The following is a 113,781-nucleotide window of genomic DNA, read 5'->3' as shown; positions in this document are numbered from 1 at the left end:
GGTGTTTAACGACACTCTGCACAACACGCCCTTTGCCATCGCAGAGTATGCCGTGCTGCTGCCCGCCTACCTGATCAGCGGCTGGGGCGTGCTGACGACGGCGGGCCGCAACAGTTTGCGGGGGCAATTCTTTGACGAAAACTTTTTGATGACCATCGCCACCCTGGGGGCGATCGCCATTCACGAGATCCCCGAAGCCGTGGCGGTGATGCTGTTTTTCCAGGTAGGCGAGCTATTTCAGGGCTACTCGGTGGGGCGATCGCGCCGCTCGATCAAAGCCCTGCTCGAAATTCGGCCCGACAGCGCCAACCTGAGGGTAGAGGGTGGCCTTCGCCAGGTTTCCCCCGCCACCGTCAACGTCGGGGACGTGATCTTGGTGCGCCCTGGCGAAAAGATACCCCTCGACGGGGAGGTGGTAGAGGGCAAATCGCAGCTAGACACCTCTGCTCTCACAGGCGAATCGGTGCCGCGCCCGGTGGCCCCAGGCGACACCGCCCTGGCTGGCATGATCAACCAGGCGGGTGCCCTCACCCTGCGCGTTACCAAACCCTTTGGCGAATCGTCCATTGCCAAAATTTTAGACCTGGTCGAAAACGCCAGCAGCAAAAAAGCCGACACCGAAAAATTCATCACCCGCTTTGCCCGCTACTACACCCCGGTGGTGGTGTTTCTGTCACTGGCTGTGGCGTTGCTACCGCCGCTGTTGATCCCTGGAGCTAGCCAGACTGAGTGGGTCTACCGCGCCCTGGTGCTGCTCGTCATCTCCTGCCCCTGCGGCCTGGTGATCAGCATTCCCCTGGGCTACTTTGGCGGCGTGGGTGGAGCGGCGAAACGCGGCATCTTGGTCAAAGGTGCCCTGTTTCTAGATGCCCTCGCCCAGGTCAAAACTGTGGTCTTCGACAAGACGGGCACCCTCACCCAGGGCAACTTTCGGGTCACCAATGTGGTGACCCACAATGGGTTAAGCCAAACCCAACTGCTAGAGCTAGCGGCTCACGTCGAATCCCAGTCAAACCACCCCGTGGCCCAGTCAATTCGGCAGGCCTATGGTCGGGCCATCGATCACTCCACCGTGCAGGGCTACGAAGAAATCTCAGGCCATGGCATTCGCGCCCAGGTGAATGGCCGCACGGTGCTGGCGGGCAACGATCGCCTGCTGCACCGCGAAGCCATTCCCCACGATGTCTGTGTGGTGGCGGGTACCGTGGCTCACCTGGCCGTCAATGGCGAATACAGCGGCCACATCCTGATTGCTGACGAGCTGAAACCGGATGCCGCTGAGGCCATTCGCGCCCTCCACGCCCAGGGGATTCAAACCGCTATGCTGACTGGCGACAGTCAGTCAGTAGCCGACCGTATTGCCAGCCAGCTTGGGCTCGACCAATACCGGGCTGAACTGCTCCCCGAAGACAAAGTAGCGGCGCTAGAGGAATTTTTGCACCAGGCCCGCCAGACCAAGGGCAAAGTCGCCTTTGTCGGCGACGGCATTAACGATGCCCCGGTGATTGCCAGGGCCGATGTGGGCATCGCCATGGGGGGCCTAGGGGCCGATGCCGCCATTGAAACCGCCGATGTGGTAATCATGACCGATTCCCCGGCGAAGGTCGCCGAAGCCATTCACCTTGCCCATAGAACCCTGGGCATCGTCTGGCAAAACATCATCCTGGCCCTGGGGGTAAAGGCTGTTTTTATTGCCTTGGGGGCAATCGGTGTGGCCACACTGTGGGAAGCGGTATTTGCTGACGTGGGCGTAGCGCTCCTGGCCATTTTGAATGCCGGACGCATTCTCAGGTAGTTTTCTAACCGGGAGCCTCGCGATCCAAAATTAAGGTCACCGGGCCGTCATTGTGAATATCGACCTGCATCATGGCCCCAAATTTCCCCGTCTCGACCCGCTGGCCGCTGGCCCGCAGCAGAGCGACAAACTCGTCGTACAGAGCTTCTGCCTGGGCCGGGGACGCCGCGCCATCAAAGGACGGACGCCGCCCCTTGCGACAGTCGCCGTAGAGGGTAAACTGGCTCACCACCAGCAGACCGCCCCAAATATCTTGAACGGAGCGATCCCAACGGCTGCTGCCTGGCTCGGGAAATAACCGCAGGTCTAGGCACTTGCGCGCCATCCAGGCCAGTTCGGCAACCGTATCGGTGGGGGCAATGCCCACCAGTAGGGTCAACCCCTGGCCAATCTCCCCAATCACAGTGCCATCGACGGTCACGCTGGCGGCGGTGACCCGTTGTACTACGACTCGCATATTGCCGGGGGCACAAACTGCTCTTGCCATACCGTGCGAATGCGATCGGCGGCACGGGTCATCTCGGCCTCAGTCGGGGGTTGGCCGAGGGTGCGAAAGACTTGCAGCTCTAGCCCTTTTAGCCCCAATTCTTGGGGATTGTGGCCATCAGGATAGCGGGGCTGGAGCACAAAGTGGACATGGTAGGGCGGCTGGTCAACCCAGAGGCTGACGTAGACGCGCTCAGCCGCCATCGCCAAGGCGATCGCCGCCGACATCTGCTGCAAAAATGGCCCCAGGGACGCCGCCTCTGCCATCGATAGATCCCACAGGTTCTCGCGGTGGTTGCGGGGCTTAATTACCACCGAGCCGAGGCCGTAGGGGCCAATGCAGTGGTCGGCTACCCACCAGGGATTTTCGGCAATAGTGCCACCGGGGACTGACTGCTGACCCGCCAAAATCTGGCAGGCCAAACAGTCAGGGTGGAGCTGGGGTAGGGTTCCGTTATCGGTCATGGGGGGAAGCAAATACCGATATGAAAGCGACAGGTAGTTCTGGCCCTACAGTTGGCCCTACACCTGAATCATGACCTGGTCACCCTCAATCTTAGCGGCAAAGGTGGTGAGGGGCTGGGGCGGGGGGCCACCGCTGACGGTACCGTCGGGGTTGTAGCTACCCCCGTGGCAAGGGCAAACAAACTTGCCCTGAGCGCTATCCCAATCCACGGTGCAGCCCGCGTGGGTGCACACTGTGCTCACCGCTAGTAGCTCCCCTGACCCACCAGGGTCACGGATGACCGCCAATTTTTCGCCTTGGAAGTCGTCGCTGGTCAGACTGCCCTGGGCATCGAGGTCAGCCATGCTGCCCAGGGCAACAAACTCGCCACCGCCAGCGTCTGCGGCAGGCTCTGAGTCAGATTGGCAGGCGGCGATCGCAAGCGGCAGCGAGCTGGCCAACAGCCCTAGGCCCAGTAAATTAAATTCCCGACGCTTCATCGTTACGCTTCCTTTAGTAGTGCTGGCGCTTAGTAGTGCTGGCTCTGCTTTGTTTGCCAAATCTATTTACCAAATCCCTGGCCCCGCTTGGGCGAGGGCAGGCACAGGCAGGCATTCAGCTGTTCTCTCAGAGCATCGTGGTCGAGGCCCTGGCCAATCAGCACCAGCTGGTTTTTGGGTTCCCCCTTCCACTGGTCATCGTCGAGGGAAAAGCGCTTGCCGCTGAGGTGAAAGATATGGCGCTTAGGGCTTTCGTCGAACCAGAGAATGCCTTTAGCGCGAAATACCGCCTCGGGGAGTTGGTTGTCGAGAAAGTGCTGAAACTTGCGAATGGCAAAGGGGCGATCGCTGGCGAAGGAGAGCGACGTAAACCCATCGATAGCGAGGTGGTCAGAGTGGTGAGGCCCATGCTCGTGGGCATGCTCGTGGCCGTGGTCATGCTCACAGTGGCCATGGTCATGATCGCAGTTGCTGTGGTCATGAGCTCCATGGTCATGGGCCTCATGGTCGTGCCCGGGGTGGTCGTGCCCGGGGTGGTCGTGCCCGGGGTGGTCGTGTCCGTGATGATCGTGGTCGTGGGCATCAGCGCTGCTGTCGCTGCCAAAGTACTGGTCAGACTCAAACAGCCCCACGCTCAGAATCAGCGGCAGGGGTACCGCCGACTTGGTGGTGCGCAAAATCCGCGCTCCCTCTTTCACATCGCGAATCTTGACCTCCAACAGGTCGAGATCGGCATCATCGACCAGATCAGCCTTATTCAGCAAAATAATGTCGCCGTAGGCAATCTGGTTGTGGGCCGCCTGGCTATTGAAGAGATCCAGGCTGTAGTTTTCGGCATCGACCACGGTCACAATTGAGTCGAGCCGGGTCATGTCGCGCAGCTCGGTGCCCAAAAAGGTGAGGGCAATGGGCAGGGGGTCGGCTAGGCCAGTGGTTTCAACCACCAGGTAGTCAATCTTGTCCTGGCGTTCGAGCACTTTGTACACCGCTTCCATCAGGTCGTTGTTGATGGTGCAGCAGATGCAGCCGTTGCTGAGTTCGACCATGGTGTCGTCGCTGTTTTCGGTGGCGATCAGCAGGTCGTTGTCGATACCAATTTCACCAAACTCGTTGACCAGCACGGCGGTTTTCAACCCCTCCTGGTTGGCCAGAATATGGTTGAGCAGGGTGGTTTTGCCGCTGCCCAAAAAGCCGGTAATGATGGTGACGGGCAGACCGTGTTTGGTGTCATCCATAGCCTGGGGCTGGATGGGAGGCGCAGCGGTAGACATGGGTGCTCAGCAGATACAGGACATTCCCCATACTAGCGATCAATCTGGGGCTGTGACTGTTAAGCGTGAGATTGTTTAAGGGATGGGCGGTTGAGCTTGCCCCAGAGACCCAGCCTGTCACCAGCGCACCGGCTCTCTAGTACAATTGCATTGATTTCAATTCTTCCTGACTGATGGCTTCTCCCCCTGCTTGCCCCACTCGCTGTGGCTGGGTGCACGATGACCCGCTTGAGGTGGCCTACCACGACACTGAGTGGGGGGTGCCGCTGCACTGCGATCGCAAACACTTCGAGTTCATTATTCTCGACGGCTTCCAGGCCGGGCTGAGCTGGATCACCATTCTGCGCAAGCGCGAAAATTTTCGGGCAGCCTTCGATGACTTTGACCCGGAGGTTGTGGCCCGCTACGACGACGCCAAGCAGCAGGAGCTGTTGCACAATGCCGGCATTGTGCGCAATCGCCTCAAGGTTGCAGCGGCCACCCGCAACGCCCAGGCGTTCCTTGAGGTGCAAGAAACCTTCGGCAGCTTCGATCGCTACATCTGGCAGTTTGTCGATGGCAAAACCATGCAGAATGCCTGGGCCACCATGGCCGAGGTGCCCGCCCGCACTGATATATCTGACGCCATGAGCAAAGACCTCAAGCAGCGCGGCTTTAAATTTGTCGGCTCTACCATTTGCTACGCCTACATGCAGGCGGCGGGCATGGTCAACGATCACACCACCGCCTGCTTTCGCTATCGAGAATTGGGCTAAGCGTGTTCCATTTCGCTACTTCGGCACAGAACTCGTTCCGATGTGCGGCGACTATTCGGTGTTGACGCTACTTGATATAGCAGATTGCATCATTGTGTGATGAGCCAGCTATCGAAGCCCGCCACTATGCGATCGGAAATCAGGGCAGCAGCGGTTCAGGACACCTGGCCCTGACCAATCCAAAAATATTGCCACAGTTAATTTAGCTAGGACACTTTGGCTGGCGGAATCCTCTGGTAGGGGCATTGCATGCAATGTCCCTACGGCGAACCTGCCCTAACCGAATAGAGGTTTGCCATAGTCATCCAACCCACGCCGCAATCGATTAGGCCATCCAAACCGCACTGGCGAACAATAGTATCAGGCAAACAGCGCTAAATTTGAGAGATTCGTTCCTGCGACCTGGTTTATGCCCGTTGTTCTCGCTCTGTTTGCCAAATCCTTGTTTACGATGTTTGTGGTGATCGACCCGGTCGGGCTAGCGCCTCTGTATCTGGCGCTGGTGCGCGATCGCTCCGAAGACGAGCAAACTCAAATCGCCACTCGGGCCGTCTTGGTGTCTGCCGCCATTCTCCTCGTCTTTGGGCTCACTGGGGCCTACGTGCTGCACAACCTGGGCATTAGCCTGCAAGCCTTTCAAATTGCGGCGGGGTTTTTGCTGTTCAAAATTGCGATCGACATGATTTTTGTACAGCAAGAACGCGAAACTGAAGCCGAAGCTAAAGAAGCTTCCAACCGAGACGATGTGAGCGTGTTTCCCTTGGCCATTCCCCTAATTGCCGGGCCGGGCAGTCTGGCCAGCATTCTGGTGCTGTCGCGGGAATCGACCAACTACTACCTGGGGCTGAGCGTCGTGCTGGCCGCCGCCGGGGCGGTGCTGCTGTTGTGCTACCTGTTTTTGCTGCTATCGCGGCCCCTGGCCAAGCTGCTGGGTCAGATTGGCATCAACGTGGTCACCCGTGTTTTGGGCGTGCTGTTGGCAGCCCTGGCGGTGCAGTACATGCTCGATGGCTTGCTCAGTCTGCTTCAGCTGCCCCCCGCCCAGGCCTTTGGCACCGAGGCTGCACCCCTGGATTCCTGATTGGATAGCCGATCCAAGGGTAATTACCTCGACGCCATACCCTGACCTCTATAGGGGCATTGCAGTGCCATGTCCCTACTAGATCTCCGCCACCGCGCGCTCGATCAGGCGGCGGGCCAGGGTTTGGGTGCCAGTGTGCTCGTAGTATTTCACCGACATATCCAGAAACGCGCCCAGGTAATCGAGCTTGCCCTGGGAGCCTTCGATAAACCCGGCCAGGTTATCGACTAGCTTGCTCTGGGTGATATTGTTGTCGCTGACGAAGCGATCCATCCAGCCCTGGGTCGACTCAAAGGCCTCGGTCATAAACGACAATTTGGCCTTGTCGTTGTTGCCCGGTATCTCTTGTTTAATGCCCTTGAAGGTCTGGTTGCCGTCCAGATCGCCGGGCCCCATACCCTTGATAGCGTTGAGTGCCTTAAGCGAAAAATCGGCCCCAAGGGGGATGATGCCATCGAAGCTGACCAGAGCCGCCATGCGAATCAGCGACTCACTGCTGTAGTCGCCCAGGGCGGCGAGAAAGTCGCCCAGGCTATCGCCGGGTATACCGCTAATTTTGCAGAAGGCGACGACTTCGGCCACTAGCTTGACCACTAGGTCGATGGTTTGGGCTTTTTCGGGCTTGGGGGAGAGGTTTTTGAGAAAGCCCAGAAAAGTGTCCTGGCCAATGCGGTTGGCCAGGGCGGCAGCCCCCAGCAACCCCGAGGCCGAGTCAACGGTTTCATAGAGCCAAAGGGCACTCTGATAGCCCTGCTTTTTGTCGTTAAAGAGGGCGATCGCTCGTTCGCCAATGGCCTGCACCATGGCCTCATCGGTTTCGCCGGTGACGGTTTTAATGGTGTGGTCAAAGCCCACCAGGTTGTTCCACTGGCCGGGGACAACGGTGTCGAGGGTCTTGAGCGCCCGTACCGTTAGCCCCCCGGTGGGAAGCTTATCGACAATTTCGTAGATTTTTTTGCTCACAACTTACTCCTTATGGTTTGCCGTTGCTGAGATCACTGCGGATTGAGCTGCCGATTTATTAGGAAGCCGACTGAAGGATGGGATCGGTGCTCGGCGCTGGAGGCGCCTTAATTGCTGGCTTTGCTGGGGTGACTACCGTATCGGGAGCCTTAGGCGCGGCGCTGGGAGCCGACTGAGCTGGAACGAGGGCGGTATTAGGAGCCTTGGTTTGGGCACTGGCGACGGGCTTAGCCGGAGGCCTAGATAGGGCCGCCGCCTTGCCCGCCGGGGTAATAGCTCCTTTGAGCTCAGCCAGTCCTTTGAGGTCAAACTTTTGTAGCCAGGCAACCCGATCTGCTTTAGCAAAGGCTGGATCGCGGGAAAGCACCTTGACCTGGTAGCGACCGTTAACCAACAACCCAGTGCCGGTAGTGCCCTGGTCTACCGCCGGAAAGCCGTCGATCGACTCGGTGGCTGAGGTATATTTCTCGGCGGCGGCAGGCAAGCTGGTAGTGTCGCTAATGGTAAGCATGGCCAGGGTCTTGCCGCTCTGCTCAAGCTTGTACTCGGCAAACCCTTTCTTCTCCTGGTAGGGCGTAACGGTGTAGCCCTCCTGGCTGTCGGGGAAAAACTGGTTGAAGGTACCGCCCTTCTCAGCTTTTTTATCGACCGCTGCGGGTGAACCAAACCCGGTGGTATCTTCTTGCACCTGGTCGTATTTAGATGGGGCCGACGTACAGGCCGTAACTAGCAGCAGCAAGCACACCATGAGGGGCGCCAGCCGCCGTAACCAGCGGGTAAAACTCATAACCACTCTCCTTACACAAGCAAAAAAATGGAATAGCCACAGATAACACCCGGCTATCCCTGGGAACTACCTTTGACCCTGCCACAGAAACCTGACGCTTCTGTAAGCCGGCATTATCTTTTAACGAAAAGCGTTAGGGGCAAGATTTACCGGAGTGTTCTAAGCTTAGACTCCAGGCATTAGGTCGCCATCTGTCTCAGTGCAGATTAAAGCCCCAGGGCCACTTTGAACTTCTCCAGGGCTGCGGCCTCCGCCTCGCTGACCTTATTGCGGCCAGAGCCAAATAGCCCCTGACCCGCCGCCTCGGCTACGGCCACACCGCAGTCGTAGATAAACTGTTTGTACTCGGCAACTTCGGCTTCGCTGGCCTGACCCGCTACCACTGCCAGAGCAGCATTGATATCGGCGATCGCATGGTCGATCATGGCCCCTGACTCGACGTCTTCGGGCTTGATCTCGGGCTTGTCGAGTTTGACCTGTTTTTGCTTGAGGGCCTCTTCAGAAAAGGCGGCCTGAATGATGGAATTTTGGGGGTATTTCTCAGCCGCCCCAGCAATGTGCTTGGCCATGGCCGCCGCTTCGATGGCCGTGGACACAATGCCCATATCGACCATAGCTACCGAAAGCCCGGTCATCATGGGGGCTTTGACCAGGGTTTGCAGATCTGCGATCGCATAGTCGCTCATGGGTTACCTCACCGAAGGATGAAACAGGGGGACGGTTATTCGCCAATCCTTGTTCTTTAGAGTACGCACAAACGGTTAAAAATCCGATCACAATTGTCCGTCCCCACTTCCTCAGCCGCGCCTCATTTCCAAGCCGGGTGTGGGATGCTAGAACTCTATCTGGAGTAATGAGCAACCCCTGTGAAATTCGCCTTCATCATCGACCCCATCCACCGCCTCGACCCCGGCCACGATACCAGTGTCGCCATGATGGAAGCCGCCCAGGCCCGGGGCCATGAGGTTTGGATTACAGCGGCGAACGCCCTCAGCGTGGTAGAGGCTAAGGCCCTGGCGCTGATACAGCGGGTGCAGCTCACCCCGGTAGAGCTGGTGGACGGCCTGTGGCAAGCCCCCTCCCCCTGGTTTGAGCTGGGTGACCTGGTGCAGCGCCCCCTCGAAGAGATGGATGCGGTATTTATGCGCACCGACCCGCCGGTCACCGTGCCCTACCTCTACGCCACCTACATTCTTGACTACGTGAATCCAGCTAAGACTCGCGTAATCAATGCCCCCCAGGGGCTGCGGGCCGCTAACGAAAAAATGTATGCCCTCCAGTTTACCGAGGCGATTCCCGAAACCATTGTCAGCCAGAGCAAGGCGGTGATTCGCGCCACCGTAGAGCGGTGGGGGTCGGCGGTGCTCAAGCCCCTGGGGGGCAAAGCCGGAGAGGGTATTTTATTTTTGCAGGCGGGCGATCGCAACCTCAACTCCATGGTCGAAATCAGCACCCGCCAGGGCCAGGAGCCCGTGATGGTGCAGACCTACCTGCCCGCCGCCAAAGACGGCGACAAGCGGATCATTTTGCTCGACGGCGAGCCTATCGGCGCGGTCAACCGCATCCCCACCGGCAGCGAGTTTCGCGGCAACATGGCGGTGGGTGGCCGCATCGCCAAGGCCGACATTACCGATCGCGAACTCGATATCTGCCGCCAGCTCGCCCCCACCCTCCAGCGCGATGGCCTCTATTTTGTCGGCATCGATATCATTGGCGGCTACCTCACCGAGGTCAATGTCACCAGCCCCACCGGCATCCGCGAGATCGATCGCCTCAACGATGTGCGCTTGGGCGACCAGGTAAGTACCTGGGTCGAGCAGGGAGAATACGGTCCCAACACCTAGAACACCGGTACAGAAACCCGGTTTTTCAGCCAGAATGCCAGTCATGCCGTTAGGGCAGTGACAAAGAAACCGGGTTTTTAGCCATCCTGTACCGATGCTCTAGTCTTCTGCGGTTAGCGTGATGGGGGCAGCAGCGAGTCTTGCCATGGCAGCTCAATTTCTTTGGCTCTACTCTTGGATAGTAGGTCTATTTCCACCCCAGAGTACTAGCCTCCTTCATCGGGCTCGGGATCTGGGTTTCGTGGGGGATACCTGACCGCTTAATATCGATCTAGCAATAGCTTTGATTCTGCTTCGAGAGTCATCCCCTGCATGGCGGCTAGCTCTGCCCGCCGCACAGCCAGGTGAGTCTGGGCCAGGGGTTTGCCCAGCGCGTCTAGCAAAATAGCATCGTTTTCTAAAGCTGCGATCGCCTCATCTAGAGACTGAGGCAACAGGTCAATGGCGCGATCGCGGCGCTCTGCCTCTGACAAACTACCCGGGTCTTGCTGTACCGGGTCGGGGAGGGGGGTGCTTAGGGCAATGCCGTCTAGCCCTGCTGCGATCGCGCCTCCCAGGGCTAAATAGGGGTTAGCCGCCCCATCTACGGTTTTCAGCTCTAAGTGGGTGGGGCTTGGGAAGTTCAAGTTGCTGGGCACCCGCAGGGCCGCCTCCCGATTGTCCATGCCCCAAACTCGATAGGCTCCACTCCAGCAGTGGGGCTGTAAGCGACGGTAGGAATTGGGGCTGGGGGTTGTGATCGCCATCAGCCCCGGCAAATGGTGCAATAACCCAGCGGTAAACGACTGGGCGATCGCCGAGAGTCCTCCATTCTCCCCAGGCATGAGATTGCGTTGACCCGCTGGGGCCTGGCCTGGCCCATCGCCCTGCCACACGCTCAAATGCAGATGGCAGCCGCTACCCGCGTGGGCCTCAAATAGCTTCGGCACAAAAGAGGCTACCAGACCATGCTGGTAGGCCACAGCTTTGACCGTTTCACGATAAACAATATGCTGGTCAGCCGCTGCCAGGGCATCGGTGTAGCGTACCGAAATTTCCTGCTGCCCCGGCCCCGACTCCGGGTAGTACTGCTCAACGGCAAGACCCTGGGCACTCAAGGCATCGGCGATCGCCATCACCACCCCCTGATGTATATCCATCGCCAGAGTGGCCGCAAACGGGCTCGTATCAGCGGGCTGAATCAGATCATCGTCTCGCCGCAGCAGATAAAACTCAGGTTCAAAAGCAGCCTTTATCACTAAGCCACGGTCTGCCGCCCGCTGCACCATGCGACGCAAAAACTGTCGCCCACACCAGGGCCAGGGTTGCCCATCTTTTACCATTTCCCCCATCACCCGCGCCTGACCAGGAGCATAGGGCAACATTTGCACAGTTTCCCAAACCGGTACCAACCAGACCTCACCCACTGGGCCTAGCCCACTGCCTGGGGCAACCACATCGGCCACTACCGAAATTGCTTGCTGTGCCGCCGATAGCCCTACACCACAGCAGGTGAAGTCTTGATGCAATTGGCGGGTCAAGGCATCAATATGCATCGCCTTGCCGCGAATCATATTGCCATTATCACACCACACCACTCGCATAAAGCGAACATCTCGCTCTTCTAGCCAAGCTTGAAGAGTGGCGGCATGATCTGGCATGGCTATCTCCGGCATAGGCATCTCTGAGAGTAACGTGATCTAAACCCACCACACAGTTAGTTACCCAACGGCTCAAGTTGCCATCATCAGGAAATCTGCAGCCTCCGATGACATTTGGTCACCCGAACAGAGTATATATCCCTCAGACATGTCCCATAGCCATCACTCGCGCCCATAGGCAAACCTTTCCGAATCTCACTCAAGCTGCGCCGTACATTCTAAAATTAGCCGCTGATTCACCAAGGCGTAGGGTTGCACAGCCAATGCTCGTCGAAATGCCTCAATTGCCTGACGATGCTGACCGATCGCGGCATGGCAAAGCCCCAGCCCATGGAGCGCCCCAAAATGATAGGGCACCAGAGCAACTACCTGCTGACAGTCAGCCATAGCCTCCTGGTAACGATGCTGTAAAAAGTAGAGTACAGCCCGGCGGTTCCAGGCTTCAGCAAAATCGGATAGCTCAGTCACCAAGGTCGTCAGCAGATCCTCAGCCATATCTAGGCTCCCTTCATCGATCAGGGCTTGAGCCTGTTGCAACCGTTGGTGGCCTACATCACCCTTTTGATAAAACCAGCTTTGCCATAGGGCAGCCGTGGCTAACTCCCGCTGATATTCATCTTCCTGCTTTAAGCTTTGCAGCAGCACCTCTAGGGTCGAGTCATCCATCATGACTATACTTAAGCCTCAGACCTGCGCATCTATTATCAGGCATTCGGTCTAAAATGGCTGCAAGTCAAGCCCACAGCCCCTTCAAGGCATCATCAGACTTACCACAAGTAACAATAAATAAATTCATTTATTCGAAATTGTGAGCTGTTCTAAGCGAATGGGCAAACTACAAAGGTGCAAGGGATAAGCCCAACGTACCGAGACTGTTTCTACCGCTTCATTGCAGTGGCAGTCGGAGGCACCGAAGGATAGTCTCCTTGCAGTTTAATTACACACACTAAATCGTTTAGGGGTTCAAAATCATGGCTGTTGAAAAAGTAAACTCTTCCTCCAGCTTGGCTGAAGTTGTTGACCGCATTCTAGACAAAGGCATCGTTGTGGATGCTTGGGTTCGTGTTTCTCTCGTAGGTATTGAACTGCTTGCCATTGAAGCCCGCATTGTAATCGCCTCCGTAGACACCTACCTGAAGTACGCCGAAGCCGTTGGCCTGACCGCTCAAGCTGCTGTACCTGCTGCTTAGAAAAGCATCTCTCCTCTTCGCGATATTGGGGCAGTTAGGGCAGGTCATCTGCTGCTGACCTGCCCCATAATCTCGATCTAAACCCAATAGAACATCATTTTCCACTGCAGTTTTAGCTTCAAAGCCTGAATTTAATCAGGTAGTTAGAGCTAATGCTGCCTTGATTGTCCTTTAAGGCAAGTCTGCCATTGGCAAGCCCAAGGACAGCGCTTTGTGTTTCGTTTAAGATGCTGAAATATCAGTTTCTTAGAGTCTACCATTCATCAATTTTCTGCGCTGTTCCCTTCTCCATTACCACCCTAACTAACCTCAATTTCTTCACTCCGTCTCATTTGCACCAAGGGAGAGCAGTTCTGTGACAGCACTTTATGACCAGTGGCAAGCCGAACGACAACTACGCCAGAGCGAGGTGGTCAACCGGCGCGATCAAGTCTCTACCGACTTGGAGCGCTGGCAGGCTAACCGGCTGGCCCAGGCTGTACAGCTACGCCAAGACCTCAATGACTTGATGGTTGACCTGCGAACCAACACTACCCTGCGGTTGGCTCAAATTACCGAAGACCGCGAGGCCCAAATTTTGCCCCGGCAGCAGATCCGCCAAGATTATGTGCAGCAGCTGCAGGCCAATACCGAAGAACTGCTGACAAACTACCAAGCCGAGCGCAAAATCAGTGCCGTTGAAGTACGCCAACAGCTGGAATACGACTGCCAGGTCATGCAAGCCACGGTCAGCGAGCTGCGTTTAGGCATTGCCCAAGAGCTGCGTCAGATTCAGCAACAGGTCGCGGCAGACCGGGCGGGCTACCGTCAAGATCAAGCCATGGTAAGGGCCGAACTTTTACCCCAGCTGATCGCCTATGTCGAAGACCTACAGGTGCAAGTGCAGGCTACTCTCAGAAACCTAGCTGATGTCCGCCAAGAGGCTGCCATAGTCAACCAGGAACAGCGCCGCAGCGATCGCCAGGTGTTGACCGATACCGTCGCAGTCATGTTCAACGAATTGGCTGACTTTCGGCAACAGCTTCAGATCCAAAGAGCCCAGTTATCGCATATGGTTTGGGGTGGGGCTGCTGTAACCCCCGCTGTAGCCAAACCGCCAACTCGACCCGTCGCAACTCGACCTGTGGCATCAGCCCACTCAGTTGCTGAACCTAAGCCTGCCGCTAAACCAGCAGCTAAAGCTAAGGCGTCCCCGGCCAAGTCTGCGCCCGCTCCAGCGGCTAAAGCTAAACCGGCTAAGGTTCCTCCAGTTCGTGCTGCCGCTGCTGCCCGTCCTGCTCCAGTGGCCACTATCATCGCTCCCGCTGCCCCTGAGCCCCCCTCCCTCGAAGAGGTGGTATACAACTACCTGCACTTATCTCAGGGTGCCCGGCTCAGCGAAATTGAGACTGAGCTGGGGATCAACCGATTTCAGGCCGTAGACGCGCTGAGATCCCTCATTCAAAAGGACCTCGTGGTCAAGCAAGACCGTTCCTATCTCGTGCAAGAGGAAGCCATTCTGTGAACACTGTTTTACAAGCCCGCCCCCGCAATTTCGTCTCTACCCCCACCCTAGAGCGAACTACTCTTAGAGCCCTCCGATACCTCCAGTCGGGATACTCGATACACCTCAAAGGTCCTGCTGGCACCGGCAAAACTACCCTGGCATTACACCTGGCTGACCTACTGGCCCGTCCTATCATGCTGCTATTTGGGGATGACGAGTTCAAAACCTCAGACTTGATCGGCAATCAGTCAGGCTATACCCGTAAAAAAGTAGTCGATAACTACATCCACAGCGTTATCAAGGTAGAAGACGAGCTGCGCCAGAACTGGACTGACTCGCGCCTGACCTTGGCCTGCCGGGAAGGATTCACCATGGTATACGACGAGTTCAACCGTTCTCGTCCTGAAGTCAACAACGTGCTTCTATCGGCCCTGGAGGAAAAGCTGCTAGTGCTGCCTCCCAGCAATAACCGGGCTGAGTACATCCGCGTTAGCCCCCACTTCCGCGCCATTCTCACCTCCAACCCTGAAGAATACTGCGGTGTGCACGGCACCCAAGATGCCCTGCAAGATCGTTTAATCACCATCAATATGCCCGAGCCTGACGAACTGGCTCAGCAGCAAATTTTGGTGCAAAAAGTAGGTATCGACGGCTCCGCAGCTCTGCAAATTGTGCAACTAGTGAAGGCTTTCCAGTCGTCAGCTGCGCCAGACATGGTGTCTAGCCTACGCCCTAGCCTGATGATTGCCACTATCTGTCACGATCACGGCATTTTACCCTTGGCCGAAAGTGTCGATTTTCGAGACGTGTGCAGCGATATTTTGCTGGCTCGCTCTAAAGAGTCCACCTCTGATGCCACTCGACAGCTTTGGAATCTATTTAATCGCTTTGTAGTCTCCCAAGCTGAGTTGGTCAATGAGCTCACCCTCAAGCCAGACCCCAAAGCCCAGGCCCGGTTACACGGCGAAGAGGCGGATGCAGATCCAGTACAGCCCCTAGAAGACCTCGTATCGACAAGTGTTGACTCTGGTGACAAATCCATAGCACCCCCTCCAGCCGAAGAGATTGGCTCTAATAGCGAAGCTACTGTGAAGCCCCCGCTGGCTGAGGTTGTAGAATCTCTAGAGGCCGTTCTAGCTGAGGATCACGTCATTCATAGTGAACCTGCTGCGGAGCCCTCAATAGCTGAGATAGAAAATTCCCAGCCCGAAGCAGTTGCTCCAGCGATCGCAAATCTTCACAACGCTTCTGGACGTTCTTCCCTTGCCGCCAGCCCCAGCGACGATATTGAAACCCGCATTTTTGACTATCTAGATGCAACAGGTACGGCACCTCTCGCTACCATCGAGACAGCTTTAGGGTTAAACCGCTTTCAGGTAGTCAACACTCTCAAGTCAATGCTCGAACAGGGCCTGCTGACCAAACGAGAGACCGACGGGCAGCCAACGGGCTACCAAATCTGTACCGACTAAAGGTAATCTACTGTGACTAGCAATGCCCCAGCCCCTCGCCCCCAAACCAGCCGCAGCACCATAACTACTGCAACCCAAGGGTCCTCTTTAGTCGATGTTATAGAACGGGTGCTCGACAAAGGCATTGTGATCGCTGGCGATATTTCGGTTTCAGTTGGGTCTACCGAACTGCTGAGCATTCGCATCCGTTTGATCATTTCTTCGGTAGACAAAGCTCGCGAAATCGGCATCAACTGGTGGGAGAGCGATCCTTACTTGAGTAGTCGCACCAACGAGTTGCTAGAGGCCAATCAACAGCTTCAGTCTCGCCTTGAGACCTTAGAGGCCGAATTGAAAGCCCTTCGCCCAGCCGAGCCTGCCGGCTAAGCGGCCAGGTATAGCTATCGCTACAGTGGTTAGGACGTTTTCCCCAGTAGCCTAATGAGCAATGGTTATACACTCGTTCGCCGTCTCAGTCTTGGCTACTGGCTATCAGCGCTTTCCTCAACGAACTGGTCAGCAATATAGCTCTATCCCAATCGCAAGCCCGGTGCTTAAGCAGCCCGGTTTAGTTGTCCCAATATCTATTAGAAAATCGCCATGCTGACTCTTCGTACTCTGCGACACGTTGCAACTAGTCGCAGCATTCCCAGCATTCGTTCAGTGCCTAGTCATAGCCAAGGTGATTGCCTGCGTTCTGCCGATCGGGGCCGCATGGGCTATCAGCAACGTCTCGTTCAGCTTGAAGAAGTTCGACGACAATGGCTTCAGCAGCAGTGGCAAAATCGGTTCTAGCAGCATTTGAAAGCCAGAATCACCATCTTGAGATGCACTAGACTGGGGCTATGACCTCCGAAAATGCTGAATCAGACCTGTTGCCAAGCCTAGCGCTACAGCCGCCCGCCAAGAACGATGCAGGTCTAGCGCCTCTTTTGCTCACTGTCATTGAATTGGTGCGGCAGCTAATGGAAGCTCAGGTGATACGCCGTATGGAATCAGGCGATCTCAACGATGCCGACCTAGAACGAGCGGCCGATAGCCTTCGTAAGCTAGAAGAACAGGTCGTTAGTATGTGTGAAATCTTTGATGTAGATCCCGCCGATCTGAATATAGACCTGGGAGAAATTGGGACTCTGCTGCCCAAGGAAGGGAATTATTACCCTGGCCAAAAAAATCAAACCCCCACCATTCTCGAGCTACTCGATCGCCTACTGGATACCGGGGTTGTGGTCGAAGGCGATGCCGACTTGGGGATGGCACAGCTGAACTTGATCCATGCCAAGCTGAGGCTGGTGCTCACCTCAAAACCGATCTAATAGTGGCCTAACCTAGCCATTGCCACAGCTTGATGGTTTTATCGGCACTGGCGCTAGCGATAACCGCGCCCATCGACTGTACCGCTACCTGGTGTATCGGGTTGACGTGGGCTGGCAGGGTCTCTTGCAGCGTGCCATCTTGGCTATTCCAAAGACGCAGCGTGCCATCGCTGCTGCCGCTTACCAACTGCCTGTCATCAGGGAAAAAGGCTACGGTATTGACCTCTTGGGTATGCCCTTGCAGGGTATGCAACAGATTGCCAGTAGCTAAATCCCATAGGCGCACTGTGCGATCTTTGCTAGCGCTAGCTACCAATTGCCCATCGGTGCTGACAGCTACCTGGTTCACGGTATTGGTATGCCCTGTGAGTACATTGAGAGTCGTGGCTGCCTGAATATCCCAAATACGTACGGTATTGTCCAAGCCGCCGCTGATAAGTCGTTGATCTGAATTGGCGAAGGCAACGGTTTTGAGCATACCGGCCAAACTAGGCAAGGTTTTAAGTAGAGTACCTTTCTTCAGGTTCCACAACTTAAGTGTGCCATCTTCGCTAGCGCTGGCTAGCAAGTTGTCGCTGTGACTCAATGCGATCGCCGTTACATCCCGAAAATGTCCTTTGAGCGTATGCCATAGGGTGCCGTTGCCGAGCTGCCAAATCTTGATGGTGGCATCATCGCCACAGCTGGCCAGCAGTTGCCCTTGCCTATCAATAGCGACATCATTCACCCCCCGAGCATGTCCCTTAAGAGAGTGAAGCAAATCTCCAGATTGCCAATTCCAAATACATAGCGTGTCGTTGAGATTACCACTGACCAACACCGGCTGCTGGGCGCTAAAGGCAACTGCAGTTACCCACGACTGATGTGGGAGGGTGCGTAGCAGCTGCCAGCCTTGGGCTGGTTCAGCCCCCAAAGACTTTGCTCCTGATAGCGCTCCACCAGACGTTTTAGTTGAGCCTGAGCTAGGGGGAGATGAGGGGTAACCCCCCAAGCGCTCCGCTGATGATTGCCCTGAAACTCCTTTGCTCTTCCTCCCTGGCTGAGTACCAGAGGTCGCCCTGCCTGTAGAGAGGTCAGTATCGGGCTGAGCCGATGGTGGTGAGTCAGGCATAGTGGGTAGTGAGGTTGTGGGCATGGCCATACCAGCCTTCTTGCCTGGCCCACTCAGAGGTGGCTGGCTCAGACCTGCAAACAGGCTCTGGCCAGACTGATTGGAAACCCAACCCGGTACAGATCCCTCTAACTTAGGCAACCTGTTCAGATCTTCGATCACGTCCTGGGCCGTTTGGTAGCGCTCACTAACCAAATCCCTAGTCATAAAATTCAGCACCTCCGCCAAACCTGCATGGATAGTACGGCCCTGGTTTTCTAAATGTTCTTGCCATAGCCAACGCCCTTCCCGAGGGCTGTACAGGTCTTCGGGCTTGCAGCCGGTGAGCAGGTGAAGACAGGTAGCCCCCAGGCTGTAGAGATCGCTAGAGGGGTACGCCTGACCGCTGCGTAGCTGTTCAATTGGGGCGTAGCCTTCGGTACCAATGCGAGTTCCTGGCTCGTAGCGAATCGCTTCACTAAACTGCTTGGCCACACCAAAATCAATCAGGACGGGCTTTTGATCAACCTTGCGGCGAATAACATTCGATGGCGTAATGTCGCGATGAATAACACCGTGGTCGTGGATAAATTGCAGTACTGGCAACAGGTCTTCCAATAATTGACGAATGCTGCCTTCGCTATAGGTCGTCTGGGCTGCAAGCTCCTGGTGCAGGGTGCGACCCTGAATCATTTGCTGTACTAGATAGAGGTATTTGTTCTGCTCAAAGTAGGCCAACAAAGTAGGAATTTGAGGATGCTCACCCAGTTCGTGGAGCCGCACTGCTTCCTGCTCAAACAGCTGTACAGCTTTGAGAAATGACTTAGTCCCCTGGGTCTGGGGGGCAAACTGCTTGATCACACAGCGACTGTTGAGGCGATCGGCGTCTAGAGCAAAGTAGGTGCGCCCAAACCCGCCGCGCCCAATCAGCTTCAGCGGGCGATAGCGGCCTCTTAGCCGATGCTCCAGGGGGGTGCCACAGGTGGGGCAATCTGGAGACAGGGTGGCGTGATTAGGCTGAGTGCAGTGGGGATTGAGGCAGCAGATCATCACAGCAGTAAACCTGGGAATGCGGAGGCATAGCTTTTGCTTATGCCCACTTTCATTTAACCTGCAATCGGTCAGAGAGGGGGATTTTAACCCTGGGGAGTAACCTACGACCTTCGGTCAGTCAACACAGGTTTACATAAAAGGCTATAGCTCTGAGCAGTACACATTGGAGGTTTGATGAGCCATCTGGCGCGATCGCCGCTCAAATCTTGCCCTACCCCCACACACCGAAGATCCCTCCAGGTGGCTCATGGCCAGTTAGCGATATTTCGTAACAATTATAGCTGTTGCCCCAATAGCCCTAAACCCGTGCGGTATGGTGAATGACAGTCGTGATTGTCAGCCCTTACCACCGACCCTATGACCCTGGTTCAGCCTCCCCACAAAAAAGCCAAAGCCCTCCGCCCAGGAGCTACCCGCCCCGCCAAAGAACTCTGTAGCGAATGTGGTTTTTGCGATACCTACTATATCCACTACGTCAAAGAGGCCTGCGCCTTTCTAAACCAGCAGTTCCCTACCCTAGAGCGGCAGACCCATGGGCGCAGCCGCGACCTAGAAACTGAAAACGACATTTACTTTGGGGTGCACCAAGACATGTTGGCCGCCCGTAAGCAGCAGCCCATTGAAGGAGCGCAGTGGACAGGCATCGTTAGCACCATAGCCATCGAAATGCTGACCCAGGGCCTGGTAGAAGGCGTTGTATGCGTACAAAATACCGAGACCGATCGCTTCCAGCCCCAGCCAGTGCTGGCTACCACCCCCGAAGAAATCTTAGCGGCGCGGGTGAATAAACCCACCCTCTCGCCTAACCTATCGGTACTAGAGCAGGTAGAGCAGTCTGGCATGAAGCGACTGTTGGTGATTGGGGTAGGTTGCCAAATTCAGGCGCTGCGGGCCGTTGAAAAGCAGCTAGGTCTGGAACAGCTCTACGTGCTGGGCACCCCCTGCGTCGACAATGTTAGCCGGGAAGGGCTACAAAAATTTCTCGAAACCACCAGCCGCTCTCCCGATACCGTTGTGCACTACGAGTTTATGCAAGACTTTCGGGTGCACTTTAAGCACTCAGATGGCTCCGCCGAAACCGTGCCCTTCTTTGGCCTCAAAACGAACCAGCTCAAGGATGTGTTTGCCCCCTCCTGCATGAGCTGCTTCGACTACGTCAATGGACTCGCCGACTTGGTCGTTGGCTACATGGGTGCCCCCTTTGGCTGGCAGTGGATTGTGGTACGCAACGATCGCGGCCAAACCATGCTCAATACTGCCATCGATCAACTTGATACCCAGCCCGTTATATCTGAGGGCGATCGCAAAGCCGCCGTACAGCAGAGCATTCCCGCTTACGACAAAGCCGTCACCTTACCCATGTGGGCCGCCAAACTCATGGGTGTGGTAATCGAGCGCATCGGCCCTAAGGGGCTAGAGTACGCTCGCTTTTCCATCGATTCGCATTTCACCCGTAACTATCTATACGTCAAGCGCAACTACCCGCAAAAGGTAGCCGCCCACGTGCCTGAGTTTGCCAAGCGCATCGTCAGTCAATACAAGCTGCCCGACTAGCCCCTAATCGGCCGCATTATTTTTGGCTGGAGTAGAAAATCAAATACCCCAGGGCATGGGCACCACCGCCCATGAAAAACCTGGGAACTAGAGCCTACCCTGCGCCAAGACCTCCGTGAACTCAGAAATGGACTCGGGGCCTATGCCTCTGTCGCTGACGTCATCACCTAGCCGCCTCAGTATTGTCCGGATAAATTACGTAGCAAAATTGCAAAGACTCGATTAAGTATCGGGAAAATACTCAGTACATCTCATAAAGTTCTGATTAACATAGAAGCCTGAGGTGCAGAATCATAGGTTTGCCGGGTAATCCTAGGCATCCCCAAGGGTAAGGCCAAAAAATGTAGCCAGCCATCGTAGGGGTAAGTCAGACGACTTTACAGCCTTGATCGCTTCGTTACAATAGCTGGGTATTTTGATAAGTAAATGCCAGTTGCTTCTATCGTTGAGAGCACCCAGGGGCGTTTGCTGGTCATTCACCCAAGACCAGCAGAGCACCCAACTGTTGACCCCTGAGCAAGGTCAGCTTGGGTCGGCGCTTACCCTATGCAATTCACCAGAGTTGCTGTATGAGTAGGGCTTCACGGCCAAACCATACCCCACGCGAGCTACAGGTTTTGTTGTTTGACATATCGGTCTTAGAAACATGCATCGTCACCCACTGCGAAAGGTTTTGCGGTTTTCTCAAGCCGTAATCAAGCGATTGGTTACAGGGCTATTACAACTTGTGCTCTTAGCCTACCGACCGGCCCGTCTAGCCCGGTCGGGCTTTGTGTTGCCTACCACTGTGCTCTTGGTGATCATGGTGGTGCTTACTGCCACAGCCCTCACCTATCGCTCCTTTACCCGCAGCGATATGGCCATCTCCCAGCGCGAGCAGCAGGTCATCTCTAACGCCGCTACCCCTGCTATTGACCGCGCCAAGGCCAAAATTGAATTTTTGTTTCAGACCGACAATCGCTTCCCTAGCGGGCTGCCCGCCAGCGATATTTTGGCTGACCTCATGCAGGTCACCAATACGTTTGCCGGCTACACCGGTCGCGTTCCTACGTTGGCTGGGGCCAACGACCCCTACACCTTGCCCGACGAGCAGCGAGTTGACATTAACGCCGACGGCACCTTAGACAACGCCTGGTCATTTACTACCGACATCAACGGCGATGGCGTGGTTGACGGTAATGAGCTGGTTGTCTACTCCATCTTGGTAGATGACATTGGCTCTCGTTCTAACCCAACCAATACCTCTGCCACTGCCCAGCGCATTGAAAACCGCGTTACTCAAACCAAGGCCGATGCCCTGGTTACCCGCACCGGGCCTCTGGCCACCACTGAAGCTAGCCCTGCCTGTGCTGGTTCTCTAGCTGAGGGCGGCTGGCAGGTGGTGCAGCAGGCCAACAACGCTATCCTACAAAAGAATTTTCAAGTCAACGCCTTTGTCGCCAACCTCAACGACGCCAACCGCACCTTTGAGACCTTAGAGTTTCAGCAGTCTCGTAGCGCAGCCCGAGCCAACAAGTGGGGTGCCTGGTTCCGCTACGACCTCGATATTTCCCCGGGCCCAGAATTTAACTGGAATGGGGCCATGCATACCGACGGCAGTCTTTTTGCCATTAGCGATGGCTATCGATCGCACATGGTTAGCTCCCACAACTCCTGTCTTTACAGTCAAGAGGCTTCAGAGATTTCCTTGTCTGAGATCGACCTCAATGGCGATCGCGTAGCTACCCCCGGCACCGTCGTCAATGGTCAGCAAGAGTTTCAGGGGCAGGCGGTCAGAGGTACCGTTCGCTTTGACAACACCACCAGCGGCGACAATCCCTACCTTCACGTCTGGAATGGACCTGGCACGGCTGCGCGCATCAATTTACGCCTGACCAACACCCGAGATTCGGTCAGAACCGTTGCCAACAACAACGCCCGCCCCTCTGACATTGCCACTAACCCGCTGGCGCTGTTTACCGAAGATGTAACGCAGCATATCAACCCCGGTGCCTGGCAGCGTGACCCTAACTGGGAGACTGACAATACCAGCTTTGCCAGCGAACAATATCAGCGCATCATCAACGACCAGGTGGCTCGCCCCTTTGTAGACGACTTTTACCGGGCCGACAATCGCTGGGGGCCCAAGCCTCGCTACGACAGTCGCGATACCTCTCTAGATGCCGCCACTGCAGGGGTAACCATCGGTGACAATATCGCCGGCCTGGGTCGTCTCACTGACGAAGCCGGGGGGCTAGACGGCTACTGGGAGCGTCAGGCCATTAACACAGGGCTACGCCTGATTGTGGGTCAGCGTCTGGAACTGGGCAACAGCAACGCCTGGAATGCCGACCCCCTGGCGGGAACGGCCCTATCTACCCCAGACACCCAGGGCGACGCCCTCTACCCGGCCAGGGTCAAGCCTGCTGCTAACGGTCGCTTTGGTGGCCCCCACGAGTACTTACAGCGCAAGGCTCTGCGCGACAACCTGGCGGCTGTGCAGGGCATGACCGTTTACCATTACCAGATCAACAGCGGCACCTTCCCCGCGGCCTGTATGGCGATGACGGCCCACCCTGGCACAGCCCAAACCATTCTCAACAGCCGCACCTTCTCCAACTATCCCACTGCTACGCCTACTCGCCTCCGCGCCGACTTCTTAAGAGGCACTGGCACTAACGGTTGGGAGTTTCAGTACCCGGCTGCCTTCGACACCGAGACTGAATTTGCTGGCCAGTTGGCCGTTGGCAATCCCCTCGGCAACGGTCTCAGAAACCTGGCCTACTTTGCTGGCGACCCGGCCGGGGGAGCGCCCTCCTTTCCCTCAGTGCAAGATGTGGCCGGTGCTGCTAACGCTGCTGTTCACCCTGCCCCCTACCTCAGTATGTGGGGCGACTTCTCCCCTCTGCGGCGCATCTTTGCCGAATATTTGGACAATGGCACAGCCTATGCCAATCTCAGCCCTGCCGACAAAGCATCTTTACACAGTGCAGCTTGTACCCTTAGTCTGCTGGCCTATAACATCGAAAGCGACTATATCGAGGCTCGGGCTGTTGCCGGTCAAAACCCCGGTAGCGTCAACTTTCAAAACGTGGGGTCGCAGATGCGTAACGCTATGCTGGGCCTCAGCGATTACTTGATTACGGGTGCCACCAATATCAACCTCCGGGCAGGTTACAGAGCAAACGACTTCTTTGCTGATACCGGCAAAACCCGCCCCTGGATCGACAACAATATCAGTAATGCTCCCTGCATCAACGGCATTACCGATTTGGCCGGTTACCAGCCCAAATGCGACTTTGGCGAATACTTTGCCGAATATACCCTCAACGACTGGATTACACTGCTACAAAACGCCACCAACGCCACCCCTGCGGAAGTTACCGCCATTGTCAACTATGTCCAGCAGGTCAGTATTCTCACCAGCACTATTCGCGATCGCGAACTGGGCTTTAGAGCAGGTTTCCCGACCACCAGCCTTGGCTCTGGCACCACCCTAGCCAACAATGTAACGTGGGATCCGGTTACAGGCATTACCCAGCAAATTAACATGCCCGGCGGTGTAGGAAATCGGTTCAGGCTTACCCTGCGGTGCGACCCCAACCTGTATGGTAATGCGGTAGCAGGTGGTGTGGGCGGTCAAGACGACGTAGCTATCTTCGGCTACATCGGCTGTAGCGCATCGACCCAAACGCCCATTCGCTACCCGTCGCTGTTCTATCTGTTCCCCTTGGCCCAGCACGACCTTGACGGCGATGGCACCACCCAGCAGCCCGATGGCACGCTTTATAGCAACCCATCGACCCCAACTGCTGAAGAGTACATTACCAATCCCTACGTGCGATCGGTCAACCCACCTGGCTCGGCGACGGTTGTCTTCCGCCGGGTAGGCAGTGGTACCGATCCTGTATTTGATGCGGCCGCCCTCGCGGCTGTACCCCGCAGTGCAACCCCCAGTACATGGACTGTGCCGGCCTCTACCACCTCTACTTTCGCAGGTGCGCCCACCGCTGCCAATATCAGTGCCCGAGAGCAGGCCTTTAAGATTGTTGCGCCCGGCGGCAGCACGATTCGGGTTCCTTTCCTAGATAAAGGAATCTACAACGGTCGTGAGCAGCTCAATACTCGGGTGCTCGACCTTGATATCGATGCCTTGACTACCCGCCGAGCTGGCGCTGGGCTAGATTTTTGGCTAGCGGCTAACCTCGACAACCGGGGCGAAGGCGTCGTCTACGCCTTTAGAGAAGACAACGTGCGCGAAGACACTATCAACCGGCCCAGAAATGCGACAGCATCGGTGACAGCTGATTTCTGCGAGACGCTTAATGCCGCTACTCCCCGGCGGTTTAACATCGAGACCCAGGCCAGCTGTAAGATGCAGGCTCAGCCGGGAACAACCGTTCAAGACCCACCGCTGACAAATTTGGGCATTAGCCTCAAGCCCGTAGACTTTTACCCCGACCCCGAGCGGCGAGTAAACGGCTTTAGAATGCGTACCGAAAGTGGCCGACCGGCAGACTTTAGTGGCACTAGCTATGCGCGCCAGGTGGGTATGACCTTCGTTACCGATAACGCTGTCTACATTCAGGGCGACTTTAACCCCCACAGCACCACTGGTTTAACCAACGCCATTATTGAGGAATTTACTCAAACCCTCTACAATCAGAACCTTGGAGCGGCCTTTGGCCTACCGTTTTACAACAATCGCACAACCCTCAATACCAACACCTTTGCCACATATTCCGCCGATCACTGGCGCACCGTCGAAATTTTGGCTGATGCCATCACCATTCTGTCAAGAAACTTTAGGGACGGAGCTGTAGAAGACAGCTTTGTTTTACCCAGACCAGGAAGCGTCGGTGGTGGCAGTTCATCCTATATGATTGCCAATCGGCCTACCTTTGGCACGGCCCAGCCTAACTGGGTCAGAGAGAGTGCGGTCGCTGGGGTGCCGGTTTGGGTAGATCGTAACGGCACCTACTACCGCAATAACACCGGTACTACTCCCGCTATTCAGCCCTTCTATGCCGCTGTAGCTGCTGGTGGCTACGATGACGATGCTGCATGGACTGGGTTCAGCACCAACACTTCCCAAAGGCACCGTAACCTTCAGACTGGGGTGACCACCTTCGTCAACGCTACTTTCGTGAGCGGACTGGTGCCCCAGCGTCCAAATCAGGGCTACGGTGGTCTGCACAATTTCCCCCGTTTTCTAGAAAATTGGGACAACGTAGAACTCCACATTGCAGGGTCGTTGATTCAGCTCAACTTCTCCACCAACGCGACTGGCCCCTTTGAGCACGATGCCTGGGAACCCACTGCAAACCCCAACGGTAATGAGGAACTTGGCTATTACAACCCGCCGCTGCGCCGCTGGGGCTATGATGTGGGCTTGCTGTACGTGCCCCCGGCTCCGGCTGCCCGACGTTTTGTAAACATTGGTGCTCCCCGCAGCGAGTACTACCGCGAGCTGCCTGCCGATGATCCTTACATCGTCAACCTGCGTTGTGCCCAAGACTCCGGCGGCAACCGCATTATGGCTGCTCTCTGCACCAAGGCCTAGGCTCTGTCTACTCGCACTTTTAGGAGGCCGCACCGTGAAAAATAGACTTAAAAGTTGCCTTGGCAAGGCTTGGTTGGTTAGACGCCCACACCAAGCACAGCAGGGCCTAACTCTAATTGAATGCCTGGTGGCGATTATGGTGGCGGGTTTGGTGGGTAGCGCCATTGCCCCAGCCCTGGTGATCTCGGTGGCGACTCGGGTACAGAGCCAAAAGGCCGAGCAAGCCCTAGAGTTGGCCCAAACCGAAATTGACTCTGTGCGGCTGTTGATGGAGCGATCAGAGGCTAACAACACCACTCTGCCACCGTCGGCTCCGTTTGCTGGGGCCTACAGCACAGATGATGCTGTCGCTCTGGCGGCTGGCCCCACTGCTGGAGCGCCGGTAGCAACACCGACGACGGCCACTCAAACCCGTCAGGTTGATCTCAATGGTCACCAGTTTGCTGTGCAAACCTATCGCACCCCTGGAGAGATGGTGGGTAGTGTGCCTCTGACCTTTAACCTGGGTGTGCGGGTGTATGACCTGGATGCGGCTTTAAACGGTGCCGGCAGTTTGCCCCAAGACACTGCTGCCCTAGGTCTGACCAGCAGTGTGGGGCAGCGGGCCGACCGCCCCCTGGTTGCCCTTTACACCAGCATGACAGCGGGTGAGAGCGGCAATTCGCTATGTGCATACATTCGTTATCTAGATGGCGCAGCTCCTGTGCCCGTTGGCTGTAACTAACTCTGAAATCTTCACCTAGTGTTTGGGGGGTAAAACCGAATGGTTAAAAGAGCGGCTCTAAGCCGATATATAACTGGGCTGCTGCAAACAACGTACCCCAACCGACGTGGGTTTACCCTGATCGAGCTATTGGTGGCGATCGTCGTCGGGTCGGTTGTTGTTGGTACCTTGCTTTTTCTTGTGGTTGAGCTGCTGCAAATCAATCGGCGCGAAGAAGTGCTAACCCAAACCCAGCAAGATATGCGTCGCGCGATCGACTACATTACTCGCGATGCCGGCGAAGCCATCTACATCTACTCAACCCCTGATGCTGTTGTTGATGAGGGGGCAGGCACTACCTTACTCGGCCAACTCGATGATTTTCCTCGGGCTGGTGAGGTGCCAGTGCTGGCTTTTTGGCGGCTCGACTCCCTTGACCCCAATAATGCCAACGTACAAACATTTTTTAATAACGCCTGCTCTACCACCTTTTCTGGAGTTAAGGAGAATGAGTGCGAGACCCTCAAAATTCGCCAGGGCTATTACACGCTGGTAGTCTATGCCCAGCAGCAAAATACCGGCAATGATATTTGGGGCGGTAAATCTAGAATCATTCGCTATGAGTTACCTAAGTATGCGTCTAGCGGCCTTCCTAGCCTGACTATTACCCCTGGCTACGCCGAGCCAACGGGTGCAACCAATGACTTCCAAAACTGGATTAAGGGTGCTGGAACTACGCCACGGAATGTATCAGTATTGACCGATTATCTCGACGATCCTGAAGCTGGTCAAACCGCTACTTGTCCGACAGGATATTTGGCGACCCCAGCCAACTCAAACAATTTTTACGCCTGTGTACTAGAGGGCACAACAGCCGCCAACCCTGATGATGCCGACCTTTCTGTAGGTAGCAATCAGACCTTGATTGTGTTTCTCAGGGGCAATGCGGATATGGAAAATTCTCCTATCGGTTCATTTTCTGACGCAGGGAAGCTGCCCACACTCAGGTCTGAAGTGCTGATTCGCGGAGTGTTAGACAAGCAGCCAGGCCTGTAGACGATACGGTGCATCTAAATCGAGTTGAGTTGAGTGAGTTTATTTTTGGTGCCTGCAATGAAATACCGTTACACACCGACTAAACAGCCAGAGGCTGGGTTTACCCTGATCGAGCTGTTGGTAGTGGTGGTACTGGCTAGCGTATTGGCGGCGATCGCGGCACCAAGCTGGCTAGCGTTTGCCAACCGTCAACGGTCAAATTCAGTACGCAGCGATCTGGTACAGGTACTGCGCAATGCCCAACAAGACGCGATTCAACTGCGCCAGACCCGCACCGTAGAAATTGACGAAGTGGCTCCATCCCCTACGGTACGGGTCAATGGTCGTGAGCAAACCCTGGGCAGCGGCGGCAACAATTCTGGTCAGGTCGCTCTAGAGGCCTACGGGTTCAATGCGGACGATACCCAAAATGCGGCCATTAACTCTATTGCCTTTGATTACCGAGGGTTGCCCGTCGGTACTGATACACTGCCTTTCGTGGTAGCTATTAGCTCAGGGCAATCGACGGCTCAGCAATGCGTGATGGTGGCTAACCTGTTGGGTGCTATCAAGCTGGCCAGCAATGCCGATTGCGATAATCCAGTGGTCAGCGTTAACTAGTACTCCACGGCGCAAGTTTAGATACTATTCCTTAGGGCTAGGGAGCAGGGGAGCTAGGGAGCCAAGCGATCCGGAACGGTGGACATATTTCAGCCTTCGAGTACTAGGGTCTGTTTTGAAACCTCCTGGAAACCTGGGTTTCTCGGACGAGAGAATGAGGCTTTGACTGGCTTTGAAAACACGCCTCAGTCCGGTGGCTCTAAGAGTTTGCCTGGATCACGTGGTTGATATTTTGTATTAGCCTCTAGGTCTCTCCCCCTTGTCACCCGTTTCGTGATAAAACCATTGGGCGTATTTTGCTGAGCGAGGTGACCCCATGAGCCCATTATCCCCATCCTTGGACGGTCAGGTGGCGCTAGTAACGGGGGCCTCGCGAGGTATTGGTCGAGCTATTGCGATCGCCTTGGCCGCTGCCGGAGCCCAGGTCGTCGTCAACTATGCTCGCTCTAGCACCGCTGCCGATGAGGTCGTGGCTACTATCACCCAGGCGGGCGGTACTGCGATCGCCATGCAGGCCGATGTCTCTCAAGCTGACCAGGTAGATGGCTTAATTAGCAATACCATCGAGAAGTTTAGTCGGGTCGATATTTTGGTTAACAATGCGGGCATTACCCGCGATACCCTACTGCTGCGGATGAAGCCTGAAGACTGGCAGGCTGTGATTGATCTGAATCTAACCGGGGTATTTTTGTGCACTCGGGCGGTGGCCAAGCTAATGCTTAAGCAGCGATCGGGTCGCGTTATCAACATCGCCTCGGTAGCTGGGCAGATGGGTAACCCTGGTCAGGCCAATTACAGCGCCGCCAAGGCTGGCGTAATTGGTTTCACCAAAACCATTGCCAAAGAGATGGCCAGCCGGGGCGTCACCGTTAATGCGGTGGCTCCGGGCTTCATCGAAACGGATATGACTGGCGAACTGCCCAATACCGCAGACATTCTCAAGTTCATCCCCTTGGGACGGTTTGGCCAACCGGAGGATATCGCTGGCATGGTACGTTTTTTGGCGGCAGATCCAGCCGCAGCTTATATTACAGGGCAGGTATTCAACGTCGATGGCGGCATGGTTATGGCCTAGGCTCGATTGACCGTGCGCAACAGCCACAGGGTAGAAGCCAGCGACACAAAGTGGGCCAGCAGTGTGTTGGTGTTGGCCTGCACCACAAAAATATCAAAGGCCTCGACATACTGGTTGATGTTGCCGGGCACAAATACAGACCCACCCTGGGGTTGAGCTAGGGCTTTTGCCAATAGCGACCCAATCAGCGCTTGGCCACCAAACAATGTAATCAACATGCCAATCATGCTAATCACCGTGCCCAGGCGCAAGGCCTGAATAGCATCTTTGGGGCTGGGTCGCTTGGCACTATCGCGGCTGCGCAACCGCCGCCCCAGTTGGGCATAGCGAAAGGCCCAGAAGGCACTGAGATAAACGGCAATCAGACCCAGGGCCGCGAACAGGAGCCCCACTCCAGCACCAGGGCTGCCTCCCGCCCCCGCCCGGGCGCTCAGGTTGACGATCGCAAATAGCAGCACCAGGCTAGAGATAACCGCCAGCACGATTTGAACCCAAAAGCTCAGCCAGCCCACTACGCGAAATGAGCCTGAAATGCGCCGCACAGCAGGAGGAATCGTGTAATCAAAGTCAGAAGTCATACCTGTGATTTTAGACTAAGGGCGGGGGCTTCTGAATGCTACATTTGGGAAAACGGGCGGGAGGTAAGGAAATGGCCGATGCGATTGACCAAGCTAAGACCCGGATACAGGAATTGTGCGATCGCTGGCGGCCAAAAGTAGACTACCTGGCCATTCGCCTAGAGCAGTCAGAAGGTACCGATATTTTTTTGCGTGGCGGTCGAGCGGAAACCCTCAGCGAGGCGATCGCCATTGGCGGCCATGTACGAGCTTGCTATCGCGGCGGCTGGGGGTTTGCCAGCTTCAATGATTTAGAAAGCTTGCTCCCCAGTGTAGAAGCTGCCGTGGCTGCCGCCCGCCTGGTCGGTGACGATGAAACTCTCCTGGCTCCGGTAGAAGCCGTGCAGATCACTCGGCAATTGCCCCTGGTGGGCACCGATCCGCGCCACGTTTCTCTGGCCCGCAAAAAGGCCTTGTGCAGCCACTATGCCGACATCCTTCAGAGCGTAGATAGTCGCATCGCAACCACTTCTATTGGCTATACCGACGTTGCTCAACGGGTGTTGCTGGCCACCTCCGAGGGCACCCTCGTTGACCAAGCCTGGTCAGATATGGAGATGCGATTTGCCGCCACCGCCCGGAACGGTGACACCGTGCAGACCGGGCGTGAAACCACAGGCTCTCGCAAAGCTTACGAAGATCTGGAAAACTTGGATGCCCAAGTCATGGGAGCAGCGCAACGGGCGGTATCTGCCCTCGATCTACCCTCGGTGCGGGGGGCCACCTATGAAGTGGTGATCGACCCAATTCTCACTGGGTTGTTTGTGCATGAGGCCTTCGGCCATCTGTCGGAGGCCGATATGGCCTACGAAAACCCTGACTTGCTTGAATCTATGAGCATGGGCCGACGCTTTGGCCCCGACAACCTGCAAATTTTTGATGGCGCGGCTCCCCAGGGGCATCGAGGCAGCTACTTCTACGACGACGAAGGCACTCCAGCCACGACCACCCAGCTCATTCGCGATGGGGTCTTGGTAGGGCGGCTGCATTCTCGTGAAACCGCGGGCAAACTGGGCGAACAACCCACGGGCAATGCCCGCTGCCTCAACTACCACTATTCGCCGCTAGTGCGCATGACCAACACCTGGATCGAGCGGGGTACGACCCCTGTAGACGACCTGTTTGCCGATATCCAGGAAGGGGTTTACGCTCGCAACTGGCTTGAAGGGATGACCAACGGCGAAATGTTTACCTTTACAGCCGGTGAGGCCTGGATGATTCGCAACGGTAGGTTAGCAGAACCGGTGCGCGATGTGACGCTGTCGGGCAATGTATTCCGAACCCTGGCCGACATTGTGGCCCTGGGCGACGACTTCTACTGGGATGAATCGGGAGGCTGTGGTAAGGGCGGGCAGAATGGCTTGCCGGTGGGCTGTGGTGGCCCAAGTTTGCGCATCCGCAACGTAGTGGTGGGGGGCGAGACTGAAGGCTGGGATGAATAGCTCCGAGAGATGAGGTTTTAGGCGGTTGGTCTAGGGTGACAGTCGAGCGATCGCCCAGTTCCCTCCCTCTAGACTGTAGAGAAAACGATCGTGAAGGCGGCTGGGTCGCCCCTGCCAAAATTCAAAGCTGATAGGTTTGACCCGGTAGCCCCCCCAAAAGTCGGGTAGGGGCACTGATCGGTTGAGAAATTTTTCCTTCATTTTCTCAAACTGCATTTCGAGCAACTGCCGTGAGGAGATAATGCTGCTCTGCTGTGACACCCAGGCCCCCAGCTGACTACCCCGAGGACGAGAGGCAAAATAGCGCAGTGACTCGGCAGACGAAATTTTGCTGGCGGTACCTGCGATCGCCAGCTGTCGCTCCAGCGTATACCACGGAAATAGCAGTGACACCTGAGCATTTTCGGCTATATGCTGAGCCTTACGGCTGCCGTAGTTAGTAAAAAATACGAAGCCCTCCAAGTCAAAATACTTGAGCAGTACTGTGCGCTGGTAGGGCATACCCTCTGGGGAAACTGTAGATAGCACCAATGCGTTGGGCTCTAGTAGTTCAGCCTCCCGGGCCTGCTGAAACCACAGTTCAAACTGCCCAAAGGGGTCAGGGTTAAGGTCGGCTTGGTCTAACCCCCGCTGACTATAGTCGCGCCGCAGTTCACCAATATCCATTGCGTGGTTCAGGCCTAAACGATTTCTTCTAAGGCATTTTTAACCAGCGTGTACTGGTAGGTAAACCCACTACCCTCAGTGCGCTTCGGCAAAACCTGTTGCCCTTCTAGCACGACCTGGGCCCCGTCCCCCAAAATGGTCTCTAGAACAAAATCGGGAACTGGTAGCCAGCTAGGACGATTTAGCACCTTGCCCAGGATCTTGCAAAACTCGCCCATGCGTACCGGATTAGGGGCTGTCCCGTTATAAATTCCATCCATACTAGAGTCTTGGAGCGCCTGCATAATTAGGCTCACCAAATCATCGCGATGAATCCATGAGAACCACTGGCGACCGCTGCCGATGGGGCCACCGGCAAACATCCGAAAGGGGGTCAGCATTTTTGCCACGGCTCCACCCATGCCCAATACGATACCAAAGCGCAAAATCACTAGGCGTGTGCCGTAGCTTTTGACCGGCTGGGCCGCCGCTTCCCAAGCCTGACAAACTCGGGAGAGAAAATCATCTTCGATCGGTGTACTGGTTTCATCGAAGATAGCCGTTTCACTGGTGCCGTAATAGCCAATTGCCGAAGCATTAATCCAGACCTGGGGCTTGGGGGTAGCCTTAGCCAGCGCCTCCACGAGTTTTTCGGTACCGATCTTGCGGCTGTCCATAATGGCCTGCTTATGCTCGTCGCTCCAGCGCTCCGAAATCGGTGCCCCAGCTAAATTGACGACTCCATCGCAGCCCGAGAGCACATCGGTTTGCCAGTCTCCTGACTCCAGGGGGCTGTAGCCTACTAGCTCCACATGAGGAAATGCCGTGTCAGGGAAAACTCGACGGCCATGATCGATACTACGAGTCAGCACCACAACACTGTGGCCCTCGCTCTGTAACCGTTCTACCAGTCGGCTACCGACAAACCCCGTAGCTCCGGTAATTGCAATTTTCATGGGCACCTGATCCTGGAGAGAAAGCCTCAGCAATATGCAGGGCTTGGTCTAGGATAAACCATCTCGATAGGCCCCTTGACGACTGATTGGCTATAGAAAAAGTCTTGGGACAATCTAAGCCCCCAGACCATGAGCATCGGCTCAGCAGTCTCACCTGACCAAATCTATCGTCGCCGGTTGATCAAGATGATGTAATACAGCAGGTTAAGGAAGGCCGTAAATGCTGTGGCCACATAGGTGAGGGCAGCAGCACTCAACACCGCTCGCGCCCCTTTGTGTTCTTCGCCTTGTAAGATACCGAGTTCGTCTACTAAGCGCAGGGCTCGGCGAGATGCGTCAAACTCTACGGGTAGAGTCACGACGTGAAACAGCAGCACTGAGGCAAAGAAAACGACCCCAAGCCAGGCCAGGTTGAGAAAATTGAAAATCAGCCCCGCCATAATTAGCATAGGGCCGAGGCGAGAACCCAGGTTAACTACGGGAACTAAAGCTGCCCGTAAATTCATCAACTTATAACCCTCGACATCTTGCAGCACATGGCCACATTCATGGGCTGCCACTGCTGCCGCTGATAGCGACCCAGAGCCATAGATACCCTGGGAAAGACGCACAGCTTTGGCACTAGGGTCGTAGTGGTCGGTAAGTTCACCAGCGACGGGCTCAACTTTAACGTTGCGTACGCCCTTTTTTGCCAGAATAGTTTGGGCCACTTGGGCACCCGTCATGCCCATGGTGGACTGTATCTTAGAGTATTTGCGATAGGTGCCTTTCACTTTGTTCTGTGCCCAAAAGGTCAGCACAGCGGTTGGGATAGCAACCAGCAGTATGTAGATAGGGTCGAAGAACATAGCCTGGGCTGGGAATAAGGTGAATTACAGAACCGTTTTGTGAATCATAGCAGCCTGGTTATCAGGACTCTCTAAGCTTTAGGTGGTTCTAAGAATTGGGAGCTGTCAAGGTAAAAGGGGGCAATGACAAAAGCACAAAAGCAGGTTTGTGGTTGGTCGTGGAACAAGGGTTCCCCATTGTGAACTCGAACAAAACGTCTTTCACCTCAGCGTGCCCAGGCAAGATGTGGTGTCTCTGAAGAGAAAATAGACCGATGGAGGGAGGCTAGCTGGTTTGCTGATAGGCCCAATAGAGGGCTTCTAAAAAAGTATCGGTAGTCATTTCTGTCGGGAGGGTTTCTAAATCCAGTTGTGCTTTCAAGCGGCGAGCGAGCTGGTCGCTGACTAGACCTTTGGCCTTAAGATTCATGGCCGAGCGCCGCTGCAAAAACTCACGAATCGTGGCGCAGTCATCGGGGGAGAGTCGGGCAATATCAACTAAAGCCAGTAGGTCTTTACCAATGACCTGGGCCCGCTCGGTTACCTGAATCTTGCCAGCGGCGACGGAGTCAGTACGCACCACTAGCGTACCGGCCAACCAGTCACCCACCCGCTTTTCGGTTTTGCTCAGCAGGATGCAAAAAAAGCCGATGAAGAGAATATCGTCGATGGGGCGCAGCAGCGATCGCAGGGTGGCCTGGGGGAGTCGTTCGGGCTGGCCGTCGTCGCGAATAACGCGAACTTTGGCGTAGCGCTTGCCGGGGGTTTGACCATACCACCAGGTTTCAAACAGAGCAAAGTAGCCGATATAAAGGGCAAAGGCTAGCACCGCTGCGATCGCCGTTATCCAGAGCTGGACTGTTTCGCTAGGTATCGACAGCACTGTTTCTAGCCCCATCAGGCGTACCAACAGAAAACTGTACACAATCGCCAGCCCCATCAACCCCGCCCCGAGCCCAAGATAGTCGAGGATAAGGGCTACTGCACGACTACCTACCCCCGCCAGCACAAACTCTAGCTCAACGCTCTCAGGGGTACGAATGGTAACGGTGTTAAAGAGAGCCATGGGGAAAGCGGGCGTATAATGAAGGTGACGAGGTAAAAGGCCATGGGACTTAGGATGACGTGAACGCTCCGTCGCCCGGCACCACTGATCACATTTTAGTTTTGACTATCTGAAGCTTGACTATCTGAAGCTATAGATCTAAATCGGCTGCGGGCATGCCTTCGTCGCCTTGGCGCAGGGCCAGATCCAGGCCCTCTCGGCGGCTGCGCAAATCGTAGTAGAGTACACCTTTAACCGCCTGCCACAAAGGTAGTACCACCATACTGCCGAACAGACTCAAAATTAAACTTAGCAGGGCTGTGATGCTATAGAGCACCGTGTCGTCGGGCAATAGCTCGAGCATGATGCTGGGAATATAGTTGGTTACCGACAAAATCGGCAGCTGAATCAAGAAAGTGGCTAAAAATACCACCTGGATCCGCATAATTGCTGACTGGGTTAGCTCCCAACTGCGGCTCATGCTGGTGCCAGCATCCTGCTGGGACTCGATGGCTAAGACCACCTCAGCAATAAAGAGTCGTGAGGCTACCCAGATGAGCACCACCAGCAAAATACCTAGACCCAGCAGCGCGCCCAAACTAATGCCGATTACGGCCCCCACAGAACCATTGATCAGGGCGGAGAAGATGCCCGCTGTCAAAAAACCCACGCTGCCACCACCAATCAGCGCCGCTAATACAGCGACTAGGTAAGCGGCCATATAGGCCAGCATCAGCAAAAAGCCCAAAAATAAAAACTGTCCCAGTCGAGGAGCCACCTGACGGCGGGCCTCTAGGGATGTCTCGGGCTGGTTAATCAGTTCGCGAAAGGAGAGCCGCCCGATGGCGCTGGAGAGCGCGTAGTACTTAGCTGAGCCGTAGAGCAGCGGCGCAAACCCTACCAGCAAGCCGAGTAAGCCCCCAACGATCGCGCCCACATCGCCCCCGATGGCCAGACCAATGACCACTAAAATCGCGATCGCGATCGCCATGCCAACCACGCCCGCTAACAGCCACAGGGTAGCCAATACGGCCAGCTGAAAGTAGGGCTTAAATTTGTCCTTGTAGAGTCGCAAGGCCGCACTGACTACGTCCCCGGGGTTGAGGGGGCCAAGCTGGTCACCCTGCTGTGCAGATGGGTTCATCGGCGCTGTCTCCAGGAGAAAGTACAGTGGACAAGGGCATCGTGTTTGGTCATTTCGAGGTTAGCCTACACCGCCCTTTAGAATGCCCGTTTTACCCCATTTACTTCATGAATGTTCAGCGTTGGATGGCTCGACGAGAATCTAGTTGGCGGCAGCTCGAAACCCTGCTTGCCCAGGCCGAAAAAACCGGACTCAGGTCTCTATCTGAAGGCCAGGTACGACAGATGGCCAGCCTCTATCGGTCGGTTTCAGCCGACTTGGCCAGGGCCAAAGGGCATGGTGTGAGTCAGGCAGTCATTAAAGACTTACAGGGGCTCACCAGCCGCAGCTATAGCCAGATTTATCAAGGCTCTCGTCGGCAAGAATGGCAAGCCCTGGGAGACTTTTGTCGCTATGGTTTTCCGGCGGTCGTGCAACAGAGCTGGGGCTACATTGCCGTCGCCACCGCTCTGTTTGTTATGGGTGGGCTAGTCGGCTGGTGGATCGCCTGGCAAGATCCGGCCTTTCTCACCCTGGTTCTGGGTCAAGGGTTTGTCGAAGAGGTCAAAACCAGCCAAGAACTCTGGACTGTTTCGATTATAGGCATCGAGCCCGTTGCCTCTAGCGGCATCATGATCAACAATATCGGGGTTTCCCTGCGGGCGATTTTGGGCGGAGTCACCATGTTTATGTCCCAAGGGCCTCTGATTACCCCACCCGGAGCATTTACCGTCTTTCTGCTGATGTTCAACGGGTTAATGATCGGCTGTGTGGGGGTTTTAGTGGCCCAGGCTAATTTGGCCTACGATCTATGGGCTTTTGTCTTTCCCCATGGAGCCCTTGAGTTACCCGCTATTTTTATGGCCGGTGGGGCGGGGCTACTGATAGCCCGAGGTATTTTGGTGCCTGGCCCCTACCGCCGCATCGACACCTTCAAACGCTGTGGGCTGCAAGCGGCCCAGCTCTTGTATGGCATTGTACCTATGCTAGTAATTGCCGGTCTGATTGAAGGATTTTTCTCTCCCCAGACCTGGATTCCCAATGAGTTTAAGTACATTGTTGGGACGGCTCTATTGGTTGGGCTGGTGCAATATTGCCGCACCCAGCGCCCCCAGGCAAATCCTTAGCCGCAATCACCCTCAACTTGTCTCAGCGATCGCGGGTAGCCCCTACAACCTCACTTTATTTGTGCTCAAATAGCAGGCAGATAGGGTAAGTTTATGCCTGTGGTCAGCCCTGGGTAGGTCATGGGTTTTAAGCGTTTTTTTATCGGGTTCGGTTTAGGACTTCTGCTCAGTTTGTGCCTGGCTTGCTCCCAGCAGGCTCTGCGCTCTGCGCCCAGCCCCTCCTCCTCTTCTAGTACCCTTCCTGAGAATGTTTCCGCAGCTCAAGCCAGGGAAGGAAATGCCCCCGTAGCCCCTGAGCTATCCCCTGAGGCTCAGGCTATTTTGGCCGCTATCCCGGGAGGGCTGGTTGCTCCGATACGTAAGGATGTACGGGTGGCCGTCATCAGCGATCTCAACAGCGCCTACGGATCGACCGATTACGATCCCGAGGTGGACAAGGCGATCGCTCTATTGCCGTTCTGGCAGCCTGACCTCGTGGTATGTGGTGGCGATATGGTAGCGGGGCAAAGCCCTGCCTTGACCCCTGAACAAATCAAGGCGATGTGGCAGGCCTTTGACGACCACATCGCGGCACCCCTACGCCAGCAAAATCTGCCCTTTGGCTTTACCGTTGGTAACCACGATGCCTCTAGTGCTACAGGCGTCCACAATCAGTTTTTGTTCCAGCAAGAGCGAGATCTGGCAGCTGCCTACTGGGCTGAGCCAGGGCATGACCCCGGGGTAACCTTTATTGATCGCACCGACTTTCCGTTCTATTACACTTTTGAGCAGCAGGGCATTTTCTTTATGGCCTGGGATGGCTCATCGAGCCGCATTCCGCCTGAGAAACTAGCCTGGGTCGAGCAAGCGCTAGCCAGCGACACCGCTCAACAGGCCAAAGCGCGGATCTTGCTCAGCCACTTGCCCCTCTATGCCGTGGCCGTGGGGCGCGACGAGCCTGGTGAAGTGCTCGACAACGCCGACCAGTTGCGGGCCATGTTAGAGCGCTACAACGTGCATACCTACATTAGCGGTCACCATCACGCCTACTATCCCGGCCACCGGGGCAAGCTACAGCTGCTGCACACTGGCATTTTGGGATCTGGGCCACGGCCCCTGATCGACAGTCGCCTGCAGCCTTGGAAAGTCATCACAATGGTCGATATTGCCTTTGACGACCCACAGCTCACCACTTACACCACCTACGACATTCAAACCCTGCGCACAATCGATGACGAAGAACTGCCTCGGTTTATAGCTGGACACAACGGTATGGTGCTGCGTCGTGACATCAGCTACGACGAGTTAGCCCCTGATGAAAAGTCTTTCTGTGAGCAACGTCTAGGTAAAGGACTGTGTACCGGAACCTTGCCCTTCCCAAGACCCAAAACCTATGCTGCTTAAGGTCAGCCTACTGTGTCAGGCTAATATTCTATGCTAGTCTATTAAAGACAAATGGGACATTGTCCCCGAATTTTGCTGCCAAAATATACTTCGTAGTGGCAGCTGGTAATGACGACTCTGCCTGGAACAATGGGAGGTGGCTCAGCCGTTTCAGGGCAATTTAAGATTTGGGTGGGCCTCCAGCGCCCGTAGTTTGATTTCCTAGTGCAGATCCAAGGAGTAAAGAAGCGATTTCGTATGACTCAAGTCGTTGTAGGTGAAAACGAAGGTATTGAATCGGCCCTGCGTCGCTTTAAGCGGCAGGTCTCTAAGGCAGGGATTTTTTCGGAGGTAAAGCGTCGTCGCCACTTCGAGACGCCTCAGGAAAAGCGCAAGCGCAAAGCTGTAGCTCGCCGTAAGAAGCGCTACCGCTAGATGATTCAGCCAATTGGCCACAGGCCAACAAAAAGCGGGATGTCAACTGGCATCCCGCTTTTTGTTGGTTTGATATCGGGTTGGATCTAGTCTGTCGCATTGGCTGTAACCAGAGACAGCAGAGGCCCGATCTGTTCTTGGCCACTGACTGCCAGTTCGCTGTGGCAAAGCACAACGCGATCGCTCACCCGCCCCAGTAGGTCGCGCAGGATCCGCTCAGGGCGATCCCGATGGAGCATTTCTAAATCTCCGGTCGTCCAGGGTCGCCCGGTATAGGAGGCCAAAAATAGCGGATAGCCAAACAATAGATTTTCGGTGCCCCCTAACCATCGGGGCGATCCGGCGTCGATCCAAAAGTGCCAGCGATGGCGTAGTCGCTGCAATCGATACTGATACACCGTAGCCACCGTAATCACCTGGTCTGGTTCCACGGGGTAGGGGTTAGCCGTCACGGTGCCCTGGCGCAGCAGCAAAATAAATCGTTCTAGAGAAGTTTGCAGGGATTTGGTGGCTGTGGGAGTAAGAATGGGCTCGACCTGAAGTAGGCGTTCTTCCACGGCCCAGTAGTGCTGAGCTGTTTCTAACAGCTCTCTCAAGGCCGCCAGCTGATCGGGGGGGAGATGGCTACCGCCCCACAAAAAGGTTTGAATAGCCCGATCCAACACACTAACTACCCCCAGGGTCAGCCGCTGCTGGCGCTGCTGGCGCTGGTGCTCAATCCACTGGCGCAGTTGGCCGTAGGCTGCGGTCGCTTTATGACCCAGGCGATCCCAGCGCTCAAAGCGTTCTACTGGCAGCAACTCAGGCCGATCGAGGTTGGGTTCAAAACAGTGGTCAACCAATAGTTCGGCCCGCACCGGGTCAATTTGAACGGACTCAAACCAGGGTGCTACCTCTGGAGCCTGGGGAATCTGGCTCAAGACTACGAGCATTTCGGCCACATCCTCCGTGCTGGCGAGCCGTCCTAACCCTGGGTAAACAAAGATCAGCAGCGTCAGCAAGGCGCGCACCAAGGGAGAGTGAATGACCGGGCGCTGATCGCTCAGGGAGGCCACCGGGAGCCCCCGGTTGGTCAAAATTGTCGCCAGGGTATAGCGGGCGATCGCATCCAGCCCTGGCCCAATGATGGCAATGTCTTGGGGCGCAACCTGTCTCTTTTCTACAGCTTCAGCCACACGCTCTGCTGTCTTGCGCAGCAGTTCTCCCCGCGATCCGGTTTGTAGCGTTTCAAAACAGGCTAGGGGTTGTGTTAGCGCTAAAGGATCCATCACCCACTCCACCACCTGATCGCCCCACCGATGGGCCAAAGACGCGGCGGCAGGGCTAGCCGCGTCGATCACCTGGCACTGACCTTTAAGCTGCTCTAGGGCGTTGGGGTCGGCCCCTAGCCCCATGCGCACCTGGCCGTGGCTATTCCAGGTAATGGCCACCGGGCGACCCCGATCGATAAATATCTGTAACCACTGGGCGGCGATCGCCGGGTATTCATCCAGATCATCCACAAAAACACCGTTGTAGCGGGCCAGCAGCTTTTCCTGGTACAGCGGATGGGGCAACAAATGTCGCCAGTACAGTTCGGTCATCACCCCGTAGGTCAGTAGGCCCCGATCTAGGCACCAGTCGCGCCAGTCTACCAGGGCTTTACCGATGGCCTGCCAAACCACCTCAGGGGCATATCTCGACGGTATCCCCTCCGGCAGCAGCACCGGCAGATCTTCTACCTCAATGCCCGCCGCGGCGGCCATCTGCAAAAAATCTAGCGATCGCCGCACGAATTGGGTCTCTAGCCAGCCCTCTACCGTGAGGGTGCCATCTAGCAGCTGCGGCTGCCAGTGCCTAGTCGCCAAATCTTGCTCGTTTTCGGGCCGCAGCCGCAGCGGAAACTGAGGAAAAAGACCGAGTTCCGCTACCAGCAGCGGCCAAAACAGTGTGACCTCATCCTGGATAAATCCATTTGGGGTAGTGGTGACCACTGCCACGCCGGGCACGTTATCTCCCAAGCGAGTAGCTAATCGCAAACGATTATCGCCATTAGCGGCAAATACTAGTGGACTTTGCCCCGGCGCTGCTGACGATACCGAGCCGAGCTGATGCAGCAGCCAGGATGTCTTGCCACTGCCCGTTGCACCTGCAAACCAGTGAGGTCGATCTGCCATGGCCCTCAGCGTCAAGAGATTACTTCGCCTACTCTACCCCGGTCAACCCGCGGCCGATGCTAACAATAAACCTGGGGTAGACACCCCTACCCCAGGCCAAAAAATATAAGCCACGGCATCTACTGAGCCTCGGCTCAGTTAGGAGACAGACACGGCCACGGTCATTAGCCCAGCGATGAGCGCCAGCGCCAGACCACCCAGAATAATATAGTTACGCTTCTGAGATGAAGTAGGCGGCTCAGCCTCATACATCTTGGGCTCATTGGCAAAATTATTCAGACGACCGCCCTCTTCAGTGGTGTAAGGCATAGCTAAGATTCCTTCTTAAAAGTTGACTAACCTTAAAAGAAGGTTACCTGAAGACTGCATTCATGAATAGCCCATTGAGGCCCTTGGGGATCATGTTGCAAGGGCTAACCTTGCCCCGTTATCGGCTCCGGTTGAACGAGGTCAAGGGTTAAGGTTTTACCTACTTTGGGGGCTAGAACCCGAGTTGACAAGCCCTGCTGATCGATTGCCGCCTGCAGGGCTTGAAGATCGCCCTCGACTTTGAGCAAGTTAAGCAGTAGGCCGCTGTAGGTGACCTGTCCAGCATCTGCGGTGGGTAAGAGCACCTGGGGTCGAAGCCAATTCACCAACTCTAGAGCTCCTTGCTGTCCTCGAATGACTGGCCCCACCAGAGGTAGTTTTAAATCGACGGCGGGGGTAATCACCACATCCAAGGGCCCTTCGGCTTGAAGATTGGGCTGGTGGAAGCCGTGGGGTTCGTAGAACAGCGAGAGACCTGTCTCAGCCTCCCGTAGGATATAACCATTCTCTAGAACAGTCGGGCCGATAGGCGCACCGGGCACGGCCTTAATCGTTACTCGCTGGTTGAGGGTAAACTGCTCACCGTGATCGAGCACAGTCACGTGGTGATACCCCAGATGCTTGACAACCTTGGCAGCATTGGGTGAAGCCACAACTGGAATAGAGCGATCGAGGGCGGCTAGGGTCGGGGGGTGAGCATGGTCTTCCAACCCTTGGCTGAGCAAAATCAGGTCAATATCCGTGGGCAGTGCCAGAGGTTGTGGATGCTTCCCCTTGAATAGCCAGGCCTGTTGGCCAAACACTAAATCACCTACCAACCAGGGATCAAGCAAAATTCGCTGCTGACCTACAGTCAGCAGCCATGAGTTGCTGTCTAACCAGGTAACATCCATAGACCAAACCCCCAGCTAACCATATCTAGATCCGTCAGATAATTGTAACGGATTCTTTACAGTAGCAGGGCGGCAGCGGCGATAGACTGCTTGCCTCAGGGGCCCGCTTCATTGTGCAAACGTCCTCAGAAATTGTGCAAATGCCCTGATCCCCGTATAATCCTTTCTGTTCTGATGGTTGAATATTGTCGCGGTTTCCCAACGCTAGTTTTGCCATGGCTCGCTCTCGGCTTAAGCCTTACACTGTGCTGATTACAGCGACCGGAAGGTCGTCAATTACACTGACCCTAAGACCGGTTCCGCTGATGGTAATGTTAGCGGTGCTGGTGGGAGTACCCATCACCTGGATTGGGGTTTTAGTTTACCAAAATGTACAGCTGGCTCAGCGCAATCAAAGTTTGTCTGAAACGGCCAGCGAAGTTTTGACCGAAATCAATGCGATTGGCGCTGAGATTGAAGTGCTCAAAGACCGGGCTGGATTGCCCGAGGGCGACGCAGCCGAAGATCTAATCCCTGGCTCTAGCGTGGAGATTCCCCCTAAAGGTGGGGTAGCCAAGGCGGCTCCAGCCGAAGCCATGCTTGACCAGGCTCGCCGCGAGCTGCCTGACTTAGAGACTGCGCTGTCTCGATCGATTAAGCCGGCCCTAGAAGAAACCCTAGCCTCTGAGGCAGAGCAGGCCGCCGCTTTCCCTAGCGGTAAGCCCGTAGCGGGCGAGTTATCGATCTCTTCAGAATTTGGTCTACGGCCCAACCCCTTTGGCGGACGCAGCTATGAAATGCATGAAGGCCTAGATTTTGTCGGGCCGGTGGGCAAACCGATCCTGGCTACCGCTGAGGGAGTCGTAGTGGCGGCTGACTATAGCGGCGGCTATGGTAACCACGTCAAGATTGACCATGGCTATAGGTATGAAACCCTCTATGCCCACATGTCTGAAATCAATGTCAAGATCGGCGATCGCGTTAAGCGCGGCGATGTTGTCGGCCTATTGGGCAGCACGGGTAGATCTTCAGGCCCCCACCTGCACTACGGTGTCTACCGCAACGGCCAGGCCGTAAATCCGCGCTATTTTTTGAAGCTTGAGGAAACTAAATAGTAGGATCGTTAGAGTTTACGTTCGCCAGACTCTGACATTACTAAATCTATGGGCAACACCTTTGGGCATCTCTTTCGCATCACCACCTTTGGTGAGTCTCACGGGGGTGGAGTGGGTGTGACCATAGATGGTTGCCCGCCGCGTCTGCCCATCACCGCTGAAGAGATTCAGGCCGAACTCGATCGCCGTCGCCCTGGCCAGAGCAAAATTACGACGCCCCGTAAGGAGAGCGATCGCTGCGAAATTCTCTCCGGAGTGTTCCAGGGCCAGACCCTGGGCACGCCTATTTCTATCCTGGTGCGCAATGAAAATATCCGCCCCCAGGACTACAGCGAGATGGCGACAACCTATCGCCCCTCCCATGCCGACGCTACCTACGACGCTAAGTACGGTCTGCGTAACTACCAAGGCGGGGGGCGCTCTTCAGCCCGAGAAACCATCGGGCGGGTGGCCGCCGGGGCGATCGCCAAAAAAATCCTCCAGCAGGTTGCTGGCACAGAAGTGATTGGCTACGTCAAGCGTATTCAGGATCTTGAGGGCACGGTTGACCCTAGCACCGTCACCCTGGCGCAGGTCGAAAGCAACATCGTCCGTTGCCCTGACCAAGCTGCTGCCGAAGCCATGATCAACCGGGTTGAAGCCATGCGCGATCAGGGTGACTCTATCGGTGGCGTGGTGGAATGTGTGGCCCGAGGTGTGCGGGTGGGGCTGGGCGATCCGGTGTTCGATAAGCTCGAAGCCGACCTGGCTAAGGGGGTGATGTCACTGCCTGCGAGCAAAGGTTTTGAGATCGGCTCTGGTTTTGCTGGCACCCTCCTCACCGGCAGCCAGCACAATGACGAGTTCTATACCGACGAGGCTGGCACCCTACGTACCCGCACCAATCGCTCTGGGGGTACCCAGGGGGGCATTACCAACGGTGAAAACATCATTATCCGGGTCGCCTTTAAGCCCACCGCCACTATTCGCAAGGCCCAAAATACGGTCACTAATGCGGGCGAGGCCACAGTGCTGGCCGCGCGGGGCCGCCACGATCCCTGCGTACTTCCCCGCGCTGTGCCCATGGTTGAGGCCATGGTTGCCCTGGTGTTGTGCGACCACCTGCTCCGTCATCACGGTCAGTGCGAACTGTTTTAGTGGTATTCCCAAAGCTATGAAAATCATCGGCCTAGACCAGGTGCCTGAGGAATCTGTCTCCCACAATCTGGCCATTAAAAAGCGAGTGTTACTGCGATCGCACGATTTGCCCCATCTCACCAATTTTTCCCAAGCCCGATTTGCCCCCGGCGATGTCGCCACTGGCCACAGCCATAGCGATATGGCCGAGGTCTTCTTTTCCCTATGCTGTCCGCTCCCTGACGGCTCCCGCATCAAAAACGCGTCCGATCACTTCCTCCACCGGGGGATCGCTCACCGTCAGGTCTTGAACATCTAGATCGCCTAGCAGTTGACTGACCACCTGGGTTAACGCCTCCCGACGCACAATTAACCGGGCCGTACAGCCTGCCAAACTCTCGATTTCACCGTAGCGACTCAGCAACTCAGCATCACAGCCCTGAGCGAGATCTATGGTCACTTCTCGGTAAGGGGCGAAGCTATCGAGCAACCCCTCTAGGCTGCCGTCATAGATTAATTTCCCTTGGTAGATCAGCAACACCCGTCGGCATAGCGCTGTGATATCAGCCATATAGTGGCTAGTGAGCAAAATAGTGGCCTGATAGCGGCGGTTGTAGTCGCGCAAAAACTCCCGCACCGCCACCTGAGCATTAACGTCTAGGCCCAGGGTAGGCTCGTCCAAAAACAGCACCTGGGGGCGATGTAGCAGAGCGGCCAGCATTTCGGCCTTCATCCGTTCTCCTAACGAGAGTTTCCGTACCGGCTGAGTAAGCTTTCCTTGAAGCGTTAGCATCTCGGTGAGTTCATCAACTCGGTAGCGAAACTCTCGATCAGATAGTCCGTAGATAGCCCCATTGATGCGCAGCGAATCTAACGCAGGCAAATCCCAAAGCAGCTGCTGTTTTTGCCCCATAACCAGGGTAATGTCTTGCAGAAAGCTAGCCCGACGCTGAAAAGGAATGTGATCCCCAACCCGCACCATGCCGCTGGATGGATGGATCAATCCAGTCAGCATCTTCAGGGTAGTGGTTTTGCCGGCACCGTTTGGCCCTAAAAAGCCCACCACTTCACCCGGTTCTATACGAAAGGAAATATCTTGCACTGCCTCTACCACATGATATTGACGGCGGAAGAAATGCCTCAAGGTGCCTCCTATACCCGGCTCCTTGGTGGCTACCGGATAGCGCTTACTCAGTTGATGAACGTCAATGATGGGCATGACAGCAAAGAACCTAGGGGCAGGCTCTCACTTTAGCGCCAACGCTCTAGTCTTAGGCCACAACCCGGCGTAAGAAATGCAATCGCTCGTTGAGACCCATGGTGGTCAGGCGTGCCAATAAGGCTTGGGTACTCTCTGTACCCTTTTGGCAGGTAGCCAAGGGAATGCGACTGGCTGGCATAAGGTAAAATAAACGATGCCAAAAGGCCAACTTCATATTGATATTCAGCGTCCGGTAGGCATCAGCGAAGCGGGTATCGGCTCCAGCCAAAATATCGTGCAAAATCGATACCCGATCGCAGCAGTCTACCTGTTGAATCTGGCTGATGAGTTGCTGTACCGCCTGGGAAAATAGGGCGACGGGCGCGATCGCAGCAAAGGCTTGGCCCAGGGTGTCATAGGTTTGCCAGAGAATAGCAAGGCGACAGTCTATATCAGCAGATTCAAAGGCTTCAATGGCCTGCTCAAACTGGAGAGAAATATTGACGGCGGTCATGGCGGGGTTTCCTGAGGGAATTTTATGGAGGTTTTTAATGGCAGGCGATGTCGTCAAACTAGTTGGGTTGAGTTAACGATGGCCTGAAAATCGATGAACGGCCTTCCACCAAAACCCAGGGGAGGTATAGAGCCGGGATCTGGCAGAATATCGGTCAACATCACCATCCTAACTAGAGGACAGCCAGACTGAGTTAAATGAGAAACTCAGCCAATCTAGATGGTTTATCGTCTATTTATATTGATCCCCATTCTCTTTGAAAAAATAGCAATTCTTCCAAGTTTCTTTAGATTTACCCACGTGCCGGTAGCGGCGGCCCCCTCTAGGGCAGGAATAATCCCTTTAGGTTCTAGGCAAGGAATATTCGATATGCTGGAACCATCGCTTCTTTGAGATCTAGTTACACGATCAAGCGGCCAACTTGGCTGCTGTCGTGAATGTGGGCTGCGCATAATAGGCCCTTCCTTAGGGTGCCATTTCCTACAGATGTTACGAGGGCAATCCAATGTTCAAGCGCAAAATGGCTCCGCAATTGACTTATCTAAGTCAAAAGACTGAGTTTGAGGGAGTTCTTCATGGTGAAGGCATGCTGCGGGTCGATGGCGTTATCCACGGCACCGTCGATATTAAAGGAGATGTAGAAATCTCATCCACAGGGCTAATCGAAGGTCCTGAAGTGAAAGCTCATAATATTGTGGTGGAGGGAGTGCTGAAGGCTCGGGTCTTCGCCAAGGGCAAGCTTACCCTTAGCCGGACGGCTCGTTTAGAGGGCGATGTGGTAGCTGGCTCACTAGAAATTGAGCCTGGAGCCTACTACACCGGCTATATCGAAACTTGCGACGCTAAATCACTACCGCCAGCCCGAGAGGTACCAGAGCTCTACGGCACTACCGAGGTTTAGGCAGGCTGATCGCGCATCAACCAGATCACCAAAACTAAAACGACCCCGCCTACCAGCCAAGGCGAGGGCACGAATAGGGTGCCTAGACCAGGCAGGGCATTGACTATCGTGGCAGCTATCCAAGCTGTCACTACGCAACCTATCAGCGCTATGAGTTCCACCGTGGCCCCCAACTCAACTGAGATAATCATAGCGATCGCGGTATTGGCCACAACTATGACCAGCGTCTCGCACCTTGAGGCGTTCACTTATATAGACAGTTTGGGCTTGTGTCTATCAGGGCAAGCCGTGGCAACCGTAAGGCATCACTATAGGTAGTGAAGCACAAGAGACAACAGGTATGGTCGCGAACTATAGGTATACCAAGGTATTAGCGCTCGCCGCAGGGCTGGTGATGTCGTGGCTTCCAGCTACATCTACCATCGCCCAGCAGGCGGCTCCTCAGCCGTTTACTCTATCTGACAGCAACCCAGGGGCTGAGGTCGGAGGCTCTACCAACGGCATTTTTGCCCTATCTAACATTGCGGGGCGCGATCGCAGGGGCAATATCTGTGTTGGGTTCGCCGACAGCGCTCCAAACCATGTCATGGTGCTCCAACAAAACTTTGACTCCCTTACCCTCCAGGTCAATAGCGGCGGCAGCGACACCACTCTCCTCGTCCAAGGCCCTGACGACAGCATGATTCGCTGCGGCGAAGATACCGATCGCCGCAATCCCGATGCGCAGATACAAGACCAGAACTGGGCTGCAGGAACCTACCGGATCTGGGTAGGCTCTCACAATCAGGGGCAGCGCCACAGCTACTCTCTCAGCGTTAAACCCTAAGGGCATGCTCAGTTTTTCCCGCTAGCGTTATTTCAAACACAGCTTTCAGATGCCAATGGCCTTTGAGGCCTGGCCCTGACCATAGAACTTAGGGCCAGGGCCACGTTAGGATAGTGAAACTGCTCTTAATTCCCCATCCAGTCCTGTGCTCAAAACCCTGCTTGCCGACTTTCGCATCGTGTTCGAGCGTGACCCAGCGGCCCGCAACTGGCTAGAGGTACTGACCTGTTATCCAGGTTTGCATGCCTTGGTACTACATCGATTTAGCCACTGGCTTTGGAACCTAGGCCTACCGGTGGTGCCTCGATTCATTTCCCACTTGGCGAGATTTCTAACCGGCATTGAAATTCATCCTGGAGCCACTATTGGGCAAGGCGTCTTTATTGACCATGGCATGGGAGTCGTGATTGGTGAAACCGCTATCATCGGTGACTATGCGCTGATTTATCAGGGGGTCACTCTAGGGGGCACTGGCAAAGAAAGCGGTAAGCGTCACCCCACCCTTGGCGACAATGTAGTCATCGGAGCCGGTGCCAAGGTACTGGGCAATATTTATGTAGGCCATAGCGTACGCATTGGAGCCGGCTCAGTTGTATTACGAGAGGTGCCCTCAGACTGCACTGTTGTAGGTGTACCGGGTCGTATCGTTTACCGAGCCGGAGACCGTACCGAACCCTTAGAACACGGCCGTCTACCAGACTCTGAAGCCCAGGTGATTCGAGCTTTGCTCGATCGCATCGAAGCTTTAGAGAAAGAAGTTCAAGCCCTTGGTTCCGTTCGCCTAGAACCCGCTTTAATCGACGCTAGTCGTTCTAAACCGGTTATCCACTGCCGCATCGAAGATCGCGCCATCGAAGAATTTTTGGATGGCACGGGTATTTAATGGGGATTGTTGTGGTGTAAAGATTACGTTACAAAAACATCCCCCTGAATGCTGTCAAAGCAAATGCTTTGAACATTATTTGCACCATAGAGCGCCCTAAAAATAGTTCACTTGAACTAAATAGAGCTATTTATCCGAAGTTCGTCCAGCTTACTCCCGTTTCTTGAGCCCTCCAGTTAGACATTTCAGCCGATTGCAGCCTTTCTGCCAAAGTTGGGGTGGTACATCACAGGAGATTGCAGTTAAAATTGAGAAGCTTCGCCTACGCTGATGTATCTCTCTAGATAGAGACGGCGATAAGTCTAAGTCAACAACTGCGATGAGACTACAGGTAGCTTAGTTAGCTCAGCCATATCATTTGGCTCCAGGAAAGTAGATCCGCCTTTTTTCGGAACTTTTTTTCGGAACTATAGGCATCTACCCGAGGAGCTGTTAGTCTGATCACAGTCTTTGTATTTCAATTTTTAAGGAGCACGAGGATCGCGGCATGACCCAAGCAAATCATCTGCTCGGCACCATCACCCCTAATACTGAACTCGATCTCTTGATCGACGGTAATGATGGCGACGGGAACTTTGTTGCCCAAGATGACGAGGCCGGCGCTGACGAGAAAGCGCCGAAGGGTAAAGCAACCCGCCGCCGCGCTCAGACTAAAAAGCGCCATTACACCGAAGATTCTATTCGCCTCTATTTACAAGAGATTGGCCGTATTCGTCTGCTGCGGGCTGAGGAAGAGATTGAGCTCGCTCGCAAAATTGCAGACCTGCTCAAGCTTGAGCGTATCTATGACGAGCTGTTAGATTCTCTGGAGCGCGACCCATCTGATATCGAGTGGGCTGCTGCCGTTAGCCAAGATGAAGGTGAGAACTACACACTAGCTAGCTTCCGGCATCGCCTACACGTCGGTCGCCGCGCCAAGGACAAAATGGTGCAGTCGAATCTGCGTCTCGTGGTATCTATTGCCAAGAAGTACATGAACCGGGGGCTATCCTTTCAAGACTTGATTCAGGAAGGCAGTCTTGGGCTAATCCGCGCTGCTGAGAAATTTGACCACGAAAAGGGTTACAAGTTCTCGACCTATGCAACCTGGTGGATTCGTCAAGCTATCACTCGGGCGATCGCGGATCAATCTCGCACTATTCGCTTGCCGGTTCACCTATACGAGACTATCTCTCGTATTAAGAAAACTACCAAGCTGCTTTCTCAGGAGTTGGGTCGTAAGCCCACTGAAGAGGAAATTGCAACTCGCATGGAGATGACCATTGAGAAGTTGCGATTTATTGCCAAATCTGCCCAGTTACCTATTTCGCTTGAAACCCCTATTGGCAAAGAGGAAGACTCTCGCCTGGGCGATTTTATCGAGTCTGATGGCGAAACGCCTGAAGATCAGGTCTCCAAGAGCTTGCTGCGAGAAGATCTGGAAAGCGTGCTCGGCACTCTGAGCCCCCGGGAGCGCGATGTACTTCGCCTACGCTATGGTCTGGATGATGGTCGGATGAAAACCCTTGAAGAAATCGGCCAGATCTTTAATGTTACTCGTGAGCGTATTCGCCAGATTGAGGCTAAAGCGTTACGCAAGCTGCGTCATCCTAACCGGAACAGTATTCTTAAGGAATATATTCGCTAGAACGTATTCCAGGTGATTTTCCCTTCCCAGGGAACCAGAAACACACCATTGAATTGGCTAGAAAGGCTGCCTAAAGGCAGCTTTTTTATTGCCTCAATTTTGCTAATCATCCAGCTAGCCATCCAAACAAGATATGGAGCGCTGGCCAAATAGCTGAGTATACGAGCATCTGACAAAGCCAGAAACTGGAATGCTCTCTAGCTAAGCATCAAGCATCCGAAAGACCAACAGTATTTTGCAGAGGCAAGTCGGTCTTCAAGAGTAGAAACGAGAGGATTGAGCCAAGATTTTGAATTAGCCAAATATTTGTTGCGGCAGTAGACAGATTCGCCACCTGTTGGTACACTTGTTCTGTAACACTAACTGACGCCGTGGCTGAACTCTCATGGAATCCTTGACAACCGCCCAACAGGAGCTCTACGACTGGCTGGTCGACTACATTCGCGCCAATCAGCATTCTCCCTCCATCCGGCAGATGATGCGAGCAATGAATTTGCGCTCCCCGGCCCCAATTCAGAGCCGCCTAGAGCACCTTAAAAATAAGGGCTATATCGAATGGAGTGAGGGCAAGGCTCGTACTATTCGGGTACGAGACGACCTGCGCGGAGTGCCCATTCTCGGCACTATTGCGGCTGGTTTCGTCAATGAGGCCTTCACAGATTCCGTCGAGCGTCTCGATCTCAACGGATTGCCCATTCAAAACGGTGACTACGCTCTCAAGGTTACTGGAGACAGCATGGTCGAAGCCATGATTCAAGATGGAGACGTCGTCATCATGCGCCCGGTAAAAGACCCTCAGGGGATTCGGGAAGGCACCATCGTTGCGGCTCGGGTTGAAAGTGGCACTACCCTAAAATCTTTTTATCGCCAGGGTGATCAGGTGCAGCTTAAACCAGCTAATCCCGACTATCCGGTGATGGAGTTTCCGGCGGAGTCGGTGGATGTGCAGGGAAGACTTGTCGCTGTATGGCGTGGCATTGACCCAGACTTCGTAGTTTAGCAATTGCTGCTTCTTTTTTGCTCCTGTTGGCTGTGGCCTTTGGTCGCAGCATTTTTCTGACTAGATCATTAGGGCTCGGTTCATTCTTAGATTACGGATGTCGTTTAGCTGCCAAATCCCATAAATGTTGCACTGGGGTGCGTTGGCGGAGCGCGCTATGCACTTACTCAAACCCTAAAAACCAAGCTTGACGGGGCACTAGAGCATCGGTACAGTATGGCTAAAAACCCGGTTTCTTTGTCACTGCCCTAACGGCATGACTGGCATTTTGGCCGAGAAACCGGGTTTCTGTACCGGCGTTCTAGCACTGATCTATCGATCGCAGTTAGATTGTTCTGCCGATTCATCCGCCGATTCATCTAAAGTTGGCAATGGGTTTTGCAGACGATGCAGGCAAATCTCCAGGATTTCTCGAACTGACTCATGGGTATACTCGTCGTCGGGGTGAGGCGGTTGGCCAGGTTGTTGAAAGTGAGGGCGATCCCCGTAGATTTGGCCCCAGACGACGTCGGTCTGGCGTACTAGCTCGTAGAGCGTCTCGGGCGATCGCAGCACTGTGGCCAACAGATCTTTGACCGCCTCGACAGGGTTTTCGAGGTGACGGCTGAGGCGGGCTTCGTCGTCAGTCAGCCACTGATCTAGCACTCGTTGGAGTGCTCCGGGGCCATCGGACAAGGACTCTTTGAGCGCTTGCTGAGCACCATGCTTAGCCTGTACTAACCGGGGAATAGGGGACTCGCCCTGCATGAAGTTGCCGGCTTCTTGGCCAATAGCCGCAGCCAGGGTAAACGGGCGACTGAGGCGGAGTTCTTGCTGAATATCAGTCGTGTTGTCGGCGGAGTCAGGGGTCATGGCGTTGTGGCTGTTTAGGATAGGCGCTTTTGTAATCGCTGGAGAGTCTTATACATCTCGGGAAGGCGACGGTAAACAGCCGAAGCTTTGAGAAATACCTTGTGGGGCAGGGCGGGGATACCAGTGACGATTTCGCCGGGGGCTACGTCGGCATGAATGCCCGCTTTAGCGGTTGCGATCGCGCCATCGCCGATTTTAGCTTGGTTAGCAATACCCACCTGGCCCGCCAAGATCACCCGGTTGCCGATGATCACACCCCCGGCCATGCCCACCTGAGCCGCCATGACTACGCCCTCACCGACCTGACAGCCATGGGCAATGTGGACTAGGTTATCGAGTTTGGTGCCACGCCCGACTCGGGTAGTCCCTACAGCAGGACGATCGATGGTCGAGTTGCTGCCTACCCGCACACCGTCTTCAATCACAACGAAACCCGACTGTTCCATTTTTTCCCAGCCCTGGGCAGTAGGCACAAAGCCAAAACCCTCGGCCCCAATCACCGCGCCGCTGTGAACAGTACAGTCAGCGCCAATTTGCGATCGCTCGTGGATAACACAGTTGGCATGAAGCACGGTGCGATTGCCGATTTGCACGTCGGGATAGACCACCACATTGGGGTGAATGCAGACTCCGTCTCCTAAACTAGCGCCAGCTTGAATCACCACGTTGGCACCGAGGGCGACGTTAGCGCCGATGGTAGCGCTGGGGTCGATAGTAGCGGTGGGATGAATGCCAGGCGTGGGCTGGTAGGGCGTATAAAACAGCGCGATCGCCCGGGCGAAGGCTAGACGCGGATCAGAGGCACTCAGCCAAGCCAGGCCACGGGCGTCGGCTTGGGCTTGCAACTCAGAACTAGGGGGCAAAATTAGGGCTGTGGCCTGGGTGGTGGCAATAGAAGCCGCAAACTTATCACCCTCGATATAGCTCAGCGTACCGGCCAAAGCCTGATCGACAGCGGCCATCCCAAAAATATCGGGATCGTGATCGGGAGCTGCGTTCAAGCTAGAGGCCACGGTGATTTGAACTTTCTCGGCAATCGTGCTGAACTTCATAGGAACCGAATAGGAGCTGAGGAAAACGCGTAACAATTAACCTGGCTTTTACGCTACCAGAAATGCGACGCATTCGACGTGGGGAGTCTGGGGAAAGAAATCGGCGGGCTGAGCTTTAGTTAGAGCGTAGCCACCCTGATCTCGTAAAATTTTGAGGTCTCGGGCCAGAGTCGCTGGGTCACAGCTCATATAGACAATGCGAGGCGGGCGAATTTCGATCAGGGCATCGAGGACGGTGCGATCGCACCCTTTACGCGGCGGATCCAGGATCACAATATCTGGCGTATCCGTGAGGCTTTCCACCGCGACCGGCAGCAGCGCACCGACATCGCCGGCCCGAAACTCTACGTTGTCGATACCGTTGAGTCCGGCATTAGCCAGCCCTTGGGCAACCGCTTCTGGCTGCACCTCTAGCCCCATACAGCGTTTGGCCCGTTGGGCTAACGGCAGGGTCAGGGTACCGACGCCGCAGTAGGCATCAACGATGGTTTCGCTACCGGTGAGTTGTAGCTCATCCAAAATCACCTGTAGTACACGCTCAGCCTGTTCGGTGTTGACCTGAAAAAACGTCGTGGCGTGGATGGAAAACCGAAGCTTAGCAAATATTTCTTCGATGTAGGGGACCCCGTCGATCACCAGGGTCTCGCTGCCAAAGATAGCGTTGGTTTTATCCGGATTGAGGTTGACGCATACCCCAACTAGATCGGGATAGCGATCGCGCCATTCCTGAGCCTGCAATTCGATATCTTTCAGATTGGGGGCGGTGGAGACTAACGTTAGCAACTGCTGACCGGTACGACGCCCCACTCGCAACGCCAGGTGTCGCAGGCGCCCTTGGTGTTTACTCTCGTTATAAATTGACCATCCCCGCGCTTGAATATCGCGCTTGACCTCGGCCAACAGCGGATTGAGGCGCTCGTCCTGCACTGGGCACTGATTTAGGTTGACTAGCTTGTGGCTGCCTTGCCGAAAGTAGCCCGCCTTGACCTGACCTTCGGGCGATCGCCCCAGGGGATAGGTAGCCTTATTGCGATAGCCTAGGGGCGCATCAGCCGCCAAAATCGGTAGCACATTGGGGCGGTCAAAGCCACCAATCCGCGTAAACGCATCGACCACCTGCTGCTGCTTAGCGCCCAGCTGAGCTGAGTAGCCGACCGACTGCCACTGGCAACCGCCACACTTATCCGCCACGATACAAGCCGCCCGTACCCGCTCCGGTGAAGCCGTGAGCAACTGTCGTACCTTGGCGCGGCCAAAGGTCGGTTTGGCCTGTACTAGCCTTGCCCGCACTAGGTCACCCGGTACAGTGTTGGGCACAAACACGACCCGCTCCTGCCAGCGGCCCAGGCCATCGCCGCTACTGCTTAGATCGGTGATCTCTAGATCAACGGTTACCCCCTGTTGCCACTGGTCCACGGCGGTGCTCCTGCTATGTATGCTCAATGTTGCCTATCGACTCTAACAAGGGACGCGCCTGATGGAGTAAAGCCGTGACCTAACGCAACTCCAGGGTGGCGTCTAATCGTTGCTACTCAGTACTGCGATCGCATCAGCCGTCAACAGCGGTTTAAGCTGGGCCTGCACTGTTTCGGGTTGGTTGTCCCAGAGCATCTTGCAAAAGGCGCTTTTGCCCTGCTGGCTGGCGCGGTTAAAGATCCCAGCCAGCTTTTCGCAATCGGTGGTATCGCCCATGGTTAAACCTCTCAAATCGTGTTGCCAGCATAGCTGCTCAGGGTGGTCGCCGCATGACCTTTAGGTGTAAACCAGATATTCCTGTAGATTCAACCGCCTTGACCAGAGTCTGACCCACGATGCTCCCCCTTAGAAGAGGCAATAAAATGCCGTCCCCCGCTGGAGACGGCATTACTAACAGGGATGAATCCAGCTACTAGGGTTAACTCTCGGCAGAAATTAGCTCTCGCCGCTGCTCGGACTGAATCGTAACCTTGCCGCTGTCGTCGACATCGACGGTAGCCGTATCGCCATCGCCCAGGCGACCGGAGAGAATCTCCTCGGCCAGAGTATCTTCGAGCAGTCGCATGATCGCCCGACGCAGGGGTCGCGCCCCGTAGCTGGGGTTGTAGCCCTCCTCCACTAGGCGCTCCTTGAAGCGCTCGGTGACCTGCAGACTGATGTTCTTCTCGGTCAGCCGAGCGAATACCTCCTTGAGCAGAATCTCGGAAATCTCCTTGACCTCGTCCTTGGTGAGCTGGCGGAAGACGATGATCTCGTCGAGACGGTTGAGAAACTCAGGGCGGAAGTACTGCTTGAGTTCTTCGTTTACCAGGGAGCGAATGCGGTTGTACTGCGACTCGGCCTGGTCTTGCTCGAACTCAAAGCCGAGACCACCGCCACCCTTCTCGATTACCTTCGAACCGATGTTGGAGGTCATGATCAACAGGGTGTTCTTGAAATCGACCGTGCGGCCCTTAGCATCGGTGAGACGGCCATCCTCTAGAATTTGCAGCAGCATGTTGAAGACATCGGGGTGAGCCTTCTCGATCTCGTCGAACAGGACTACGGTGTAAGGCTTACGGCGCACAGCTTCGGTGAGCTGACCGCCCTCGTTATAGCCAACGTATCCCGGCGGAGAACCAATCAGCTTAGAAACGGTGTGGCGCTCCATGAACTCAGACATATCCAGCCGAATCATGGAGTCTTCGGAACCGAAGAAGTAGGAAGCCAGGGACTTGGCTAGCTCAGTCTTACCAACCCCGGTGGGGCCAGAAAATACGAAACTGGCAATGGGTCGGTTGGGGTTTTTGAGGCCGACTCGGGCGCGGCGAATGGCGCGGGAGGTGGCCTTCACCGCTTCGTCTTGGCCGATTAGCCGCTGGTGCAGGGTATCTTCCATGTGCAGCAGCTTCTCAGACTCGGACTCGGTGAGCTTACTCACCGGCACCCCGGTCCAGGAGGCAACGATGTGGGCAATGTCCTCTTCGCCCACTACGGGCTGGTCTTCGCCCCCTTCGTCTTCGGTGGCCTTGTTTTGAGCAATCGCCCGGATTTCGGCCTTGATTTCCATTTCGCGATCGCGCAATTCCCCGGCTTTATCAAAGTCCTGGGAGCGGACGGCGTTGTCCTTATCCTTGAGCACCTGACGCAGCTCGCGATCGAGCTCCTTCGCCGCAGGGGGCAGCTGGGAGTTGATTAAGCGAACGCGGGAACCGGCCTCGTCGATCAGGTCAATAGCCTTATCGGGCAAGAAGCGGTCAGAGATATAGCGGTCAGAGAGTTTAGCTGCCGCTTCCAGGGCTTCATCGGCAATCTTCAGCTTGTGGTGCTGCTCGTAGCGATCGCGCAGACCGTGAAGAATCTCAATGGTCTCATCGACGCTGGGTTCACCCACCATCACCGGCTGGAAGCGGCGCTCCAGAGCAGCATCACGCTCGATGTGCTTGCGATACTCATCGAGGGTCGTTGCACCAATACACTGCAACTCACCCCGCGCCAGGGCTGGCTTCAGGATGTTAGCCGCGTCAATGGCCCCTTCGGCGGCCCCCGCCCCAATCAGGGTGTGGACTTCATCGATCACCAGGATGACGTTTCCGGCAGAGCGGATTTCATCCATAATTTTCTTCAGCCGCTCTTCAAACTCGCCTCGATACTTAGTACCGGCCACCAGCAGGCCAATATCCAGCGTCACCACGCGACGATCTTCGAGGATATCGGGTACGTCACCGGTGCCAATGCGCTGGGCCAACCCCTCGGCAATGGCGGTTTTACCAACCCCCGGCTCGCCGATCAGCACCGGGTTGTTCTTGGTGCGGCGACCGAGAATCTGAATCACACGCTCAATTTCTTTTTGACGCCCCACTACTGGGTCTAGCTTGCCATCGGCAGCCATCTGAGTCAGGTTGGAACCAAACTCATCGAGGGTAGGTGTTTTGGTGCGACCCTGCCCACCCCCGGCAGAAACTTCGGCAGTTTCACCCAACATACGAATAACCTGAGTGCGCACCTTAGATAGGTCAACGCCCAGATTTTCGAGAACGCGGGCCGCGACCCCCTCACCTTCGCGGATCAATCCCAAAAGCAGGTGCTCGGTGCCGATGTAATTGTGACCGAGTTGACGAGCTTCTTCTAAGGAGAGTTCAAGCACACGCTTGGCTCGGGGGGTAAAGGGAATCTCAACAGCGACGAAGCCGGAGCCACGGCCAATAATCTTCTCTACCTCAATGCGCGCATCCTTGAGATTGACGCCCATTGACTTGAGAACCTTAGCGGCTACGCCCGTGCCTTCCCCAATTAGCCCTAGGAGAATTTGCTCGGTGCCCACAAAGTTGTGGCCTAGCCGACGAGCTTCCTCCTGCGCCAGCATGATGACCTTGATAGCTTTTTCTGTGAAGCGTTCAAACATGATGGTATTAATCACCTGGTGCGTGCCGGATAGGCAAATTCTAGCACAGCGATTTTTGTCAGTTGTGCCCTACTAAACAGCTAGTTTACCGGGCTGAGTTTATACGCCGTCTACAGCACTAAAATAGCTTGGGATCGCCTATTGTCAATAGGTTTAGCCTGGAAAAATGTAAATTTTCTCAACTTTCGAGGTTCGGTTTTAGGTTCGGTTTTAGGTTCGGTCAATTGAAAACTTTGTCGGTGTAAGCTGCCATCCCTGGCGCTCAAGACGACGGCTCGCTGTAATCCTTCGCTGCCTTAGTTGATCGCGAAAATCAGCTGTTTTAAGGGAATTTTGCCATAGAATAAGCGCATCTTCCCCATCAGCATAGTAGCGGCGTCGGCGACCTAAGGTTTCAAACCCAAAGCTCTCGTACAGTGCCAGAGCGCGACTATTGGAAGGGCGTACCTCGAGGGTGGCGCGGGTGAGGGCGCGGTGGTCTGCTGGGACTAGGTTTCGACAACCGCAGGCACTGAGAAGTAGATTGAGCAGCAGCCACTGACCTAAGCCCCGCCGCTGATAACGAGGATCCACCGCCAGTACGGTAATATGGGCTTCATCCAGAATGGCCCAGTAGCAGCCTAGGCCCAGTAGCATGACTTCTGAGGCGGGCCTTTCAGATTCGTTTGACGTCAGGCAGCGAGTAAATTCCTGTGACATTACCGCTCCTAAGCCCTTGGCAGGTTGCAAGTCAGCTATCGAAGCCGTCGATAGATCGGGAGCGGCTTCCTCGATAGCATTGGGCCTGTGTACCAGCATTAGCAGACAGCTGTTGGGGCTATCAATCTCACGCCTGTAAGCCTCCGCCGACCACAGCCCCCCCAGGGAGCGCTGGTCAAGTGCCACTAGGGCAGTAATGTCATCATGGCCCGGAGTCTGGCAAGCAAGGTAGCCCACAAATCTGACTGGCTAAAATTAATTGCAGTTGGCCAAAAACTGGCGTAGCCCTTGATTGTACACTGAGGTTTGGGGCGTAGCAAAATGGTCTCAAGCGTTGCCCAGTGGATCACCACTGGTTTAGAGTCGCGGCTGTCTCAAATTAAACCAAATTAAACCCTGAACACCTCTTTCGTTTCTGTGAGCGCAACATCTATGGTTTCGACGTCTCCTGCCCTGGCCTCTACTGCCGATAGCTGCCAGTACCTCCCCTTCGTTAACTCAGAAGCAGTCCTGTCTCCTAACCAGCAGCTTTTACCCTTAACTGCTGCCGTTACCCCTGACGCTCACCTCAGTGTAGGCAGCTGTGATGTCGTCGATTTAGTCGAGCGCTTTGGGACACCGCTTTATATTTTGGATGACCACACGCTGCGTACGGCCTGCCGCCAGTACCGCCAGGGATTTGAGCGTCACTACCCAGGCGAATCGCTGGTGCTCTATGCCTCTAAAGCCTGGAGCTGTATGGCAGTATGCGCCATTGTCACCGACGAGGGGCTAGGTATCGATGTGGTGTCAGCGGGGGAACTACTGACCGCGACTGAGGCTGGCGCCGATCGCGATCGCATTTACTTCCATGGCAACAACAAATCTGCTGAAGAATTAGCCCTGGCCGTTGAGGTGGGCTGCCGCGTTGTTGTCGACAATTGGCTAGAGCTCAAGACCCTAGGCGAAATCGCTACCCAGGAGGGTAAAACGGTGCCCTTGTTGCTACGGGTTACCCCCGGCATTGAGTGCCATACCCACGACTATATTCGCACCGGACACTTAGACAGCAAGTTTGGCTTCGACCCCGACCAGATTGAAGCCGTGTTTGAGTTTTTGGTCGGTCAACCCCAACTCAATTGTCTGGGGGTGCATGCTCATATTGGCTCTCAAATCTTTGAGCTCAACCCCCACACCGACCTGGGTGGGGTCATGGCCCAGTGGATAGTGACAGCCCAGCGCTATGGTCTCCCCCTCACCGAACTGGATGTCGGGGGTGGGCTGGGTATTCGCTATACCGAGGCCGATGACCCACCGAGCATTGAGACCTGGGTCAAAACCGTGTGCGCTAGCGTGGTAGCGGCTTGCAAGGCTCAAAACCTGCCCCTGCCGCGGCTACTGTGTGAACCCGGGCGATCGCTAATTGGCCCCGCCTGTGTTACTGCCTACCGGGTCGGTAGTCAAAAAGTGATTCCAGGTCTGCGCACCTATGTGTCGGTAGATGGGGGTATGTCAGATAACCCGCGCCCCATCACCTACCAATCGGTATACCGAGCCCTAGTGGCCAACCGCATGACTGCCCCCCTAGACAAAACGGTTACCCTGGCCGGTAAGCACTGCGAGTCAGGCGATATTCTAATTAAGGATGCGGCTCTGCCCGAGTTGAAAAGCGGTGATGTCGTTACTATTGCAGGCACGGGTGCCTACAATTACAGCATGGCTTCGAACTACAACCGGGTGCCTCGACCAGCGGCAGTGCTGGTGTCCGGGGGCAACGCCTGCCTGATTATTCGCCGGGAAACCCTGGTCGATCTGCTTCGGCAAGATTGCCTGCCAGAAACCCTGCGGCCCAAAGTCAAGTCTACCTAGGTCTGAAGGGGCGATCGGTGGCTGACCTGGGCAGGTTAGTCGAGGGCCACCCGGGCCGCCCAGTCGCACAGCCCCTCAGGCACCACCCTCTAACGATGCATGAACTACCTCTGGGAGCAATGGCTAACAAACGACCAGGTTAGGTTTTTCATGCTTCAAGCGCTAGATATTTCGCTGGTGCTGATGCTGAGCTACGTGGTGCTGGTCATCATCGGTGAGCGTCGTACCCTGTGGATGGTGCGAGGGCTAATATTTTTGATGCTGGCAGCGGCCCTGAGCAAGTTCTTTGAGCTAGCGCTACTGGGCTTTGTGCTCGACAAGCTCGTGATTGGCTCTGCGGTCGCGATGGCGTTTATGCTGCAGGGGGAGTTTCGCCGTCTACTAGAACTGCTGGGCCAGGGGCGGGTATGGGAGTTGCTTAGCCCCTCTCGCGAGGCCATGCCCCAGCCCGATAATGTCATTGATGAAATTGTCGATGCGGTGAAGGAACTCTCTCAAAACCGCACTGGGGCACTCTTAATCTTAGAAATCGACAAACCCATTGATGAACGCGACTTTACGGTGCCGGGGGTGCGTCTCAATGCTGAGGTTTCTAAGGAATTGATTCAAACTATTTTTCAAACCAACACGTTGCTCCACGACGGGGCCATGCTGGTGCGAGGGTCGCGCATTGCGTCGGCAGGGGTGATTTTGCCGATTTCAGAACGGGTGGCCTCGCGTCAGCTGGGCACCCGCCACCGGGCGGCCATGGGAATTACAGAACGGGTAGAGCGTTGTATCTGTGTTGTGGTATCAGAAGAAACGGGCTCTATTTCACTGGCGGAAGGCGGTATTCTAGATCGGCCTTTGACCAGTAGTCGCCTACGCAGTATTTTGCGGTCTAAGTTTTCAAAATCGGTAGATCGTGAAGCGGTAGCGCCCCAACTCCGAAGCTTGGGGCGGCGTCTAGGCAGCCTGGTTGTTACTTATGTACAGCGTCTACTCCGCCTCCCCTCATCGTCTCCCCGAGAGAAAAAATGACCACTAAGCCTATTGTGCAATATGCTCTGCCCCCCGACCTCAAGCCCGATCGCCTGCCCCAGCACGTGGCTGTGATTATGGATGGCAATGGTCGCTGGGCCAAACGCCGGGGCCTGCCGCGCATCATGGGCCATCGACGCGGGGTCGATACGCTGAAAACGCTGCTGCGCTGCTGCCGTGACTGGGGCATTGGCGCGCTGACGGCCTACGCCTTTTCCACCGAAAACTGGGGTCGCCCGATTGAAGAGGTCGATTTTCTGATGGCGTTGTTTGAGCGGGTGCTGCGCCAGGAGCTACTAGAGATGATGGAGGAAGACGTTCGGATTCGGTTTGTGGGCAATCTGGCGGCGCTGCCCCCCTCACTACAGGGTGAAATTTATCAGGCGGTAGCTCAAACCAAGGGCAACCAGGGGATCGAGTTTACGGTGGCAACTAACTACGGCGGTCGGCAGGAGATTGTGCAGGCCTGCCGGGCGATCGCAGAGCAGGTACAACGGGGTGAGCTCACGCCGGCTGACATCGGCGAAGACATGTTTGGCCGCCACCTCTACACCGCCGGTATCAGCGACCCCGACTTGTTGATTCGCACCAGTGGCGAAATGCGGATCAGCAATTTTTTGCTGTGGCAGCTGGCCTATGCCGAAATCTACGTCACCGAGACCCTCTGGCCCGACTTTGATTCCTCAGAGTTTCACCAGGCGATGATGGCTTACCAACAGCGCGATCGCAGGTTTGGCAAAGTAAAGGGATAGCGTCCCTCCTTCGAGGAGCGAGGGACTTTGACTCCAGTGAGGCACTTCTCAGCCCTGGGAAAGCCTCAGGCCAAAATTTCTCAGGCCAAAATTTCTCGGAACCCACCCTCTTGACCCTTCCAGGAGGGGATAGTCAATCCAAAATCCAAAATTCCATGAATCTCCCCACCTGGATTACGATCTCGCGGCTGCTGGGCGTGCCCCTGCTGCTGCTGCTGCTGCAAGCCCCAACGGCGACCCAGCGCTGGTGGTCAGCGGGCATTTTTGTGGTGGCAGCAGGCACCGACTGGCTCGACGGCTACCTGGCCCGCAGGCTCGATCAGGTGACAGAATTGGGCAAATTTCTCGATCCACTAGTCGATAAACTGCTGGTGATGGCTCCCCTGCTGCTGCTGGTGGAGCTGGGGCAGGTGCCGGCCTGGGGCGTGTTTTTGATCATAGCGCGGGAGATTACCATTGCGGGCTGGCGGGTTAACCCCGCCATGCAGGCGGGAACGGTGCCCGGAGCCAACCTGTGGGGCAAGGCCAAAACCGTAGTGCAGATCCTGGCGATCGCCCTCCTCATTGCCCCCCTACCTCCGGCCTGGACGCTGCCCGCTCAGATTCTCTTTTGGCTAGCGGTGGCCCTAACGCTGGTCTCAGGGGGAATCTATCTACTGGGGGCAAAACCCTATGGCCATGCAGCTTGAAGCGGTGGTGCCCTTTGGGCGATCGCTCGACGAGTATTGCCAGATGTTTGCCCTCACCCCTGAGGCATTAACCGGCAACATTTTGGGCGTCGCCGATGGCCCGGCCAGTTTCAATGCCGAACTGACTGCCCAAGGCGGTCAGGTTACCTCCGTTGACCCCCTCTATGCCTTTACCCCTGATGACATTCAGCAGCGCTTTGACGCCGTGATTGACAATATCATTGAGCAGGTGCGGCAGACTCCTGACGACTGGGTATGGTCGTACCACCGCTCGCCCGACGATCTCCGGGCTAACCGGCTGAGGGTGTTGGCAGCGTTTCTAGCCGACTACTCCCGGGGGGATAGTCGGTATGTGGTCGGTGAATTACCTACCTTAGCTTTTGCCAGCGGCCAGTTTGACCTGGCCCTGTGTTCGCACTTCCTGTTTCTGTACACCGACCATTTCACCTACGAATTTCATCTGGCGGCGATGCTCGAAATGCTGCGCGTGGCCAGAGAGGTGCGGGTGTTTCCGCTACTGACTCTAGGACTGGCGCGATCGCCCTACCTGCCCACCATTCAGACAGTGTTAACGGCCCAGGGCTATACCGTCAGGATGATGCAGGTACCCTACGAACTCCAGCGAGGCGGCAACGAGATGCTGGTGGTAACCCGTAACTCCCCTGAAGATTAGTGCCAACCGGCAAGTCTCTACCTCTCTACCGAAGTGAAGAGACCAAACTCACCCCTGCTGTAGATGGGCGATCGCAGGTCAAACCCTAAGCTGTATATAGATTGCACGGAGGAATTTGCAGTATGTCTATTGAAGATCGCGCCAAAGCTACCGCCCAAAATATTGAAGGTAAGGTACAAGCCGCCGTCGGCGAGATTACCGGTGACCCCAAAGATAAAGCTGAGGGCGAGGCTAAGCAAGCCCAGGCCGAGGCCACCCACGCTAGGGAAGATGTCAAAGACGCTATGAAGGACGCCATCGACTAATTCTGCGTCTAGTTATTTCACCCCCTATGTGCTTATAAAGGCGGTCATTGACCGCCTTTTTCCATGGGAAACACAATGGGGATATGAAGATATGGATGCCCCGTAGGCGGTGGTAAAGACCGTGGGTAAATTGCAGCTTATGGGAACCGATATGGGTTCCCTAAGCTAGATAGCCAGATCCCGTCTACCGTTTGCGGCCCTATGTTTTCCATTTTTATTCTGACCCACAATGAAGAGCGGGATATTGCCGCCTGCATTGAGTCAGCTCTGCTGTCAGACGATGTCATTGTGGTCGATTCGTGCAGTAGCGATCGCACCCGAGCGATTGCTACCCAGTACCCGGTACGCTTTGTTGAGCACCCCTTTGCCAGCCACGGCCAGCAGCGTACCTGGATGCTTGAACAAGTGCCCTACCGCCACGACTGGGCCTATATTCTCGAAGCCGACGAGCGGATGACGCCGGAGCTATTTGCCGAATGCCTGGAGGCGATCGCCCAGGGTGACAAGGTAGGCTACTACGTGGCCGAACGGGTGATGTTTATGGGCACCTGGATTCGGCGCAGCACCCAGTTTCCCCGCTATCAGCTGCGGCTGCTGCAGCGAGGCCAGGTGTGGTTTGACGACTACGGCCACACCGAGCGCGAGGTGGTGGCGGGGCCAACTGGGTTTCTGCAGCAGACCTATCCCCACTACACCTGTAGCAAGGGGCTGGGCCGATGGGTTGAGAAGCACAACCGCTACTCTACCGACGAGGCAGCAGAAACCCTCCGGCAGTTGCAGGGCGGCCACATCGACTGGCAGGCCCTGCTTTGGGGCAAATCAGAAGTAGAGCGACGGCGGGCGCTGAAGAATTTGTCACTACGGCTACCCCTACGGCCCCTGACCCGGTGGCTCTATATGATGTTTATATTGGGCGGCTGGCGCGACGGACGGGCCGGGTTTGCCTGGTGCATGCTGCAGGCCTTTTACGAGTATTTAATTATCCTGAAGGTTAGGGAATTGACTCACCCCGAGTATTTGACTGGCCTACAGCCAGAGCCAGTAACGCCCGCAGACGTCCCTACCCTGGAACCTGTGGCCCCGCCAGCCAATGCGGCTGTCTCCTCCCCGCCATCGGGTATTGACGCAGGTAGAGACGCCAGCGCCAGCGCCTGAGGTCAGGTCATCCTAGGTGCTCAGCCCAACGGTACAACACACCAAGGTAATCTCGTTTTCTCCGCTGTCTATCTAGACAGCGGAGTTTTTTTAAGTCCCCCCTCTCCCCATCCCCTCCGCTCCCTCTCTCCATCTCCGCTGAACCCAGGCGCTATGGTAGAAAAATGAGTAAATACAGAGCTAGGTCAACCGCAGCGTCAAAAAAGAGCAACCCGTGGCGCAATCTAGGCCAGTCGCTGAGCATGTACCGCTATGGGCAGCGAGCGATTCAGCTGGTGTGGCAGACCAACTGGCAACTGACCGTAGCCCTGGGGCTGCTGACTCTGGTGGCGGGGTTGCTGCCAGCGGCGATCGCCTACGTGGGCAAGCTAATTGTTGATGCGGTGGTGCAGGCGGCGCAGACGGGCCTGGCCGCCGATCGGCAGGCGGCGCTGATGTACCTGGCGATCGAGGCGATACTGGTTGCCGTGCTGGCGGGGGCCCGTCAAGGGCTGGGGCTGTGCCAATCGTTGCTGCGGGTGCTGCTGGGGCAGCGGGTCAACGTGATGATTTTAGCCAAGGCCCAAACCCTGCCGCTGACTTATTTCGAAGACTCAGAGTTTTACGACAAAATGACCCAGGCCCGGCGGGAGGCCTCCCAGCGCCCCCTGAGCATGGTGAACCGCACCTTTGGCGTGGTGCAGGATGTGCTGTCGCTGCTCACCTTTGGGGGATTGCTGCTGCAATTTTCGGGCTGGGCCGTGGCGCTATTGGCGATCGCCACGCTACCGGCCTTTATTGCCGAAACCCAGTTTGCCGGGGCGGCGTTTCGGCTGTTTAAGTGGCGATCGCCCGAAACCCGCCAGCAGATCTACCTGGAGGCGCTGCTGGCCCGGGAGGACTTTGCCAAGGAGGTGAAGTTATTTGGCCTCGGGCCGTTGCTGATGGAGCGCTACCAAGATATTTTTCATCGGCTATACGCCGAAGATCGCAGACTAACGGTGCGGCGCAGCGGCTGGGGGTACGGGCTGGGGCTATTAAGTACGGCCTCGTTTTATCTGGCCTACTGCTGGATTGTGGTGGATGCGATCGCTGGCCGCATTTCCCTCGGTGAGCTAACTATGTACCTAACGGTGTTTCGCCAGGGGCAAACTACCTTTGCCAGCACCCTCACCGCCATCGGTGGCATGTATGAAGACGGCCTCTACCTGGCCAACCTCTACGAATTTCTAGAGCAGCCGGTGCCCGCAGACAGAGGCCATGCGGTGCATGGCCCAGACCCCAGCGACGGGTTGCGGTTTGAGCAGGTATCCTTTGCCTATCCGGGCAGCGATCGCCTGGCAATTGAGGACGTCTCGTTTCAGCTCAAGCCCGGCGAAAAACTGGCGATCGTCGGCGAAAATGGTTCCGGCAAAACCACCTTGATCAAACTGCTGACTCGGCTCTATTCCCCTAGTCAAGGGCGGATTTTATTGGATGGGCGCGATCTGCAAGAGTGGGATGCCAACGTACTTCAGCGCCGTATCGGCGTGATTTTTCAAGACTTTGTGCGCTATCAGTTTAAGGTCGGCGAAAACATTGGAGTGGGAGATGTCAACGATTTTGAGGCGGTGCACCGCTGGCAAGATGCCGCCGCCAAGGGCACCGCTACCGAGTTTATTGAGTCGCTGCCCGAGGGCTATAATACTCAGCTGGGGCGCTGGTTCTTTGGCGGTCAAGAGCTCTCCGGCGGCCAGTGGCAAAAAATCGCCCTCTCCCGCGCCTTTATGCGTACTGATGCCGACATTCTGGTGCTCGACGAACCCACCTCGGCCATGGATGCCGAGGCCGAGACCCGGCTGTTTGAGCAATTTCGTGCTGCTACCCAAGACCAGATGGCGATTCTCATTTCTCACCGCTTTTCGACGGTGCGGCGAGCCGACAACATCATGGTGCTGGCCGAGGGTAAATTGATTGAGCAGGGTACCCATGAGACTTTGCTGCGCCGAGATGGCCGCTATGCCCGCCTCTTTACGATGCAGGCAGCAGGATATCTATAATTGGCTGCACGATTGCTGAGATTTTGTTGGCTGTGGGGTGCGATCGCAGTTAAGCAACCAGACCGCGCAATATTTTCCCCAGGGGGCATGATAGGGAAACATAGATTCGTTAGCAGGGTAAACCATGGAACCGGGCAGTGGCCGATTTAGAAAGGATTGAGCGCAGCCTGCGAGCGCTGTTGCCCGCCGACTTGTACGCGGCAGTTTGGGTTGATCCTTCTCCTAAAACCCTCATGCAGGTGTTTGATCACCTGCGTACCCTGCAGCATATTTTGACTGACTACATGCCCCGCGATCTAGGCCAACAGATTTCCCCCAGTGGGGGATGCCCCAACGTGAGCCACCGCTGGCACCAGGGCAGTTTGATGTTTACTGATTTGGCCGGGTTTACGCCGCTGTTTGCCGCCAGTGCGGCGGCCGGCAAAGCTGGAGCCGAAACTCTGCTAGCCCTCATTAACGACTACTTTGCCCAAATGGTTGACCTGGTCAGCAAGGCTGGGGGCAACCTGCTGGAGTTTACTGGCGATGCTCTGCTGGTGCAGTTTCACCACGAGGCCTACCAATCTGAGGGTGGCAATGGCGAGATCATGCAGGCCATCTACGCAGGCCTGCGCATGCAGCGGGCAATGGCCAACTTTGCCAACATTGACACCGACCAGGGCCCACTATCGCTGAAAATGCGCTTGGGCATTCACCCTGGGGCATTTGTAGCTGCAGATATCGGCACTCCCAGTCGCCGGGCCTACGTGCTGCTGGGGCAAACGGTGCTGGCCGCTAAGCAAACCGAGGGGGCTGGCACGGTCGGCCAAGTATGCCTGAGCCAGGCCGGGCTAACGAGCCTAGGCTCTGCCCCCCCCCTTCACGTAGAGGCCCACGGCGACCATTGGCTGATCACCGACGACCTGAGCGACCAAGCTCTGGGGGAATACGACCTCACTCTCAGCCGTCGCCGCGGTCGCAACGCCATGCTTTTTGACCGCAGCGTACCCGGGCTGCTGAGAGAAATTGAAACCAGCCTCCGCAGCCTAGAACCCTTGGCTAGTTATCTGCCGCCCGCAATTCTACAACTGCTAATCAACACAGCAGATACCCGCCGCATTCCGCCCGCATTCCCCACAGCAGCAGTGGCTTTTGTCAACTTGATTGGCCTGCCCGAGGCTGTCGATATCGACTACCCCGACGACACTACCGCCATTGTCACGTGCTTTTCCAATGCCTTTGCCCAGATTAATGGCTTGGTAGAGCGCCAGGGAGGTATTTTGCAAAAGGTCACCTACCACTCCATAGGCTCTGAGTTGCTGATTCACTTCGGTGTGCTCCAGCCCGATGCTGAGGCCCCAGCGCGGGCTGCGGCAGCCCTACTGGCCATTCGCGATCTGGTAGAGCACCTCCCAACCCCAGTCCGCCAGGGCCAACCGCTGCCCCTGACCTGTCGCATGGGCCTTACCTACGGCCCCGTGTTTGCTGCCGAGATCGGCGAACCCCGAGGTCGGCGAGAGTTTAACGTACTGGGCGACACAGTGAATACGGCATCACGGCTGATGGGCTACGCCACTAGCAGCCAAATTGTGGTGGATGCCGCTACTGTTCAAGCTCTCGCGAACGAGTACCGTTGCCAGCCCCTAGGCCCCGTGGCCCTCAAAGGTAAGGGAAAACCTCAGCCCCTCTATAGCCTGGAGGAAAAGCATTCCTAGACAGCGCTATGATCACAGTACCCAGGGGATCAGCGACAAGACCTAACCGCTACAGTTCTGATCTGCAATGCTCAGTTCACCGCAGGGGCGCAAAAGACCTTGGTTCTCAGTGGCCGCCCACGCTACCATAGATGACTCTGCTTTTAGCACCTCACTCGCAATGACTGTACCGCCAAGCCCTCAGCCTCTAGATCAGGCCCAACGCCAGGCTTTAGACGACCAACTCTCAAAGCGCTACATTGAGCTCGATCCCGACGGTTATTTTTTAATCTATCTGGATGTAGAACAGGGGCTCATTTGCGCCAAGCACTTCGGCAATGTCATCAACGATAAGGGCCTCGCCTGCGACCCTGCCACTGGCAAACCTCTGCCCGTACGCGGCACCGTCGAACGCACGCCTACCCGTATCTACAGCGGGCGCACGGCTAAAGAACTCTGCATCGCTATCTTTGAAGACTCAACTTGCCCTTGCCCCATCAGCTACCTAGACCATGCGGCCTACCTGGGACGCGAGTTTATGCGGGCTGAAGCTGCCCTCAACGCGGGCGTTCCCTACCTTCAAGACTAACCAACTGCCAGGCGAGGAGTCGCTCCCTTGAGTGACTCACCTAACTAGACTTAGTGCACACGGGAGGCCAGTAATTGCTCTTCGAGGGCGGCAATCCGGTTGTAGGCAGCGGTGAGCTGAGCGGTTAACCGCTGAATCTGCACATCCTGAGAAAATGTGGTCTCGGTATTTTGGCGATCGAGGTCGAGGTAGCTGCTATCGAGCAGAACGTCTTTGTGCTCGCAGACGGTATCTAGCTTGCCGAGTTTCTGGCGATGGGTACCACCGTAGGAAAATAGACCCAAGCTGGGCTCCTCAACAGTAATCGAACATGTCTGGGCCGCAGCGAGTATAGTTACCTGCTCATTAACCTGATCAATCGTGTGATGCAGGGCGTCAATCTTATTTGTCAAAAGAATGACTTGGGTTTGCATAGAGTCCATGTGACGCCTGGTTTTTAAATTTTCAACCCTTATCCTAGACGCCAGCCTATGGATCGTCTCGGGTCTCCTGAATCATTTAACGTTTGTTTGTATCTATTTTTATCGCATCCTCTCTGGGCGGCCAGGCACTTCATTGTTTTTAGAAAAATGAAAATTAACCCCCAGCCTGTAAGCTTTGCCACCGAAATATTAAGCGGTGACTTGCCAAATGAAGCGTTTAGAAAGCCAATTCTATTCTGGAAAAAAATGATCTTTAGGAACAAGGTTTTGATCCCGTGTCTAGTCTGCCAAGCCTTCGGGCCATGAAAAAGCGGCATCCCCGCAGTCACTTGGGCGCAGTGGCCCTCGACCGACGGATTTTGGTGTTCAGCGTCGCTGATCCGGGCAAAGCGCAGGACAAAGGTATCCCGATAAGAAACCGAAAGGCAACGAGCATGGCAGGATTCGAACCTGCGACCGCTAGAACCGGAATCTAGTGCTCTATCCACTGAGCTACATGCCCTTAAGCTGCATTATTCTAGCACCTGCGCGAAGCGTTAACACCATGGCTGACCTCTATCCGCTCCCTAAGAGTATTCCACCTAAAAAAACATCCCGATCAGGAACGCGAACTCGGCCCGATGGGCCGGTCGCGGAGAGGCACCGGAAACGACGGCCTTAGCCAGCGCTTTGGCTGGGTGTGCGATCGCTTCGGCATGTCCTGACAGCTCAACCTAGCCGAGTAAACCCGGTGAGGCCTGGAGACCATCAACTCTGCCACACGTTCTAAGATACAGAGATGGGCAAAGCAGCCCATCGATCATTCTCCGTTGATGCTTCGTCCAGATGGGCATAGGCGATCGCCCTGGGCCTGTCCTACCTATTTCTCCTGACCTATGACCGAACCCATGGATGCTGATGCCAACCTCGATGCCGCTGCCGCCACCCTCACCCAGGAGGCCGAAAGCGCCAATCTCTCCCAAGCGCAGTACCGCCGCAAGATGCAGCGACGACAGGAAGTGCAGCAGCAGCGCATTGCCGATCGCTCTATAGAAAAAGGGCTGGTGATTGTCCACACGGGCAACGGCAAGGGCAAAACCACCGCTGCCCTGGGCATGGTGCTGCGCTCTCTTGGCCACGGCTACAAAGTCGCCATTGTGCAGTTCATCAAAGGCGCGTGGGAACCAGCCGAAAAGGCGGTGCTGGAGCGATTTGGCGATCAGCTCAGCTTCCACGCCATGGGCGAAGGCTTTACCTGGGATACGCAAGACCGCGATCGCGACACCCAAACCGCCCAGGTTGCCTGGGAAAAAGCGCTCAGCTATATTCGCAACCCCGAGTACAAAACCATTCTGCTTGACGAGGTGAACATTGCCCTCAAGCATGGCTTCTTGACGGTCGATCAGGTACTGGCGGGCCTGGCCAAAAAGCCGCAGATGACCCACGTGCTGCTCACCGGCCGCGGGGCACCCCAGGAACTGATCGACCAGGCCGACCTGGTCACTGAGATGACCCTGGTCAAGCATCCCTTCCGCGAGCAGGGGGTGAAGGCCCAGCCTGGCATCGAGTTTTAGTGCCTAGATTGAGAAGAGGCGTGGGAGTGTTGAGAGGTTGCAGGATCACCCACTGCCCCAGCCACCCAGCCACCCAGCCACCCATCTACCCCCTAACTCTCCACCGATGAACCGCTACGATACCCTGCGTCACATTCAAACCCTCGACCCCGAGCGCGACCACCAGCAGATTTGTTACCTGCTGGCGGGGTATGAGTTCCCGTGGGATGTCACCCGTGCCCTGGAACTGGCTCTGCTGCGGACGTTTTGTATTCCCAGCGTGTCGGGTCTTTTAGATCGCACTGGGGAATTTCGCCACCATGCCCAAAAGCGCTACGACGACACGGGCATTGTGGTGTCAGAGGTGTTTAAACACGGCTACGACAGCCCCCGTGGCGCGGCGTTCATTCAGCGGATGAATGCCATCCATGGCCACTATTCGATCGCCAATGCCGACTACCTATACGTGCTCTCTACTTTCGTATACGAGCCGATTCGCTGGTGCGATCGCTTTGGCTGGCGACCGTTTTGTAACCAGGAGCGGCTGGCCTGCTACTGGTTCTGGCGGGCGATTGGCGATCGCATGGGCATTGTCGATATCCCGCCGACCTATGCCGCTTTTGAGCAATTTAACCGCGAGTTCGAGGCTCAGCACTTTACCTACGCCCCGAGCAATCAGCGGGTAGCCGACGCGACGCGCCACATGCTGCTGTCCTGGTTTCCGGCATTCACCCGCCCGGTGGTGAACTGGAGCCTGCCCTGCCTACTCGACCCACCCCTGCTCGATGCCCTGGGATGGCAGCCCACCCCGGTGGCAGTTCAGCGCACCGCCGCCGCCGCTCTCCAGGCCCGCAGTCGTCTGTTGCGCCGTCTGCCGCCCCGCACCAGTTCAGAGTTCTTTGTCGATCAGCCCAAACGCACCTACCCCAACAGCTATAGCCTGGAGGATATTGGGCCAGACAACCTGCGATCGCGGCTGTGACCAATCCCACCCTAGACTGCCAAACAAAGCGCTAGCTCTGGGGGTTATGCCCTATGATGGGAGGCCACCACCGCTAGAGCTAGCTTTATGGTGTCTGACTATCAACCCTCGCTACTCCCCGATGCCGATTTGCGGGCGGCGGATCTCTCCTGGGCCTACAACCGACCGGCTGGGTCAGCAATGTCCATCGACGAGCTCCGGGGCTGGAAGCAGCGGGTAGCCCAGTACCAGGCGACGGTCAGTTCTGGCCCACCCGCAACCCAAGGAACCCTGTTTGACCTGGCAGAGGTCTCCCCAGCAGACACCCTTGATCCCTTTGCTCTGCCGCCTTGCAATGCCGAATTCTGGCGCGGCCAGTTCCAGGAGTCGGGTGTACCCGCCCTTTACTTTGTGGTCGACCACGCGGCCGAGCTGCTGCTCTACGTGGGCGAAACCGTTAAGTCAAACCAGCGATGGAAGGGTGTCCACGACTGCAAGCGCTACATTCTCAGCTATGTGGAGGCCCACCGTGCCCACGAGCTGCCTGTGGCGGTGAATATTGGCTTTTGGCCCTATGCCGAGCGCGATCGCCGCGATCGCCAGGCCCTAGAGCAAACGTTGATTCAGCGCTGGCGATCGCCCTTCAACAAAGAAAACTGGACCCAGTGGAATACCCCCTTTGTGGGCGGCAAGCTGGATTCCTAGGGATGGTCTAACCCCCATCTATGCCTAGCTCACCCAGCAGGCTGAGCTGCTGCATGTCGGGGTCGGGGGACCTGGGCCGTCGTCGCTTGGCTTTGGGCGGCAAGATATTGACGTGAGCCACAAACCAGGTGCGTAGGGCCTGGGCGGCTTCGGGGTCCAGGTCATGGAGGGGCAGCGGCGGCGGAAACAGGGCCTCGGTTGCAGCTTGGGCCCAAGCCACATCACCGCCATACATCTCGCTGCCAAAGGGGGTGAAATCCTCGGGCATAGGGGCCAAAAAGGGCAGTAGATTGGAGGTATTGAGGAACTGACGGCGCTGGGTTTCGAGCTGTTTGATTCGCCGCTGGCGAACGGTCTTGTAGTTCAAAATTGGGGCTGGGTAGCCCGATAGAGTCGGTGGGCTGCCCAGCTGCTCGGGGGGCACATTGGCCAGTTCCGGCACCCAGCGTTTGATGAAGGCTCCCTCGGGGTCGCAGCGATCGATCGCAACCTGACCGGGGTGATAAATACGGGTCCAGCTTTTGTCGACGCAGTGGGTAACGCCCGACTGCATGGCCCATTGATAGTGGTCGATGGGGCAGTCGCCATCAATTAAATGACGCATAAAATGCAATGCCCCGTAGCGCCAGTCGATGCCGCCCAGGTTGCTCAAAAAGCTGGCGTAGATGGCGCGGGTACGAAAGTTGAGCGCCAGGTAGCCCCCGGTCGCCATCAGACAGCGGGCGGCGGCATCCACAATCGGAAAGCCGGTCTGCCCGGTCTGCCAGGCGTGGTAGAGGTCGGGGTCAAAGGCCCAGCCGTCGTCGTCAAAAACCCGATAGAGCGATCGCAGCTCCAGCTGGGGCAGGTAGCGAAACCGCTGGGTAAACCCATGGCCCCACCGCAGCCGCGAAATCAGCTGCTGGTGGCTACGACGCAGACGATTGTCGCCGCCATCGGGGGCACTGCGAATGGTTTGTACGCACTCCCGCACAGAGATCACCCCAAACTTGATATGGGGGCTGAGGCCGGTGGTGGCCTCGGCGCTGGGGTACGAGAGCTGCCAGTAGTAGCGATCGGCCTTATCCGCCAAGAATTTTTGCAGTAGCTCGCGGGCAGCGGCGGTGCTGGCCGGGGGAATGGGCTTGCCATCAGCCCGATGGCCCAGGTCATGGAGACTGGGGAGGAGATCACTGGCAATCGCTGGGGGCACGAGCACCTGCTGAGGGGTGGGCACTAGCGGCTGACCCATGTCGCGATACCACAGCTCTCGATACTGGGGGTAGGGCATCAGGGCCGCTGCGCTGGCGGCAGGCTCAAACCAGCGAGTCTTGAGGCCGCGCTGGGTCAGAGCCTGGTTGAGACGGGCATCGCGCACCCGCCCGTAGATGCGCTCACAGTCGGTGTAGGCGTAGATGCCCTCGGCCCCCGCTGACTCTACTAAATCGGGCAACACCTGAACCGGGTCGCCCGATCGCACAATCAGTCGCCCGCCCAAGGCCCTCAGGTCAGCATCGAGGGCGTGGAGCGCCGCCAGCAAAAAGTCTATCCGCGCTGCCCCAGTCTCAGGATGGTGCAGCAGGGCGCGATCGAACACAAAGACGGGCACCACAAGCCCCCGCTGGGTGGCGCGCAGCAGGGGTTCGTGGTCAGATACCCGCAGGTCGCGGCGAAACCAAACCAGGGTACTTTTCATGGCGTTGCAGAAGGGCCGCAGGGTTCTCATTGCTTGCCTCAGCAGAGCGCTGGGCTGCTTGTCAAACCGTAACAAAAATGAGCCCAGTCCATTGATTTGCAGAATAGTATTTTTGTACTATACTCATATTCAGAGATTACTCCTGTTCTCTGCGCCGTCCCCGCCCACTGCATGAGGCGAGACATTGGGCCGCATCTGTGTGGCGGGCAATGCCTTCAGAGGCTGCGATCGCGCCCCCATTTCTTTAGCTAACTCTAGGGTCAACGCCTGAGGGCTGGTATGGATGGATCTTGGGCGCAGGCTAGATCGTGGCTACGCTGCCGAGCAGAGTAGGAGTTCCGGTTACTCCACAGCAGTAGACAGTAAAGGTCAGCCCCATGGTTCAACGTTCTCCCTATCCGGTTTCATCCCACTATCGTCAGCCCCCCCAGGCTCAGTCGGGCTCGTCGTCAGCGCGGCCCCAGCCAGTACCCACTGGCCATAGCCACCAAACTACCGGGGGCTACAGTCAAGCTGCCGACCTGGCCAACCCCCAACTGCGGCCCCGGGCGCTGGTGGCAGGCGGGTCAATGTTGGCCCTGGCGGCCTTGCTCATTACCCCCAACCTGGGCCAAGACCGAGCCCAGGAGGCCAGCGCCTCAACCTGTATCAAAATAGAGCAGTCTAAGTCTCTGGTGTCGCGCGACAAGTTGGCCAAGCTGCTCGAGATCGACGCCCAGGCCACTCGGACGACGGTGCGGGAGATTCTGCAAGAGCCCTACTGCGTGATGGCTGAGGGCAAAACGGAGGCGGGTACCCCCGCCTCCCGCGAGGCCTATCCCCTCGAGTTTGACCCGCAAACCTGGCTGGTGGTGCTCTACGACAGCGATCGCTATGTCGGTTATGACTTTCGCTTCCGCTAGGGCAACAGCTAGGGCGACAGAATCTCTGTTTCGTTGTCAGAGTTCTTTGCTAGAGTGTCAGGGCAAATCGGCCTAGGCCCTATGGTATTGCCCCTTGATGCAAACTAAGCTACTGCAAAAGAAGCCGCCGCTGCTGCTAGTTCTCGGCGCTGCGCTCCTGTTTATCGGGGGTGGCGCGATCGCCTTTTGGGCGGCCAGTCGGCGGGGGCAACTGGCCAAGACCATGCCTGCCGGGGCCAATGCGGTGCCGGCCGATGCCTTAGTGGTGCTCGCCCTCAGCACCGACGAGGGCGAGTGGCGGCGGCTGCGTCAGTTTGGTACCGACACCACCCAGGCCCAGTTCGACCAGCTCCTGGTTGAATGGCGCGATCGCCTAGGGCAAGGGCAAGATCTAAACTTTGCCCGCGATATTCAACCCTGGGTGGGGCCAGAAATCACTTTGGCGCTGTTGCCCTCAGACGATCCCCCCGCGGAGTTACCGCCGTCGCTGCCGGCTCCAGAACTGGCCCTGGGCTCTAACCTGGTCGCGGTCATCCCCATTGCCGATGCCGGTCGGGCCCAAAATACCCTCGGCGATCGCCTCAACCAGGCCGATCAGACCGAAAATGAACCCTATCGAGGCATTATCCTCCAGCAGATTGACGGTTCCGGCGAAGACCCGCTCTATGCCGCCGTGCTCAATGCCGAAACGGCGGTACTGAGCCCGCAGCTATCGTCGCTCAAACAGGCTATTGACGCCTTTCGGGGAGATGACTCCTTAGCCGATCGGCCGGGAGTGGGCAAAGCCTTTGAACAGATTACCGAAACCCGGTCTCTGGCCCGCTTTTACGTAGATATGCCGGCCCTGGCCCAGACCATAGCCCAGGCGGCTGACCCACCCATCGCCGCCAATCGACTGCGGGCATTTCAGGTGCCCCGGGGGCTAGTAGGCGCGATCGCGGTCAAAAATCGTGGGGTAGCCGTTCAGGCGATTAGCTGGCTAGAACCCGGGGCCCAAACCTTTGCCACCGGCAACCAAGCCGACCAAATGCCCCAGCGCCTGCCAACAGACACGCTGCTAGCGATGTCGGGGGGTGATTTTCAGCAGTTTTGGGCAGATTTTCAGGCAGGAGAGCAGTTTTCAGCCCTGTTTCCACTGCGGGCCGAGGACTTAGCTCTAGGGCTACAAACCGCTACGGGCCTGAGCCTAGACGAAGATCTGCTGCCCTGGATGGCGGGAGAGTTTGCCCTGGGCATACTGACACCACCCCAGGTGTCGGGGAAGGCTGACGAGGCCGGAGCCCCGGTAAGTCCAGCCCTAGTGCTGATGGTCAAGAGTAGCGATCGCGAAGCGGCCACCGAGGTCTTTGCTCAACTCGACACCCTAATCGAGCGCCGCTATCGGTTTGCGGTAGATCCGGTAGAAATCGATGGCCTGCCCGCTACCCGCTGGACCCATCCCTTTGACGCTTTGGTGGTCACCCACGGCTGGCTAGACGGTGATATGGCCTTCTTGGCCGTGGGCGCAAATATTGCCGAGTTGGTTGCCCCTGCTCCGAACCGCACCCTGGGAGAAAATTCTCTGTTTCAGGCCACCACCGGAGAGGCACCGCGCCCCAACAACGGCCATTTCTTTGTCAACTTAGACGCTCTGACCAAGGTCGAAAATAGCCTGCTGCTGCCGCCGCTGCCCCAGGCCGGACTGTTGAGTTCCGAAGCCATTGAGGCGATTGGGGTCACCGCGACGGTAATCAGCGATCGCCAGGTGCGCTACGACATTACCGCCGCCCTCAAGCGGGGCGATCGCCCAGGGCCGCTGTCGGCCCCCGACGCCGATCAGCCCCCGACCGTTCCCGAAGCAGAGCCTCCTGAAGGCGAAGATGCTCCAGAGGGTCAACCTTAGTAGCCGCTTGGGCCTGCCCTCTAGGGTATTTTCGGAACGATGACAGGGGCAAAAGTCGGTAGGATGGAAAAAGATTCCTCATGGCTACCGAACCGATGGATTTGATTGCACTTCAAGGCTGGCTCGACAATGCATCCTTCGCGGTGCTGTTCCTAGCGATGCTGCTCTACTGGTGTGGCTTGGCCTTTCCCCAGGTTGCCCTGCTGCCCTCGCTGGGTACTGGGGCGATGGCGGTGGGCAGCCTGACCATTGCGGCGCTGCTCGCAGCTCGGTGGCTCGAAGGGGGATATTTCCCCATGAGTAATCTCTACGAGTCGCTCTTTGCCTTGGCTTGGGGAATTACCGCCATGCACTTAGTGGCCGAGCGCATGAGCCGCAGCCCGCTAGTGGGGGCGGTAACAGCCCCCGTTGCCATGGCTATTACCGCCTTTGCCACCCTGTCGTTACCCAGCACAATGCAGGGCTCTGAGCCGCTGGTGCCCGCCCTCAAATCAAACTGGCTGATGATGCACGTCAGCGTCATGTTGCTGAGCTACGCGGCACTGCTGGTGGGGTCGCTGCTGGCGATCGCATTTTTGATTGTTACCCAGGGGCAACCGGTAGAACTCAAGGGTAGCTCGGTGGGTACCGGCGGCTTTCGCAATGTGAAACTGCACCGAGCCGAGTCTCAAGCCGCATCGCCCCCGGTAACGGCCATGGCCACCGGGGGAACCGCCGTGTTAGAAAAACCACCTGCCATTAAACTTTCACCCCAGCGGCTCACCCTGGCCGATACCCTCGACAACATCAGCTACCGCATGATTGGGCTAGGCTTTCCGCTGATCACCATTGGCATTATTGCCGGGGCGGTATGGGCCAACGAAGCCTGGGGCTCCTACTGGAGCTGGGATCCTAAAGAAACTTGGGCGTTGATTACCTGGCTAGTGTTTGCCGCCTACCTCCATGCCCGCATTACTAAGGGGTGGCAGGGGCGTCGCCCAGCGATTTTAGCCGCCACCGGGTTTGTGGTGGTGTGGGTCTGCTACCTCGGGGTCAACATTTTAGGCAAGGGGCTGCACAGCTACGGCTGGTTTTTCTAGCCTGCCAATGCTGCGGTACTGATAGCACCCTGAATGTTGATCTGAGCGGGAGCGCAAAATCCTCAGGTTCCCAACTAATATCGTCAGGTTCTTAGTTAATAACGACTGAGCTGTCGAGTCGTTCGTTGCTGTTGTCGCGATCGCACTACCTATGCCTGAGGCTCGCCCTATTACGCTCACGACTCGCCCTATTACGCTCACGACTCGCCCTAGCCAGCCTCGATGGCCGGTTTGGTTGCGTTTAGTGTTGGGCCTGGGGCTGGGAGTTGTGCTAGCCCTAGGCTGGGGCTGGGCCACCTCTGCGGCGATCGCCCAACTCTCCAATCCTTTTAGCCCCAACAACAACGGTAGCCTACCCCCAGCGGGGGTACAGCGCGTAGGCCTGCTAGAGGTAACTGCTGTCAACCTAGATGGCCAGGCGTTGTTTAGCATCGCATCGCCCGCTGTCCTTAACCGCAACGACCCAGGAGCAGCCGTACCCGTAGAAATTCGGGCCGGACAGATCGAGGGCAACCTCAATCAAGTCGTCAATCAAGCCGTTAGTTTGAGTGAGACCGACGACGATAGCGCAGAAGATACCTCTCTTGGGGTCATCATCGAACCCATCGGCGAGCAGCCGGTTCTCTTTGCCGTTGGTGCTGGTCTGGTGGAGCCCAAAGTGCTAATCACGGTCATCGACACCGATGCTCGTTACAACGGTCTGTCCTCCCAGGCCTTGGCTAAACGCTGGCAGGAGATTCTCACCAACTCATTAAAGCGAGCCGTCAATGACCGCCTACCCGACGCTCGCCAAAGACAAGTACGCAATACTCTTTGGATTATCCTGGGCAGCACCCTAAGCACCTTTGTCCTAGCCGGGTTGTGGAAAGGATTGGACTGGCGGACGAGGGCTCTAGAACGGAGGTTAGCGGCCCAAACCAATCCTGCTGACGCTATTCAACCCGACAATGATATGCCTTTGAGCTATCAGATCACTCTCACCCAGCGATTACAGCTGGTGGCCTTTCTCCGCTGGCTCATATTTTGGACTATCGCCTTATTGTGGATTTCGGCGATCGCCAGCGGGCTGTACATTTTTCCGCAAACTCGCAGCTATGCTTTCAGACTCTTTTCTATACCTGTATTGCTGGTGCTGACCTGGTTTATCGCCGGATTGCTGAACCGTCTAGCTAACTTGGGCATCGAGCGAGTCACCCAAGCCTGGAGTCAAAACGAACTGGGTGATCTCGAAGAGATGAAGCGTAAGTCTATGCGCCTTTCAACCATCACCGGTGCCGCTAAGGGGCTCAAAACTGCGGTCATCTATGCCCTGGCCACATTACTGGTGCTGCAACGCCTCCAAATTGCCTCCGGTTCGCTGCTGGCCTTTGGGGCGATCGCGGCTTTAGCCCTTTCTTTTGCGGCCCAAAGCCTGGTCAAAGACCTGGTGAATGGTTTTTTAATCTTGCTCGAAAATCAGTACGCCATTGGTGACCTGGTGACTACCGGCACCACGACCGGCATTGTCGAAAATCTCAACCTTCGCATCACCCAAATTCGGGGCGAAGACGGTCGTTTGGTCACCCTGCCCAACAGCCTCATTGCCCAGGTCGACAACCTCAGTCGCTCCTGGTCGCGGGCCAACCTTAAAATAGACGTGGCCTACGGTACAAACGTCGATCAGGCCCTGTGGGTGGTGCACGAAACGGCCCAGGTTATGGCCAGTGACCCAGAATGGCGCTACGACATTCTCAACCCGGTAGAAATGCTCGGGGTTGAAGCGATGACCCATGCGGGCCTGACAATTTTGATTTGGATTCGAACCCGGCCTTTAAAGCAGTTTCTAGTGGCCCGCGAATTTCGCCGTCGCCTGCGCATTGCCTTTGACCGAGCCGACATTGCCATTGGAGTGCCCCAACAGATCTTCACCGGATCCGACAACCGATTTGAGACGAATAATCCTAGCGATAGCATTCCGGCACCGCTAACCGAACCATCAGATTGCAGCTAGCTGTCGCCAGCTACTCCAATACTGAGCTGTGCCCAAGGTTCGTAGCATGCGATAGGCTACTTTAGCTTTTGCCTAATAAACGCCAGAATCTTAGCGAGTTGACCCTTTAGCTGGGCCACCTCACCCTTCAGCTGAGTAACCTCGGCTTGCAGTGCTTGGAAGTCGGCGGCACTGACATCAGCACCAGCGGTTGCCGCAGGGGCAGGCGTCGCCGCAGGGGCAGGCGTGCGGCGGGGCTTGCGAGCCTTGACCATAGACGCCTTGATGGCCTCGATCAATTCTTTTTGCTCAAAGGGCTTTTGAATAAATTCGAAGTACTCAAAGGGTTCAGTAATTTTTTCGGTGACTTCTTCTTTACGGCCCGACATCAACACCAGAGGAATATTCTGGAGATCTGGGTTGGACTGAATTTCTTGGAAGACTTCCCAACCACTCATGCGCGGCAGCAGGAAGTCAAGCATGATCAGGTTAGGCTTGTGGCTGCGAATAGCATCCATGCCTTCTACACCATCTTGGGCCTCAATGACTTCAAAATTTCCCTGGGGCAGCATATCGCGAACGCGCATACGAATGACCCGACTATCATCGATGACCAAAATCCTATGATTTGTCACTGTTGACTCCTCTCACGGTGTCGAAGGGCTTGGTAGACGTGAAAATAAGTATAGTTCAGGTTGCTAGAAAGTCCCTGTTGGAAAGCGAAAAACTCCCCTGACTGAGCCTCAGGCATCGGTCTCATCGGGCTTAGCATTACCTCAACCTAACTACAGCATTCCCCTAACCCCGGCTTAAATTAATAGTCAGTTGGTGAGTTGGCATGACTAACCCCGACTGGCGTGGTCTAAGTCTTTAACAACTGGGCCTCAGGTGTCAGCAGGAGATGGGCGGCTTGCTTAACTTGGCCAAAGGGGCTAGGGCCAGGCGTGAAGGCCCCCAGCCGCACCACACACTGTTGAGGAAATAGCTCAGCGGGTAGATCTTGCCCCTGGTAACGATTGTGAATGATGTACCGCTGGGCAATGCCTCGCTCGGCCAGGGTATGGGTTAGGCGGTTGGCCTCAGCCAAAATGGCCGACTGATTTTGGACCACGCCAATGAACTCAGTGTGCTGGGGATCTTTAAGCTTTTCTTGGGCCGCCATGACTCGCTGACGCAGGGTGCGTAGGCGACCCATAAACTCTACCCGGCCCACCACATCTTTGTACTTAATCCAGAGTTTGAAGATCCACCCTAACCAGTCACCCAGGGCTGTGGGCATATCGAGGAAACGCAGCAGATGACCGGTCGGAGCAGTGTCTAAAACAATGAGTTGTTGCTCGTTGCGCTCTAGCAAATCCATGACGGTAATCAGGGAGAGCATTTCATCGATGCCAGGCAGCGCCTGGGTGACAATTTGTCGCCAGGCGGCGGGGCCATAGGCCATCTGTATACCCTCGGCGATGTCACTGTCTCCGGCCATCATATCGGCTAAATCCCACAGATAGTCGGCCCGAAACCGGTCGAGTACCAGGTCGGCGCTGACCTCCTGGGCCTGAAGATTAGACCGTAGCTGAGTGGGTTCATGACCCAGGGGTTGACCCAAGGCATCGCCCAGGGAGTGGGCCGGGTCGATAGACATCACTCTGAGGTTGGCCTCGGGGTGACGCTCGGCTAGCCCCCAGCTGAGGGCGGCAGACACGGTGGTTTTGCCGACTCCGCCTTTGCCACCTACGATCACCAGCCGCCGCCCTGCGGTCACCAGGTCTTCTACCCCAGGGGCAAGGGGCTCGGCCCAGGGGCGTACTAGCTCATCTGGCTCCGCGTCAGCGGCGGGGAAAAAATCGGCCAGTGCCAGTGATTTGACGCAGGTGATTAAGGCATCTAGGGCGATACCCCCCAGGGGTTCGGCTGTTTGAGCAGGCACCCACAGCACTGGCTGCCCTTGGGCCATGGCCTGAAACTTAGCCAGCACCTGGCCATGGCTGGCGAGCAGCTGACCTTCGTCGATTTGCACCCGATTGATCACGAGGCCGCCCAGGGGTACCCCCAGACGCCCGAGGGCTGCAATGAAACGTTCGCTCTCCAACTGACTCATCGGTTCAGGAATGCCCACCACCCAGCAGGCGGTGCGATCGCAATCTTGAATTAGCCCCCGCCCCTGCTCCAGATCGTGGCGCATGTCGGTAATAAACTGGTCGGCCTCATCGGGGCTATAGCGGCCCGAAAGCGTTTCGGTCAGAGTGCGGTGCTTTTGCTGAAACTGGCCCAGCGACTCTAGCAGAGTATCGAGAAAATCCATCAGGGCAAACAGGCTCAGGGTATGACCGCTGGGGGCCATATCGACAACCACACGATCGGCTTCGCGATCGCGCAAGATGCGCTGAATCTCCAGCAGCGCCATGAGCTCGTCTAGGCCGGGCCAGCCCATATCCCACACCGGGCTGAGATCATCCCCTTCGACAAAGCTGCCCCGCTCCACCAGCAGCTCGAGTACCGTGCCGTAGTCGGCTCGAAACTGCTCCAGCAGCGCCGTCGCATCCAGAGCACGAACCCGCAGGTTGGGGCAATCGGGTAGGGGAATAGCCCGGTTGTCGATGGTCAGTTGCAGCACATCCCCCAGGGAGTGAGCCGGGTCGGTAGACAGCAGCAGTACTCTTTCGCCAGGGTGCTGCTGAGCGAGCTGACGGGCAAAACCACAGGAGAGCGTCGTTTTGCCAACGCCGCCCTTGCCGCTAAACATAAAAAGTTGATGGGGCGATGATGCCAGCATAGCTAACCTTGCAGACTGCCAAATCTAGAGTGCCCAGAGTTTCTTCACGGAGGTGGCCCTAGGGCGAAACTTAATAGCTTTGACTTTCTAGCTGACTAGAGAGTTTAAACTATAGGTTATAGAATAGATAGTTAAAGGTCTCCTATGGCTGTGGCAGAGCGTCTCAAAATTGGTGAGGTTGCCAAGCAAACCGGCATTGCGGTGGGGGCTCTACGCTACTACGAGAGCCTAGGATTGCTGCACTCGGAGCGGGGCGACAACGGGTACCGCTACTACTCACCAGCGGCAGTGCAACAGGTGCAGTTCATTAAAAAAGCCCAGGCCCTGGGGTTTTCTTTAGACGATGTGGGCGAAGTGCTCACCTTGCATGAGCGGGGAGATATGCCCTGCAAGTTTGTGCAGTCGCTGTTAGAAGACAAGATTCAACAGCTTGAGGCCCAAATTCAGCAGATGATGGCATTTAAAGCAGATCTAGAAGCCTATCGCGATCGCTGGGCCGAGGCCCATCTGCATCCTCAACCGGGGGATATTTGCCCACTGATTGAAACGGTGCCGCTGACCGCCTAGGGCAACTGCGCCGAAACAGAGGCATACCCCGATCAGGCCGCAGGCCATGAGCTAAAATTAGAAGCTGATTAATTCGATTGGGTTGTCTGTCAGGACGACTGGCCAGGACGACTGGCGTAGAGGTGGCTCTTAGTTATTGGCGGTTTAGGCGCAGCAAGTTTGCTATGGAAAAGATTGTAGTCGGGCTCTCCGGCGGCGTAGATAGCTCGGTGGCGGCGGCCACCCTGCATCAGCAGGGCCATGACGTGGTCGGCCTCACCCTGTGGCTGATGAAGGGCAAAGGCCAATGCTGCTCGGAGGGCATGGTCGATGCGGCTAAACTGTGCGAAGACCTGGGGGTGCCCCACCACATCGTTGACAGCCGCGAGGTGTTTCAGCGCGAAATCGTCGATTATCTGGTTGCTGGCTACGGCAGTGGCATCACGCCGTTGCCCTGCTCCCAGTGCAACCGGGCAGTCAAGTTTGGGCCCATGTTGCAGTATGCCAGAGAGGAATTGGGGTGCGATCGCATCGCCACCGGCCACTATGCCCGCATCACCCAAAATGCTGACACTGGCCGCTACGAACTGCGGCGCGCCGTCGATCCGGCTAAAGATCAGGCCTACTTTCTCTACGACCTCACCCAGGACGTGCTGGCCACCTGCCACTTTCCCCTGGGCCACCAGACCAAAACCGAAACCCGGCGGATTGCCGCCGAGATGGGCTTGCATACGGCGGCTAAACCCGATAGCCAGGATCTCTGTCTGGTCGAGCACCACGGTTCGATGCAGACCTTTCTCGACCAATACCTGGCCCCCAAACCCGGCGATATCGTCGATACCGAGGGGCGTATTTTGGGCCAGCACAATGGCACTCACCACTACACCATTGGCCAACGCAAGGGCCTGGGCATTGCCGCGCCCAACCCCCTCTACGTCGTGGGCTTTGACATGGCTCGCAATCAGGTGATTGTGGCCGATCGCAGCGAGGCCCACTGGCCCGACTGCACTGTACAACGGGTGAACTGGGTCTCGATCGCCGCTCCCCAAGAGCCCATGTCGGTGTCGGTGCAAATTCGCTACCGCAGTCAGGCGGTGGGGGCCACTCTGGTGCCTCTAGCCGCTGAAACCGGAAAGGGCGACCGAGTCACCCTCGTGTTTGACGAGCCCCAGTTTGGGGTTACCCCTGGCCAGGCTGCGGTCTGGTACGACGGCGATTCGCAAAGCGATCCCAACGGGAATCGCGTCCTGGGTGGTGGCCTGATTGAGGCTGCCGCTCTGCCTGAGGCGACGGCAACGACCTCGGCAGCCAGCGTTTTAGGTCATTAAGTCACTGAGCGATCGCCATGGCAGACAGTCCCAAAGACCAGCAACATCCGCAATATAAGATCGATCGCCAGGTGGTCAATCAGCTTTTGGCTGGCGAGGCTACCGACTATAACCTGGTCGAATTGGCCCGGCTAATGACTCGCTACGACGGCTTCCCCGGTGCCCGCGACATCCAGACCGATCTCAAAAAAACCCTGACCCGCTGGCAGCTCAGCGAAAGCGAGCTGCTAGCCAAAACCCGCGACATTCACCAGCAGGGGGAGGTCTACAAGGGGCTCAACCGAGGCCGCGAAGACTGGAGCTAGGGGAGTCGCCCCGGCGACGGTCTACGCCTAGGCCGTCGCCGTGGCACAATTAGGGAAAACGGAGCCGCCCCATGCCTCCTTCGACTACAGTCGCTCTGCTGAGCTTTGAAGACTATGTAGCCTATGACGACGGCACTGAGAATCGCTATGAACTAGTTGATGGAGCGCTGGTTGAGATGACTCCACCAACCTTTCGGCACATGCTCATGGCTAAGTTCATCGAGCAGTGCTTGGATGCAGAAATCGCCCGTCTAGATCTGGGCTGGTTCTGTTTTCGAGAAGCTGGAGTGCGGACTGGGGTGAGAAAGTCACGGCTGACCGATGTCTATGTGCTGACGCCAGACCAGGTCAGTGGATTGATAAATCGGTCGGCGATCGCTCAGACCCCCCCCTTGCTGGCTGTAGAAGTTGTTAGCCCCGACTCTGTTACCCGTGACTACCGCTACAAGCGCACCGAGTACGCCGCTCTGGAAATTCCCGAATACTGGATCGTTGACCCGCTGGAATCTAAGGTAACGGTGCTGGTCTTTAACGAAGGGTTGTACGACGAAACCGTATTCATGGCAGATCAATCCCTGGTATCGCCCACATTTCCAGAGCTGTCGCTGACAGTAGAAGAAATTTTGGCGGCAGGTAACCTGCCCTAGGGGCTGTCATCAATTGACTACTGATGGCCAGAATTGATGCCCCGCCCTCGGGGGCGGGGGCTATACTAGCCAGCTATGAGTAGTCCTAAACCCAATCGGGGCGCGATCGCGGCGGGTCACGCTCTCACTGCCGAAGCCGGGGCCGAGATGCTGCGCCAGGGCGGCAACGCCTTTGACGCGGCGATCGCAGCGGCATTCACCGCCTGCGTTACCGAGAGTTCCTTAACCTCCCTGGCCGGAGGTGGGTTTTTGCTGGCCCACACGGCGACAGGCGAAAACCGGCTGTTTGATTTCTTTTGTCAGACGCCCAAGTCGAAGGCAATTGGGCGATCGCCCCACTTCTACCCCATCCACGCCAACTTTGGCGACACGGTGCAGGAGTTTCATATTGGGCTGGGGTCGATGGCGGTGCCGGGGGCGCTGGCTGGGCTGCTGCATGTTCACCAAAAGCTGGGGCGCTTGCCGCTGGCCACAATTGTGGCGCCGGCCCAGCGCTGGGCGACAGAGGGGACTTTAGTAGACCCCTTTCGGGCCTACTGCTTTCAGATTTTGGCCCCGATTCTGACCGCCACCGCTGACGCCCGGGCGATCTATGCCCCAGAGGGGAAATTGCTGGCCGTGGGCGATCGCTTCTACCTGAGCGACTTTGCCGCTTTTTTGAATGACTTGGTGCACGATGGCACCGATCTGCTCTGTCAGGGTGACCTGGCCAAGGCCATTGTGCAGGCCTGCCAGGCCCAGGGTGGGTACCTGGGCCTAGGCGACTTGCAAGCCTACCGGGTAATTGAGCGCGACCCCCTGGCCATGCCCTACGGTAGCGCCACCCTGCTGACCAACCCACCCCCTAGCTCAGGCGGCACCTTAATTGCCTTTGCCTTGCAGCTACTGGCTCAAGCCTCGCTCGCCAGCGTTACCCCCGGTAGCCCTCGCCATGTGGAAATTTTGCGCACGGTTATGAACCTGACTAACCGAGCCCGTCAGCAGGGCTATGACGAGCATTTATACCGAGGCGATGTGGCCACTGAGTTTCTCAGCCCAGCCCATTTGCGCGCCTACACTGAGGTCTTGCAGCAATCTCTCGCCCAGGGAGCGAATAAATGGGGCAGCACCACCCACATCAGCGTGGTCGATGGCGAAGGCAACGCCGCTAGCTTGACCACCTCCAATGGCGAAGGTTCGGCCTACATCATCCCGGGCACCGGCATCATGATGAACAATATGCTGGGCGAAGAAGATCTCAATCCCCAGGGGTTTCATCAATGGCCCGCCGATCGGCGCCTGTCGTCAATGATGGCCCCGACCCTAGTGCTACAAGACGGCAAGCCTCGCCTGATGCTGGGCTCGGGGGGCTCCAACCGGATTCGCACCGCCATTCTGCAGGTGGTGTCAAATGTGCTGGACTTTGGCATGGATATTGACGCTGCCGTCCAGGCTCCCCGCCTGCACTGGGAGCGGGGCGAGTTGCATCTAGAACCGGGCTACGACCGGGAGACAATCGAAGCCCAGGGCATTGCCGGTGATGACCACTGCACCTGGTGGCAAGACCAGAACATGTTCTTTGGCGGTGTTCACGCCGTGGCGGTCGGTGCCGATGGCACTGTGGCTGGGGTGGGCGATTGGCGACGGGGCGGAGCGTGGGTGGTGGTCGGTGAGTAGTTGAGTGGGTGAATGGGTGAATGGGTGGGCGATCGCCTATCCTCTGCCTGACTTCTCCGGAGTGGTTCACAATGGAGACAGTCTCGTCATTTCCCTGCCCTATGGCCTCTACAGCACCACTCAAAGCGCAACCCTCGGCAGAACCAGCAACAGGCTTGTGGGCTAATGCGATCGCAGCTCCCGCCATAGAGTTTGCCGCTACTCCCTTAACCGTACTGGAGGGACGCTTACCCACCGATCTGCGCGGCACCCTCTACCGCAATGGCCCAGCCCGCTTTGAGCGTGGTGGCCAGCGGGTTAGTCACTGGTTCGACGGCGATGGGGCTGTGCTGCGGGTGCATTTTGATGGGGCTGCCGCCGTGGGCACCTATCGCTACGTGCGCACGGCGGGGTTGATCGACGAAGAAGCCTCGGACCAATGCCTGTACCGGGGTTACGGCACCCTAGCCCCAGGGCCGGTCTGGCAGCAATGGCAGGCCAAGATCAAAAATGCGGCTAATACCTCGGTGCTGACGCTGCCAGACCGCCTGCTGGCCCTCTGGGAGGGCGGGTTGCCCCATCGCCTCGATCTCGAAACCCTAGAGACCGTTGGGCTAGATGACCTCCAGAGTCTCCAGGCCGGTGACCCCTTCATCGCTCACCCCAAGCGCCACCCCCGCACCGGCAAGATCTTTAGCTTTGGCATGGTCCCCGGCGGCCATGCTACCCTCAAGCTCTACCGCTTGAGCGCCGCCGGGGCCGTAGAGCAAACCGGCACCATTCCTCTGACCGGCATTCCCCTGCTGCACGACTTTGTGCTGGCCGATCGCTACCTGGTGTTTTGCGTTTCTCCAGTGCGCCTCAACCCTTTACCGGCGCTGTTCGGCCTGCAAAGCTTCAGTGCCGCTCTGGAATGGAAACCCCAGCTCGGCACCCAAGTCATTGTGGTCGATGCCGACAGCCTGGAGGCGATCGCCCTCAACTCCGTCGACCCCTGGTATCAGTGGCACTTTGGCCACAGCTATCTAGATTTTGATGGCACCATTGTGTTTGATGTCGTGCGCTACCCCGACTTTGCCACCAACCAGCAGCTCAAAGAAGTGGCCTCGGGGCAGGTGTCCACCCCCGCCGATGCCCAGCTCTGGCAGTACCGCCTCGATCCCAAAACTGCAAAAATCCTCGATCAGCGGTGCCTGATCGATCGCCACTGCGAGTTTCCCATCGCGCTTGGGTCAGACGAAACGGCTAGCACCTACCTGAATGTGCATCGCACAGTACCCACGCCGCCGGGAGAGCTGTTTGGGGCGATCGCCCGCTTCGACCCTCAAACGGGTCTCACCGTTGCCGATGCCGGGGCGGGCTGCTATCCCTCCGAACCGATCCCGGTAGAGAATGCCGCCAATCCTCAGCAGCCCTGGGTGCTTACCGTGGTCTATGACGGCCACGACCATCGCAGCGAGCTGTGGGTGTACGGGGGCCATGACCTGGAAGCGGGGCCGATCTGTCGGCTGGGGTTGCCCAGCGTTGTCCCCCCCAGCTTCCACGGCACCTGGGTGAGTGAGTATGGTGCGTTGTAGGGGCGTAGCATGCTGCGCCCCTACGGGGTTCCTAATTGTGAATTGGGACTTACCAAATCGGATTTCGCCTTAAGCATCAATGTCAATGTTCTCGTAGAGAGCGGTAAGCTCGATTTGAGCTGCGAATGTGCTTAAGGACAAAATGGTATTCGGATCATCGTATTCTGACAGCAGCCATTGATTGGCGGCCGTTTGCACATAGTGCTCTACATAAATTTGATATTGATCGATTAGAAGATATTCGCGAAAGCTTTCAATGCTGCGGTAAGCCAAAAACTTTTCGCCATGGTCGTAATCTTGAGTTGATTTAGAGAGTACTTCAGCAATAAAGCAGGGATTGGTCACCGTGTCGGTACGCCCGGTTTGAAGCTGTAGGGGTTTTTCGATCACCATGACATCGGGATAGGTGTAGAGGTTGCGATCGGCAATCCACAGCCGTTGATCGGCTCCAAAAATGCGGTAGGGTTTGCCTCGCAAGGCAGATTTAAGCAGGGTGGCAAGGTTGACGGCTAATTCATTGTGATCGGGGGTGCCGCCGGTCATGGGTCGAATTTCTCCATTCACATATTCATGGCGTTCCTCCACAGCCACTTCAAAGTCCAGATATTCTTCACGAGTGTAGGTGCGTTGTTCAAGTGCCTGGGTCATGGTGTGTTTAACTCGTCGAGAATATCGATGGTGATTTGCCCCATAGCCCCAGCATAGACCACCCTCCCAGGAGAGAATAGAGCCTCTATTGGCTACGCAGACTGAGCAACAGGTCGGTAGTGAATGGGTTCTCCCCCGCCCGCAGCGCCTCGATCCAGCCCTGGTGCTGTTGGCATTGCTGCTGCAATTCCGTTTGATCGGCTTCATCTAAATTGTCTTGGCGGCTGGCCCAGTCGAGGAACGTTTCAAAATCAGCAATAGCCTCGTCTACCTTGCCCGCCAGGGCGTAGCAAAGCCCCCTGGTGTTTTGATACAACGGCTTGCGATCGTCATCGGCCAGGGCCACCGCCTGCTCTGCTGCCTGTTGAATCGTGGGGTGGGTGCCATCGCCATAGGTTGCCCCAGCCCAGGCCAAGGCGTTGTACACCTGGGCTGGTATTTCAAAGGTAGGGAACTGGCTTTGCAGCACCGCCAAACTTGCTAGGGCAGCGGCAATGTGGCCCTGGTAAGCCAGGTACTTGACCCGCGTGCTGTGGCATTCGGGGGGCAGCTCAAGCCCTGGATGCTCGGTTTCTACCTGCTCCCATAGGGCCAGCGCTGCTTGCCAATCGCCCTGGCTCACGAACCGCTGGCTGCGCTGAATTAGCCCTGGGACGGCCAAGTGGTAAGCCTTTTGATGAGGGTCGTAGTGGTGGCTGGGGTCGAGGGCCTGGGCCTCGGCAAAGGCGGCAATGGCCTCGGTCAGCTTGAGGTCGCCATGGCTTTGGGTGGCCTGTTGCTGGCCCTGGGTGATCAGGCCAATGGCTCTGAGCTGGTTGTAGCGGGTTTGGGGGTCTAGGGCAATGGCCGGGTCTAGGGCTTGGGCAGCGGCAAAGTTTGCCAGCGCCTCGGCTTGGTTGCCTTGCTTAGCAAGGCCCCGGGCCTGATTGAGCAAGGCCACCGCCGCCAGATGCTCGGCTATAGTTCTAGGCTCGCGGGGCAGCAGGTCGGCGTTGAGCCGCTGGGCCTGTTCTAGCGCTGCAGTGGCGGCTTCAACCTCGCCTCGGTAGGCCAGGGCCAGGCCCTGGGCCTGGTAAAACACAGCCAGGTCGGCCTGGGGCCACATCTGCTGCTGGCAAAAGCCGCACACCTGCCGCTCTAGGCTGACCTCTGCATGATGTTCTAAGTCGCTCTCTCGAGCATCGTCCATGCCGTTTTCAAGGGCGCTTGCCAACGTCAGGCGGGGGTGGCCCAGGGCAGTAGCCCGGCTCGCACCACCGATGACTTGCCGCTGCCCGAGTTGCCAATCACTGGCACAAAGTTGGCCTCGGCCAGTCTGTCCACCAGCTCCTGCACCTCCGCTTCGCGACCAAAGAAAAACTCCCGCGTCTGGGCGGTGAAGGCCCTCAGCCCCTGGTAAGGTTCGGGCACGAGCGGTGGCGGCAGCGGCGCGGGCTGGGTTTCGACGATGGCTTTGAGGCGGCGGGCTAGCTTCAGCAGGGTTGCATCCTGCTCGGCCTGGGTCATGGTGGTGAGGGGGCGGTTATCTGGGTTCACCGACTGCATCGAGGCCAGGGCGATTTCCTCTGGGCCATGCGCTGGGTCAGGATATTTGAAGGTGAGGCTGTCGTAGAGGCTGGGGCGCACAATCAGCGGCAAAATCGTAACGCCGCGCTGCTGGGCGTTTTTTAGCAGCACGGGCAACTCGCTGTTGTGGATGTACTCGGAAGCCAAAAATGCTGGACTGACCAGCAGCACCGCCGCCACCGCCCGGTCAAGGCTGGCCTGAATGGTGCGGTGCCAGGCTTCGCCCGGTTCTACATCGTTGTCGCTCCAGGCTTTGACCAGCCCCCGGCGCTCCAGCGGCCCCAGCATTTGCAGCAGGCGATCGAGCCAGCACTGGCTGGGGTCGTCGCTGGCATTGTCGCTGCGGGCGTAGCAGATGAAAATGCGGGGCGGCGCGGCCATAGGCGACAACATTGGGCAGATACCCCCTTTATACACGCATTGCCCTGATTGATCGATTCTTGGTGCCAGCCTCGCCTCTGCTGGTAGGAGGCTGGAGGGCGGGAACGTCAGATTTTATAATTAACAGGGTGAGTGGATCATCGGTGGCTAACGCGACGGCACCCAGGTACCCAGGACTCGACCAAGGATCTCTTGCCCCAGCCAGGGGGTATTGGCCGAGAGGGAGCACAGGGTTGAGGGCGTAACTGTCCAGATAGCGCCGGGGTCAAACAAAATCATTTCTGCGGGCTGCTGAGCTTGAATAGTAGGCGGGGTTTGGCCCCAGCAGGCCGCCGGATTCGTGCTCATTGCTTGAACCAGCCTCAGAGGCGACCAGTCGCCCTGGGTAACCAAGGTATCCCACAGTAGGCCCAACGCCAGCTCCAGGCCGATCGCCCCCGGTGGCGCCGAGGGAAAGCCCACGGTCTTGTCTTCGTAGGTGTGTGGGGTATGGTCAATGGCGATCGCATCCACAACCCCTGTCTTTACCCCCTCAATCAGGGCCGCCTGGTCTTCGGGATTCCCCAGGGGCGGCGACAATCGCAGGTTGGGGTCATAAGTGTGCAGATCTTTGGCACTCAACAGCAGATGCATCCAGGGGGTGCTGGCGGTCACGGGCAACCCCTGCTCCTTGGCCTGGCGCACTAGGTCTACCCCCCGCGCCGTCGAAAGTCTCATCAGGTGAACGGGAGTACCCACCTCAGCCACAGACTCCAACAATGCCGCTACCGCCGCAGTTTCAGAGCTAACCGGGTCACCCATTAGGCCGTAGATCAGTGAAAAAGGGCCTTCGCGGGCAACGCCAGCATTGCGGAGGGTGCGATCGCAGCTCCACAGCGCCACCGGCTTACCCAGGGGGCGCAGGTATTGCAGCAGCCGTTGGGTGAGGAGCGAATTTTGCAGCGATCGCCCGTCGGCAAACCCCACAATGGGCGACGCGGCCAGTTCCGCCAGCTCAGTCATGTGTTCACCCCGAGCACCCTGGGTCAGCGCCCCCCAGGGATAGAGGTATGGCAGAGATCGATCAGGCCTAGACCGGGCGATCGCCTCCCGCCGCGCCACCAGTTTTTCCACCATGGCCGGGTTGTCGATCGCAGGTTCTGTGGTCGGCAAAATGCCCAGCCGGGTAAAGCCCCCCGCCTGCCCCGCCGCCAGCAGAGATTCCAGGGTCTCGCGCGACTCATGGCCCGGTTCCCCCGAGTGGCTGTAGAGATCCACCAGGCCAGGCAGCAAGATCTGGCCCTGGCCGGCGATCATCTCAGCGCTGGCGGGAATAACAGTGAGCATAGGAGCAATCGCCGCCACCATCCCATCCTGTACCAGCACATCTGCCACCTGGTCAGTCTGCGTAGCCACATCCAGCACCCGCACCTGCTGAATCAGCTGAGCCCTGGTGCCATCAGCCCTGGTCACAGTGCCCCCGCAGCGGTCTTATCGAGCACACTGCCCGACAGGTGAATGGTAATATTGGCCGCCGTCAACACTGGAGCGCTGTCGATGCCGTTGGGGTAATCAATCACGCTGACCGCCCCATTCCCCTGCTTAAACCGCCAAAACGACGCTGGCCCCAGGCCCAACACGTGACACAGCAGCGCCTTGTTCACCGCATCGTGGGCCACGACAAGCACGGTCTGCACGGTATCGCCGCCACTGTGGGCCGCCACAATTTTCTTCCAGGCGGCGATCGAGCGTTGCCACACCTGTTCCAGATTTTCGCCCCCCGGCATCTGCACCGTTTCTGGCGCCTGCTGCCACTGCTCTAGCATGCCTGGATAGCTGCTTTCAATCTCAGCCTCGTACAGCCCTTCCCACTCCCCATGGCTGATTTCCTGCAATTCCTCTACAGAATGCAGCGTCAGATCGGGGTGCTGCTGCAAAATGATTGCCGCTGTTTCCTTGGGCCGCGCCATAAAGCTGGTATAGGCTGCATCTAGGGTCACAGTCTGCAAAAATTCTCCTGCCTTAGCCCCCTGGGCGCGACCATTGTCATTGAGGGGAATGTCTATTTGTCCCTGAAAACGCCCCTGGCGATTCCACTCGGTTTCGCCATGACGCACCAGCAGCAGGCGTGGCCCCTGGTGCCCCCGCCGCATGTCCGGCAGCGGTGCCCCCATGTGGCTAGTCAGGTTCATCGCTTCCACCTGCACCGGGCTGCCCAACTTTCCGTCAAAGTTCAGCACGCTGATGTTGCAGTTGGCCTGGTTGAAGCTATTAAAGCGCTCAGGCCCCAGCTCAATGGCAGTGCTAATCAGCGCCCGGTTAATGGCACTATGGGCCACGACTAGAATAGTTTGTCCCTGATGCTCGGCCAACAGCTCCCGCCAAAACCTAGTCGCCTGCTGGTACAGCTCCCGAATCGGGTAAAAATCTACCGTTGACCCATCGGGCCGGGGCACCGCCATCCTAAAGTTAGCCGGGTCGGTACGCCACTGAATGAAGGTTTCGGGATACCGAGCCTCCGCCTCGGTAAAGGGCATCCCTTCCCACAGCGGCAGGCTAATTTCTTTGAGATGGTCAGAAAAGCTTGGCTCCGTTAGCCCAGGCAGGTTTTTTTGCAGCTCAGCGGTGATGATTTCTGAGGTTTTGCGGGCGCGCTTAAAGGGGCTAGCCCACACTGCATCAAAGGGAATCCCGGCTAGCGCCTGGCCCACCTGGAGCGCCTGGGCCTCGCCTGCCGCCGTCAGCTCAGATTCGTCGCAGTGGCCTTGAATACGCTTTTGCTGGTTGTAGGTGCTCTGCCCATGGCGAACGATAATAACGCGGGTTTTCAGGGGTCTGTCCTCTCAAGTGCTCAACCAAGGACAGATTTTACCCTGTCGAGGAGATTCCCCGCAGCTTTCCTACACACCGACCCTGAGGCAGGGGGAACAACAAAAAGGCCACCGCTCGGTGGCCTTTTTGTTGGTAGGCGCTAATAGGCGTCCTGGAGTTCGTAAAAATCAGGGGAAATGTAGTCTTTCCGCAGGGGCCAGCCTACCCAGTCCTCTGGCATTAACAATCGCTTCAGGTTGGGATGCCCATCATAAATGATGCCGTACATGTCGTAGCTTTCGCGCTCCTGCCAGTCAGCAGCCTTCCAAATCCAATAGACAGAGGGCACATGGGGGTCATTGCGGGGCAAAAACACTTTGACCCGCACTTCTTCAGGCTGTTCGATATTGTCGTCTACTTTAGCCAAGTGGTAAAAGCTCACCAGCTCTTTACCCGGGCCATCGTCATAGGCACCCTGGCACTGGAGGTAGTTGAAGCCGTAGGCAAACAGAGCCGTACAAACGGGAATCAAAAACTGCGGCTCTACCTTAATCACCTCAATACCCAGATGATCTTTAGGTGCTAGCTCGTGGCCAAATCCGTTTTCTGTCAGCCAGCTAGACACAGCCCCGGCTTCGACAATGGGGCCTGCACTCGCTTCACCAGGAGCGGAGGATTGCGATTCTGCTTCAGCCATTTAGGATTCCTCGTTTTCGGGAGCTAGCTCAGCTACGGTCTCAGCCATGGGCATCCCCATGGCCTCCATCAACTCTTTGGGAGGCGTGGCGTGGGTGCCGGTCTGCAGGTACCGACCGGTCAAAATCGGCGGTACGGTCTTGAGATCGTGGCTGCGTTCGTAAAAACGGTGGGTTTGCAGGGTGTAGGCTCGATCCTGCATCGATTCAGTGGCGACCTTCTTCCGCAGCTTGATGATGGCGTCAATGATCGCTTCTGGCCTGGGAGGGCAACCCGGAATGTAAACATCGACGGGAATTAGCTTGTCAACCCCCCGCACGGCAGACGGCGAATCGCTGCTAAACATGCCACCCGTGATCGTGCAGGCACCCATGGCGATCACATACTTCGGATCGGGCATTTGCTCGTAGAGCCTTACCAGGGCAGGTGCCATCTTCATCGTTACAGTACCGGCGGTGATGAGTAGATCAGCCTGCCTAGGACTGGCTCGGGGCAGTAGCCCAAAGCGGTCAAAGTCAAAGCGAGAACCAATCAAGGCCGCAAACTCGATAAAGCAGCAGGCCGTGCCGTAGAGCAGGGGAAACAGGCTCGATAGACGGCACCAGTTATACAGGTCATCGACCGTAGTCAAAATGACATTTTCAGATAGCCCGTGGGTGATGGCCGGTGGTGCCGAGGGGTTGGACAGCTTTTCTCCAGGGGCAAGATCGAGCTTTTCCGAGAGTGAAGCAGGGTTCATGACCATTCCAAAGCTCCTTTACGCCACGCGTACACAAGACCAACGACGAGGATAGCAATAAAAATTAATGCCTCTATAAAGGCTAGCAAGCCCAGCTGGCTAAAGGCTACCGCCCAGGGGTAGAGAAAGACGGTTTCCACGTCAAAAATCACGAAGACCAGCGCAAACATGTAGTAGCGGATGTTGAACTGAATCCACGCGCCACCAATGGGCTCCATACCTGACTCATAGGTGGTTCTGCGAGCGGGGCCGCGGCTGATGGGGCGCAGCAGTTTTGAGGCTGTCAAGGCCGCTACTGGCACCAGACAGGAAATGATCAAAAAGACTAGAAAATACTCGTAGCCAGATAAGACGAACACAGGTTCACTACCTCGAACGGCTAATACGTGGGACACAGAGCCATGATCAGCAGCCCACGTGTTTCAGTTGTATTCTAAGGCAATTTAGCTGAAAAACCAGGGATCTAAGGTCGATCTGGCAATAGAAATATTCGGGGCGATCGCATAGAAAAATTCGGGGCGATCGCGGGGCATGGGGCTACCTAGTCTAAATTATCCGAGTGACGCAACTGTGTCATAATTGTTTACAACGAGCATTTTGCCGATTTAAGCAGGCGCAAACCCTTGGTATGTGGGAGAGCTGTCAATCGTCTTGGCGGCTGTGTGTTGAATTTAAGGTGCCCTAGTCCTATGAGCGTTGAGTCTGATTCTCCAGCTAATTCTGCTGACTCTGTAGATTTAGCCGCCGCCTCTGAGGGGGCTGATGTTGCAGATAGCCCTGTGGAAGAAGTAGTTGTCCTTTCCCCTGAGGAGATGGATTGCTATGAATGTCGTTCCTGCGGCTACTCCTACGAACCAACCAAGGGAGACAGTCGAGCCAAGATTCCGATGGGTACGGCCTTTGAAGATTTACCCCTAAACTGGCGCTGCCCGGTGTGTAGCGCCCCCAAAAAGCAGTTCAACAATATTGGGCCGGTTAACGCCCCCTCTGGCTTCAAGGAAAATTTGAACTATGGCTTAGGCGTCAATCGGTTGACCCCGGGCCAGAAAAACGTTTTGATCTTTGGCGCTCTAGCCCTGGGGTTTATGTTTTTCATCAGCCTTTATGGCTTGAAGTAGCGGCGGCTGTGTTGCTGCCCTCTAGATCTTGGGGTCAGCGATTGACCTATGCTGAATTGGCATTCAGGGTTGTTTTTCAGTGTTGTCTTTCAAGAGTACAGGTTCTAATTGCTTATGCATGCTGCGTTTGACTGGTTGAAGCGAGGCCTAGTGGCGCTAGTGGCTGTCGCCCTGGCAACCGGCTGCTCGAATTATTTCTTGGCGGACGCAGATGTGCACCCTTGGGCCGTCATTCAGGTGCCGGTAGAGGCTACGCTATCGGATATCGCGTTTGGTGAGGATGACAATCACGGCTGGATTGTCGGTAGCCGCAATACCTTATTGGAGACCCAGGACGGCGGGGAAACCTGGCAGGTGAGGGAGTTATCTATGGGGGATCAGCCCTATACCTTTACCTCAATCGATTTTGACGGCAGCGAGGGTTGGGTGACGGGCATGCCGTCGGTGCTCCTGCATACGGCTGACAGCGGCAAGACTTGGGAAAGCGTGCCGCTGAGTAAGGAACTGCCTGGCTCGCCCTTTTTAATTACCGCGTTGGGGCCTAAGTCTGCGGAGATGGCGACGGATATTGGCGCTATTTATCAGACTGACGATGGCGGACGCACCTGGAAGGCCCTAGTCCAGGGTGCAGTAGGGGTAGTGCGCAATATGGTGCGCTCCGACGATGGGCGATATGTGGCCGTATCATCGCGAGGGAATTTTTACTCTACCTGGGCCCCCGGCCAGGATCAGTGGATTCCCCACAACCGTCAGAACTCTAGGCGTTTACAGAATATGGGGTTCGATAAAGACGGTAAGCTCTGGGTGATTGCCCGGGGTGGTCAGCTGCGGTTTTCCAATTCCCGTTCTTCTGACGATTTTACTGCGGCTATCAGCCCCGAATTTGGCACCAGCTGGGGCCTGCTTGATATGGCCTTTCGCACCGGTAATGAAGTCTGGGTTGCCGGTGGCGGCGGCGATTTGCTCTGTAGTTTTGACGGTGGCGAAACCTGGTTTAAGGATAAGTCGGTTGAGGATGTGCCTTCTAATTTCTACAAAGTTAAGTTTCTGGCCCCGGACAAGGGCTTCATCTTGGGTCAGGAAGGCACTATTCTTAAGTATCAGCCCGAAGCCGCTTAGAAAAAAGTTAGGGAACTTTGCCAAATAGCTTGTTAGGGTTTCCGGGGTTCTCTATGATTAGATTAGATTCTTCTGTGTTCAGAGAGGAGACGTTGATATGGCAGGTTCTACAGGTGAACGCCCTTTTGGCGACATCGTAACAAGTGTCCGCTACTGGATTATCCATAGCATTACCATCCCCATGTTATTCATTGCCGGCTGGCTGTTTGTCAGTACGGGTCTGGCTTACGATGCCTTTGGCACGCCCCGCCCCAATGACTACTATCCCGATAATCAAATGCAGTTGCCGATTGTGACCGATCGCTTTGAAGCGAAAGATCAGATCGACATGTTCTCGAATCGATAACGTTTTAATATTCCAACGACCAAATTAAAGCTATGCAAAGCAATTCTCCTAACGAGCCCATTACTTACCCGATTTTTACCGTGCGCTGGTTAGCTGTGCACACCCTAGGGGTGCCCAGCGTCTTTTTCCTGGGCGCGATCGCGGCAATGCAGTTCATTCAACGATAAGAGAAACCCATGGATCGTTCTCCAAACCCCAATAAGCAGCCTGTAGAGCTGAACCGCACATCCCTATTTCTGGGATTGCTGCTAGTTTTTGTGCTCGGCCTGTTGTTTTCTAGCTATTTCTTCAATTAGGTCTTGGCTATTGGTGGCGATAGCTTGGTGGCGATAGCGCTGCTGCCTAAACTGTGTTGGGTTACATATCGAACTAGTAGGAGGTGGATGTTATGCTTCAGAGTGGAAAAATTCCGTTGTGGATTGTGGCAACGGTTGCGGGTACCGGCATTTTGGTAGTTGTAGGCCTCTTTTTCTACGGCTCCTACGCGGGTGTTGGCTCTGCCATGTAGCGGGAGGGCCTGGTTGGCTCAGGCTTGATAACGCAGTAGGGCGAGTAGGTTTAAGATCTACTCGCCCTACTGTTTTTATGCCCCTCGAAGCTATCGGGTGATGTTGACATAGCGGCTCACTAAGCTATCGATACCGGTAATGGCCGTGCCGACGACGACGGCATAGGCCCCAAGATCGAGGGCCTGACGAGCTTGGCTGGGCGACGCAATCCCCCCCTCACAGATAACCGGGACTGGGCAATGTTCTACCATCGCCTGAAGGAGGTCGAACCCTGGGGGAGTCTGCCCTTGGGTGGCTGCGGTGTAGCCAAACAGCGTTGTCCCGACACAGTCGGCTCCAGCCTCTACCGCCAGCAGCGCATTGTCGAGGGTATCGACATCGGCCATGACGGGTTTGCCGAGGCGATCGTGGATCTTTTGGATCAGCGGCCCCAGGGTTTCGCCGTCGGGGCGCGATCGCTGGGTGCCATCAATGGCAATAATATCGCTGCCGGCCTGAGCCACGGCGTCAGCGTGGTGAAATTGGGGAGTGATGTACACCGCCGAGGGCGGAATCACCTGTTTCCACAGGCCAATAATGGGGCGATCATGCTGGCTGGTGGGGCTTTGACCCGCCATAGCCCGCACCGCTCGAATGTGATCAGGGCTATCGATGCGCAGGCCAACGGCCCCTTGGTTGAGAGCCGCCGCTGCCATAGCGGCAATGACCTCAGCGCGATGTAGTGGTGAATCAGCGGGAGCCTGACAGGATACAACCAGGCCCCCCTGCAATGGTTCCAGAATAGTTTTCAATGGAAATAGCGCTCCCACAGTGGCGTTAGCGTTACCGTTTTACCAGATTCTATGGCAGCTCGGATTTCTAAGACCCTAATGGTGGCTTCAATTGGCCTGTTGGCGACGGTCATTGTGCTCAATAACCTCACCGACTATGACGTCAATTTTCAATATATCCAGCACGTGCTCAGCATGGACACCGTGTTGCCCAGCAGTCAGTTGACCTGGCGTGCCATTACCCTGCCCCCGCTGCAACACATCACCTACGGCGTGATTATGGCTACCGAGGCGGCGATCGCGGTGCTTTGTCTCGGCGGGGCGGGGCGCTTGCTACAGCATCTGAATAGCGATCGCCCCACCTTTAACCGGGCCAAGCATACGGCTATTTATGGGTTGACTCTGGCATTTGTGTTTTGGTTTGTAGGGTTCATGGTGATAGGGGGTGAGTGGTTTACCATGTGGCAGTCGGCCAACTGGAACGGCCAGCAGCCCGCGTTTCGCTTCATTGGCTGTGTGGGCTTTGTGCTGATTTATCTCAGTTTGCCAGATGCCGATCTAGAGGCCTAGAACGCCGGTACAGCAACCCGGTTTCTCAGCCAGAATGCCAGTCATGCCGTTAGGGCAGTGACAAAGAAACCGGGTTTTTAGCCATACTGTACTGATGCTCTAGACGCAGTTCCTACGCCCCGCTCTCAGGGGATACGACGCCAGCGGCCTGAACGATTGAGGTGTACTCCAGGTAAGCTTACTCCAGCCAGACTAAAGCAGCCTGGATCGCTCTGACTTGCGGCTATCCCACGATAGTTCGAGGGCTTTGCGAAAGTCATCCATGGCCATAGCCGCTTCATAACCCAGCCGAATGCTGGTGTGACCACGGCCAATATAGGCCTCGGCTAGGGTGGGGCTGAGCTCAAGGGCATGGTTAAAATCCTCGAAGGCCAGCTCCCACTCGTCCATAAAGTACAGGGCATAGCCGCGATCGCAGTAGGCCAAAGCATTGTCTGCGTCAAGCCCGAGGGCGCGATCAAAGTCGGCGATCGCCGACTGGTAGTTGTCTTGGCGGCTAAACACTCGGCCCCGATTGGCCAAAATACGGCCACTTTGCGGGTTAAAGCGCAATGCCAGGGTGTAGTCTGCGATCGCACCCTCGATATCGCCCACTTGGGCCCGCAATAGGCCCCGGCTATCGTATAGGTCAGCCAGACGAAACCGCAGGTTGAGCGGGGTGTCTTCGCTGAGGGTGTTATCGGGGCTGTCTAGGGCCAGACCGACCAGGGTTTGGTTGTAGGAGCGATCTTGCAGATCCGGGTTGAGTTCTAGAACGGTCGTGTAGTCGTCGATGGCGCCTTGAAAATCGCCCAGTTCGTGGCGCAACATGCCCCGGTTGATATAGGCCTCAGCGTAGTCAGCCTGACAGTCGAGCGCCCGATTGATGTCGAGGGTGGCCTGATAGGTGTTGCGCAGTTGAAAGTAGGCCACCGCCCGGTAGTTATAGGCCTCGGCATGGTGGGGCTGGCTTTGCAACAGCTGGGAGAAGTCAGCAATGGCCGCCTGGTACGCCTCTCGACGATGCTCGGCCAGGGCCGCATGGGCACCCAGTTTGAGATAGGCTAACCCTCGCCACAGCCAGACTTTAGCGAACTTGGGCTGCGCTGCCAGCACGGTTGAAAAATCTGCGATCGCGCCATCATAGTCTTCTAGATCGAGCTTGACGCGCCCTCGGTTACCGTAAGCTTTCATCGCCCCTGGCTGCAACTCAACCGCCCGCTCTAAGTCGCTCAGAGCCTCGGTGAGCCGCCCCGCTGCGTGATAGACATTGCCGCGATTGATATAGGCATTGGCAAAGGTAGGCTCTAGGTGCAGCGCGACCGAAAAGTCATCGATGGCAGGTACATGATGGCCCAGGTCGCGATAGGCACAGCCGCGATTATAAAATGCTTTAGCACAGGCTCGATCGAGCGCAATGGCGTGGGAGAATTTCTCTAGGGCACCCTTAAAATAGCCTGAGCGAGCTTGCTCAATACCTAACTTGAGTAGCTCACTAACCTGGGAATTGCTAGTGGTCATGACTCTGCCGGGGTAACCAAACACTACACCGTCCGTATTCAAGCTGGCGCGGCTAGCCGTCGCCTCTGACCCCAAAGTTACCTTTCATTATGCCCTATTTGGCTAGCTATGGGATTTACCGTGGCAGCTGTCTGCCGTAGAGCCTGGATGGTGTCGCTCACCGCTGTGATCACACGGGCGATCTCGTCAGCGGTGGTAAAACGGCCTAGGCCAAAGCGGAGCGAGGCATAGGCGAGATCATGGTCGCGCCCCAGCGCCTGAAGCACGTGGGAGGGCGCCGTACTAGCCGTGCTACAGGCCGCCCCAGACGACAGCGCCACCGTACCCCGCAGTCCTAGCAGCAGCGCTTGACCGTCAACTCCCTCAACACTGACATTGAGGTTGCCGGGCAGCCGCCGCGTCGGGTCGCCATTGAGGTGCATGCCCCCTAGGGGCTGTAACCCATGCCACAGTCGCTGGCGCAGGGCTGTCAGCCGATCGCTCTCTAGGGCCATAGCGGTCAGGCCCAGCTCTACAGCCTTCGCAAAGCCAACGATCTGGGGTGGATAGAGCGTGCCCGATCGCAACCCCCGCTCATGGCCGCCGCCGTGGAGCTGCGCCACCAAGGGCACCCGTGGTCGCCGCCGCACGTAAAGGGCACCGATGCCCTTGGGGCCATAGACCTTATGGGCGGTCAGGGAGAGCAAATCGAGGTGCATGGCATTGACGTCAAGGGGAATTTTGCCAATCGCCTGGGCCCCATCGCTATGAAAGAAAACATTGCGATCGCGGCAGAGAGCACCAATGTCTGCCAGGGGCTGTAAGACACCGATCTCGTTGTTAGCCGCCATCACCGACACCAAAATAGTGTCATCCCGAAAGGCTTGCTCTAGGGTCTTTAGATCGAGCAAGCCATTGGACTGTACCGGCAGATAGGAAATTTCAAAGCCCAGGGAGGCCAGGTATTGGCAAGGGTCGAGCACGGCGTTGTGCTCGGTCTCGACGGTAATAATATGTCGCCCCCGGCTAAAGCAGGCCTCGGCAATACCCTTGAGTGCCAGGTTATTGGCTTCGGTCGCTCCACTGGTAAACACAATTTCTTCGGGGCTAGCCTTGATGGCAGCGGCAATCGTCGAACGCGCTTGGGTTACCGCCGCTTCGGCCTCCCAGCCATAGGCATGGGTGAGGCTAGCTGGATTGCCAAAATGCTCGGTGAAAAACGGCACCATCGCCTCTACCACCCTGGCATCTACCGGGGTGGTAGCGTGGCAGTCAAGATAAATTGGCCGATGTACCATGACGGTTATGAATACTCCCAGTCATCTAGTTATTAACCTGGCCCTGCTGCGTCGCCCCGTATCGCCCCTGATGACCTGGCCCATTTTGCTTGGGGCGCTCATTCCCGATGCCGCCATGTTTGTATTCTACGGTTGGGCTCGCTGGCAGCGGCTACCCGAGCGAGTGATTTGGAACGAAGCCTACTACAGCCAGCCCTGGCAGGCCATTTTTGCGGTGGGTAACTCCATCCCGCTGGGGCTACTGGGCATGGGCCTAGGCTACTCTTTCAAGCGGCCTTGGCTGGGGCTGCTGGGGGCGAGCATGGTGCTGCACCACCTGGCTGACCTGCCCCTGCACCATGACGATGCCCACCAGCACTTTTGGCCAGTTAGCTCTATCCGCCTAATTAGCCCTGTCTCCTACTGGGATGTTGACCACTTGGGCCGACTGGGAGCCACGATAGAAGTGGTGCTGGTGCTGGCAGCCGCTGTTTACCTGCTGCCTCGGCTGAACTCCTGGGTCAGCCAGGGCATACTGGCGGCCACTGTAGGGCTGACCACCGTAGTCTACGGCTTGCTCATGTGGCTTCCCCGGGGCTAGAGCCGTACCCTGGCCAAAAGCCGGCCAGCCCACGGAAATCTTGAAAGTGTCCCACAGCCCTCAATGGGGGCGATTTTAGCGATGGTTTTGGCAGGCGAGTGCGATCGCGCCTGCCCGACGAAATTATTTAAATCCAAAGCTGGCGCTGAAGAGCATTCAGCGAACTCCGCCAGAATGTTGCAGAATGTAAAGGAATGGGTTTATAGCCAAAATTTAGCCATGACTTCAGTTGCGATCGCGCCTCAATCAGCAGAGTCTACCGCCCCGCTCCCCGCTGGTGGCCCCGACCCACATCGGTTTGACTGGGCTGAAGCCTGGTACCCCATTGCCTACCTCGACGATCTAGACCCGACCCAGCTCACCCGCTTCACCCTGCTCGATCGGGGTCTGGTGATCTGGTGGGATCGCAACGACTCGGCCTGGCGCGTATTTGAAGACAAGTGTCCCCACCGCTTGGCCCCGCTCTCTGAGGGGCGGGTCAACGAGGCCGGCAAGCTAGAGTGCCCCTACCACGGCTGGGCCTTTGCTGGCGACGGCACCTGCACCCACATTCCCCAGCAGCCCGCCCAGGGTGATGGCAACCTATCCTTACGGGCCTGTGCCACGGCGCTGCCCACGGCCATGCGGCAAGGGCTGCTGTTTGTCTACCCCGGCAGGGCCGAAAATGCTTCCCAGGTCGAGGTGCCCATCATCGCCCCAATCGCAGACGAGCCCGATGGCTGGGTAATGCTCAACACCTTTCGTGACCTGCCCTACGACGCCCTGACCCTGCTCGAAAACGTGCTCGACGCCAGCCATATTCCCTACACCCACCACAAAACTGTGGGCAAGCGGGAAAACGCCGCCCCCATGGAAATGGAGGTTTTGGCCGCCGACAAGCAGGGCTTTCGCGGGCTCTGGCCCGAAGGCCCCCGCAAGGGCAAGCTGGGCACCCAGCACACTACCTTTATTGCCCCAGCCCTGATGTACCACGACTTGACCTCCCAGCAGTTTGGTCGCACCATGACCGTGGTCTATGCCACCCCCATGGCCAAGGGCGAGTGCCGTCTGTTTGCCCGTTTCCCCTTCAAGTTTTCGTCCAAGCTGCCCGCTACGGTCATTGGCCTGACCCCCCGTTGGTTCAGCCATATCGGCAATAACGCCGTGCTCGAAGATGACCAAATCTTTCTGCATATTCAAGAGCGGCAGCTGGAAAAGGCAAACCAGTCCTATGCTCAGGCCTGTTACCTGCCGACCCAGGCCGATCGCTACGTGCTGGCCTTTCGCAACTGGGTCAGCGACTATGCCGCCGACCCCTTTCCCGGCCAGGTTCTAGGTCGCGAATGGACCCAGGCAGCCTTGCTCGATCGCTATCACTCTCACACCCAGCACTGCCAGAGCTGCCGCACTGCCCTGAGCCGCCTGCAAACCCTGCGCTGGGCCCTGTTGATGGTCAGTGCGGTGGGTTGGTCGCTGGTGCCGATCGCGGTCGCCACTGGCCGCCTGGCTGGGGTTGCCGCTGTGCTGCTATCGCTGGTGCCCCTGGGCACCGCCCTCGCCTGGGTCGGGCTGGACATCTTAGAACGACGATTTTATCGAGGCCGCGCCGTGCCGCCCCGCAATCGGCCCGAGCGGCGATCGCGATCCTAGGGGGAGAACGCTCCTGCGATCAATCTGCGGGAATGACCCGCACTGTGCCTACCAGCTCAATACCTATGGGGGTCACCGCCAGGGTTCGAATATCGACCTCTGGCCCCAGATCAAAGGCAATTTCTTCTAGGGCGATGGGGGCGGCTGCGGTTCCTGTCGTCGGCACCAGTACTGCCGCAGGCTGCTGCAAACAGAGCCAGCGCCCCGCCTTCATCACCAGCCCTGTCGTCAGCTCCAGACTGTCTGCCCCGGGGGATACATTGGCCCAGCGCAGCGTCAGGCGTTCGGTGCCGAGCACACTCTCAACCTGGGGCACAGCCTCGCCCTGCCCGAGCCATTGCTCCAGCGGCAAGGGCTCTGCGGCTGCGGCAACGAGCTGCTTGAGCACATCCTGCAACCCCTGACCGAGCAGGGGCGATCGCAGCGAAGCCGACAAATCGGCAGCCAGCATCGTCACCTGCCCCGACACCGGAAACGGCTGCAACAGCCGCAGCGGCTTACCCCGCAGCACCTGGGGCAGATTGACGCGAATATCCACCGCATTGACCTGGGCCGTACTCACGTGCAGCCCCTGATATACCGCCTGACGGGCCGCCAGGTTAACCCCCGGCAGGTAGCCAGCCAAAATTTGCCGATCTTTGCCGTCAATGGCAAACTCCAGGCCTTCAATATGGTCGAGCTGACTCTGTAGCCACAGGCGAATTGCAGGCGGCAGCAGCCGACTGATCAGACGACTGCCACCTGCCCTGGGGGCATCAGAGTCGGAAGGGGGCGCTGGGGGGGGCGTCATCGGCAAACAGGCCTAACCATATCGGGACAGCAGGGGGCAACCTCCCGCAAAAGGCACCCCTCCAAACTCTAGCAGGGAGGTGTTGCTCAGCTGAGCAACACTGGGGATTGCGATCGCCTGTACTACCCACTGCGATCGCAATTGTTAAAATTCCCTGACGCAATAATACACACGGGGATCATTTTGTCATGTTTTCCTGACAAAATGATCCCCGAACCCCCGTTCCCTCGCTAATGGAGTCAGAAAAGCCTTGCCGGGGGCTTGATCCCGGGCATTGTTTTTGTCATATTACGAGTCAGCAGTTGATCCCCAAACCTTCTAAAACGTCAGGTCTTGATTCTTGCTTAGCAGCCAAGTCTGCTGGTGGGGATCACTGACAGCTTGACGAGGTCAGGCTGTTGACTGCCGAGTTTTCATGATTGATTCAGGGTTGTCTGTCCTGTCCGCTGTCGTAACTGGTCTTTATTGAGGAGAGTGCTCTATGTCATCGCCCCGTCCGCCCTTAGAAGAAATGACCCTGCGACAGTTACGCAAGGTGGCTAGCGAGTATGAGGTGTCGCGCTACAGCCGCATGCGCAAAACCGAGCTAATTGAGGCGATTCAAGCGATTGATGCCAAACGCAGGGGTGCCCTGGGCAATATACCCAGCGTTCCCGCAGCGGCACCCGTCATGGTGGGTGCCGCTGCGGAGACTGGCGCTGCCGCCCCATTGCCCCCGGTCGAAGTCCTGGCCTCGGTCGATGAAGGCCTGGCCGATTTGCCCAGTGGCTATGGCGACAGCCGCATCGTACTCATGCCTCGCGACCCCCAATGGGCCTACGCCTACTGGGATATCCCCCACACCCATAAAGAAGAACTACGGCGGCAAGGGGGCTCGCGACTAGCTCTGCGCTTTTATGACGTTACCGATATTGACGTCACCTCCCAGTCTCCCCACAGCCTGCAGCAGTACGAGTGCGATGAAATGGCTCGCGAATGGTATTTGCCGATTCCGGTCAGCGATCGCGACTACATAGCCGAGATCGGCTACCTCTGTAATGACGGTCGCTGGCTGGTGCTAGCGCGATCGCTGCCGGTTCACATCCCCCCGGTCTATCCTTCCGACTGGGTTGAAGATCACTTCATCACCGTCGATTGGCAAGCCGACCTGCGCGGTCAGACCCTAATGACCCTGAAGCACCCCAGCCAGCGTGCTGCCGAGAGTGCCAACGCCATCTACGACAGTGTCTTCGCCATGACCCAGTCAGCCGAAGCCCAGCGAGTAGCCGGGTCGCTGTTTGGCTCGATGCCGCATGTACCGGCCTCGATGGCTCCCGAACAAGCCGTCAGCTCCTACGTATTTCCATCGGGGGCTGGGCTATGGGCTGTTCCTGGGGCAGGCATCCCAACCACGTCAGGGATTGGCCTGAATGTGTCGGGGCTGACCATGTCGGGGGCGGGCTTCTCGGCCTCGGCACCGCCGATTCGCCCCCGCAAGTTTTGGCTGGTGGCAGATGCCGAGCTGATTGTTTACGGAGCCACCGAGCCCGATGCGACTGTCACCATTGGTGGTCAGCCGATCAAGCTCAACTCCGACGGCACCTTCCGGTTCCAGATGTCGTTCCAGGATGGCAACATCGACTACCCAATTATGGCGGTGGCGGCCGATGGCGAACAAACCCGCGCCATCCACATGACCTTTGACCGGGCCACTCCCTCGCGTCGCACCAACACCAAGGAAGAAGCGACGCTGGAGTGGCTACCCTAGGTGGACCCCTTTGCTTAACGGCAGAATCACCAGCTGGGAGTGCCCTCATGGGTACTCCTTTTTTTTAGAAATTAGGGCAAGTCCCCGCATAGAATGAGTTGTTAGCGCCCCTAAGGAAACGCCTAAACCGTGAAATTATCCCTATTCCACACCCCCGAAGAAGTTCCCGACCAGGGTGCGCCCGACTGCGCCATCGCCATTGACGTCCTGCGAGCGACGTCAACCATGGCGGCAGCCCTGGCGGCTGGAGCCGAGGCCATCCAGGTCTTTAGCGATATTGACAGTCTGCTCGCCGTCAGTGAAGCCTGGCCCAGCGACCAGCGGCTGCGGGCCGGGGAGCGGGGCGGCGGCAAAGTTGAGGGCTGTGACCTGGGCAACTCGCCCCTCGATCATTCTGCCGAGCGATCGGGCGGCAAGCGGTTGTTTATGAGCACCACCAATGGCACCCGCTGTCTCAAGCGCATTGAGCATGCCCCCACGGTGATTACCGCTGCGCTGACCACGCGGCAGGCCGTAGTCAATTTTTTGCTCAATCAAAATCCTGATACGGTGTGGCTGGTGGGCTCGGGCTGGGAAGGCACCTATTCCCTAGAAGACACCGTCTGCGCTGGGGCTGTCATCCACGGGGTGATTGCCGCTACCGGGCAGACATTTAAAGAACTGGTGGGTAACGATGCGGCGATCGCAGCGGTTAGCCTCTACCTGCAATGGCAAGACCAGCTGATCGATCTGATGCACTACGCCAGCCATGGCCAGCGACTGCTGCGCCTCGACAACGAAGCCGACCTCAAATACTGTGCCCAAATCGATGTCCTTGACGTGGTACCTCGCCAACGAGAGCTAGGGGTGCTGGGCCTGTAGCTTCTGGCTGAACAGCTTAATTTTGGCTTTAATTTTGGGTTCAGACAGTCTCAGCCCCACCTCAGAATAGTCACCTATGCTGTATGCAAACTGACGTAATTCATCCCCTACGTTTACCCCAGGGCAAGGAGACTACTATGGCCGTTGACTACGATTTGGTCGTGATTGGGGGGGGGTCGGCGGGGCTAGTGGCCGCCAGCGCCGGCGCCCAACTCAACGCTAAAGTGGCCCTGGTCGAAAAAGAAGACCGCCTCGGGGGCGACTGTCTACACTACGGCTGTGTACCCAGCAAATCCTTGATTCACGCATCGCGGGTCGCCCACGATGTCGCCCGAGGGCCAGCGTTTGGTATTCATACCCAGCTCAAAAAAATCGATCTCCAGGCGGCCCTGGGCCACGTGCATCGGGTGATCGACACCATTCAGGTGCATGACTCCACCGAGCGGTTTGAGTCGCTGGGGGTTGAGGTGATCTACGGCCAAGGTGAGTTCACCGACGATCGCACCTTTACGGTCAACGGTCGAGCGCTCAAGGCCCGCAGCTATATCATTGCCACCGGGTCGCGCCCCGCCCGCATCCCCATCGACGGGCTTGAGGCAGCGGGGTATATTACCAACCTGACGGTGTTTGCGCTCCAGCAGCAGCCAAAATCACTGGCGGTAATTGGCTCTGGCCCCATTGGCTGCGAGCTAGGCCAGGCCTTTGCGCGGCTGGGTACCGAGGTCACCATTATCGGCAGCAGCGACCATATTTTGCCCAAGGAAGAACCTGAGGCCGCCGCCGTCGTCCAAGCGCAAATGGAACAGGATGGCGTCCGCATTCTCAACGGCACGCGGGCGCAGCGGGTGGAGGTAATTGACGGTAAAAAGCACGTACACACCTCAAATGGCACCGTGGTCGTGGAAGAAATTTTGCTGGCGGCCGGTCGCGTACCCAATGTCGATACGCTTCATCTAGAAGCGGCTGGGGTAGCGGTGGGGAAGGCGGGTATTACTGTCAACTCCAAGCTGCAAACCACTAACTCACGCATCTACGCCGCCGGGGATGTGATTGGCGGCTACCAATTTACCCACGTGGCTGGCTACGAGGGGGCGGTGGCCCTGCAAAATGCCCTGATCTTTCCCACTAAATCGGCTAATTACAGCGTTATTCCCTGGGCAACCTTTACCGATCCTGAGCTGGCCCGGGTGGGCCTAACCGAGGCTCAGGCGCGGCAGCGCTATAGTGATGTGTACATTCTCAAACAAGATTTTGCTGGAGTCGATCGCGCCCTGGCTGAAGCAGCGGGCTATGGCTTTGGCAAAATTATCACCCGCAGCAATGGCGAGATTCTGGGCGCACACCTGGTTGGGCCCCATGCCGGAGAGCTGATTCATGAAATTGTGCTGGCCATGAGCAACCACCTCAAGGTCGATGCCCTGAAGAATATGATTCACATCTACCCCACCCTGGCGGAGGTCAACAGCAAGGCAGCCTTGCAGCTAACCAAGCAAAAGTACGCCAAAAACCAGCTCCTGCAAGATGGTCTGACCCGCGTATTTGGGGTGCTGCGATCGCTGGGATAAACGCCAGGCGATCGTGCAGCCTGCCAAGCTTAAGAGGAAAAATTTCAACCCTTTGGCAGCTAGCGCCACCAGCCAACTGCGGGGCTGCTGTTGGCTCATGACGATGCTCTCCGTTCGGGCAGGGGCTTAACCAGGAGCGTCAGCCCGTCTCGACCGACGACTTCGACCGGGTCGCCGGGTTGCAACTCGCTAGGCGTCGCGGTTTGGGAGAGGCGGGCGGGCCAGTAGGTCGCCTGGAAATAAACCCGTCCAGGGTGTTGGGTGGTCACCAAACGGTTAACGGTGCCTCGGCCTTGGCAGGTTGAGAAGTCATGATCGGGAAAAGGGGTTGAGCGGTTCATGGGATGTCTCTGCAAATGAGGTGGATAGGCTTACTATGCAGGCGCATTCCGCTTGATTCGAGGGATCTTCGGCGACTTAAGTGAAAGTTGGCAGAATTTTTGGCGCAATCCTCCCCAGCCCACTGCAAGCAAGTGTTGCAGGCCAAAATCAGGCTTCGGAAAGATCGCCTACTATCGGAGAAGTTGTCGAAAAGTTTCCTTTAAGTTCCCGATTTGCTGACGCCGTCATCTACCCCCCACCCAAACCCATGAGCCGATCTCCTAAGCGCTATCGAGGTGTTGTACTGACCCAGCCGGGGGTTGATCGGCTCGAAGCGGCGATCGCAACGGCCCAAGACGAGGAAAAATACGGCAAGCGCTTCACCCAGGCGGAACTTGCAGAACGGACTGACCTCAGCATCAAGACCATCCAGAAGATTCGTCAGCGCACGGCACCTGTGGATGAAACCTCGGTGCGAACTTTGTTTGAGACGTTTGGGCTAGAACTGGAAACCGCCGACTATGGCCTGCCGGAATTGTCCACACAGGTAGAGGAGCATGACTCAGCTCCTCATGAAAGGCGCTCAACGCCCAAAATCGACTGGGGCGAAAAGCCCGATACGGCAATTTTCTTTGGCCGTACCGAGGAGTTAGCGACGCTCAGCCAGTGGGTAATGGCGGAGCAGTGCCGAGTAGTGACATTGCTGGGCATGGGTGGCATTGGCAAAACCTCGCTGGCGGCAAAGCTGGCGGATCAGATCTACGACCAGTTTGACTATGTGATTTGGCGCAGCCTACGGGAAGCGCCGCCGCTGGATGAGATTTTGGTGCGGCTGATTCAGTTTCTTTCAGATCAGCAGGAGACGGAAATCAATCTGCCCACACGCTTGGGAGAGCGGATCATTCGCCTGCTGCACTATCTGCGGGAGCACCGCTGCCTGCTGGTGCTAGATAACCTGGAATCGATCTTGCAGGCAGAATCGACCGGGCAGTTTCGCGATGGCTATGAGGGCTATGGGGAACTGATTCACCGCATTGGGGAAGCCGAGCATCGCAGTTGCCTGCTGTTGACCAGTCGAGAATGCCCCCGCGACCTGGCTCCCATGGCGGGCGATCGCTTCCCGGTACGCCTCTGGTCGGTAACGGGCATTGACGCCGAAGCCGGACGTAAAATTTTGAAGGCGAAGGGTCTGGAGTTAGATGAGGCCGATACCCAAGGCCAGGAGCTAGTTCAACGCTACAGCGGCAATCCCCAGGCGCTGCATCTGGTGGCCACGGCGATTCAGCGAGAGTTTTTGGGGGATGTGGATGACTTTTTGGAAGAGGAAGGGGCCGCGGTTGAGGATGTGCGCAGCCTGCTCGATCAGCACATGACTCGCCTTGCCCCCTTGGAGCGCTCCATCTTGTTCTGGCTGGCGATCAACCGCGAACCCGTGGGCCTGGATGAGTTGATGGAAGATTTGCTGCCACCTGTGACAAAGCGGGAGGTGCGGAGTGCATTGCGGGGGCTGAGCGATCGTTATCTGATAGAGACGGTAGGCAAACAGTTCACCCTGCAAAACGTGATCATGGAATTTGCGACAGATCGCTTTGTCGAAAGGATTGGAAAAGAGCTTAAGAGTCAGCAATTTGACCTGTTTCATACTCATGCTTTGATTAAAGCTACCTCCAAAGATTACGCGAGAGAAACACAGACTCGACTGATTCTAATCCCTATTGTATCTCCGATTGATAATTTAGAGACACGAGTCACTTTTTTATTGCCGATGATTAGGGGAAATGTTTATTTCCGCTCCGGCTATGCTGCCGGAAATCTGTTAAACATTCTCTGTCAATCTCAATTTGAAGTCTGTTCTTTCGATTTTTCACAACTTACACTTAGGCAGGTATATTTGAAGATAATACTTCTCAATGCACTTAATCTAACCAGCACTATATTTGTCAAGCCAGCACTCATCTATTCATTCTGGCGAGTCTGGTCAGTTGCATTCAGTCCTGATGGACAGTGGCTAGCCATGAGTAGCAGTGATGCCACCATTAGACTATGGGATATCCAGCAGCAGCAATGCATTCATACTTTCTTAGGTCATTCAAGGTCGGTCAATTCAGTTGCCTTCAGTCCCGATGGGAAATTGCTTGCATCGGGTAGCCATGATGCCACTATTAAACTATGGGATGTTCAGCAGCAGCGATGTATTCACACCTTCTTCGGTCATACTAATTGGGTTAATTCAGTTGCCTTCAGTCCCGATGGGAAATTGCTTGCATCGGGTAGCCATGATGCCACTATTAAACTATGGAATGTGGCTCTTCCGGATCCAGGGTGGTAATTGTATAATGAGTTACGTTTAGGGGGATTGACATCATGGACTTTCACCTAGATACGCTGCTTAATTTTCCTAATGCAACCGTCGAGCAGTGCATTCAGGAGGCCGGAGAGATATTTCTGACATTGCGATTACTTAACGATGCAGCGGATTGCCCCAATTGTGGGCAATTGACTGAAGAACTGCATCAAAGTCGGCCCGTATTATTGCGCGATTTATCCATTTTTGGTCAAGCCACTCACTTAAAGATTCCGCGACGACAGTTTTATTGCCGTGCTTGTCAACGGTACTTTACGGAATCCCTGCCGTATGTAGACAAAGGGCGACAGTACACTTGTCGATACGAAGAGTATATCTATCAGCAAGTACAATTGACGACCATTGAGCAGGTTAGTCGTATGGAAGGCTTAACCTATGACCGTGTTGAAGGTATTTTTAATCATCAATACGAATTCAAAAAAAAGAGAGTTGGGCTGGAGCGAAACGAATCGCAATTGATGAAGTCAGTCACCGGAAAGGACAGCGGAACTT

At 56.5% G+C, this 113,781-nt stretch carries 109 protein-coding genes, 1 tRNA gene and 1 pseudogene (1 of these 111 only partly in view); 65 read left to right on the top strand and 46 right to left on the bottom strand.

Translation table 11 applies throughout. The features are described 5' to 3' along the window. Positions 1-1,795, top strand: the 3' portion of a protein-coding gene (locus tag IQ254_RS01285; RefSeq protein ID WP_193963506.1) for a heavy metal translocating P-type ATPase. Its footprint begins 173 nt before the window's first position; the window shows 1,795 of its 1,968 coding nt (coding positions 174-1,968); the start codon falls outside the window, past its left edge; its stop codon occupies positions 1,793-1,795. A gap of 4 nt (positions 1,796-1,799) precedes the next feature. On the opposite strand, the gene dtd is transcribed toward IQ254_RS01285, so the two are convergent. The 4 genes from dtd to IQ254_RS01265 form a co-directional block, all read right to left on the bottom strand. Continuing rightward, complete coding sequence (gene dtd, locus IQ254_RS01280) at positions 1,800-2,252, bottom strand: D-aminoacyl-tRNA deacylase (RefSeq protein WP_193963586.1); 453 nt, start codon at positions 2,250-2,252, stop codon at positions 1,800-1,802. Then, a complete protein-coding gene (locus IQ254_RS01275) occupies positions 2,240-2,746 on the bottom strand; it encodes an HIT family protein (protein ID WP_193963504.1) in 507 nt (168 codons plus the stop codon). The genes dtd and IQ254_RS01275 overlap by 13 nt, the downstream gene beginning before the upstream one ends. Positions 2,747-2,803: 57 nt before the next feature. Further along, the gene (locus IQ254_RS01270; protein WP_193963502.1) at positions 2,804-3,226 is read right to left on the bottom strand and encodes a ubiquinol-cytochrome c reductase iron-sulfur subunit; all 423 of its coding nucleotides are present in this window, start codon (positions 3,224-3,226) and stop codon (positions 2,804-2,806) included. A 62-nt stretch (positions 3,227-3,288) separates the two neighbouring features. Further along, positions 3,289-4,497 carry a GTP-binding protein gene (locus IQ254_RS01265; protein ID WP_228039895.1) on the bottom strand — a complete coding sequence of 403 codons (1,209 nt, stop codon included), beginning with the start codon at positions 4,495-4,497 and terminating at the stop codon, positions 3,289-3,291. 173 nt (positions 4,498-4,670) lie between these two features. On the opposite strand from IQ254_RS01265, the gene IQ254_RS01260 reads away from it, so the two are divergent. Both IQ254_RS01260 and IQ254_RS01255 read left to right on the top strand, forming a co-directional pair. Further along, on the top strand, positions 4,671-5,252 hold the full coding sequence (locus tag IQ254_RS01260; protein ID WP_193963491.1) for a DNA-3-methyladenine glycosylase I: 582 nt from the start codon (positions 4,671-4,673) through the stop codon (positions 5,250-5,252). Between the two features lie 409 nt (positions 5,253-5,661). Continuing rightward, on the top strand, positions 5,662-6,333 hold the full coding sequence (locus IQ254_RS01255; protein WP_193963489.1) for a MarC family protein: 672 nt from the start codon (positions 5,662-5,664) through the stop codon (positions 6,331-6,333). A 78-nt stretch (positions 6,334-6,411) separates the two neighbouring features. Here IQ254_RS01255 and IQ254_RS01250 read toward each other — a convergent pair whose 3' ends face one another. The 3 genes from IQ254_RS01250 to IQ254_RS01240 form a co-directional block, all read right to left on the bottom strand. Continuing rightward, positions 6,412-7,296, bottom strand: coding sequence for a hypothetical protein (locus IQ254_RS01250; RefSeq protein ID WP_193963487.1), 885 nt, complete (start codon positions 7,294-7,296; stop codon positions 6,412-6,414). Positions 7,297-7,354: 58 nt separating this feature from the next. Next, positions 7,355-8,083: a hypothetical protein gene (locus IQ254_RS01245; RefSeq protein WP_228039894.1), complete on the bottom strand. Its 729-nt coding sequence runs from the start codon at positions 8,081-8,083 to the stop codon at positions 7,355-7,357. 206 nt (positions 8,084-8,289) lie between these two features. After that, positions 8,290-8,769 carry a hypothetical protein gene (locus IQ254_RS01240; RefSeq protein ID WP_193963485.1) on the bottom strand — a complete coding sequence of 160 codons (480 nt, stop codon included), beginning with the start codon at positions 8,767-8,769 and terminating at the stop codon, positions 8,290-8,292. Positions 8,770-8,949: 180 nt separating this feature from the next. Between IQ254_RS01240 and gshB the strand changes: the two genes are divergently transcribed. Next, complete coding sequence (gene gshB / locus IQ254_RS01235; protein WP_193963483.1) at positions 8,950-9,927, top strand: glutathione synthase; 978 nt, start codon at positions 8,950-8,952, stop codon at positions 9,925-9,927. A 260-nt stretch (positions 9,928-10,187) separates the two neighbouring features. On the opposite strand, the gene IQ254_RS01230 is transcribed toward gshB, so the two are convergent. After that, entirely contained in the window at positions 10,188-11,567 is a 1,380-nt protein-coding gene (locus IQ254_RS01230) for a glutamine synthetase family protein (RefSeq protein WP_193963481.1), read from the bottom strand. A 195-nt stretch (positions 11,568-11,762) separates the two neighbouring features. Then, positions 11,763-12,233 (bottom strand): tetratricopeptide repeat protein, encoded by a 471-nt coding sequence (locus IQ254_RS01225; protein ID WP_193963582.1) that lies wholly within the window; start codon positions 12,231-12,233, stop codon positions 11,763-11,765. Between the two features lie 305 nt (positions 12,234-12,538). On the opposite strand from IQ254_RS01225, the gene gvpA reads away from it, so the two are divergent. From gvpA to IQ254_RS01195, 6 genes are all read left to right on the top strand, one after another. Next, positions 12,539-12,757, top strand: coding sequence for a gas vesicle structural protein GvpA (gvpA, locus tag IQ254_RS01220; protein WP_193963479.1), 219 nt, complete (start codon positions 12,539-12,541; stop codon positions 12,755-12,757). Between the two features lie 355 nt (positions 12,758-13,112). Continuing rightward, positions 13,113-14,261 (top strand): hypothetical protein, encoded by a 1,149-nt coding sequence (locus IQ254_RS01215; protein ID WP_193963477.1) that lies wholly within the window; start codon positions 13,113-13,115, stop codon positions 14,259-14,261. Further along, positions 14,258-15,715 (top strand): gas vesicle protein GvpN, encoded by a 1,458-nt coding sequence (gvpN, locus tag IQ254_RS32985; protein WP_193963475.1) that lies wholly within the window; start codon positions 14,258-14,260, stop codon positions 15,713-15,715. The genes IQ254_RS01215 and gvpN overlap by 4 nt, the downstream gene beginning before the upstream one ends. A gap of 12 nt (positions 15,716-15,727) precedes the next feature. Then, on the top strand, positions 15,728-16,081 hold the full coding sequence (locus IQ254_RS01205) for a gas vesicle protein (protein ID WP_193963473.1): 354 nt from the start codon (positions 15,728-15,730) through the stop codon (positions 16,079-16,081). A gap of 213 nt (positions 16,082-16,294) precedes the next feature. Further along, positions 16,295-16,489 (top strand): hypothetical protein, encoded by a 195-nt coding sequence (locus IQ254_RS01200; RefSeq protein ID WP_193963471.1) that lies wholly within the window; start codon positions 16,295-16,297, stop codon positions 16,487-16,489. 50 nt (positions 16,490-16,539) lie between these two features. Further along, on the top strand, positions 16,540-17,010 hold the full coding sequence (locus tag IQ254_RS01195) for a gas vesicle protein K (RefSeq protein ID WP_228039893.1): 471 nt from the start codon (positions 16,540-16,542) through the stop codon (positions 17,008-17,010). Between the two features lie 7 nt (positions 17,011-17,017). On the opposite strand, the gene IQ254_RS01190 is transcribed toward IQ254_RS01195, so the two are convergent. Beyond that, the gene (locus IQ254_RS01190; RefSeq protein ID WP_193963570.1) at positions 17,018-19,150 is read right to left on the bottom strand and encodes a serine/threonine-protein kinase; all 2,133 of its coding nucleotides are present in this window, start codon (positions 19,148-19,150) and stop codon (positions 17,018-17,020) included. Between the two features lie 360 nt (positions 19,151-19,510). Between IQ254_RS01190 and IQ254_RS01185 the strand changes: the two genes are divergently transcribed. From IQ254_RS01185 to fabG, 6 genes are all read left to right on the top strand, one after another. Continuing rightward, on the top strand, positions 19,511-20,707 hold the full coding sequence (locus IQ254_RS01185) for a Coenzyme F420 hydrogenase/dehydrogenase, beta subunit C-terminal domain (RefSeq protein ID WP_193963469.1): 1,197 nt from the start codon (positions 19,511-19,513) through the stop codon (positions 20,705-20,707). Positions 20,708-21,353: 646 nt separating this feature from the next. Next, positions 21,354-26,249: a hormogonium polysaccharide biosynthesis protein HpsA gene (gene hpsA / locus IQ254_RS01180; protein WP_228039892.1), complete on the top strand. Its 4,896-nt coding sequence runs from the start codon at positions 21,354-21,356 to the stop codon at positions 26,247-26,249. A 73-nt stretch (positions 26,250-26,322) separates the two neighbouring features. Then, complete coding sequence (locus IQ254_RS01175) at positions 26,323-26,973, top strand: prepilin-type N-terminal cleavage/methylation domain-containing protein (RefSeq protein ID WP_193963463.1); 651 nt, start codon at positions 26,323-26,325, stop codon at positions 26,971-26,973. A gap of 39 nt (positions 26,974-27,012) precedes the next feature. After that, positions 27,013-28,008, top strand: coding sequence for a prepilin-type N-terminal cleavage/methylation domain-containing protein (locus IQ254_RS01170; protein WP_193963462.1), 996 nt, complete (start codon positions 27,013-27,015; stop codon positions 28,006-28,008). A gap of 57 nt (positions 28,009-28,065) precedes the next feature. Next, positions 28,066-28,608, top strand: a complete 543-nt coding sequence (locus tag IQ254_RS01165; protein WP_193963460.1) for a Tfp pilus assembly protein FimT/FimU — start codon at positions 28,066-28,068, stop codon at positions 28,606-28,608. A 316-nt stretch (positions 28,609-28,924) separates the two neighbouring features. Next, positions 28,925-29,683, top strand: coding sequence for a 3-oxoacyl-[acyl-carrier-protein] reductase (gene fabG, locus IQ254_RS01160; protein ID WP_193963458.1), 759 nt, complete (start codon positions 28,925-28,927; stop codon positions 29,681-29,683). Here fabG and IQ254_RS01155 read toward each other — a convergent pair. Beyond that, positions 29,680-30,261, bottom strand: coding sequence for a DUF3611 family protein (locus IQ254_RS01155; RefSeq protein WP_193963456.1), 582 nt, complete (start codon positions 30,259-30,261; stop codon positions 29,680-29,682). The two genes, fabG and IQ254_RS01155, sit on opposite strands and share 4 nt — an antisense overlap. Before the next feature lie 71 nt (positions 30,262-30,332). Between IQ254_RS01155 and IQ254_RS01150 the strand changes: the two genes are divergently transcribed. Continuing rightward, a complete protein-coding gene (locus IQ254_RS01150; RefSeq protein WP_193963454.1) occupies positions 30,333-31,742 on the top strand; it encodes a TldD/PmbA family protein in 1,410 nt (469 codons plus the stop codon). Positions 31,743-31,772: 30 nt separating this feature from the next. Here the strand turns inward: IQ254_RS01150 and pdxH are convergent, their stop codons facing one another. The 5 genes from pdxH to IQ254_RS01125 all read right to left on the bottom strand — a co-directional run bounded on the left by pdxH (position 31,773) and on the right by IQ254_RS01125 (position 36,359). Continuing rightward, positions 31,773-32,408 (bottom strand): pyridoxamine 5'-phosphate oxidase, encoded by a 636-nt coding sequence (gene pdxH / locus IQ254_RS01145; protein WP_193963452.1) that lies wholly within the window; start codon positions 32,406-32,408, stop codon positions 31,773-31,775. Positions 32,409-32,422: 14 nt separating this feature from the next. Beyond that, the gene (locus IQ254_RS01140; RefSeq protein ID WP_193963450.1) at positions 32,423-33,343 is read right to left on the bottom strand and encodes a TIGR01777 family oxidoreductase; all 921 of its coding nucleotides are present in this window, start codon (positions 33,341-33,343) and stop codon (positions 32,423-32,425) included. Between the two features lie 164 nt (positions 33,344-33,507). Beyond that, a complete protein-coding gene (locus IQ254_RS01135) occupies positions 33,508-34,191 on the bottom strand; it encodes a zinc metallopeptidase (RefSeq protein ID WP_193963448.1) in 684 nt (227 codons plus the stop codon). Between the two features lie 265 nt (positions 34,192-34,456). Then, the gene (locus IQ254_RS01130) at positions 34,457-35,236 is read right to left on the bottom strand and encodes an RDD family protein (protein WP_193963446.1); all 780 of its coding nucleotides are present in this window, start codon (positions 35,234-35,236) and stop codon (positions 34,457-34,459) included. Between the two features lie 130 nt (positions 35,237-35,366). Next, complete coding sequence (locus IQ254_RS01125; protein WP_193963444.1) at positions 35,367-36,359, bottom strand: hypothetical protein; 993 nt, start codon at positions 36,357-36,359, stop codon at positions 35,367-35,369. A gap of 107 nt (positions 36,360-36,466) precedes the next feature. Between IQ254_RS01125 and IQ254_RS01120 the strand changes: the two genes are divergently transcribed. From IQ254_RS01120 to rpsU, 3 genes are all read left to right on the top strand, one after another. Beyond that, positions 36,467-37,465 carry a stage II sporulation protein M gene (locus IQ254_RS01120; protein ID WP_193963442.1) on the top strand — a complete coding sequence of 333 codons (999 nt, stop codon included), beginning with the start codon at positions 36,467-36,469 and terminating at the stop codon, positions 37,463-37,465. Positions 37,466-37,585: 120 nt separating this feature from the next. Continuing rightward, positions 37,586-38,848, top strand: coding sequence for a metallophosphoesterase (locus tag IQ254_RS01115; RefSeq protein ID WP_193963440.1), 1,263 nt, complete (start codon positions 37,586-37,588; stop codon positions 38,846-38,848). 237 nt (positions 38,849-39,085) lie between these two features. After that, positions 39,086-39,262, top strand: a complete 177-nt coding sequence (gene rpsU, locus IQ254_RS01110; protein ID WP_035985692.1) for a 30S ribosomal protein S21 — start codon at positions 39,086-39,088, stop codon at positions 39,260-39,262. An 86-nt stretch (positions 39,263-39,348) separates the two neighbouring features. On the opposite strand, the gene IQ254_RS01105 is transcribed toward rpsU, so the two are convergent. The 3 genes from IQ254_RS01105 to IQ254_RS01095 form a co-directional block, all read right to left on the bottom strand. After that, positions 39,349-41,418, bottom strand: coding sequence for a hypothetical protein (locus IQ254_RS01105; protein ID WP_193963438.1), 2,070 nt, complete (start codon positions 41,416-41,418; stop codon positions 39,349-39,351). A gap of 138 nt (positions 41,419-41,556) precedes the next feature. Next, positions 41,557-41,727: a photosystem II assembly protein Psb34 gene (locus IQ254_RS01100; protein ID WP_193963436.1), complete on the bottom strand. Its 171-nt coding sequence runs from the start codon at positions 41,725-41,727 to the stop codon at positions 41,557-41,559. Positions 41,728-41,831: 104 nt separating this feature from the next. After that, a complete protein-coding gene (locus IQ254_RS01095; protein WP_193963434.1) occupies positions 41,832-42,620 on the bottom strand; it encodes an MBL fold metallo-hydrolase in 789 nt (262 codons plus the stop codon). A gap of 215 nt (positions 42,621-42,835) precedes the next feature. Between IQ254_RS01095 and IQ254_RS01090 the strand changes: the two genes are divergently transcribed. The 3 genes and pseudogenes from IQ254_RS01090 to IQ254_RS33385 all read left to right on the top strand — a co-directional run. Further along, on the top strand, positions 42,836-43,714 hold the full coding sequence (locus tag IQ254_RS01090; protein ID WP_193963432.1) for a M23 family metallopeptidase: 879 nt from the start codon (positions 42,836-42,838) through the stop codon (positions 43,712-43,714). Between the two features lie 48 nt (positions 43,715-43,762). After that, on the top strand, positions 43,763-44,851 hold the full coding sequence (aroC, locus tag IQ254_RS01085) for a chorismate synthase (protein WP_193963431.1): 1,089 nt from the start codon (positions 43,763-43,765) through the stop codon (positions 44,849-44,851). Positions 44,852-44,867: 16 nt separating this feature from the next. Beyond that, positions 44,868-45,050: pseudogene (locus tag IQ254_RS33385) on the top strand (cupin domain-containing protein); the annotation flags it as partial. 3 nt (positions 45,051-45,053) lie between these two features. Here the strand turns inward: IQ254_RS33385 and IQ254_RS01080 are convergent. Both IQ254_RS01080 and IQ254_RS01075 read right to left on the bottom strand, forming a co-directional pair. Next, entirely contained in the window at positions 45,054-46,049 is a 996-nt protein-coding gene (locus IQ254_RS01080) for an ATP-binding cassette domain-containing protein (protein WP_193963429.1), read from the bottom strand. A gap of 52 nt (positions 46,050-46,101) precedes the next feature. Then, entirely contained in the window at positions 46,102-46,545 is a 444-nt protein-coding gene (locus IQ254_RS01075) for an orange carotenoid protein N-terminal domain-containing protein (protein ID WP_193963427.1), read from the bottom strand. A gap of 505 nt (positions 46,546-47,050) precedes the next feature. On the opposite strand from IQ254_RS01075, the gene IQ254_RS01070 reads away from it, so the two are divergent. Further along, the gene (locus tag IQ254_RS01070) at positions 47,051-47,446 is read left to right on the top strand and encodes a polymer-forming cytoskeletal protein (protein WP_193963425.1); all 396 of its coding nucleotides are present in this window, start codon (positions 47,051-47,053) and stop codon (positions 47,444-47,446) included. On the opposite strand, the gene IQ254_RS01065 is transcribed toward IQ254_RS01070, so the two are convergent. Beyond that, entirely contained in the window at positions 47,443-47,637 is a 195-nt protein-coding gene (locus IQ254_RS01065; protein ID WP_193963422.1) for a hypothetical protein, read from the bottom strand. The two genes, IQ254_RS01070 and IQ254_RS01065, sit on opposite strands and share 4 nt — an antisense overlap. 149 nt (positions 47,638-47,786) lie before the next feature. Between IQ254_RS01065 and IQ254_RS01060 the strand changes: the two genes are divergently transcribed. The 4 genes from IQ254_RS01060 (at position 47,787) to lexA (ending at position 51,782) form a co-directional block, all read left to right on the top strand. Further along, complete coding sequence (locus IQ254_RS01060; RefSeq protein ID WP_193963420.1) at positions 47,787-48,272, top strand: hypothetical protein; 486 nt, start codon at positions 47,787-47,789, stop codon at positions 48,270-48,272. A gap of 145 nt (positions 48,273-48,417) precedes the next feature. Further along, positions 48,418-49,155, top strand: coding sequence for a serine O-acetyltransferase (gene cysE / locus IQ254_RS01055; protein ID WP_193963418.1), 738 nt, complete (start codon positions 48,418-48,420; stop codon positions 49,153-49,155). A 487-nt stretch (positions 49,156-49,642) separates the two neighbouring features. Further along, on the top strand, positions 49,643-50,782 hold the full coding sequence (gene rpoD, locus IQ254_RS01050) for an RNA polymerase sigma factor RpoD (protein WP_193963410.1): 1,140 nt from the start codon (positions 49,643-49,645) through the stop codon (positions 50,780-50,782). Between the two features lie 385 nt (positions 50,783-51,167). Continuing rightward, complete coding sequence (lexA, locus tag IQ254_RS01045) at positions 51,168-51,782, top strand: transcriptional repressor LexA (protein ID WP_193963408.1); 615 nt, start codon at positions 51,168-51,170, stop codon at positions 51,780-51,782. A gap of 312 nt (positions 51,783-52,094) precedes the next feature. Here the strand turns inward: lexA and IQ254_RS01040 are convergent, their stop codons facing one another. From IQ254_RS01040 to IQ254_RS01015, 6 genes are all read right to left on the bottom strand, one after another. Beyond that, positions 52,095-52,634, bottom strand: coding sequence for a hypothetical protein (locus IQ254_RS01040; protein ID WP_228039890.1), 540 nt, complete (start codon positions 52,632-52,634; stop codon positions 52,095-52,097). A gap of 14 nt (positions 52,635-52,648) precedes the next feature. Further along, positions 52,649-53,686, bottom strand: a complete 1,038-nt coding sequence (gene lpxD / locus IQ254_RS01035; RefSeq protein WP_193963406.1) for a UDP-3-O-(3-hydroxymyristoyl)glucosamine N-acyltransferase — start codon at positions 53,684-53,686, stop codon at positions 52,649-52,651. A 48-nt stretch (positions 53,687-53,734) separates the two neighbouring features. Further along, entirely contained in the window at positions 53,735-55,102 is a 1,368-nt protein-coding gene (gene rlmD, locus IQ254_RS01030) for a 23S rRNA (uracil(1939)-C(5))-methyltransferase RlmD (protein WP_193963404.1), read from the bottom strand. A gap of 102 nt (positions 55,103-55,204) precedes the next feature. Continuing rightward, positions 55,205-55,378: a hypothetical protein gene (locus tag IQ254_RS01025; protein WP_193963402.1), complete on the bottom strand. Its 174-nt coding sequence runs from the start codon at positions 55,376-55,378 to the stop codon at positions 55,205-55,207. A 202-nt stretch (positions 55,379-55,580) separates the two neighbouring features. After that, complete coding sequence (locus tag IQ254_RS01020) at positions 55,581-58,046, bottom strand: ATP-dependent Clp protease ATP-binding subunit (RefSeq protein ID WP_193963400.1); 2,466 nt, start codon at positions 58,044-58,046, stop codon at positions 55,581-55,583. 210 nt (positions 58,047-58,256) lie between these two features. Beyond that, entirely contained in the window at positions 58,257-58,982 is a 726-nt protein-coding gene (locus IQ254_RS01015) for a GNAT family N-acetyltransferase (RefSeq protein ID WP_313887326.1), read from the bottom strand. A 195-nt stretch (positions 58,983-59,177) separates the two neighbouring features. Between IQ254_RS01015 and lysA the strand changes: the two genes are divergently transcribed. The 10 genes from lysA (at position 59,178) to IQ254_RS00965 (ending at position 69,467) form a co-directional block, all read left to right on the top strand. Beyond that, a complete protein-coding gene (gene lysA, locus IQ254_RS01010) occupies positions 59,178-60,593 on the top strand; it encodes a diaminopimelate decarboxylase (RefSeq protein WP_193963398.1) in 1,416 nt (471 codons plus the stop codon). 99 nt (positions 60,594-60,692) lie between these two features. Next, positions 60,693-61,613: a diadenylate cyclase CdaA gene (gene cdaA / locus IQ254_RS01005; protein WP_193963396.1), complete on the top strand. Its 921-nt coding sequence runs from the start codon at positions 60,693-60,695 to the stop codon at positions 61,611-61,613. Beyond that, positions 61,610-62,365 carry an isoprenyl transferase gene (locus IQ254_RS01000; RefSeq protein WP_193963394.1) on the top strand — a complete coding sequence of 252 codons (756 nt, stop codon included), beginning with the start codon at positions 61,610-61,612 and terminating at the stop codon, positions 62,363-62,365. Before cdaA ends, IQ254_RS01000 begins: the two co-directional genes overlap by 4 nt. A 155-nt stretch (positions 62,366-62,520) precedes the next feature. Next, entirely contained in the window at positions 62,521-63,054 is a 534-nt protein-coding gene (gene pgsA, locus IQ254_RS00995; RefSeq protein ID WP_193963392.1) for a CDP-diacylglycerol--glycerol-3-phosphate 3-phosphatidyltransferase, read from the top strand. Then, positions 63,038-63,727, top strand: coding sequence for a class I SAM-dependent methyltransferase (locus IQ254_RS00990; protein WP_193963390.1), 690 nt, complete (start codon positions 63,038-63,040; stop codon positions 63,725-63,727). The genes pgsA and IQ254_RS00990 overlap by 17 nt, the downstream gene beginning before the upstream one ends. A gap of 122 nt (positions 63,728-63,849) precedes the next feature. Then, positions 63,850-64,032 carry a CsbD family protein gene (locus IQ254_RS00985; RefSeq protein WP_193963388.1) on the top strand — a complete coding sequence of 61 codons (183 nt, stop codon included), beginning with the start codon at positions 63,850-63,852 and terminating at the stop codon, positions 64,030-64,032. A gap of 201 nt (positions 64,033-64,233) precedes the next feature. Next, positions 64,234-65,187, top strand: a complete 954-nt coding sequence (locus IQ254_RS00980) for a glycosyltransferase family 2 protein (protein ID WP_193963386.1) — start codon at positions 64,234-64,236, stop codon at positions 65,185-65,187. 164 nt (positions 65,188-65,351) lie between these two features. After that, the gene (locus IQ254_RS00975; protein WP_228039882.1) at positions 65,352-67,205 is read left to right on the top strand and encodes an ABC transporter ATP-binding protein; all 1,854 of its coding nucleotides are present in this window, start codon (positions 65,352-65,354) and stop codon (positions 67,203-67,205) included. A 137-nt stretch (positions 67,206-67,342) separates the two neighbouring features. Then, positions 67,343-68,899, top strand: a complete 1,557-nt coding sequence (locus tag IQ254_RS00970; RefSeq protein WP_193963384.1) for an adenylate/guanylate cyclase domain-containing protein — start codon at positions 67,343-67,345, stop codon at positions 68,897-68,899. Between the two features lie 160 nt (positions 68,900-69,059). After that, positions 69,060-69,467: a DUF4346 domain-containing protein gene (locus tag IQ254_RS00965; RefSeq protein ID WP_193963382.1), complete on the top strand. Its 408-nt coding sequence runs from the start codon at positions 69,060-69,062 to the stop codon at positions 69,465-69,467. A 50-nt stretch (positions 69,468-69,517) separates the two neighbouring features. On the opposite strand, the gene IQ254_RS00960 is transcribed toward IQ254_RS00965, so the two are convergent. Next, positions 69,518-69,889, bottom strand: coding sequence for a hypothetical protein (locus tag IQ254_RS00960; RefSeq protein ID WP_193963380.1), 372 nt, complete (start codon positions 69,887-69,889; stop codon positions 69,518-69,520). Positions 69,890-70,318: 429 nt separating this feature from the next. Next, positions 70,319-70,391, bottom strand: a tRNA-Arg gene (locus tag IQ254_RS00955). A 373-nt stretch (positions 70,392-70,764) separates the two neighbouring features. Here IQ254_RS00955 and cobO point away from each other — a divergent pair. The 3 genes from cobO to IQ254_RS00940 all read left to right on the top strand — a co-directional run bounded on the left by cobO (position 70,765) and on the right by IQ254_RS00940 (position 73,087). Continuing rightward, positions 70,765-71,442: a cob(I)yrinic acid a,c-diamide adenosyltransferase gene (gene cobO / locus IQ254_RS00950; RefSeq protein ID WP_193963378.1), complete on the top strand. Its 678-nt coding sequence runs from the start codon at positions 70,765-70,767 to the stop codon at positions 71,440-71,442. A 106-nt stretch (positions 71,443-71,548) separates the two neighbouring features. Continuing rightward, the gene (locus tag IQ254_RS00945) at positions 71,549-72,403 is read left to right on the top strand and encodes an oxygenase MpaB family protein (protein WP_193963376.1); all 855 of its coding nucleotides are present in this window, start codon (positions 71,549-71,551) and stop codon (positions 72,401-72,403) included. 87 nt (positions 72,404-72,490) lie between these two features. Beyond that, entirely contained in the window at positions 72,491-73,087 is a 597-nt protein-coding gene (locus IQ254_RS00940; protein ID WP_193963374.1) for a GIY-YIG nuclease family protein, read from the top strand. A 7-nt stretch (positions 73,088-73,094) separates the two neighbouring features. Here IQ254_RS00940 and IQ254_RS00935 read toward each other — a convergent pair whose 3' ends face one another. After that, positions 73,095-74,762 (bottom strand): FAD-binding domain-containing protein, encoded by a 1,668-nt coding sequence (locus IQ254_RS00935; RefSeq protein ID WP_193963372.1) that lies wholly within the window; start codon positions 74,760-74,762, stop codon positions 73,095-73,097. A gap of 377 nt (positions 74,763-75,139) precedes the next feature. On the opposite strand from IQ254_RS00935, the gene IQ254_RS00930 reads away from it, so the two are divergent. The 4 genes from IQ254_RS00930 to IQ254_RS00915 all read left to right on the top strand — a co-directional run bounded on the left by IQ254_RS00930 (position 75,140) and on the right by IQ254_RS00915 (position 80,615). Beyond that, positions 75,140-75,664, top strand: a complete 525-nt coding sequence (locus IQ254_RS00930) for a hypothetical protein (RefSeq protein ID WP_193963370.1) — start codon at positions 75,140-75,142, stop codon at positions 75,662-75,664. A gap of 97 nt (positions 75,665-75,761) precedes the next feature. Continuing rightward, the gene (locus IQ254_RS00925; protein WP_193963368.1) at positions 75,762-77,546 is read left to right on the top strand and encodes a DUF3352 domain-containing protein; all 1,785 of its coding nucleotides are present in this window, start codon (positions 75,762-75,764) and stop codon (positions 77,544-77,546) included. A 95-nt stretch (positions 77,547-77,641) separates the two neighbouring features. Beyond that, on the top strand, positions 77,642-78,625 hold the full coding sequence (gene ccsB / locus IQ254_RS00920; protein WP_193963564.1) for a c-type cytochrome biogenesis protein CcsB: 984 nt from the start codon (positions 77,642-77,644) through the stop codon (positions 78,623-78,625). Positions 78,626-78,776: 151 nt separating this feature from the next. Continuing rightward, positions 78,777-80,615, top strand: a complete 1,839-nt coding sequence (locus tag IQ254_RS00915; RefSeq protein WP_193963367.1) for a mechanosensitive ion channel family protein — start codon at positions 78,777-78,779, stop codon at positions 80,613-80,615. A 56-nt stretch (positions 80,616-80,671) separates the two neighbouring features. Here IQ254_RS00915 and IQ254_RS00910 read toward each other — a convergent pair whose 3' ends face one another. Both IQ254_RS00910 and IQ254_RS00905 read right to left on the bottom strand, forming a co-directional pair. Then, the gene (locus IQ254_RS00910; RefSeq protein WP_193963365.1) at positions 80,672-81,229 is read right to left on the bottom strand and encodes a response regulator; all 558 of its coding nucleotides are present in this window, start codon (positions 81,227-81,229) and stop codon (positions 80,672-80,674) included. Positions 81,230-81,456: 227 nt separating this feature from the next. Then, the gene (locus IQ254_RS00905; RefSeq protein ID WP_228039880.1) at positions 81,457-83,364 is read right to left on the bottom strand and encodes an ArsA family ATPase; all 1,908 of its coding nucleotides are present in this window, start codon (positions 83,362-83,364) and stop codon (positions 81,457-81,459) included. Between the two features lie 144 nt (positions 83,365-83,508). Here IQ254_RS00905 and IQ254_RS00900 point away from each other — a divergent pair, with 144 nt between their 5' ends. From IQ254_RS00900 to IQ254_RS00875, 6 genes are all read left to right on the top strand, one after another. Beyond that, positions 83,509-83,931, top strand: coding sequence for a heavy metal-responsive transcriptional regulator (locus IQ254_RS00900; RefSeq protein ID WP_193963363.1), 423 nt, complete (start codon positions 83,509-83,511; stop codon positions 83,929-83,931). Between the two features lie 164 nt (positions 83,932-84,095). After that, positions 84,096-85,238, top strand: coding sequence for a tRNA 2-thiouridine(34) synthase MnmA (gene mnmA, locus IQ254_RS00895; protein WP_193963361.1), 1,143 nt, complete (start codon positions 84,096-84,098; stop codon positions 85,236-85,238). A 17-nt stretch (positions 85,239-85,255) separates the two neighbouring features. After that, complete coding sequence (locus IQ254_RS00890) at positions 85,256-85,543, top strand: DUF3288 family protein (RefSeq protein WP_193963357.1); 288 nt, start codon at positions 85,256-85,258, stop codon at positions 85,541-85,543. Between the two features lie 71 nt (positions 85,544-85,614). Then, on the top strand, positions 85,615-86,190 hold the full coding sequence (locus IQ254_RS00885; protein WP_193963348.1) for a Uma2 family endonuclease: 576 nt from the start codon (positions 85,615-85,617) through the stop codon (positions 86,188-86,190). Between the two features lie 75 nt (positions 86,191-86,265). Next, positions 86,266-87,846: a gamma-glutamyltransferase gene (gene ggt / locus IQ254_RS00880; RefSeq protein WP_193963346.1), complete on the top strand. Its 1,581-nt coding sequence runs from the start codon at positions 86,266-86,268 to the stop codon at positions 87,844-87,846. Positions 87,847-87,947: 101 nt separating this feature from the next. Continuing rightward, entirely contained in the window at positions 87,948-89,402 is a 1,455-nt protein-coding gene (locus tag IQ254_RS00875; RefSeq protein WP_193963343.1) for a carotenoid oxygenase family protein, read from the top strand. Positions 89,403-89,471: 69 nt separating this feature from the next. Here the strand turns inward: IQ254_RS00875 and IQ254_RS00870 are convergent, their stop codons facing one another. The 8 genes from IQ254_RS00870 to ndhC all read right to left on the bottom strand — a co-directional run bounded on the left by IQ254_RS00870 (position 89,472) and on the right by ndhC (position 96,581). Continuing rightward, positions 89,472-90,050 (bottom strand): Uma2 family endonuclease, encoded by a 579-nt coding sequence (locus IQ254_RS00870; RefSeq protein WP_193963341.1) that lies wholly within the window; start codon positions 90,048-90,050, stop codon positions 89,472-89,474. Positions 90,051-90,135: 85 nt separating this feature from the next. Next, complete coding sequence (locus tag IQ254_RS00865; RefSeq protein ID WP_193963339.1) at positions 90,136-91,263, bottom strand: hypothetical protein; 1,128 nt, start codon at positions 91,261-91,263, stop codon at positions 90,136-90,138. Positions 91,264-91,265: 2 nt separating this feature from the next. Further along, positions 91,266-92,009 (bottom strand): TIR domain-containing protein, encoded by a 744-nt coding sequence (locus IQ254_RS00860; protein ID WP_228039878.1) that lies wholly within the window; start codon positions 92,007-92,009, stop codon positions 91,266-91,268. Between the two features lie 135 nt (positions 92,010-92,144). Then, positions 92,145-93,449 carry a dihydroorotase gene (locus tag IQ254_RS00855; RefSeq protein ID WP_193963335.1) on the bottom strand — a complete coding sequence of 435 codons (1,305 nt, stop codon included), beginning with the start codon at positions 93,447-93,449 and terminating at the stop codon, positions 92,145-92,147. Then, positions 93,446-94,807, bottom strand: coding sequence for a histidine phosphatase family protein (locus IQ254_RS00850; RefSeq protein WP_193963553.1), 1,362 nt, complete (start codon positions 94,805-94,807; stop codon positions 93,446-93,448). The genes IQ254_RS00855 and IQ254_RS00850 overlap by 4 nt, the downstream gene beginning before the upstream one ends. A gap of 140 nt (positions 94,808-94,947) precedes the next feature. Beyond that, on the bottom strand, positions 94,948-95,484 hold the full coding sequence (locus tag IQ254_RS00845; protein WP_193963333.1) for an NAD(P)H-quinone oxidoreductase subunit J: 537 nt from the start codon (positions 95,482-95,484) through the stop codon (positions 94,948-94,950). Beyond that, positions 95,485-96,228 (bottom strand): NADH-quinone oxidoreductase subunit NuoB, encoded by a 744-nt coding sequence (gene nuoB / locus IQ254_RS00840; protein ID WP_193963331.1) that lies wholly within the window; start codon positions 96,226-96,228, stop codon positions 95,485-95,487. Beyond that, on the bottom strand, positions 96,219-96,581 hold the full coding sequence (gene ndhC, locus IQ254_RS00835) for a photosynthetic/respiratory NAD(P)H-quinone oxidoreductase subunit C (RefSeq protein WP_193963329.1): 363 nt from the start codon (positions 96,579-96,581) through the stop codon (positions 96,219-96,221). Before ndhC ends, nuoB begins: the two co-directional genes overlap by 10 nt. A gap of 453 nt (positions 96,582-97,034) precedes the next feature. On the opposite strand from ndhC, the gene IQ254_RS00830 reads away from it, so the two are divergent. From IQ254_RS00830 to IQ254_RS00805, 6 genes are all read left to right on the top strand, one after another. After that, positions 97,035-97,340, top strand: a complete 306-nt coding sequence (locus IQ254_RS00830; RefSeq protein WP_228039903.1) for a rubredoxin — start codon at positions 97,035-97,037, stop codon at positions 97,338-97,340. A gap of 114 nt (positions 97,341-97,454) precedes the next feature. Then, on the top strand, positions 97,455-98,459 hold the full coding sequence (locus IQ254_RS00825; RefSeq protein ID WP_193963326.1) for a photosynthesis system II assembly factor Ycf48: 1,005 nt from the start codon (positions 97,455-97,457) through the stop codon (positions 98,457-98,459). A 97-nt stretch (positions 98,460-98,556) separates the two neighbouring features. After that, positions 98,557-98,805, top strand: coding sequence for a cytochrome b559 subunit alpha (gene psbE, locus IQ254_RS00820; RefSeq protein WP_106867131.1), 249 nt, complete (start codon positions 98,557-98,559; stop codon positions 98,803-98,805). A gap of 32 nt (positions 98,806-98,837) precedes the next feature. Next, positions 98,838-98,972: a cytochrome b559 subunit beta gene (gene psbF / locus IQ254_RS00815; RefSeq protein ID WP_073607318.1), complete on the top strand. Its 135-nt coding sequence runs from the start codon at positions 98,838-98,840 to the stop codon at positions 98,970-98,972. A 9-nt stretch (positions 98,973-98,981) separates the two neighbouring features. Next, positions 98,982-99,101, top strand: coding sequence for a photosystem II reaction center protein L (locus tag IQ254_RS00810; RefSeq protein ID WP_073607317.1), 120 nt, complete (start codon positions 98,982-98,984; stop codon positions 99,099-99,101). Positions 99,102-99,193: 92 nt separating this feature from the next. Continuing rightward, positions 99,194-99,313: a photosystem II reaction center protein J gene (locus IQ254_RS00805; protein WP_193963325.1), complete on the top strand. Its 120-nt coding sequence runs from the start codon at positions 99,194-99,196 to the stop codon at positions 99,311-99,313. 90 nt (positions 99,314-99,403) lie between these two features. Here IQ254_RS00805 and IQ254_RS00800 read toward each other — a convergent pair whose 3' ends face one another. Then, entirely contained in the window at positions 99,404-100,105 is a 702-nt protein-coding gene (locus tag IQ254_RS00800; RefSeq protein ID WP_193963324.1) for an N-acetylmannosamine-6-phosphate 2-epimerase, read from the bottom strand. Between the two features lie 51 nt (positions 100,106-100,156). Between IQ254_RS00800 and IQ254_RS00795 the strand changes: the two genes are divergently transcribed. Continuing rightward, entirely contained in the window at positions 100,157-100,654 is a 498-nt protein-coding gene (locus IQ254_RS00795; protein ID WP_193963323.1) for a DUF2165 family protein, read from the top strand. 192 nt (positions 100,655-100,846) lie between these two features. Here IQ254_RS00795 and IQ254_RS00790 read toward each other — a convergent pair whose 3' ends face one another. Next, entirely contained in the window at positions 100,847-102,154 is a 1,308-nt protein-coding gene (locus IQ254_RS00790) for a tetratricopeptide repeat protein (RefSeq protein ID WP_193963322.1), read from the bottom strand. A gap of 77 nt (positions 102,155-102,231) precedes the next feature. Further along, positions 102,232-103,431, bottom strand: a complete 1,200-nt coding sequence (locus IQ254_RS00785; RefSeq protein ID WP_193963321.1) for a cysteine desulfurase family protein — start codon at positions 103,429-103,431, stop codon at positions 102,232-102,234. A 7-nt stretch (positions 103,432-103,438) separates the two neighbouring features. Between IQ254_RS00785 and IQ254_RS00780 the strand changes: the two genes are divergently transcribed. Beyond that, entirely contained in the window at positions 103,439-104,011 is a 573-nt protein-coding gene (locus IQ254_RS00780) for a hypothetical protein (protein ID WP_193963320.1), read from the top strand. A gap of 219 nt (positions 104,012-104,230) precedes the next feature. Continuing rightward, positions 104,231-105,640: a Rieske 2Fe-2S domain-containing protein gene (locus IQ254_RS00775; protein ID WP_193963318.1), complete on the top strand. Its 1,410-nt coding sequence runs from the start codon at positions 104,231-104,233 to the stop codon at positions 105,638-105,640. A 19-nt stretch (positions 105,641-105,659) separates the two neighbouring features. Here IQ254_RS00775 and IQ254_RS00770 read toward each other — a convergent pair whose 3' ends face one another. Further along, positions 105,660-106,430 (bottom strand): DUF2993 domain-containing protein, encoded by a 771-nt coding sequence (locus tag IQ254_RS00770; protein ID WP_193963315.1) that lies wholly within the window; start codon positions 106,428-106,430, stop codon positions 105,660-105,662. Positions 106,431-106,911: 481 nt separating this feature from the next. Here IQ254_RS00770 and IQ254_RS00765 point away from each other — a divergent pair, with 481 nt between their 5' ends. The 3 genes from IQ254_RS00765 to IQ254_RS00755 all read left to right on the top strand — a co-directional run bounded on the left by IQ254_RS00765 (position 106,912) and on the right by IQ254_RS00755 (position 110,603). Continuing rightward, the gene (locus IQ254_RS00765; RefSeq protein ID WP_193963314.1) at positions 106,912-108,177 is read left to right on the top strand and encodes a DUF4912 domain-containing protein; all 1,266 of its coding nucleotides are present in this window, start codon (positions 106,912-106,914) and stop codon (positions 108,175-108,177) included. A gap of 129 nt (positions 108,178-108,306) precedes the next feature. After that, positions 108,307-109,038 (top strand): 2-phosphosulfolactate phosphatase family protein, encoded by a 732-nt coding sequence (locus tag IQ254_RS00760; RefSeq protein WP_193963312.1) that lies wholly within the window; start codon positions 108,307-108,309, stop codon positions 109,036-109,038. 137 nt (positions 109,039-109,175) lie between these two features. Then, positions 109,176-110,603, top strand: a complete 1,428-nt coding sequence (locus IQ254_RS00755; protein ID WP_193963310.1) for an NAD(P)/FAD-dependent oxidoreductase — start codon at positions 109,176-109,178, stop codon at positions 110,601-110,603. Between the two features lie 95 nt (positions 110,604-110,698). On the opposite strand, the gene IQ254_RS00750 is transcribed toward IQ254_RS00755, so the two are convergent. Then, positions 110,699-110,944: an NfeD family protein gene (locus IQ254_RS00750; protein ID WP_193963308.1), complete on the bottom strand. Its 246-nt coding sequence runs from the start codon at positions 110,942-110,944 to the stop codon at positions 110,699-110,701. A gap of 248 nt (positions 110,945-111,192) precedes the next feature. On the opposite strand from IQ254_RS00750, the gene IQ254_RS00745 reads away from it, so the two are divergent. Next, complete coding sequence (locus tag IQ254_RS00745) at positions 111,193-113,253, top strand: NB-ARC domain-containing protein (RefSeq protein WP_193963306.1); 2,061 nt, start codon at positions 111,193-111,195, stop codon at positions 113,251-113,253. A 35-nt stretch (positions 113,254-113,288) separates the two neighbouring features. Next, on the top strand, positions 113,289-113,781 hold a 493-nt coding region (locus IQ254_RS00740; RefSeq protein WP_193963298.1), incomplete at its 3' end, for a transposase family protein.

The organism is Nodosilinea sp. LEGE 07088, from assembly GCF_015207395.1.
Classification (GTDB): Bacteria; Cyanobacteriota; Cyanobacteriia; order Phormidesmidales; family Phormidesmidaceae; genus Nodosilinea.
Note: the sequence above shows the minus strand (reverse complement) of the source record. Positions and strands in the feature narration are given on the sequence as shown.

Coding starts and splice junctions, on each gene's coding strand:
- dtd (WP_193963586.1), bottom strand. CDS start 2,252: ATGCGAGTCGTAGTACAACGGGTCACCGCCGCCAGCGTGACCGTCGAT.
- IQ254_RS01275 (WP_193963504.1), bottom strand. CDS start 2,746: ATGACCGATAACGGAACCCTACCCCAGCTCCACCCTGACTGTTTGGCC.
- IQ254_RS01270 (WP_193963502.1), bottom strand. CDS start 3,226: ATGAAGCGTCGGGAATTTAATTTACTGGGCCTAGGGCTGTTGGCCAGC.
- IQ254_RS01265 (WP_228039895.1), bottom strand. CDS start 4,497: ATGTCTACCGCTGCGCCTCCCATCCAGCCCCAGGCTATGGATGACACC.
- IQ254_RS01260 (WP_193963491.1), top strand. CDS start 4,671: ATGGCTTCTCCCCCTGCTTGCCCCACTCGCTGTGGCTGGGTGCACGAT.
- IQ254_RS01255 (WP_193963489.1), top strand. CDS start 5,662: ATGCCCGTTGTTCTCGCTCTGTTTGCCAAATCCTTGTTTACGATGTTT.
- IQ254_RS01245 (WP_228039894.1), bottom strand. CDS start 8,083: ATGAGTTTTACCCGCTGGTTACGGCGGCTGGCGCCCCTCATGGTGTGC.
- IQ254_RS01240 (WP_193963485.1), bottom strand. CDS start 8,769: ATGAGCGACTATGCGATCGCAGATCTGCAAACCCTGGTCAAAGCCCCC.
- IQ254_RS01230 (WP_193963481.1), bottom strand. CDS start 11,567: ATGCCAGATCATGCCGCCACTCTTCAAGCTTGGCTAGAAGAGCGAGAT.
- IQ254_RS01225 (WP_193963582.1), bottom strand. CDS start 12,233: ATGGATGACTCGACCCTAGAGGTGCTGCTGCAAAGCTTAAAGCAGGAA.
- gvpA (WP_193963479.1), top strand. CDS start 12,539: ATGGCTGTTGAAAAAGTAAACTCTTCCTCCAGCTTGGCTGAAGTTGTT.
- IQ254_RS01200 (WP_193963471.1), top strand. CDS start 16,295: ATGCTGACTCTTCGTACTCTGCGACACGTTGCAACTAGTCGCAGCATT.
- IQ254_RS01195 (WP_228039893.1), top strand. CDS start 16,540: ATGACCTCCGAAAATGCTGAATCAGACCTGTTGCCAAGCCTAGCGCTA.
- IQ254_RS01190 (WP_193963570.1), bottom strand. CDS start 19,150: ATGATCTGCTGCCTCAATCCCCACTGCACTCAGCCTAATCACGCCACC.
- IQ254_RS01185 (WP_193963469.1), top strand. CDS start 19,511: ATGACCCTGGTTCAGCCTCCCCACAAAAAAGCCAAAGCCCTCCGCCCA.
- hpsA (WP_228039892.1), top strand. CDS start 21,354: ATGCATCGTCACCCACTGCGAAAGGTTTTGCGGTTTTCTCAAGCCGTA.
- IQ254_RS01170 (WP_193963462.1), top strand. CDS start 27,013: ATGGTTAAAAGAGCGGCTCTAAGCCGATATATAACTGGGCTGCTGCAA.
- IQ254_RS01165 (WP_193963460.1), top strand. CDS start 28,066: ATGAAATACCGTTACACACCGACTAAACAGCCAGAGGCTGGGTTTACC.
- fabG (WP_193963458.1), top strand. CDS start 28,925: ATGAGCCCATTATCCCCATCCTTGGACGGTCAGGTGGCGCTAGTAACG.
- IQ254_RS01155 (WP_193963456.1), bottom strand. CDS start 30,261: ATGACTTCTGACTTTGATTACACGATTCCTCCTGCTGTGCGGCGCATT.
- IQ254_RS01150 (WP_193963454.1), top strand. CDS start 30,333: ATGGCCGATGCGATTGACCAAGCTAAGACCCGGATACAGGAATTGTGC.
- pdxH (WP_193963452.1), bottom strand. CDS start 32,408: ATGGATATTGGTGAACTGCGGCGCGACTATAGTCAGCGGGGGTTAGAC.
- IQ254_RS01140 (WP_193963450.1), bottom strand. CDS start 33,343: ATGAAAATTGCAATTACCGGAGCTACGGGGTTTGTCGGTAGCCGACTG.
- IQ254_RS01135 (WP_193963448.1), bottom strand. CDS start 34,191: ATGTTCTTCGACCCTATCTACATACTGCTGGTTGCTATCCCAACCGCT.
- IQ254_RS01130 (WP_193963446.1), bottom strand. CDS start 35,236: ATGGCTCTCTTTAACACCGTTACCATTCGTACCCCTGAGAGCGTTGAG.
- IQ254_RS01125 (WP_193963444.1), bottom strand. CDS start 36,359: ATGAACCCATCTGCACAGCAGGGTGACCAGCTTGGCCCCCTCAACCCC.
- IQ254_RS01120 (WP_193963442.1), top strand. CDS start 36,467: ATGAATGTTCAGCGTTGGATGGCTCGACGAGAATCTAGTTGGCGGCAG.
- IQ254_RS01115 (WP_193963440.1), top strand. CDS start 37,586: ATGGGTTTTAAGCGTTTTTTTATCGGGTTCGGTTTAGGACTTCTGCTC.
- rpsU (WP_035985692.1), top strand. CDS start 39,086: ATGACTCAAGTCGTTGTAGGTGAAAACGAAGGTATTGAATCGGCCCTG.
- IQ254_RS01105 (WP_193963438.1), bottom strand. CDS start 41,418: ATGGCAGATCGACCTCACTGGTTTGCAGGTGCAACGGGCAGTGGCAAG.
- IQ254_RS01100 (WP_193963436.1), bottom strand. CDS start 41,727: ATGCCTTACACCACTGAAGAGGGCGGTCGTCTGAATAATTTTGCCAAT.
- IQ254_RS01095 (WP_193963434.1), bottom strand. CDS start 42,620: ATGGATGTTACCTGGTTAGACAGCAACTCATGGCTGCTGACTGTAGGT.
- IQ254_RS01090 (WP_193963432.1), top strand. CDS start 42,836: ATGGCTCGCTCTCGGCTTAAGCCTTACACTGTGCTGATTACAGCGACC.
- aroC (WP_193963431.1), top strand. CDS start 43,763: ATGGGCAACACCTTTGGGCATCTCTTTCGCATCACCACCTTTGGTGAG.
- IQ254_RS01080 (WP_193963429.1), bottom strand. CDS start 46,049: ATGCCCATCATTGACGTTCATCAACTGAGTAAGCGCTATCCGGTAGCC.
- IQ254_RS01075 (WP_193963427.1), bottom strand. CDS start 46,545: ATGACCGCCGTCAATATTTCTCTCCAGTTTGAGCAGGCCATTGAAGCC.
- IQ254_RS01070 (WP_193963425.1), top strand. CDS start 47,051: ATGTTCAAGCGCAAAATGGCTCCGCAATTGACTTATCTAAGTCAAAAG.
- IQ254_RS01065 (WP_193963422.1), bottom strand. CDS start 47,637: ATGATTATCTCAGTTGAGTTGGGGGCCACGGTGGAACTCATAGCGCTG.
- IQ254_RS01060 (WP_193963420.1), top strand. CDS start 47,787: ATGGTCGCGAACTATAGGTATACCAAGGTATTAGCGCTCGCCGCAGGG.
- rpoD (WP_193963410.1), top strand. CDS start 49,643: ATGACCCAAGCAAATCATCTGCTCGGCACCATCACCCCTAATACTGAA.
- lexA (WP_193963408.1), top strand. CDS start 51,168: ATGGAATCCTTGACAACCGCCCAACAGGAGCTCTACGACTGGCTGGTC.
- IQ254_RS01040 (WP_228039890.1), bottom strand. CDS start 52,634: ATGACCCCTGACTCCGCCGACAACACGACTGATATTCAGCAAGAACTC.
- lpxD (WP_193963406.1), bottom strand. CDS start 53,686: ATGAAGTTCAGCACGATTGCCGAGAAAGTTCAAATCACCGTGGCCTCT.
- IQ254_RS01025 (WP_193963402.1), bottom strand. CDS start 55,378: ATGGGCGATACCACCGATTGCGAAAAGCTGGCTGGGATCTTTAACCGC.
- IQ254_RS01020 (WP_193963400.1), bottom strand. CDS start 58,046: ATGTTTGAACGCTTCACAGAAAAAGCTATCAAGGTCATCATGCTGGCG.
- lysA (WP_193963398.1), top strand. CDS start 59,178: ATGGTTTCGACGTCTCCTGCCCTGGCCTCTACTGCCGATAGCTGCCAG.
- cdaA (WP_193963396.1), top strand. CDS start 60,693: ATGAACTACCTCTGGGAGCAATGGCTAACAAACGACCAGGTTAGGTTT.
- IQ254_RS01000 (WP_193963394.1), top strand. CDS start 61,610: ATGACCACTAAGCCTATTGTGCAATATGCTCTGCCCCCCGACCTCAAG.
- pgsA (WP_193963392.1), top strand. CDS start 62,521: ATGAATCTCCCCACCTGGATTACGATCTCGCGGCTGCTGGGCGTGCCC.
- IQ254_RS00990 (WP_193963390.1), top strand. CDS start 63,038: ATGGCCATGCAGCTTGAAGCGGTGGTGCCCTTTGGGCGATCGCTCGAC.
- IQ254_RS00985 (WP_193963388.1), top strand. CDS start 63,850: ATGTCTATTGAAGATCGCGCCAAAGCTACCGCCCAAAATATTGAAGGT.
- IQ254_RS00980 (WP_193963386.1), top strand. CDS start 64,234: ATGTTTTCCATTTTTATTCTGACCCACAATGAAGAGCGGGATATTGCC.
- IQ254_RS00975 (WP_228039882.1), top strand. CDS start 65,352: ATGAGTAAATACAGAGCTAGGTCAACCGCAGCGTCAAAAAAGAGCAAC.
- IQ254_RS00965 (WP_193963382.1), top strand. CDS start 69,060: ATGACTGTACCGCCAAGCCCTCAGCCTCTAGATCAGGCCCAACGCCAG.
- IQ254_RS00960 (WP_193963380.1), bottom strand. CDS start 69,889: ATGGACTCTATGCAAACCCAAGTCATTCTTTTGACAAATAAGATTGAC.
- cobO (WP_193963378.1), top strand. CDS start 70,765: ATGACCGAACCCATGGATGCTGATGCCAACCTCGATGCCGCTGCCGCC.
- IQ254_RS00945 (WP_193963376.1), top strand. CDS start 71,549: ATGAACCGCTACGATACCCTGCGTCACATTCAAACCCTCGACCCCGAG.
- IQ254_RS00940 (WP_193963374.1), top strand. CDS start 72,491: ATGGTGTCTGACTATCAACCCTCGCTACTCCCCGATGCCGATTTGCGG.
- IQ254_RS00935 (WP_193963372.1), bottom strand. CDS start 74,762: ATGAAAAGTACCCTGGTTTGGTTTCGCCGCGACCTGCGGGTATCTGAC.
- IQ254_RS00930 (WP_193963370.1), top strand. CDS start 75,140: ATGGTTCAACGTTCTCCCTATCCGGTTTCATCCCACTATCGTCAGCCC.
- IQ254_RS00925 (WP_193963368.1), top strand. CDS start 75,762: ATGCAAACTAAGCTACTGCAAAAGAAGCCGCCGCTGCTGCTAGTTCTC.
- ccsB (WP_193963564.1), top strand. CDS start 77,642: ATGGATTTGATTGCACTTCAAGGCTGGCTCGACAATGCATCCTTCGCG.
- IQ254_RS00915 (WP_193963367.1), top strand. CDS start 78,777: ATGCCTGAGGCTCGCCCTATTACGCTCACGACTCGCCCTATTACGCTC.
- IQ254_RS00905 (WP_228039880.1), bottom strand. CDS start 83,364: ATGCTGGCATCATCGCCCCATCAACTTTTTATGTTTAGCGGCAAGGGC.
- IQ254_RS00900 (WP_193963363.1), top strand. CDS start 83,509: ATGGCTGTGGCAGAGCGTCTCAAAATTGGTGAGGTTGCCAAGCAAACC.
- mnmA (WP_193963361.1), top strand. CDS start 84,096: ATGGAAAAGATTGTAGTCGGGCTCTCCGGCGGCGTAGATAGCTCGGTG.
- IQ254_RS00890 (WP_193963357.1), top strand. CDS start 85,256: ATGGCAGACAGTCCCAAAGACCAGCAACATCCGCAATATAAGATCGAT.
- IQ254_RS00885 (WP_193963348.1), top strand. CDS start 85,615: ATGCCTCCTTCGACTACAGTCGCTCTGCTGAGCTTTGAAGACTATGTA.
- ggt (WP_193963346.1), top strand. CDS start 86,266: ATGAGTAGTCCTAAACCCAATCGGGGCGCGATCGCGGCGGGTCACGCT.
- IQ254_RS00875 (WP_193963343.1), top strand. CDS start 87,948: ATGGCCTCTACAGCACCACTCAAAGCGCAACCCTCGGCAGAACCAGCA.
- IQ254_RS00870 (WP_193963341.1), bottom strand. CDS start 90,050: ATGACCCAGGCACTTGAACAACGCACCTACACTCGTGAAGAATATCTG.
- IQ254_RS00860 (WP_228039878.1), bottom strand. CDS start 92,009: ATGTTGTCGCCTATGGCCGCGCCGCCCCGCATTTTCATCTGCTACGCC.
- IQ254_RS00845 (WP_193963333.1), bottom strand. CDS start 95,484: ATGGCTGAAGCAGAATCGCAATCCTCCGCTCCTGGTGAAGCGAGTGCA.
- nuoB (WP_193963331.1), bottom strand. CDS start 96,228: ATGGTCATGAACCCTGCTTCACTCTCGGAAAAGCTCGATCTTGCCCCT.
- IQ254_RS00830 (WP_228039903.1), top strand. CDS start 97,035: ATGGATTGCTATGAATGTCGTTCCTGCGGCTACTCCTACGAACCAACC.
- IQ254_RS00825 (WP_193963326.1), top strand. CDS start 97,455: ATGCATGCTGCGTTTGACTGGTTGAAGCGAGGCCTAGTGGCGCTAGTG.
- psbE (WP_106867131.1), top strand. CDS start 98,557: ATGGCAGGTTCTACAGGTGAACGCCCTTTTGGCGACATCGTAACAAGT.
- psbF (WP_073607318.1), top strand. CDS start 98,838: ATGCAAAGCAATTCTCCTAACGAGCCCATTACTTACCCGATTTTTACC.
- IQ254_RS00810 (WP_073607317.1), top strand. CDS start 98,982: ATGGATCGTTCTCCAAACCCCAATAAGCAGCCTGTAGAGCTGAACCGC.
- IQ254_RS00805 (WP_193963325.1), top strand. CDS start 99,194: ATGCTTCAGAGTGGAAAAATTCCGTTGTGGATTGTGGCAACGGTTGCG.
- IQ254_RS00795 (WP_193963323.1), top strand. CDS start 100,157: ATGGCAGCTCGGATTTCTAAGACCCTAATGGTGGCTTCAATTGGCCTG.
- IQ254_RS00790 (WP_193963322.1), bottom strand. CDS start 102,154: ATGACCACTAGCAATTCCCAGGTTAGTGAGCTACTCAAGTTAGGTATT.
- IQ254_RS00785 (WP_193963321.1), bottom strand. CDS start 103,431: ATGGTACATCGGCCAATTTATCTTGACTGCCACGCTACCACCCCGGTA.
- IQ254_RS00780 (WP_193963320.1), top strand. CDS start 103,439: ATGAATACTCCCAGTCATCTAGTTATTAACCTGGCCCTGCTGCGTCGC.
- IQ254_RS00775 (WP_193963318.1), top strand. CDS start 104,231: ATGACTTCAGTTGCGATCGCGCCTCAATCAGCAGAGTCTACCGCCCCG.
- IQ254_RS00770 (WP_193963315.1), bottom strand. CDS start 106,430: ATGACGCCCCCCCCAGCGCCCCCTTCCGACTCTGATGCCCCCAGGGCA.
- IQ254_RS00765 (WP_193963314.1), top strand. CDS start 106,912: ATGTCATCGCCCCGTCCGCCCTTAGAAGAAATGACCCTGCGACAGTTA.
- IQ254_RS00755 (WP_193963310.1), top strand. CDS start 109,176: ATGGCCGTTGACTACGATTTGGTCGTGATTGGGGGGGGGTCGGCGGGG.
- IQ254_RS00750 (WP_193963308.1), bottom strand. CDS start 110,944: ATGAACCGCTCAACCCCTTTTCCCGATCATGACTTCTCAACCTGCCAA.
- IQ254_RS00745 (WP_193963306.1), top strand. CDS start 111,193: ATGAGCCGATCTCCTAAGCGCTATCGAGGTGTTGTACTGACCCAGCCG.